Source organism: Streptoalloteichus hindustanus (genome assembly GCF_900129375.1).
Taxonomy (GTDB): domain Bacteria; phylum Actinomycetota; class Actinomycetes; order Mycobacteriales; family Pseudonocardiaceae; genus Streptoalloteichus; species Streptoalloteichus hindustanus.
Map to the genome: position 1 here is coordinate 113,347 of NZ_FQVN01000005.1, position 114,623 is coordinate 227,969.

A 114,623-nucleotide genomic window follows, 5' to 3' on the forward strand; every position below is an offset into this window, starting at 1 on the left:
CCTGTCGGGACCGGGCGGGTGGAGGTCCACCCGTCTTCGACCCGGTGGCCTCTCGGTGGCGGAACGGTGGGACAAGAACGCCCCGCCCGACCGGGGCAAGGCGGATCTGGCCGTGCTGATCGTGGTTCCGAGGGCAGAACCTGGCAGGTCGCAGGGGAGTCGGTCAGTCCCGGAGCCGTCGGGGCTGCCGCGCGCCGTGGCGCAGCCCCGAGTCGATGGTGCGGGCGGACTCGGTGGCGGTGAACCCCTCGACGCCCAGATGGGTCGCCGCGGCGTCGTCGAGCACGGCCCGCGCGGTGTGCTCGTCGAGTTCGCCGCCGGCGACCAGGCTGCCCAGGGTGGCGGCGGCCTTGAACAACGTCGTGTTGCGCTCCCCGACGACGGCGTGGGCGACCCGGTCGGCCTCGTCCTCGACGATGGCCCGCAGGTAGGCGTCGGCCCGCCGGGAGGGCAGGTGCGGGTGGGCGGGTTCGCGGGGCGGTGGCGGCGTGAGGGCGGTGACCAGCCACTCCGGCAACGGGGCCACCGGGGACGGGTCCGCAACGGTGTAGATCCGTCCATTGTGGACAGAACCGGCGCCGGTGACGTACCCGCCGCTGGCCCGGGTGTCGACGCGCCAGCCGAGGCTTCCCACCGTGCACCGGAGGTGGTGGTGCGCGGGAGCGAGGAAGTAGCGGTGCTCGCCGCCGCGGGGCGTGGCGACGGTGTAGGTCCGCGGCGGCGGGGGAGCGCCGGCGCGCCGGGCCAGCACCGCCAGCACGTCGCGACCGTGCGCGACCCCCTCGGCGGCCCAGGGCTCCGGCGGGGGCTGGCCGTGGGCGTCGTCCAGGTCGAGCACCACGAGGCCGGCCGGCCCGGTGGCGATGCCGATGTTGTAGGGCTGGGCCGCCCACCAGTGCCGGATCGTCTCCGGGTCGACCGTGGCCCGGTGCTCCCAGTCCCGGAGCACGGCGCGCTTGCTGCGGGGGTACAGCGGCATCACCGGCCATCCCCGCTCGGCGGCGGACATCGCCGCCCGGAGCAGGCGGTCGGCAGGGGTTCCGGCAGGACGTCCCATCGCGTCATCCCTCCACGCCGAAGGGTAGTTCCGCCCCCTGACAGCCTGGTGCTGATCGCGGAACCTCCCGACGAGCGCGGGGACAGCGGTGGTGCGGCCGGTGCGAACCCCGACCGCACCACCGTGCTCACGCGGCGCTGGGGCCGCTGTTCTCCCGCAGGGCGCGGAGCGACCGCCAGAACCCCTCGAACAGGTCGCGCAACTCGACCAGCCACGTCGTCGCGCTCCTGAGCGTCTTGCCCAACGCCACCATCAGCTTGCCGACGATCCGGACCACCTGCGCGATCTTCGTCGTCACCTGGGCCACCACGACCGGCGCCGCGGCCCCCAGCGTCGCGCCCAGCTCGATCGCGGCGCTGACCAACGTGCCGGCCAGGGTGGACAACAGGTCGCGCACGGCGGTGCGCACGCCGCCGACCACCTCCGCCATGCCGAGGGTCAGCGCGGCGATGCCGTGCGCCCCGCCGGCCGCGCCGTGGCACAGGTCCGCGATCTTGTCGGCGCGGGCGCGGTACCCGTCGGCCGCGGCGCCCTCCCAGAAGCTCGTGGTCTGCTGGGCCACGCCGCGGTACTCTTCGCCGACCTTGGTCATCTCCTTCTCGATGTTCGTCCACGACGCGGCGTAGCCCCGCACCATGTCCGGGTTGCCGCTCACCGCGTGGAGCGCCGCGCGGGCGGGCTCGACGTGTTCGAGCATCCACGAGAAGAGCTGACCGGCGACGTAGCCGATGGGGTCGGTCGCCGCGCTGAAGGCGTCCAGCCCGACCCCGGCCGCGCCGGCGGCGGCCAGCATCCAGTCCCCGCTGTCGATGCCCTGCGCCAGCGTCCACCCGGCCTCGAACGCGGTGAACCCGGTCATGAACCCGGTGCTGCCCCTGGTCCCGTCCGCGTTCTGCCCCTCGCCGGTCGGCGGGCCGACGTTGACGAGCGGGTTGGCCGGATCGAAGGAGTAGTTCCCGTCCACATAGGACTTGTCGTCCACCAACGGGTTTCCGGTCCGCTGGTCCAACCCCATCTCAGACCTCCCTGACGTCGGGCGCCGGTCGCGCGGACTCCAGCCTGTCGAGGATCTCCGCCATCCGGCGGGCCTCCCTCTCCTCGGCCTCCTGGTACCGGTCCGCGACCTTCCGCAGGTCCTCGACGGTCTGGTCCAGCAGTTCCGCGCACTCCTTCAACGCGTCCGCGCCGCGTTGCTGCGCGGGTTTGAGCATGCTGCCGAACGGGATGCAGAACAGCCCGTAGGCGTCGTTCAGGTCGGTCAAGGTCGCGCCGGCCTCGGCGGCGACGTGCGCGCGACCGGCGAACCCGCCCACCGGCCCGGTGTGCCCGCGCACCTGCTCGCTGTCGACCCGGAATCCGTTGTCCATCTGGTGATCTCCGCTCAGCGCAGGAAGGACCGGTCGGCCCAGTCGTCGGTGTCCTCGTCCGGCCCCGGACGCCGCACCGGGGCCTGGGGCGGACGCGGGGCCGGCGGCCTGCCCCGGTCGGGCTGTCCCTGCTGGATCGTCGCGTTCGACGCGGTCGCCGGGATGTCCTGCGGGGCAAGGCCTTCCGGCGGATCGGGGAAGCGCTTCCGGTAGTTCTCGATGATGCTGTTCGCCGGAGCGTCGTCGCCGGGAACGGTGGCGCGGACCAGGCCGTCGACCTGGTGCGCCAGTTTCGCCTGCGCGCGACGCAGGCACGCCATGAGCTGCGCGGAGATCTTCGCCGGCTCCGTGCCGCGAGCGCGTTCGGAGAGGTGCAGTTCGACGGGAACGCCGTGGGCGTCGACGGTGACCCGCACCGTCCCGTCCGCCGACGTCTCGCTGACAGTGGTGCTGTCGAGCCGCTGTTGGAGCTCCAGGTACCGCGACGCCCGCTGTTCCAGCTGGGCCGCCCACTTCTCCAGCTCCGCGCCGGCCTTCTCCGGATCGATGTTGTTGTCCATGCAGGGGATGTCCTTTCACCCCGATCACGGCCCCGCCCGGGGCCGAGGATCGGATGGGCACGTGGTCGTCCCCGTTCCGCCCCGACGCGCAAAGAGGACGTCAAAGTGGACGGAGGCGGGGGAAGCGGTGGGCTCAGGCCACGGGGCGGTGACCGGAGTCGGCCCGCCACAACGCGATTCGCCGGTTGACCAGCTCGACGAAGGTCGCGGCGTCGTGGACGGGCAGGAGCTGGTCGCCCCGGGGAGTGCGAAGCACCACCGCGGGACCCGGCGTGGTCAACAGCTCGGTGCCGTCGGACAGGAGGGCCCAGGGCCGGGGAGGGGCGTGCTCCGGCAGCTCGACCGTCCACATCGCACTCAACTGGTCGAAGCCGACCGCACCGGACAACTGTGGACCCGAGGACCGGGCGCGGTGTTTGTGCGCGTTCCAGACAATCCGGTCACCCTCGACCCCCACGCTGGCGAGGACGAGATCGGCGCGCGCCACCGTGAACCGCGCGCCGAGGCTCAGCCGGAACCAGGTGGACCCGAGCTCGGGAACCAGGGGCCGCACGAGCGTCCCGTGCGCCTGGCTCGCGAGAACACAACCGACCACTGTGGACACCCACATCAACGCGAAGAGCGCGATGACGACCACGCGCAGCGCGCTGTCGCTCGCGTTGGCGGCGATCGCGAAACCCGGAACCCCACCGAGGAGAAGCTGGCACCCACCGACCAGGAACGCCGTCCGCGCCCAGGAGGACGGGTCGAACAAACCGGAACGGCCCGCCAACGCCCACGACAGTACGGCCGGCGCGAGACCACCCGCCACCGGGAGGACCCACCAGGCCGAGCCACCAGCCCGCCCGAGCGCGGCCGTCACCAACATGGCCAGGACCAGTCCACACTGGACGACGGGAAGCCACACGGCCGCCGTCCGTAACCGGGGCCGCGCCCGGTCCCAGCGCGGCTGGAGCACCTGCGCGACCCGTGGGTCGGACAGCCCGGGGAGCGCACGGGGGACCAGCGACATGCGGATCAAGCTAACCGCGCGAACAGCCGAACAGGGCCCACCTCTACGCGCTCTTGACGCCGAGAGACCCGCGAACCGCCCTCCCGTCCTTGCCAACCGGAAACTCGTGTTATCTACTAACTCTTGTTAGTCGATAACAGAAGGAGTGCCATGCGGGGTGCGCTGATCGTGGGCGCGGGGCCGACCGGTCTCGCGGTGGGGTGCGCGCTGGCGGCGGCCGGCGTGCCGATCCGGCTGGTGGACCGCGCGGAGGGGCCGGCCACCACCTCGCGGGCGCTGGGGCTGCAACCCCGGGGTGTGGAGGTGCTGGACCGGCTGGGCGCCCTGGGCGACCTCCCGGACCGGGCGGTGCGCCTGACCGACGTCGTGGTGCACGTCAACGGCCGGGAGACCGGCCGACTGCACGTGGGGCGGCCGACACCGCTGGTCACCCGGCCCGGGCTGGTCATCTCGCAGGCGGAGATCGAGACCGAGCTGCGTCGACGCCTCGGCGAGCTGGGCTGCCAGGTGGAGTGGGGTCGTGAGGTGACCGACGTCCACCAGGGCGTCGACGGCGGCAACGGCGTTGACGGCGGCAACGGTGGCGTCTTGGTCCGGCTGGGCGACGAGACGGTCCGGGCGGACTGGCTGGTGGGCTGCGACGGCGCGCACAGCCGCGTGCGCAAGGCCGCCGGGATCGGGTTCCCCGGTGCGCCCCTCGTGGAGCGCTTCCTGCTCGCCGACGTCCACGCCGACCTGCCGTTCTCCCGCACCTCGGTGTCGGTCTGGCTGCGGGGCGCGGACCTGCTCGGGGTCTTCCCGCTCCCCGACGGGACGTGGCGTCTGATGGCCCCGCGACCGGCCGGCCGCGAGTCCGAACCGGTGGCGCCCCTGATCACCGCGCTCCTCGCGGAGCACACCGGTGTTCCGGCCTCGGCGGTCCGGTCGTTCGGGTGGACCTCCACCTTCCGCATCCACCGCCGCCTGGCCGACACCTACCGCAGCGGTCGGGTGCTGCTCGCCGGCGACGCCGCGCACATCCACAGCCCGTTCGGCGGTCAGGGGATGAACACCGGCCTCGGCGACGCCGAGAACCTGGGGTGGAAACTGGCGCTCGTCGCGCGGGGGCGCGCCGGCGAGGGGCTGCTGGACAGCTACGAGGCGGAACGCCGTCCGATCGCCACCGAGGTGCTCGGATCGACCAGCACGCTGACCAACCTGGTCCTGGGGGAGCACCCCGTGGCCCGCGCCGCGCGGGACCACCTCCTCGCCCCGATGCTTAGTCGCCCGCTGACGCAACGCCTGATCTGGGAACACGCCTCCCAGCTCAGGATCAGCTACCGAGGGGGACCGCTGGGCGACCACCGCCTCCCACTCCTCCACAGTGGACCAACCTCCGGCGACCGGGTGTCCGATGTGGACTGCGTGCGCCCCGACGGCACGCGCACGCGGCTGCACGCCGAGTTGGGAGCGCGGTGGGCCCTGCTGGCCCCACGCGGAGGAGTCGACGAGGCGTGCGCGCGCGTGGCGCGCGACCGGCTCGGCGCCGACGGGGTGCGGGTCCTGACCTCCCTCGACGACCGGCAGCGGACCACGTTCCTGGTGCGTCCGGACGCCCACCTAGGCTGGCGCGGCAACGCGGCTCCCGACGACCTGGACCGGTGGTTGGCGGGCGCGCTCCGACGAGGGCGGGTTCGCCGACACCGCTGACCCCGCCGGCCCCGGTGGCCGGAGAGCCGCCGACGAGCGCGGAGGTGGGAGGACGCGGTGAGGTCATCCGGGCGTGGACGCGAGCCGGGGCTGCGGGAGCGGAAGAAGATCGAGACGCGACGGGGCATCCAGGAGCACGCCCTGCGGCTGTTCCTCGCCCAGGGCTACGAGGCCACCACCGTCGAGGAGATCGCCGCCGCCGCCGGCGTCTCCCACATGACCTTCTTCCGCTACTTCCCCACCAAGGAGGCGGTCGTCGCCGACGACGACTACGACGCCCTCGTCCCCGAGCTCATCCAGCGCCGCCCGCCCGACGAGGACCCGCTGACCACGATCCGCCACGCCCTGCTGGACGGGCTCGCCACGCTCTACGAGCGGGACCGGCGCACCCTGCTCGCGCGCACCCGGCTCATCCTCACCACTCCCGCCCTGCGCTCGCGGCTGTGGGAGAACCAACACGCCACCGTCGAGCTGTTCACCCGGGCGCTGACCACGCGCCAGGGCCTGCCGGAGCCCACGCTGGCCGTCCGCGTCCAGGCCGCCGCCGCGCTCGCCGCCGTCACCGCCGCGCTCGGCGCCTGGGTGGACAGCCGGGGAGAGGCGGACCTGCCCCAGCTGGTCAACGACGCCTTCGACGTCCTCCACCGCCCGTGAGACGAGCCCCGTCCGGCCGGCTCAGCCGGTCGGAGCGGGGTCCCGGGGTGACGCCGTACCAGGTGCGGTGACCACGGAAGCCTGTATGTCCTTTGTGGACAGTGGTGCCGCGACACGCGGTGCGGCGGTCTCTTCTCGTATCCGGTCAGCGCGGGGATCAGTAGTCGTCGGGTCGGCCCCGGCGGGTGCGCTTGAGGGAGGAGCGCTGCCGCTTCGCCTCCAGGCGGCGTTCCCGCGCGCCCCGGCTGGGCTTGCTCGGCCGCCGGGGCGGTGGGGGCGGGGCCAGTGCGGTGCGCAGGACGTCGACCAGCCGGTCCCGGGCCGCCTGCCGGTTCATCAGTTGGCTGCGGTGCTCCATCGCGGCGATCGTGAGCACGCCGTCCACCAGCCTCGACCGCAGCCGCCGCAGGAGTTGCTCGCGGGCTTCGTCGGAGAGCGCGGTGGAGCGCTCGACGTCGAAGGACAACTCGACGCGGCTGTCCGTGGTGTTCACGGACTGGCCGCCGGGGCCCGACGAGCGGGAGAAACGTTCCTTGAGCTCCGCGCGTGGGATGACCACCGCGGAGCTGACGCGCAGGTCACCGTCCACCCGTCCAGGATGCCTCACGGGCGTGCCGGGGTCGGACCCATTTCCGTCAGTTCCGTCAGTCGCCGTGGCGGGGCGCGGGCGGCCGGACCGCGCGGAGGTAGGCCCGGACGACGTCGACCTTGTGCCGGGCGGCGTCCAGGTCGGCCTGGTCCACCGGGCGGCCCCGCATGATCCGGTGCACCAACGCGCCCTGCTCCCGCACGGCGAACCGCAGCACGACCGGCCGGGCCTGCTCGGCCAGGTCCCCGCGCGCCGACCAGGCCGACCACCACTGGCGCGCCTGGGTCCGCCGCTGGCCGCCGAGCCGCTCGGCCCGGTCCCTGGCCTCGGTCAACGCGTCGGTGATGACCCGCCGGGCCAACGCGACCTCGGCCGCGGTGAGGTCCCCTGCGTCCACCTTGTCAGGGTGCGCCCGAGCCGTCCGGGTCGCTCGACCAGGGGTGGGAACCCCGTGCGCCAGCGCGGCGGACAGGAGGGTGCGAGCGGTCAGTGACGACAGAGCGGAGTCCGAGTGTCACCCTTCGTGCGCAACCGAAACGCCGTGTGTGCCCGTGCCGGAGCTGGCACGGGCAAACACGGGACTTCAGTGAGCTTCCCGCGCTGGGAGGCAGCTCTCCACGAAGTCGGCGGCCTTCGCGGTGCCGCCCCCGCTGCGGACCTCCTCCCGCACCTCGGCGCAGCGCCGCAGGACCTCCGGGTCGCTGGCGACCGCCACCACCGCGTCCCGCAGCGCCTCGGCGGTCGCCTGCTCCCGGGGGATGTGCCGGCCGACGCCGAGGTCGGCGATGCGGGCCGCGTTGACGTGCTGGTCCAGGGCCTGCGGCACCGCCACCATCGGCACACCCCAGTACAGGCCCTCCGCGGTGCTGCCCATGCCCGCGTGCGTGACGAACGCCGTGGCCTGGGCGAGCACGGACATCTGCGGCACCGAGGAGTGCGCCTCCACGTTCGGCGGCAGCGGGCCGAGGTCGGCGGGAGAGAGCGTGTTGCCCACCGACAGCACGACGTGCCAGTCCAGGTCGCCGAAGGCCGCCACGCACTGCCGGAAGAAGTCGACGTGGTTGTTGTAGACCGTGCCGAGGGAGACCAGCAGCACGGGACGGCCGTCGCCCGGCGCCTCCCACGTCCCCTGGTGGGACCGGTCCCCGAAACAGGGGCCGGCGAAGGTGAACTTCTCCGACACCCGGTCCGCGTGTGGCTGGAGCACCCGGGGAACCAACACCAACCCCTGTTCCGGGTCGTTGATGAACTCGGCGACGGGACGTTCGATCCCGTTGTCCGCCAACCACTTCGCAAACTTCGGAAACACCTCGGCGGCGAACGGGCTCGCCGCGACGGCCGCCGCGACCCCGGTCTCCCGCTCGTGGCCCTCCCACGCGACGTAGGTCGGCGAGAGCTGGACGGCCGGAACGCCCCACCGCGCCGCGAGGGCGGGACCGGCGAAGGCGGCGACGTCGTACAGGACCAGGTCGGGCCGGTCGTCCTCGTAGCTCTCCAGCAGCGTGGGGAGCGCGGCCTCGGCCTCCCGCAGGAAGATTCCCAGCAGCTCCACCAGGTCCTCCGAGCCGGACCGGTCGGGCTTCGGCTCGCCCAGGGTGGTCGGGTAGGTCACCGGAACCGCGCCGGCCGCCGCCACCTGCGGCGCGAACGCCTCGCTGATCGCGTAGGTGACCCGGTGGCCCCGGTCCACCAGCTCGCGGATGACCGCCAGGCTCGGGTTCACGTGCCCGTGGGCGGGAATGCTGATCATCGCGACGTGGTCGCGACGCTTCTGGTCCATTGTGGACACACCTCGCTTGTCGACCGTCAGCGGTCGTGGATGTTCTCCGCCCCGTCCGGGAAAGCCGGTCGGCGACTCGGCGACCGGTGTGACGACGCCGCGTGGCGGCCTCGGTCTTCGCTTCGCGCTCGGGGAAGACGCGACCGCGGTGGGTCACGCACGAGCACCGGGGAGCGGAGGACGACGGCGACCCGGAACGAGGGCGGCGGAAAAGGTGGGAGAAGTGGGAGAACGATGCCCGCCGGCGGCCGAGTTCCGGGATCTGGACAGCCGAAACCCCGGCCCGCCACGAGGATCACTCGTGGCCGCGCAGCTGCCCCGAGTGCCCGGTACGCCCCACGTGATCACTATAACCCGCGAGCGCACCCGGTTTCGGCGCGGTGCGGCTACCGGTGTCCGGCCCTGGCGATCGTGATGATCTCCGGACTGGTGTCGGTCAGCGGATCTCGGTTCCAGTCGCCGAACTGCTCCTCGACCACCAGGTCGGCCTCGGACAGGAACGAGCGAAGCGAGTCGGGGTCCAGGAAGCGCAGGCTGCTCCGGCTCGTTCGGGGCTCGTCCCAGCGCGAGCTCGTGAACGTGTCGGTGAAGTGGACGACGTCCCCCGTGACCGGGGTCTCCACCACGGTGACGATCCGGATGAGGTCTCCGGCGGCGTTGGTGATCTCCTCCGGCTCGGTGGTGGTCCACCTCTCCCACGCGCGCGCCAGCGGATTGCGCGTCTCGAACGCGAAACGGCCGCCTTCGGCGAGCGCCGACCGGATCGCGGACAACGCGGCGCGCAGCTCGTCGTCGTCGACCAACACCTGGAACGCGTGCCCGGTCATCACGACGAGGTCGAACTCGCGCTCCCAGCCGACCGCGGACAGGTCGCCGTGCACCCACTCGACGTCCGTCCGGCTCCGCGCCTGGTCCAGCATCGCGGCGGCGGGGTCGAGCCCGCACAGCCGCCCCGGGTGGCCCACCTCCCGCGCGCGGTGCAGCAGCACCCCCGTTCCGCACCCGACGTCGAGCACGGACCCCGCGCCCATCACCAGGTCCAGGTAGAAGTCGTCACTGGGGTGCCAGGGGTTCATCGGGTTGTACAGCTCCGCGAGGTCCCTGTCGGTGTAGGCGCGATCGACCACCACGCCACCCTGGCACACCTTTCCCGGCGCGGTAGGGAAATTCCGGCCTCAGGTGGAGCGTGGTGACCGCGGGCTCAGCGGTGCGGGCAGGGCCGGTCGTAGTCGATCTCGGTGAAGTAGTGCTTCCACTCCTCGCGGGAAAGCGGTGTGCGCACGATCGAGCAGACGTGGTCGGTCGCCCGGTCGACGTCGGTCTTCCAGAGCCGCGTCGTCCGGTCCTGCGACGTCGTGGCGAGTGTGTGGCCGTCGGGGCTGAACGCCACCGCGAACACCGCCGCCAGGTGCTCGGTGAGGATTGCCAACGAGGCGGGGTGGCGCGGGTCGCTGACGTCCCAGAGCCGGATCGTGCCGTCGTCGCCGCTGGTGGCCAGGGTCCGGCCGTCGGGGTCGAAGGCCGCGCCGAAGACGATCGCGGTGTGCCCGGTCATGGTCGACAGCGAGCCCGGGCGCCTCGGGTCGCTGACGTCCCAGAGCCGGACGGTGTGGTCCCAGCTCGTCGTCGCCACCACGTCTCCCCCGGGGTGGAAGGCCACCGACCGCATCGCCTTCTCGTGCCCGGACAGGACGCCGAGCGGCTGGGGCTGCCGGGGGTCCGCGACGTCCCAGAGGCGGGCGGTGCCGTCCCAGCTCGCGGTGACCGCCACCCGCCCGTCCTTCCGGAAGTCGACGGACCGCACGGTGTCGGTGTGCCCGGTCAGCACGCCCAGCGGGGTGGGGGAGCGCGGGTCCCGCACGTCCCACAGCCGGCCCGTGCGGTCGTCGCCGCCAGTGAGGAGGAGTTGGCTGTCCGGGCTGAAGGCCACCCACCGGACGCTGCTCGTGTGCCCCCTGACCGTCGCGACCTCCCTGGCCTGGCGGGGATCGGAGACGTCCCACAGCCGCGCAGTCTGGTCCCAGCTCGACGTGGCCAGGAGCCGGCCGTCGCGGCTGAAGGTCGCGTGGCGCACGGTGTCCTGGTGCCCGGCGAGGGTCGCGACCGGCAGCGGCCGGCGCGGGTTGGTGACGTCGTGCAGGCGCACGGTGCGGTCGTCGCTCGTGGTGGCCAGGATTCTCCCGTCGGGGCTGAAGGCCACCGCGAAGACCGCCTCGGTGTGGGCGGCCAGGACCGGGCCGGTGATCTCCCAGATCCGGGCGGTGTTGTCCGCGCTGGCGCTGACCAGGAAACGCCCGTCCCCGCCGAACACGAGCGAGGTGATCGCGTCGGTGTGCCCGGTCAGCACCGCGAGTGCGTTGGGGCGACGGGGATCGCGGATGTCCCAGAGCCGGACGGCCCGTTCGTCGCTGGCGGTGGCGATCATGCTCCCGTCGCGGCTCACGGTCAGCGCGCGGATCACGTCGATGTGTCCGGACAATGTGGACACCGCCTGGACCTGGCGCGGGTTCTCGACGTTCCACAGCCGCACGGTGCGGTCCTGGCCCGCCGTGGCGAGCAGCCGCCCGTCCGGCGTGAAGCTCGCGACGAGGTCCGCCTGGTCCCGGAGCCCGGACAGGACTCTCGGTGACTGTCCACTGGAGACGTCCCAGAGCAGGATCACGCGATCCTTTCCCACTGTGGCCAGGAGATTCCCGTCGGGGCTGAACGTCGCGGCCAGCACGGCGTCGGTGTGGTCCCGCACCGTGGCCAGCGGACGGGGGGAGCGGGGGTCGGCGAGGTCCCACAGGCGGACCGTCCGGTCGTGGCTGGCCGTCGCCAGCACCGGTCCCCGGGAGGAGAAGGACACGGCCCGCACCGCGTCCCCGTGGTCGCGGATCACGCCCAACGAGGCCGGCGCGGACCGGTCGGCGACGTCCCACAGGTGCACGGCGCGATCGCGGCCCGCGGTGGCGAGCAGCCGGCCGTCCGCGCTGAACGCGGCGGCGAGCACGGTGTCGGTGTGGCCGGTGAGGGTGGCCAGCGCCTTCGGGCTCGACGGGTCGGACAGGTCCCACAGGCGGGCGACGCGGTCCCGGCCGGTGCTGGCCAGCGTGCGGGCGTCCGGGCTCAGCGCCACCGACTCCACCAGCTCCGGCCCGCTTGTCAGGAAGGTCGCGTGGGGCGTGGCGTACGCGCCCAGCAGGCTGCTGCGCGCCTCCACGGTGGGGGCCAGCCGGTAGGCGGCGAGGCTGAGCTGCGCGGCCAGCTCGGGGTTGCTGGGACGCAGCTCGCTGGCCTCGATCGCGACCTTGCGGGAGATCGCGAGGTTGCGCTGCGCGGTCACGTCGTGCTGCGTGCGCACCGCGTAGACGGTGGCGGCCAGCGCCAGCAGGAACAGCACCGACAGCATGGCGACCAGGCGGCGCAGCCGCCGGACCTCCCGGTGTTCCTCCCGGTTGCTCGCGGTCAGGAAGTCCTGCTCGACCCTGGTCAGCTCCTCGGGGTGGTGGGTCGCCCAGTCGCTCATGACGGCCAGGGGCGCGCCCCGTTGGGTCAGCGCGCGGTCCCGACCCTGCTCCTCCCAGGTCTCGGCGGAGTCGATGAGCCGCTGCCGCACCCGCAGCCCGGCCCGGTCGGCCTCCAGCCAGCGCCGCAACCGGGGCCACGCGGACAACAGGGCCTCGTGCGTGATCTCCACGGTGTCCTGGCCGAGGGTGAGCAGCCGGGCCGCGGTGAAGGACTCCATCGCGACCCGCAGCGCCGACGCGTCGGCCGCCTCCGCCAGCAGCCGGTCGCGGTCGGCCCGTTGCCGGAGGACCTCGCCCTGCTCCCCGACCCGCACCAGGCGCAGCAGCAGGCGGCGCGCGGCCTGCTGGGCGTCGGTGTCCAGCCGGTTGAAACAGCGCTCGGCGGTGGCGGCCACCGCTCCGTGGATGCCCCCGGTCCGCTGGTAGGCCGCGACGGTCAGGTCGTGGTCCCGCCGCTGCTGCCAGGTGACGAGCAGCGCGTGGGACAGCAGGGGGAGCGCGCCGGGGTCGTAGCTCGTCCGCTCGTGCTCGGCGCCGGGGACCACGCCGAGGTCGCGCAGCATCAGCTCGACGAGCCCGTGTTCGAGGTTGACCCTGGCCACCCTGGCCGGGGCGATGATCGCCTCGACCAGCTCCGAGCGGCTCATCGCGCCGAGCGCGAACTGGTTCTGCTGGACCGCGCCGAGCAGCTCGGGGTGGGCCAGGCACCGGTCGTAGTAGTCGGCGCGGACGCCGAGCACCACCAGGGCCGACGCCTGGCCGGCCCGGTCGAGGGCCGCGGCCTCGCGCAGCGCCCGGACGAAGGCCAGCCGCTCCGCCTCGTCCTCGCACAGCGTGAACAGCTCCTCGAACTGGTCCACGACCAGGACGAGGCGGACGTCGGGCGGCCCCGGCGGCAGCGCCTCGCGCCAGGACCGGGGCGCCGGGCCCTCGCGCGCGGGGGCGTCGAGGGCCTGGGCCACGCCCCGCGCGAGCGCCGCCATCGGGTGCGCGGTCGGCGTCATGACCAGCGCCGGCCACCGCGCAGACCCGGTCACCGGCAGCGCGCCCCGCGCGACGGCGGGCACCAGCCCCGCGCGCAGCAGTGACGACTTGCCCGCGCCGGAAACGCCGAAGACCACCAGCGGCATGCCGATCCGCACGCTGTCGACGGCCTGGCTCAACAACGCCGCCGTCGTGCGGTCCCTGCCGAAGAACCACCGCGCGTCCTCGGGGCCGAACGCCGCCAATCCCCGATACGGGCACGGGCCTTCTTCGGCGTCCTCGACAAAGGGGAGCAAAACGCCTTTCGCGTCGAGCACCTCCTCAAGTCGGCGGGCCAGGTCCGGCGACGCCGACTTGCGGCCGTTCTCGATGTTGCTCAGATAACCCTTGCTGTAGTGGGTCCGCGCCGACAACTGCGCCAGCGACAGCCCGTGAGCGGTGCGCAGCCGGCGCAGCTCCTGACCAAACGCCGTCTCGGCCCCCATGGCGTTCTCCCTGCTCACAGGCCGTATCCCGACTCCAGCCGCCGGGGGATACGGGAAACCCCTCCCCGCCGCCGACGCGTTGCCGCAGCCTCGGAACCAGCGACCCGGCAAGCGTATGGCAGTCGCCGGAGAAACCGGGTCGACGGAAAGCGCCACAACCCCAGTGGGTGAGGAGCATCTGAAATGTCTTCCACATTCGGTGTCGCACGCGCACATCTGCCCTTCGGGTGCCTCGCCCACTCGCGCGGAGGCCGAGGTGCCACGGAACCGTCGTGACGGCGGTCCTCGCCGCGGTGGCCACGTCTGGCGATACCAGCCGGGCGCGGCCACCGCCGTCGCGCGCCGACATCCGCCGGGGTGGGGTGGGAACTCCCCGTGGAGGTGGCCGCTCACCGCCGGGCGATACCTCGTCGGCTACCGCCCCCAGCGTCGACGCGGCCGGGCGTGGGCGCGTTGAGGTCCGGCTGGCCGTGTCGACGCCTGCCCACAGGTATCCCGCGACCGGCCGGTGGGAGGCCGAGATCCGGACGGGGGTGGCTCGGGGTCTTGCGCCCGGACCGGCCGCTGTCTACGTTGTTCTAAAGATCTTTGGAACAATGAAAAGAAGGCGAGCCATGCCGGTCTGGATCTGCGCGACCTGCGTCAACCACTACCCGGAGTCGGACACCCCGCCCGCGAGCTGCGTGATCTGTGACGACGAACGCCAGTGGGTGCCGTCGACCGGCCAGCGCTGGACCACCCTCGCGGAGCTGGGCGCGGCCGGGCACACCCTGGAGGTCCGCGAGATCGAGCCCGGCCTGGTCGGGCTCGGGGTGGAGCCTGGGCTCGGCATCAACCAACGCGGCCTGCTGGTCAGGACGCCGAAGGGCAACCTGCTCTGGGACCCGCCGGGCTTCCTCGACGAGGCCGCCGTCCGCGCGGTCCGCGAGCTCGGCGGGCTGCACGCCGTCAGCTCCAGCCACCCGCACATGTACGGCGCGGCCGTCGAGTGGAGCCGCGCCTTCGACGTGCCGGTCCTGCTGGCCGAGGACGACCTGTCCTGGGTCACCCGGCCGGACCCGGCGATCCGGCCCTGGTCCGGCTCCCTCTCCGTGCTCCCCGGTGTCACCCTCGTCCAGTGCGGCGGGCACTTCCCCGGCAGCTCCGTCCTGCACTGGGCCGACGGCGCGGACGGCGCCGGAGCGCTGCTGACCGGCGACACCATCTACGTCACCCCGGGCCAGGACCGCGTGACCTTCCTGTGGAGCGCCCCGAACATGCTCCCGCTGCCCGAGCGGCTGGTCCGCCAGGTCGTCTCGGCCGTGCGCCCGTACGAGTTCGACCGCGTCTACGGCGGTTGGTGGACCTCCGTCCTCGACCGGGACGCCAAGCGCGTCGTGGAGCGCTGCGCGGACCGGTACGTCCAGTTCCTGCGGGGGGACGCGCCGGAGCGGTGACCCGCGGCGCGTTAGGTTGGGAGGCGAGGAACGGAAGGACCACATGGGCGAGTTCGTCGAGGAGCCGATCTACGCGCAGCTCGCGCGCATCGGGAAGGCCATCGCCAGTCCGGTCCGGCTGCGCCTGCTCGACCTGCTCGACCAGGGCGAGTGCACGGTCGAGCAGTTGGCAGAGGAGGCGGGGGTGTCGGTGAAGAACACCTCCGCGCAACTGCAACAGCTCCGCGCCGCTAACCTCGTGGCCAGCCGGAAGGAGGGGACCCGGGTCCACTACCGGCTGGCCGCCCCCGGGGTGTCGGCGTTCCTCGGCCAGCTCCAGGACCTCGCCGAGGAACGGCTGGCCGACCTGCGCCGGGCCGTGGCCGACCACCTCGGCGACCCCACCGTCATGGAGCCGGTGACCGTCGAGGAGCTCCAACGCCGCCTCGACGACCCGAACCTGGTGGTCCTCGACATCCGCTCCGCCGACGAGTACGCCACCGGCCACGTTCCCGGCGCGATCTCCCTGCCCAGCACGGAGATCAGGGAGAAGCTGGACGAGCTGCCCCGGGGCGCCAAGATCGTGGCCTACTGCCAGGGCCCCTACTGCGTGGCCTCGCCGAAGGCCGTGCGCCTGATGCGGGAACTGGGCTACGACGCCCGCCCCCTGGCCGGCGGCTTCACCCGCTGGCACCGGGTCGGGCAGCGCGCCCGCCGCGAGGCCGAGTGACTCCCGCCGCGAGAGCGCGAGCGCGATAGCGCGATTGGCGGAGTGTGTCCCGCCGAGTGACCACACATGATGGTCGGACCAGAACCCCGCGGGGGACACGGACGTGCGGCGCTGGCTGGGGGAGCGCTGCCCGGAGCGCGCGTCACGTCCCGACGGAGGGAGAGTCGATGCGGTTCGTCCGTGGCACGCTGGCCGTTCTCACCGCCTTGGCCGCGCTGCTCCTCGCCACCCCGGCCAGCCCGGCCGTCGCGGTCGCCTCCGGCGCGGTGTTCAACAAGCCGACCGATCCGGCGCGGCAGTACGCCATCGTCCGGCACCTGCGGTCGCTGATCCAGGGCGCCGCCGCCGGTTCGGAGATCCACATCGCGATCTACCACTTCAGCGACACCGCCATCGCCGACGACCTGGTGGCGGCGCGGGACCGCGGGGTGAAGGTCCGCCTCGTCGTCGACCACTCGTCCGCGGACGGGGCCGCGGTCAGGAACTTGGTGAAGGCGCTGGGAACCGACCGCGCCAAGCCGTCCTGGGTGGTGCTGTGCACCAAGGGAGCGGCGTGCATCGGCAACGTCGGAACCCCCATCATGCACAACAAGTTCTTCCTCTTCTCCCACACCAACGGCTCGTCCAACGTCGTGGTGCAGGGTTCGGCCAACCTCACCAAGGACAACGCGGAGAAGTACTGGAACAACGCGGTCACGCTGGTCGGGGACACCGGGCTCTACAACGGGTACCTGTCCTACTTCCGCGACCTCGCGGCCAAGAAGAAGGACGGGGACTACTACCGCACCGTCAGCGGCGACAACAGCAAGGCGTACTTCTTCCCCAGGGCCGGGAACGGCGCCTCGACCGACACGATCCACAACATGCTCGACGACAACGTCGCCTGCGAGGGCAACACCACCGTCGGCACCAAGTCCGGCCGCACCATCATCCGGATCGGCATGTGGTACTTCAGCCGCGACGCGATCGCCCGCAAGCTCCGGGAACTGGCCGACCGCAAGTGCTGGGTCGAGGTCATCTACACCACGATGGACGCCGGCAGCCGCGGTCACCTGAGCAACCACGACCGCATCGTGCTGCGGCAGATCGACGGCGCGCAGATCGTCCACTCCAAGTACATGCTGATCGAGGGCACCTACGCCGGTGTGAAGAACAGCAAGTGGGTCATGACCGGCAGCCACAACTACACCAACGCCGCCCTGCGGGAGAACGACGAGACGTTGCTGCGCATCCGCTCCGACGCCATCCACGACCAGTACCGCGCCAACTTCAACGCGATGCGCGCGTCCGCCGCCTCCTGAGCATCCCGGCCCGTCCGCCCGAGAACCGTTGGCGTGTCGGGGTTTCCCGTGAGGCGCCGGGATGCCCAGGAGAGCCGGGTCAGCGGCGGTTGTACCGGGCCAGGGCGCGGAACGACTCCTTCGGCTCGATGCGGTACGGCGAGGCGGGATCCTCGTAGCGCTCACGGGTCAGTTTGACCACGCTGTACGTGGTGAGGTCGAAGTCCAGTTCGCGCTTCGGGGAGTGGGGGCAGTCCGGGCTGATGAACGTGTAGACGTGCGCGCCGATGAGATCTTCGGCCTCGAAGATGGAGAGCATGCGCGCGATGTGGTCGGCCTGCGTCCGCTCGTCCCGGACGAAGCCCTCCTTGACCCGGGGCGGTTTCGCCTCCCAGTCGATCACGCCGTCCCAGCCCATGCCCCCGCGTTCGGGGGCGCCGGTGTAGGTGCAGCAACCGAACTCGAGGATGACGACCGGCTTCTTCCACTCCTGGTACCGCGCGAGGTCCTTGCGGTACTCCTCGTCGGTGCGGAAGAACTCGTAGTAGTCCACGCCGATGATGTCGAACAGCGACCAGTCGACCGGTTCGCTGTGCGCCGATCCGTAGGTGATCGGACCGTGGAAGTGCGCGCGGGCGACCGCGGCGGCGCGGCGGAGGAACTCGTCCAGGCGACGCCAGATGCCCGGGAACTCCGTCGGCGGCATCTTCTGGAGGTTCGCGATCCGGTCCAGGAAGGTGGCGCCGGGCACGATTCCCGGCACGAAGAGGAAGAACTCGCAGCCGACGACGAGCACGACGCGGTCCCCGCACCGCCGGCGCAGCCGCTCGACCGCCCGCGCGGTCTCGGCCAGGTGGTCGAGGATCTCCGGTTGCGGGTGGTCGTAGAGGCGCGGCTGCACGAACACCCGCATCCCCCGCTCCAACGCCGCCGTGGCCGTGTCGGTCAGGCGGCCGACGTCGCTGCCGAACACCACGAGCGAGTCGCACCGCAGGCCGTGCCGGATCGTGTTGATCTCCTGCTCCATCAGGGCCCGGCTCCAGAGCGGCCGGTCCAGGGGCGCGCCGGGCGCGTCCCGGATTCCCGTGGCGTAGGTGACCCCGGCGCGCCACCGCCGTCCGGACGCGCTCCCAGCGGACGCGCCCCCTGCGGACGTTTCTCCGGCGAACGCCGCGCCCCCGCCCAGGCCCGCGCCCGCCGCCACCAGTCCACCGACCGCCGCCGCCCGCAGGAACGTGGCGCGGTTCAGCTTCCCCTCCGTCATCGAGCCCCCTCGCTAGTGACGTGACTAGGATGCTGGTCATGCAACCAGAAAACGAGTCGGCTGGCCAGGGTCGGCGGTCGTTCATCGAGGAGGCGCGGCGGGGGCAGATCGTCCGGGCCGCCATCGAGACCATCGCCGAGGACGGGTACGCCAAGGCGTCGTTCGCGCGGATCGCGCGGCGGGCCGGCATCAGCCCGGGCCTGATCACCTACCACTTCAGCCGGCGCGAGGAGCTGATCATGGAGGTGATGCTCAGCGTCCACGCGTCGATGGAACGGGTGCTGGCCCGCCGGGCCGAGGGCGCGGCCAGCTACGCGGCCGCGCTCCGCGCCCTCGTCGAGGGCTTCGTGCGGTACTGCGCGGACCACGTGCCCGAGATGGTCGCCGTGGCGCAGATCGCCGCCGGGGCCGGTGACGCGGCGAAGGCGCGCGCGTGGGCGGAGCGGCAGCGGGAGGAGACGCTCGCCGATCTGGCGGAGATGTTCCAGGAGGGGCAACAGGAGGGCGAGCTCCGGGAGTTCTCGCCCAGGGCGATGGCGGTGGCGGTGCTGGCCGCGCTGGAGGCCACCCCGGCGGAACTGCTGGCCCGTCCGGACACCGACGTGGACGACTACGCCGCCGAGCTGGCCACCGCCTTCGAGCTCGCCGTCCGCCGTCCCACTCGCTGAGTTCCCCGTCGCTCCCTGTCCCGTTGCTCCGCCAGCCCCGGAACGTCATCCGGGACACCGAGTCCACAGTGGACGCTGCCGGGGCTGGCAAAGTTGGTGCGCGGCGGTGTCAGCGCCCGGAAGCGGGCTCGGAAGCGGGTTCGGTCGGCATGTCCCTGCGGCGGCGGATGGGGGAGAGCAGCAGGATGACCACGGCCGGGATCTGCAGGCAGGAGATGATCCAGACTCCCGCCCGGAGCCCCGCGTAGGTGGCCAGCGCGCCACCCAGCAGCGCGCCGACGGGCAACGCGCCGAGGGAGAGGAACCGGCCGCTCGCGGTGACGCGGCCGAGCAGGTGCCGGGGGCAGTACGTCTGCCGGAAGCTGCCGATGATCACGTTGCTCACGGTGACCCCCGCGTTGAACACGAACGTGCCGGCCACGAAGAACACGAGGCCCGGCCCGGTGGTGGTCAGCGGCACCATCAACGCGAACGGCATGGCGACGAGCTCGGCGACCACCATGCTGCGCGCCGTGCCCAACCACCCGATCACGCGCCGGGCGAGGAGAGCGCCGACCACGCCGCCCACCCCGCCGCCCGAGATCAGCGCGCCGGCGATCGCCGAGTCGACGCCGACCTCACGCACCAGGAACACCACGACGATCGCGGTCAGCGCTCCGCCCATGAGGTTGGCGGAGGCCGCGTAGAGCGTGAACGGGCGGAGGTAGGGGTCGCGCACGATGAACCGCAGCCCGTCGCGGATCTCCCTGACGAGGTCCCCGCGCTGGCGCGGGGCGGGATCGACCGTTTCCGCCACGCGGACCCGCGCGAGGCACAACGCGCAGACGAAGAAGCTCACCGCGTTGGCGAGCAGCCCCGCGACCGGACCGAACAGCCGGGCCAGCAGACCGCCGAGTCCGGGGCCGAGGATCTGCGCGCTGGACTCGCTGCCCCGCACCTTGGCGTTGGCCTCGGCGAGGTGGTCGGGTGCGACGACCGCGGGGAGGAAGACCTCGTAGGCGGTCATGGCGAACACCGCGCACACGCCCAGCCCCAGCGCGGTCAGCAGCAGGTGCGCGATGGTCAGCGCCCCCGCCCACGCCGCCAACGGCACGCTGGCGAGCAGGGTGGCCGACACGGCGTGGCAGGACAACATGATCCGCCGGCGGCGCAGCCGGTCCACCCACGCCCCGGCGGGCAGCCCGATGAGCAGCCACGGCAACCAGACCGCCGACTCCAGCACGGCGATCTGGAAGGTGGAGGCGTGCAGCGTCTCGATGGCCACCAGCGGCAACGCCACGGTGGTGACCGCCGTCCCGATCTGGCTCACGGTCTCCCCGAACCAGAGCAGCCGGAAGTTCCGGTGGCGTAACAGGGTTTGCCGGCGCGGCCGCGTGATCGTGCTCACGGCGCGGCCGTCCCGTCACCGCGGTGCGGGAACGCCTGGAGCTGGATGACGACCCTCTCGCCGTCCGCGTCGGGCTCGGTCTCCAGCCGGTTGAGGATCGCGGTGATCTCGGCGACGGCCGCCTGGAGCCGCTCCGGCGTCAGGCGGACGCGCCACCCGCTGAACTCGACGGCCTCCTGCCACTGGCGCGGCCAGTCGTCGAGGGAGAACGCGGCGGCCCGCAGGAAGTCCAGCTCCAGGCTCGCGCGCAGGTACCGCGCCAGCGGCTCGCGCGACTCCGGGTCGTCCACGAAGTCGTGCACGGTCAGCTCGGTGTACGCGTGCGCCGCGCGCCACCAGCGTTCGCGTTTCGTCCCGCGTTCGGCGTCCTCGACGATGAACCCGTGCTCGGCGAGCTGGCGGAGGTGCCAACTGATGTTGCCCCGGTCCTCGCCGAGCCGGGTGGCCAGCATCGCGCCGGTGGCCGGTCCGTCGACGCGGAGCAGGCCGAGGAGGCGCACCCGCAGGGGGTGGGCCAGGCCGCGCAGGCTGCGCGCGTCCAGTTTCTTCGCGCTGGGTGGTGACTCGCTCACCTGGCGGACCCTAGCGTGAGAAGAACTCTTTGCAAAGAGTTCTTCTCACTCCCCGCCGGTGTGGCGCCGGCGGAGGTCAGCTCGGCGGGCCGAAGGCGAGCGCGGCGCGCACGACCCAGTCGCGGGCGAGGGTGAACCGCCGGACCTGGCCCAGTCGGCCCACACGGGAGGAGATCGCGGCCATCCGTTGGGTGGGGCGGCGCCGGAGGTGGTCGTAGCGGCGCAGCGCGGTGGGCACGTCGGGTTCGGCGATGAGGGACTCGCTCAGCGCCACCCCGTCGAGGATCGCCTGACAGGCCCCCTGGCCGAGGTCGGGTGTCATCGCGTGCGCCGCGTCGCCGACCAGCGCCACCGTGCCGTGGACGAAGGTCGGCAGGGGCGTCAGGTGCCGGAGGTCGTGGTGCAGCGGCCGTTCTTCCCCGATCAGGTCGAGGACCCGGGGGATGGGGTCGTGCCAGCCGCCGAAGATCCGGCGCAGCGCGGGGAGATCGCCGTCGGGCGGCTGGTGCCCCTCCGGCGCGGCGACCATCGCGTACCAGTTGGTGCGGCCCGGTTCCTGGGGTGTGAGGCCGAACTTGGCTCCGGCTCCCCAGGTCTCGCCGCCCGCGTCGATGTCGAGCGACACCGTGCCACGCCACGCGGTGGCTCCGGAGTAGCGCAGCGGGTACCGGTCCCCGAAGATCTCCTGCCGCACTCCGCTGTGGATGCCGTCCGCTCCGACCACCACGTCGTGGTCGTCGCGGAGCGCCAACGCGTCGCTGACCGGCGAGTCGAACCGCACGACGCCGTCGGGCAGCGCCGTGGTGAGCAGGGTGAGCAGCGTCGGGCGGGACAGCAGGTGCACCGGCTCGCCCTGACGGCGGGCCACGAGGTCGATGTCCAGCGTGGCGATCCGGGTGCCGTCCGGTCGGCGGATGGCGCCGTTGGGTTGCCGTCGCCCGAGCGCTCGGGCTCGCTCACCCAGCCCGAGCCGGTCCAACCCGCGCAGTGCGGAGGGCCAAATTCCAAGCCCTGTCCCGGTTTCCGGCAGACCCGCCGAGCGTTCGCGCACCGTGACCGTCCAACCCGCGCGGTGCAGTCCGATCGCTGTCGCGAGGCCGCCGATCCCGCCGCCGACGATGGCCGCTGTTCGTCCCATGGCCGCAAGTTACTACATCTGTAGTGCGCCGGACTACGGATGTAGTCTGTGTCGGTGTCCACCAGGCAGCGACAGGTCCTCGACGCCGCGATCGAGGTGCTCGGCGCGCAGGGGTTGCGGCGACTCACCCACCGCGCGGTCGACGAGCGGGCCGGTCTGCCCGCCGGCTCGACCTCCAACTGCTTCCGCACGCGGGAAGCGCTGCTCGGCGGTGTGATCGACCGGGTGCTGGAACTGGAGATCGACGGCTGGCGGCAGGTGACCGAACGACTGACGGTGTCCGATCGACCGACAGTGTCCGATCGACCGACAGTGTCCGATCGACTGGCGGTGTCCGATCGACTGGTAGTGCCCGATCGACCGACAGGGACCGACCAGGACGCCTTCGTGTCGACCCTGGGATGCCTGGTGCGCGATCTGGCCACCCGCCACCGCGCCCTCACGCTGGCCAGGCACGCCGTGTTCACCGAGGCCGCCACGAACCCGGCGCTCCGGCGGCGGGTGGTCGAGGGGAAGCGGAAGCTCACGGCATGGGCCACGCCCATCGTCGCCGCGCTCGGCCTTCCCGACCCGGCCAGGCAGCTGACGCTCCTGCTGGCCCTGATCGAGGGTCTGCTGACCAACCAACTCGCCGATCCGGAGCCGGACTTCGATCCCGAGGCCGCGATTGCCGCTCTGCTGCGTGGAATGCGAACCGCGACGTGACGGATTGGCAGCGCGGAGCGGGAAATCGGGGCGGCCCGACGGTGCCAGTGGGTCGAGACCGGTTAACGCGGGAGCGGAAACCGAGTGGCCGAGCGGATTTCTACCGGGTTTCCGCGTCCGGGGCGATGTGGGCGGGGGTGTCCTGGCGGTAGCGGGCGTCGTAGCGGGCCCGTGCCCGCGCGTTCGCCTCCGCATGCGCTTCTTCCCTCGCGGCCTGGCGAATCCCGTGCGCGGTTCCCGGGGCGTGGCCGTGCTTGGCCGCCCGGTGCTCGCAGCTCTCCACCATGTAGGAGAAGGAGAAGTAGTAGCCGACCAGGACGGCCAGCCCCATCATGCCCAGCCGGACCCAGAGCGGACCCGGCACGAGCAGGCACGCGAGGGTGAACGGGCTGATCACGACGGTGCTGCGCGCGGTGTGCCGCCACACCCAGCTGGGGCAGGTGACGTCGTGCAGGACCCACTCGTTCAGCCGCGCCGGCAGGCGGCCGCCGACCGCGTACCAGAGCCACTGGATCGGGTTCGGTCGGGCGGCCCCCACGAGACACCCACCTCTCTCGCTCGCGGTCTCGTCGCCAGTAGACTAACAGTTAATGCACTAACTAATGATGTGAGGGAGCGCATGCCGCGGATCGACCTGGGGGAGGACCCCCTCGCGCTGGACCGGCAGGTCTGCTTCGCCCTGTCCGTCGCCTCCCGGGCGGTGATCGGGATCTACCGCCCCCTGCTGGAGCCGCACGGCCTGACGCACCCCCAGTACCTGGTCATGCTCGCGCTGTGGGACCGGTCGCCGCGCTCGGTGCGCGACCTGTGCCAGACCCTGCGCGCCGAGCCCGCGACGCTGTCGCCGATGCTCAAGCGGCTGGAGTCCATCGGCTACCTCACCCGGAGCCGGAACCGGGCCGACGAGCGGGAACTGCTGGTCGAGCTGACGGCGGCGGGCCGGGAACTGCGGCGCGAGGCGGAGAAGATCCCCTACGAGGTGGTGGAGAAGCTCGGGATGGAGGTGGCCGAGCTCCAGGAGCTGCACGCCGTGCTGACCCGGGTCATCGCCGCCGCGACCGCCGGGGAGTCCTGACGACGCGCGAGTGACCCTCCTTTGTGGACGGTTCGGTCACGTGGTGTTCCTCGGCTCTCCCGCGAGTCGTGGTCGCGTCGCCGGTCGGACAACGGTTGACTGTGCCGTGTCCGGCCGATCGAGAGAGGGCTGATCATGACCGACGGCGCCTTGCGACTGGAGCCGCTGCCCGCGCTCCGACTCGCCCAGCTCAGCGGCGAGGTCGACGAGACCCACGAGATCCCCGCCATGGTCGATGACCTGCTCGGGGCGTTGAACACCCGGCTGACCGCGGCCGGCGTGCCGCTGGACGGCCGGGTCGTCCGCACCTACTACGGCCGGCCCGACGGCTCGAAGATCGACGTCGCGGTCGGGACCCTGCTGGACCCGGGCGCGCAACCGGTGGCGGGTCTGGAACTCGCCGAACTGCCCGGTGAGGACCGGGCGGCGGTGGTGGCCTACCAAGGCCCGGTCGAGGACGTCGAGGGCGCGTGGAACGCGCTCGACGTCGCGCTCGCGGAGCGCGGTCTGGAAGCTCGTGGCCCGTACCGCCAGGTTCACCTGGAGGACGAGGAGGGCCGCCGGGTGGTCGAGCTCCAGTGCCCGGTGCGGGAGGCCGGCAGCGCCTGCCCCTGACCGGCGGGCCGCCTGACGACCAGGAGCCCGGTGCTCTCCTGGTCCCTCGGCCTGTTCGGTGGGGCAGGCGCGTCGTCGTCCGGTCAGGCCTCGCTGAGGAACACCGGGGAGTTGGCTCCGGGAACCAGGAGTCGCGGCATCGCCGCGCCGTCCGCCGGGACCGACCAGACGTCGTTGGTGCCGTCCTCGCGTTGCAGCGCGTAGGCGAGGGTGGTGTTGTCGAGCCAGGCGGGTTGGTCGTCGACGCTGCGGGTCTCGCTCAGCGCCGTGGCCCGCAGCGACGCCAGGTCCAGTGTGGACAGACGCCAGCCGCGCCCGGGGTCGCCGTCGACCGCGGCCTTGAAGGCGACGCGGGTGCCGTCGGGAGAGAGGGACGGGCACTCGACGTTGTCGGCGAGGGTGCGGACGGTGCGGGCCGCGAGGTCCCCCTCGACGAGGTAGCGGTGGCCGTTGGTGGACATGGTGGCGTAGAAGCGGTTGTCGTCGTCGGCGAAGGTCACGCCCCAGAAGTTCACGTCCTCGGCCCGGTAGGGCTGGCCGTCCCTGGCCACCGTGAACTCCTCCAGCGACTTCACGATCTGGCCGGAGCGGGTGTCGAGGATGCCGGTCTGGGTGGAGAACCCGCCCGTCGCGTAGGAGTGGCCGTCGACGAACAGCGTCCACGCGACCAGTCGGCCGCTGGGGGAGACCCGGGCGCGGTTGGGAATCCCGGCGAGGTCGACGGATCGCTGCTCGCGCAGGTCGCGGTCGAGGACGACGAGTTGGGTCGTGCGCAGCGCCTCGACGGGGCGGAGGCACACGACGACGTGCGCCGCCGCGTGGGCGCGGTCGCACCGCACGGCGGTGACCGTCCGCGGACCGCCGGGGTCCTGGGCGGACACGACGGAGAGCTGGCCGTTGGTGAGCACCTGGAGCCGGGGGCCCTCCGCGAGGTTGGCCTGGGTCGGCGGGGTGGCGTCGGTTCCGCCGGCCCCGGCGGCCATCCGGACGGAGACGACGGCGACGCCGGTGAGCGCGACGGCGGCGAGCGCCGCGACCAGCAGGCGGGCGCGGTGGCTGAGTGCGGTCACGAGGGGTTCTCCACGGGCTCGGCGGGGGTGGGGTGGTTCCGGCGGATCAGCAGGAGGGCGGTGGCGCCGATGGCGACCACCACGGCGAGCGCCGCGAGCCGGCTGGCGGTCTCGGGCCCCCAGAGCTGCCAGGCGAGTCCGAACAGGACGGACGAGCCCAGGTACGCGACCGCCTGTCCGCTTTGGACGATCGCGATGCCGGTGGTGCGCGTCCCCTCGGGGACCAGCGTCCCGGTCAGCGCCATCAGGACTCCGTCGGTGGCGGCGTAGAAGGCGCCGTACAGGCCGAGGACCAGGACGATCAGCGGCCAGCCGGACAGGGGGCCGAACAACAACAGGTAGACGACGACCAGCGCGCCGTACCCGCCCAGCATCACCGGCACCCGGCCGACGCGATCCGCCAGTGCTCCCAACGGGGCGGCGAGCAGGAGGTAGGCGAGGCTCGTGCCGACCGCGAGCAGCGGGAACCACGCCAGCGCGAGATCTTCGCGGCGCTGCAACAACAGGTACACGAAGCCGTCGCCCACGGTGGTCAGGCCGAGCAGGCACGCGGCGGGGAGCAGCCGCCGCACGCCGGAGTCCCGCAGCAGACCCACGACGGCGCGGGGTGGGACAGTCCCCTGGGGCGGACGCGCACCGGCGTGGTCGCGCACGAACAGCACCAGGATGAGCACACCCATGGCCGCGACGCAGAAGCTGGTGACGAAGACGGGGGCGAAGGCGCCGCCGGCCGCGGCGAGCACGGCCAACGCGACGAGCGGGCCGGCGAAGGCGCCCATGCTGTCCATCGCGCGGTGCACGCCGAACGCGCGACCGAGGTCGGACGGGGGCGTGCACAACGTGATCAACGCGTCCCGGGGGGCGGTGCGCAGGCCCTTCCCCGCTCTGTCCACCGTGATCACGAGGCCGATGGCCGACGCCGAGCTCCCGGCGGCCAGCAGGCCGAGTTTGGCGGCGGCGGAGAGCCCGTAACCCAGGCCCGCCACGGTCTTGCGCCGGCGGGTCCGGTCGGCGACGTACCCGCCGACCAGTCGCAGCAGCGCGGTGGCTCCGGTGTGGACGCCGTCGAGCACGCCGTAGGCGAGCGGGCTGAGGTGGAGGCCGACGACGAGGTAGAGGGGGAGGACGGCGGCGACCATCTCGGCGGAGATGTCGGTGACCAGGCTGACGGTGCCGAGCGCGAGCACGTTGCCGCTGAGCGCCGCCCAGCCGCGTCGACCGCCCTCGCCGGCGCCGGTCTTCGGTCTGCCGATCATGGCCAGGTACATGCGGACAACACCTTCCGTGGGGGCCGCCGCGCCCGCGAGGAGCGCGGCGGCCGGTCCGGGGACGGGGTCAGTGGCAGCTGGTGGTGCCGCTGTCGGTGTAGGTCTTGCCCGCGACGGGCTTGAACTCCCACGTGTAGCTGTTGGAGTGCAGGGTCAGCTTGAGCACGCCGTGGGTGGTGTTGTTGCGGGCCTGGCTGTTCGGGTGGATGGTGCCGAAGGAGTACAGGCCCGCGCCGCCCGTGCCGGCCACGAAGTGCCGGATGCCGCGGGCGGTGTCGAGCGCGCCGCTCGGGTTGATCGGCGCGAACCGCTCGTACTGGTGGTTGTGGCCCGCGACGATGACGTCGGCGTTGTTGTCGTAGAGCGCCTGGACCAGCGGCCCGACCGCGGTGTTGGGGCCGTGGGTGGAGCCCGAGGTGAACCGCGGGTGGTGCCAGTAGGCCACGGTGCACGGCTTGGTGCTGGCGGCGAGGTCGGCGCGCAGCCACTGCTCCTGCGGCGACCCGGCCCCGCAGCCGCCGACGGCCGAGCAGTTGGAGTTCAGCGCGACGACGTGCCAGTTGCCGAGGTCGTAGGAGTAGTAGCCCTTGGCGGGATCACCCGCGTTGGCGCCGAAGTAGTTGAAGTAACCCGAGGCGCCGGGGGTGTGGTAGTCGTGGTTGCCGGGCGAGGGGCGGGTGCGCGCCTTGTGCCGGCCCCACGTGGGGTTGTAGTAGTTGGTGAAGTCCGAGGCCGTGCCGTCCGGGTAGGCGTTGTCGCCGGCGGTGAACACGGTTCCGGAGATGCCGTCGAGCAGGTTGGCGGTCGCGGAGTCGGCCGACCCCGAGGTGGCGATGTCGCCCGCGCCGACCAGAACCGGGTCGCCGCTGGGGGGAGGGGTGGTACCGGTGGTGACGACGAGCTGCGGCGCGGTGGCGCCGGTCTCCCGGGAGTCGTAGTCGGCGCCGTTGCTGCTGGCGGAGGTGACGCCGATGCTGAAGGTCCCGTTGCCCGTCACGTAGGACGTCACGTCGATCTCGTACCAGGTGTTGCGCGCGACGCTGCCCAGCGAGCCGAGGGTGGCGCCGTCGATGGCGGGCTGGTTGTTCCAGGTGACGCCGGTCTCGGACCACGTCGTGTTGGACATCGACCGGAAGGTGCCGCCGTTGTCGCTCTCGGCCCCGGCGACGTCGTCGGTGTGGACGCGCAGCTTGGCGCTGCTCACCGTCTCGGTGAGGCCGGAGACGGTGAACTTGAGGAACGTGCGCTTGATCGGCGAGTTGTCCACGCCGAGCTGGCCGGAGGTGCCGTAGTTGGTGCTGGCGGCGCTGTTGTCGACGTGGGTGTCGGCCACGGCGGTGAAGGTGGTGGTCGCCGCCGCGGCGACCGGCGCGATGCCGGCCGACGTGAGGACGGCGACGGTGGTGGCGCTGACGAGGCTGATCACGGCCGCCGAGACGGCGGCCTTCCGTCTGCTCATGGGATTTCCCTTCGCGTTCGGCGCCCTGGTCAGGGCGTGGGGAACGCTAGGGATCGGCGCGCGTCGGCGGGTGATGTGGCGCGGATCACTGGGTGACGGGGAGATGAACGAATACCCCCGTTGTGGGCCGTTCGGCGCAGTCGACTGGGACGAGCGGTTGAGTCCGTTGGTCGGGGTGTCCTCAGTGGTCGCCGGACCTCCCCCTTCGGACTGTCCATTGTGGATGTACCTGGTGGGACTCCGTCGTCGCCGGATGATGGGACTACCGGAGCTTTCGCCGTGTGGTGTGGACCAACGGCCGTCGAGGTTTCACTGTGACGGCGGCAGGAACGTCCATTGTGGAGTGTTGAGAGGAGGTCCGCTGACGCCTCCTGCCGGCCGGTCGACAACGCCGGCCGGGCCGGCCGGTGGAACGAGTCCGGTGGATCACGGGAGGCGGCTGATCTCGGAGCTGATGGCGGCGTTCAGCGCCGCGCTTGCGGTCCGGGCCAGGCAGGTCCGCCGCGATCCCGTCCAGTGGCGGAGGAAGCCACGGGCCGGCGCCGGCCTGGCCCGGGGCCACCAGGTCGTGCCCTCGTCAGCCGCGTGATCGGCGTGGCCAGATCCACCGCGCCCTGACAGGACAGGGCGGCCCTGTCCTACCGGGCCGCCACCGCCTGATTCCACTCCAACCGGTGGAAACACCGCTTCACCGCGTTCCGCCGCTGGGGGACCACCAGGTGTCGAAGGGGGATGGTCGTCCACCCGCCCGACCCGGTGTGCCTTCTGGTCGGCCTGCTCCAGGATCGTGGCCCGGACATCCCGCCGTCGCGGAGACTCCCTCTTCGGGGACACGCCGTAGGACCGATGACGGCCGGCCGATCGTCTACCGCCATGGGGATTTCTGGGCGACAACCCGCGCGGAGGCGGCCGATCGCCGCGCCGGAGACCACGCGTCCCGCGCGGATCTCCTGTGGCACGGCGATCGGCCCGACTGAACGAGATCGACCGAAGAACGCCCTACCCGAAGTCGCGGCGGCGGAGCGCGAGGAGTCCGCCGCCGACGAGAAGGGTCGACAGGGCGAGCATCACCAGTGCCGGCGTCGCGGTGAAGGCGGCTCCGCCCACGGTGTTGGGGACGTGGTGGAACGGTTCGAGGGGAGTTCCGCCCCACAGCCCGTACAGCGGCCCGCCGATCCGCCCCAGCACCGCCGAGGCCACCCACACCGCCCAGGAGATCGCGACGGCGGCCCGGGGCAGGAGGCCGTAGGCGAACACGCAGACCGCGCCCACGAGCCAGGCGGCCGGCAGGGTGCCCAGGGTTCCGGCGAGAATCCGGGGCACGTCGGACGGAGCACCCACGAGCACCGCGAAGGAGCCGCCGAAGACGAGTCCGGTGACGGTCAGGAGCGCCGCCGTGCCCAGGCTGGTCACCACCAGGTGCCCGAACGCCCATCGGACCCGGGTCGTCGGGGTGGCCTGCACGACCTCGGCGCGCCCGCTGGTCTCCTCGACCCGCAGGCGCCGCACCATGAGGACCGGGTAGAGCGCCACCAGGTGACCGAAGATCAGGATGAGCGGCCACAGCATGCTGTCGACCGGCGCCCCCGCCCGTCCCCCGAAACCCTCCACCAGACGGGCGGCCGACGCGCCGGGCGTGTTGAGGATCTGGTGCCCCAGCGTGCTGAGCCCGCCGGCGGCGGCCGCGAAGACCGCGATGCCCGCCACCCACTTCGCCAGCAGGCCGCGGTGGAGCCGCCAGGACAGGCTGACCGGGCCGCGCAGGTGCGGTGCGCCCGCCGGCCCGGGGCGGGCGGGGAGCAGACCCGCGCCGAGGTCCCGCCGGCCGACCAGGCCGTGGGCGAGGGCCGCCAGGGCGACGGCCACCGAGATCGGCGCCGCGAGCACCCACCACCGGTCGTCGCGGTACGCCTCCACCAGGTGGCTCCAACCGATGGGGGAGAGGTACTTCATCCACAGCTGGCCGCTGGCGTCGCCGGCGTAGCGCAGGAGGTAGGAGGCGCCGAGGACGGACAGGCCGATCACCCGGGCGGTGTGGGCGTTGCCCGCGAGCTGGGCGGCGACGGCGGCGACCCCGGCGAACACCCAGCCGGCGGCGGTGATCGCCGCGCCGTAGGCGGCCGACCCCACCGGCTCCAGCCCGTTCGCGACGAGGGCCAGCGCGGTCAGCGCTCCGCCGACGAGGCTGGTCCCACCGGCCACCAGCAGGGCCGCGGCCAGGGCGGCGTGCCGACCGACCCCGCCGGCGCGCAACAGCTCGGCCCGGCCGGTGTCCTCCTCGGCGCGGGTGTGCCGGACGACGCACATCAGGGCCGCGAGTCCATTGAGGACATACAGGAACCCGCCGCTGCGCCAGCGGGACAGGACGCCCAGGTCGGGTTCGACGGTGCCACCGCCCAAGCCCTGGAAGAAGGCGTTGCGGCTGATCACCTGGGTGTAGGCCGCCTTCAGCTCGGGGGTGCCCATGTTCCGGTTGACGTAGGCGACCATCACCAGCGCCAGGCAGACGAGCAGGAGGAACCACCACGGCGCGATGGCCCGCTCACGGCGCAGGGCGAGTCGCGCCAGACGGCCGGTCCCGGCGAGGCCGTTCACCGGGACACCCCCGCGTGCCGCGCGCCGCTCTCCGCGTAGTGCCGGAGGAACAGCTCCTCCAGCGTCGGCGGCCGGCTGACGAGACCGCGGACCCCGATCTCGCCGAGCAGGCGCAGGGTCGGGGCGAGGGCGTCGGTCTCCACCTCGAAGCTCACGCGCCCGTCCTCGGCGCGCAGGTCGTGCACTCCGGGCAGGTCCGCGAGCCCGGCCGCCGGGCCGGTGAGCTCGGCCTGGACGAAGGTGCGGGTCAGGTGCCGCAGGTCGGCGAGGCTGCCGGAGTCGACCGTCCGGCCGCGACGGACGATGGTCACGCGGTCGCACAGCTCCTCGACCTCGCCGAGGACGTGGCTGGACAGCAGCACGGTGCGGCCCCGGCGTCGCTGCTCCTCGCGGACGACCTCGCGGAACACCACCTCCATCAGCGGGTCGAGCCCCGAGGTGGGCTCGTCGAGGATCAGCAGCTCGACGTCGGAGGCGAGCGCGGCGACCAGCGCCACCTTCTGCCGGTTCCCCTTGGAGTAGGCGCGGCAACGGGTCCTCGGGTCGAGCTCGAAGCGGTCGATCAGCTCCTGCCGCCGGGTCCGGCTGCCCCCGCCGCGCCGCCGCGTCAACAGGTCGATGACCTCGCCGCCGGTCAGGGTGGGCCAGAGCGTGACGTCGCCGGGGACGTACGCCAGCCGGCGGTGCAGCGCGGTCGCGTCCTGCCACGGGTCGCCGCCCAGTAACCGGACGGTGCCCGCGTCCGGGCGGAGCAGACCCAGCAGGACGCGCAGCGTCGTGCTCTTGCCCGCGCCGTTGGTGCCGAGGAACCCGTGCGCCTCGCCGGCGCGCACCGTGAGGTCGAGCCCGTCCAGGGCGGTGGTCCGGCCGAACCGCTTGACCAGGCCCCGTGCCGAGATCGCGTCAGTCATCGTGGTCCTTCTCGTCTTGGTCGGGAGAACCCGGGACCCGGGGCAGGCGCGCGCGGAGGGCGGCCGCCTCCTCCGGGCTCAGGTACGGGTGGGAGTAGAGGTCCAGCAGCGCGCGGGCCAGCAGGTCGCTGCCCTCGGGGCTGAACGCGTCGACCCCGAGCGCGCGGGACACGTGGTCGCGCAGCAGTCCGACGGACAGCGCCATCGCCGCGCCCACGGCCGCCCTGGCCTGGCGCGACACCTCGGGCGGGTCGGCGCGACCGCGGTCGACCTCCGCGAGCCACTGCGCGCTCAGCTCGACGAGCTTGTCGAACACCGCCGTGGCCCGTCCCTCGACCAACGCCCGGGAGAGGTAGCGCTGGTACGGCCCGAAGACCGCCCCCGCGACCCCCACGTAGTTCACCCCGCCGGGCGCGGCGTCGGTCCGGACCTCGTCGTTGATCCTGCTCAGGGCGCGGACCAGGTGGGCGTCGCAGGCGTCGCGCAGCGCCTCCTTCGAGCCGAAGTGGTGCCGCACCAGTCCCGACGACACCCCCGCGGTCTCGGCGATCCCCCGGACCGTGGCCCGGTCGAAGCCGTGCTCGCCGAAGTGCAGCATCGCCGCCTCCCGGATCCGGGCGCGGGCGGTGAAGTCCTCGGGGTCCTGTCCAGCCATGTCCACGGGCAGCCGCCTATCCACGCGTAAAGCCAGTTGTACGCATGGATCAGATGCTACACGCGTGTGTAGTCACTCGGGAGTGGTCCCCAGGGCGGGTGAGTCAGGCGGGGACGGGTGAGTCAGCCAGGGTGGATGAGTCAGGTGGGCGTCGCGCGCCGAGCACGTCGGCGGGCACGGCGTGGACCTCCAGTTCGGCGTCCGGCTGGCCGAGGTCGTCAGGAACGGCGATGAGGTGGTGGCGACCGCCGAGGACGGGCGGGTCTGGCGGGCGGACCTCGCCGTCGCCGCGCTCGGGATGGTTCCGGAGACCGAGCTGGCCGAGCGCGCCGGACTGGACGTGGCGGACGGCGTCGTCGTCGACCAGCGCTGCCACACCTCGGCGCCCGGGATCTCCGCCGCGGGCGACGTCACCGTCCAACCCCATCCGCTGCGGGGCGACCGGTACCGGATCGAGCACCTGGGCAACGCCCAGGACCAGGCGGTCGCCGCCGTCCGCAACCTGCTCGGCGTCCCGACCCCGTACACGCCCGTCCCGTGGTCCGCCTCCGAGCAGTACGGCGTGCGGCTCCAGCTCTGCGGCTGGCCGGCGGCGGCCGACGCCTACGGCGAGCGGGGCTGCGTCGTCCGCGGTGATATGTCCACTTTGGACTCCCCCGCGCTGTTCTGGAACCGGGACCGGCTCGTCGGCACCGCCTGCGTCGGCCGCCCCGCCGAGTTCGAGGAGCTGCGCCGGATCGTGGCGAACCACCCGCACGCGGACCTCGATCTCCTCGCCGACCCCGCGACGGGCCTGGCGGTGGTCGGCCGCTGACGCTCTTCTCATCGGGGCGGTGTCCTGGACCAGGTCGATGTCTGTCCTTTGTGGACTTACCTGTTGCCCGGGGCGGTAGTCGCGTGGTCGGATGGGTTGATGGGCATCAGGATCCGGGACGCTGTCGCCGACGACCTGCCGGCCGTGATCTCGACCGACTCGGTCGCCGCCGCTGACGACGGAACCCGGGGGAGCGAGATCCGCGAGTGGGTGGCGCGCGGCGCGGCCCGGGTCGCCGAGACCGAGGGTGAGATCGTCGGGTACTGCGTCATGGAGGACACGTTCTTCGGGCACGGGTTCGTGTCCATGCTGATGGTCGCCGCGCACGTCCGCGGCCGGGGAGTCGGGGCCGGCCTGCTGGACGACGCCCGTCGGCGCCGGAGGACCGCGAAGTTGTTCACCTCGACGAACCTGTCCAACCACCCGATGCGGCGGCTGCTGGCCCGCTCGGGCTGGCGGTCGGCCGGCGTCGTGTACGGGCTGGACGAAGGTGACCCGGAGCTGGTCTTCCTCGCCCCGGCGGGCCCGGCGGGGGAGTGAGGTCAGCCGGCCACGGCGGTGATCAGCTCGTCGCGCCCGGACGCGCCGGTCTTGCGGAACACCGCCTTCAGGTGGTCGTTCACGGTGTGCACAGACAGCTTGCGCCGCCGTGCGATCTGCTTCGGCGCCACCCCGTCGCACAGATCGGTGATGACCTGCTGCTCCCGCTTGCTGATGCCGTACCAGTCGCACAGCACCGGGAGGAGCTGTGGGCCGGCCGCCGCGTGGATGACGACCGCCACGTCGCCGACGCCGTCCTCGTCCAGCGGCTGCCCCTGGTAGCTGACCCACCGGCCGTGGATGACGGTGGGGCCCCACGCCGTCGGGGTCGGGACGCGCGGGTCCCGTGCGCTTTTCCTGGCCTGCGTTGACATCCCGAGGAGGAAGGCCTCGGAGGCCCACCGGGGCAGCTCCTGGCAGCTCCGCTCCCGCGTCAACCACTGGACCGCCTGCGGGGTGATCGCGCGAAGCCGGTGGTCCGGGCCGAGGATCATCACGCCCGCGGGCAGCGAGGGAGCGACCGGCGCGAGCGGACCGGCCGTGACGTACCCGCGGAGGGCGGCGATCAGACAGCTCCCCAGCTCCGCCACCCGGTGCGCGTCGGCGCGGTCGAAGGGCCGGCGGCCCGGGGCGCGAGCCAGGCCCAGCGCGCCCCAGACGCCTCGGTCGTCCCGCAGCGCGAGTCGAAGCTCGCTGCCGACGCCGTGGTCGGCGAGGAGCTGGTGGCCCTGCCCCAGAACGCCGACCGGGCTCGGCCGTCGGGCCAGCTCCGCGATGGGCAGGGGGTCCTCGCCCAGGTAGTGCTCGCGCAGTATCTCCCGGCCGAAGTCCGGGTCGTAGCCGTGCCAGAAGCTGAACGAGCCCAGCGTGCTCCCGCTGGTCGGCGAGGTGCCGAGGAGGCGGAGCGCGTCGTGCGGCACCTCGGTCGCGATCGCGTCGGACACCAGTTCGGCCACCTCGCCGGAGGTGGCGCCCTGACGTGCCGCTTCGGGCATCTCCTGTGGCAGCAGTCGCCGCGCCGGCTGAGGCACGTGCGGGAGTCTCGTGCGACCGTCCTCCCGCGGGCAAGGGGATATCCCGGCTCTCTTGTCCGGGCCTACTCGCGTCCGTATACTCGCCGACGAGTAATCGCAGACGAGGTGAGAGTGATGACCCAGCGACGCAAGGTGGGCAACCTGCTCGCGCTCGCCGTGCTCGCGACCGTCGTGCAGCGGCCGATGCACCCGTACGAGATGGCCTCCGTGTTGCGCGCGCGCGGCAAGGAGGACGACATGGAGATCAAGTGGGGCTCCCTCTACACGGTGGTGCGGAACCTGACCAAGCACGGGTTCCTGGCGGTCGTGGACAGCACGCGCGAGGGCGCCCGGCCGGAGCGGACGGTCTACCGGATCACCGACCTCGGTCGCGCCGAGCTGGTGGACTGGGCCCGCGAGCTGGTCTCCACCCCGGTGCCCGAGCGCCCGAGGTTCAAGGCCGGCCTCTCGGTGCTCGCGGCGCTCGCGCCGGAGGAGGCGGCGGCCCTGCTCCGGCAGCGGCTCGACGCGTTGACGGCGGCCAACGCCGCTTCCCGCGCCGAGCTGGCGCGACACAGTGACGTGCCCCGGTTGTTCCTGGTCGAGGGCGAGTACGAGCTCGCCGTCCGGGAGGCGGAGGCGGCCTGGGTCCGCGCCCTGCTCGACGAGCTCGACTCCGGCACGTTCCCCGGCCTCGCGCAGTGGCGGCACTGGCACGCCACCGGCGAGGTGCCGGTGGAGTTGGCCGAGATCGCGGAACGGGGGAGCACGACATGAGACGGGCCCCGGTGCGGGTGCGGCAACACCCCCACCGGGGCCCTGGGCCTCGAACCGAAACCGCGGTGGGCGAGTCCGGCCACGAGGTGGCGACCGCAAGGATAGTCGGACTCCCTCCCGGGGACGGTTCGGAGCGCACGGAATCCGAACCAGCAGGTCGACGCCGGGTTATCCCGGCTCGACCACGTCCCAGAGGAGACGACAACCATGACGAAGGTGCGCACCGCGCTGGTCATCGGCGGTGGTGTCGCCGGACCGGTCGCGGCCCTCGCGCTGCACCGCGCGGGCATCGAGGCGTCCGTCCACGAGGCGTACCCCAGCACGTCGGACGGGATCGGCGGCACGCTCGCGCTCGCGCCCAACGGGCTGGCCGCGCTGGAGGTGGTCGACGCGCGGGACGCCGTGGTCGACATCGCCACGCCGATCAGCAGGACGAGAATGTCCTTCGGTGGCAAGGACATCGAGCTGCCGAGCCTGCCCGGCCTGCCCCCGTTGCAGCTCCTGGACCGCCCGGACCTGCACCGCGCGCTCCACGACGTCGCGGTGGCGCGGGGGATCCGGATCGAGCACGGAAAGCGGCTGGTGGCTGTCGACGAGAACCGGACCGGCGTGACCGCCCGGTTCGCGGACGGCAGCACGGCGACCGCGGACGTCCTCATCGGAGCCGACGGCATCCACTCCACCGTCCGCCGCATCATCGACCCGGTGGCCCCCGGACCCGGCTACACCGGCATGCTGGGCTTCGGGGCGGAGGTGGACCGACCGGTCCCGGTCGAACCCGGCACGATGGTCTTCGCCTTCGGCGAGCGCGCGTACTACCTGTACTGGAGCCTGCCCAACGGCCGCGCCGGGTGGGGCGCCAACCTGCCGCAGGACCGGCCGATGAGCCTCACCGAGGCCCGGGCGGTCCCGGCGGAGGAGTGGCTGCGCCGGCTCCGCGCCGCCTACGGCGACGACGTCCCCGGCGGCGACCTGGTCCGGCACATCGACCCGGACCAACTCCAGGTCACTGGCTCCCTGCACATCATGCCGAGCGTGCCCCACTGGCACCGCGGCCGCATGGTCCTGGTCGGCGACGCGGTGCACGCGCCGTCCAACAGCTCGGGCCAGGGCGCCTCCCTGGCCATCGAGAGCGCGGTCGAACTGGCCCGCTGCCTCCGCGACCTGCCCGACCCCCGGTCGGCCTTCACCACCTACGAACGACTCCGCCGTCCCCGCGTCGAGGGAATCGCCGCCCGAGCCGCGAAAATTAACCACGTCAAGGCCCCCGGCCGCGTGACCCGCGCCCTGATGCCCCTGGTCATGCGTCTGATGACCCGAACGGTCATGAAGCCGGAGAAGACCCTCGGCCCCGAACAGCGCTACCGCATCAACTGGGACACCCCCCTCCACCCGCACACCAACCTCGCCCACCAAACCAACTGACGACCCCACCCTGACCCCAGCGAAACGCGAAGGCGTGGCGACCACCAGGCCGCCACGCCTTCGCCATCGTCCCGAGCTCAGGCCCCGTATGTGTACGAGGCACATCTACCGCCGCCGATCGAGGTGACCGGATGGCGGAGTGCACCTTGCGGGTGTGCCAGTGCTCAGCAGCGCTCGGCTCAGCGGTTCTGGCTGCTGACTACTCGTCGTGGTCGTCCTCGGCACTCCTGTCCCAGTACCTGCCCTCTTGCTGCAGGGATGCGGCGTGGTCGCGGAGGACTTGAGCGGTGTGCGGCCATCCGGCCTCGACCTTGTCGGCCCAGGCCAGGTACTTCGCCGCGGACTCCCGTTCCTGCTCTCCGCCGTCGTACAGCCCTCGGGTCGTGACTCCGATGTTGTTGATCAGACCCATCCTGAACCCGCTCCGCAGTTCGTCGGCGTCTTCAAGATCAAGCACGTCCCGGACCGCCTCGGCGGGCCAGGCTCCGTCCTCCCCGTCGGGTCCTGCGGATATCAGTGCGCCGATGGCCTGATCGCCTGTACGCCGCAGGCCGGCCTCGTTCAGGAGTCCACGCGCCTGGCGCACCCAGTCGAGAAGGCGAACTCGGTCCACCCCGTCCCCGGTCTGTCCGGGCACGCATCGCAGGCGTTCGCCGGTCATGAAGAAACCCATCGCGCTGGGATTCACTTTCTCAGTCGGGAGATAACGGAACTGGTGTAGCTCGACGAACGCGACCGCGTCGTCGGCGATCAACTCCAGCAGTGCGCGCGGCTGCCGGTTGTGGAGCAAGCTCGCGAACGCCATCTCCCACATCGCCACTTGGCGCAGGCTGTGCCCGCTGGCGTGCATGTAGGTCAGGAGGCTTTCGACTGCGTATGCGGTGTGGGAGGTGATCTGGTCTGGTGTCTTCAGGAGACTGTGGAAAGCGGCCGTGATGAGTTCGGCTGGGGGATGCCAAACTTCTTGATCACCGTGCAGCGCAACGGACATCGCGTCGACGACGGCGTTGCCCCGGCCTCGGGAGATGAGCTCGACGAGATATTCTTCGGTCCGCGCGGTGGGCAGCGGAAACGCCGGAGTGAGAGCCCAGAAGCGGTCGCGCACGTCCAGACCTTCCCGATCAAGCTGCTCGAACGCCCAGTCCACGGGCAAGGCGAGGAGGAACGCGGCCCGACTGACGTGGTCTTCGGGGAGTGCGTTGGCCGCGTCAGCAGCCCAGTCGCGGCCACCCTCTTGAGCCCGGCAGCGAATCCACCCCTCCGCGAGTGGGGACCCGAGCCGAGCGAACACCTCGCCCTGGACCGAGTCCCCGGCGATCTGCGCGAGAGTCCACCCCACGAGGTCGCCCCGCTCGCTTGCCTCCGCGAGACGGGCCACACCGTCGACGCCGTGGCGAGCCAACTCCCCGGCGAGGGTTTCCCGCTGGAGCGATTCGACGGCGAAGCGGTGGGCTTCGAAGTCGGTCCGGTCGACTCCAGGGAGATCCGGACGCCAGGTGAACAACCAGGCATGCCTTGTCGGGTCGGAAGCCGGTTCGATTCTGGCCAGGAAGGACGACAAGCGGTCGATGTCCTCGTGTGCGAGGTGTCGCTCGTCGGCGCTGCCCCGCGCCCTACCCGTGATTCTGATCCCCTGGTCCCACAGTTCCCGCGTTTCTTCCGGACCCAAACCGCCGAATTCGGCGGTTTCGAGGGAGGAGAGGAGCAGTTCCCGGCGGATCGCTGGGAGCCCGGTGATCTGGGGGAGGTACTCCGTCCAGCGGCGAGGCTTCGCGGCCAGATCAGCCAACACAGCGCGGAAGACCTCTTCCTGGTACGCCTCGACGCTGTCTGAGGCCGGCGCGCAGTCGTCACCGGTCCAGGTGTGCCGCACCCTCGGTCGCACGGGGTACATGAGCCTGTGCAGATCGGTCAGGTCGTTCAGCAGTCGCCACCCCACCTCCGGGTATCGAGTCCGCACCTGGTTGATGATCGTTGCGCGACGATCCAGTGGGATCGGACTCAGTGGCAGATGGGTGAGCAGGTTCGCCAGGGACCGGGACGGGCGGTTGCTCAGCCGCCCGCCGGGGTCGATTTCGGCCAGCTTGGCCAGCAGGAGCGTCGCAACCGTGCTGTGCTCCCGTGCCCACGCGATAGTCTCCAGTGCCCAGAGCAGCCCGGTATGCGCGGAATGCCAAGACAGTGACCAGCCTCCGGTGTCCTCGAACATGACTCGAAGCAGCGGGTCTTCACCGCGGAGTCCAGTCCTGACGGCGGAGAGGAAGACCCGAGGGGCAGCCTCGGCGAACAATGGGAGGACGTCGCTGAGGGAGCGCCAGAGCAGACCGCTCTGATCATCGTTCGCTCGCCTCAGAAGTTGGTGGACAACGTGTGCGGCGTGGTTCTCGGCCGCGTCACCGGCTACGGTCGCCGTTCCCGCATCGGCGAGGCGAGCCAGCCCGTGGGCGAGCCCCTGTCGCAGATCAGAAGACCAGGTCCGTCCGACACCGTTGATCCTGGCGGTGGGCACGTCTCGGGCAGGGAGCGAGAGCACCGGATCGAGTTCACCCAGGACCTCCAGCGCGGCTTCGCTGAACTGGCGAATGTTCGTGATGCTCACCTGGGCCATCAGTTGGGACGACGCATCGTACGGGTCAGCGAGTTGCCAGCGTGAGCCGCTGCGGTGGACCAGGGGGTCTCCGGAAACCGCGCTCGACTCCGCGAAATGCTCGACGGACGAGTAGTCGTGGCCGGTGATCCGTCCGATGACGTCGTGGTCGGCTTGGTTGGCGGTGGACCATCTGCTGACCAGCGCGAGCGGCACGGTGATGGCTGAGGTTGGGGCCTGTGTCCACGGCGGGCGAGGCGCGTTCGGGCTGAGCCTGCGAGTCAGGGCGCGAGGGCTACGGCGAACGAGTCCCGCGTACTCGTTGGCTCGGTGCGGCGGCACGCCTTGGGCGAGGAAGGCGTCATGTGCCTTGTCCCTGGGCACTCGCGGCAACACCAGATCGCCAGAACGGCGGACGAACCCGTCCCGGGCGATGACCACGTGCCGGGTGCTCTGGGCGTGACTGACGGGGACGTCGTCGCTCACCACGACCGCGGGGAAGGAAGGGGGGATCTTCGCCGCGTGCTCCCACCCCGCCTTGGATGTCACCAACACCGCGCGGTGATGCGGGTTGTGGCGATCCAGGACAGTGGCCACGAACGCGGCCACCTCGTCCGTGGTCTGTCCCTGGACGGCCAGGTTCCCCGGTGGTCCTGCCAGCCAGGACCGCATCCGCTCCACAATGTCCTCACGACCGAGCAGGACGAGATCCGCGGGGAGCTCGGAACTGGTCAGCGAGGTGCGCTCGCGGTTCCAGGTCGCCAGGTCCCCGATGCCCTCCCGAACGTCGATCCCCAGGTCCGGGACGGCTTCGATCAGCCGGTCGACCAGGCCGGGGAGCATGTGCGCGTCGCGATAGGTGAGCCGGACGTACTGGCAGTTGGCCAACTTGGCGAGATCCGGGGGCAACTCGTCCACCCGGTGCATGCGCCCCGCGTGCCCGAGGACGGGGATCACCGGCTTGCCCGCGGCGAGCGCTGCGGCGATCTCCTTCCGCACGACGTCGTGCGGTTCGAACAGCCGGTGGCCGAACTCGGTCAACCACCGCTCCCCGATCACGGCGATCATCGCGGAGCAGTTCTCGACCGCCCCCCCACATGATCGGTTCGTAGTCGTGCCCCAGGTCGATGGACCTGCTCGACCGGAAGACCCGATCCCTGCCGAAGACCCCACCGAGTTCCGCGTCCAGCCAGGCAGCCTTCTCCTCGCCGTCGCCGACCCGGAAGTTGATGAACAGCACGCCGACGAGGGTGCCCCGGCGCCACCAGGGGCTCAACGGGTTTCCCGTTTCCTCTTTCCTGTCATCGATCTCCTGACCGGGCGGATGGTCAAGCGGGCCGGACGAGCAGGGGCACGTGTGGTACAGGTCGGTGGTTAAAGTTTCCTTGCCTGGCAGGCGTTCGACCTGTGTGCGGAATCGTGGGACCAAGTCCCGGCCGGGATCGTGGGTTCCAGCGTCCGTCCCCAGCGCGCCCCGTAGCCCAGACCGGGGACGAGTCGGCGGAACCGCAGGTGGATCTCACCCGCACGGTCTACCGGGTACGGGCTGCCGTGATGGGCCGGAACGGAGCCGGCGCGTTGATGCGCGCCGCGCAGCGTCCACACGTGCGGCGGCTTCCGGTGATTTCCAAAGCGCACCCGCAGGTCGAACAGCTCGCATGGGTGTTCGGGCGCGTACACCAGGTACGGCTGCATGGTGTGCGTGTTCGGGAGTCGGAACCGCACCGCGAAGACGTGCGACTCCCCTTGGGACAGCGGCTCCGCCGGGACGAGCGCGCAGCCGGGATGATCGTTCACGGCCGCGCCGCGGTCGAGGAGTGTGCCGCCGTAGAGGACGTCGACGTCCAGGTCGCGCTGCCCCTCCAGGAGTGGGGGCGCGAAGCGCAGTTCGTACACGCCGTCCTGGTTCGCGATGACGCGGTGTTGCACGAGGATTTCGGGCTGCTGGCGATCCAGCACCACCGCCACTCGCAGTTCCGCGGTGTGCCAGCAACTTGTTCGGGAGCGCGCGATGATCGCCGCCAGTTCGGCCAGTTGGTCGATGGCGTCGTCCACCCAGCGGCGCACGGTGCGCGAGTCTCGGTCGACCTTGGTCGCGACCCAGTGGACCCGGTCCTGGTAGAGCGGTAGGCGGGCTTCGGTGATGAGGGCGAACGCCGCCATCGTCGCCAGGTGAAGGTCTTCCGGCAGTTGTTCGGCCAGTTCGGTGAGCCGGGCCGCAAGCTTCTGGCGGATTGCCATCGGGCCGTCGTCCCCCACGATCCCACACGTCGCGCGCAGCGCTGGGCCGACCCGCTCCTCCAGTCGACCGGCGAACACGCCGCGTCCCTTGCGGAGCGATCTCAGTTCGCGGACGAGGTCCAGGTGCGGGTTCATCGGCTCGCCTCCCCTGCGTTTCCGGTTTTCGGAGAGCGTGCGGTGGGGGAGTGGACCAGAAGTGGATACAACGTCGATACCCCCTGCGCCCGGCTGGGGACGGCGTGTCATCCGGGGTATATGCCCTGATCAGCGCAGTGCCGATGGGGTCGCGGGCAGTTCGGCTTGGCCGACGTGAACCGCGTGGCGGTGGTCACGGCACCGATGAGTGTCTTCGCGAACCCGTCGCCGGTACGCGGGGATCGACAGATCCGCTGGGCCGAGTCGGGGAACTCCCGCGGGCCGTCGTTTCGTCTCGCCAATGTCGCCGGTCGTCGAGAACGAGAAGCCACGGAACAGACGGCGCGGCGGGACTTCGAAGTCCACGCCGCGCCCGGACTGTGCCAACCGGGAGGGGAAGGACCGTGATCCAGAGACACACGGATGGACGATTGCGCGACCTCTTTGGCGAACATCAAGATCCCGAACCGGGAGGGCTGAATGGAATTTCGGATGCTGGGGCCGCTGGAGGCATGGCACGAGGGCGCCCTGGTGCCGCTGGGGGATCAGCAGCAACGCTTCGTCCTCGTCGTGCTCCTTCTTCACGCGAACAAACCGGTGCCCGTCGAGCGGCTGACCGAGATCGTGTGGGGTGACAATCCAAAGCGCCGAAGGCTCGTGCACGGCTACATCAGTAAGTTGCGCATTGCGTTCCGGATTGCCGATGACGTGTCGATTGACCGGACGCCGACCGGCTACCTGCTTCGGCTTTCCGAGGACCAGATGGACACCGCGCGGTTCGAGCAGCTACGCGCGGACGCCGTGCGCGAGCGCGACCAGCACCGGGCCATTGAGCTGTTGCGGTCCGCGGTGGACCTGTGGCGCGGCCGGTTCCTGGAGGACATCGACATCGACCGGGTGGGCGGTACCGAGGTGATGTCGTTGGACGACAGTTACCTCGACGCCGTCGGAGACCTGGCCGAGTTGGAACTGGCCGTGGGTGACCACCGGTCCGCGCGGGACAGGTTGCGCCGCGTGGTCCGGGCCGATCCGGCCCGCTACCGACACGCTGGGTTGCTCATGCGCGCGCTGCTCGCCAGTGGTGACCGCGTGGAAGCGATCCGGGTCTTCCAGGTCACCAGGGCCGCTCTCGCCGAACTCGACATGGAGCCGGGAGCGGTGCTGCGAAACCTCCTGGCGCGAGCGGAACACGGCGACCCGGCCAGTTCCCTGCCGTTTCGGCCGGGCGGTTTCACCGGCCGCGTCCAGGAGATCGACATGATCGCGGCCGCGGCCGACGCGGGACGTCGGGCGGTGTGGGTGAGTGGTGCTCCGGGCGTGGGCAAGACGGGTTTGGCCACCGAGGCGGCGCACCGGTTGCGGGACCGGTTTCCGGACGGGCAGTTCCTGGTGCGACTCAACGGGTTCACCCCGAACGTCCCCGCGACCAGCGTTGGGGACGCACTCACCCAGCTCCTGCCGGAGCTGGGAATGCCCGCTGAGCAGATCCCCGCGTCCGATGGACAGCGGATCGCGCTGTACCGGCGGCTGCTGTACGGCACCAGAAGAGTGTTCGTGCTGGACAACGCGGCGTCGCCGGAGCAAGTGCGCCCGCTGTTGCCGGAGGCTCCGGGCTGCCTCGCCATCGTCACCAGCAGACGGGTGGGCGAGCCGGACACCGGCGAGCACATCCGGCTCGCTCCGCTGTCGCCGGACGAGGCGATCGAGTTGTTCCGCGAGCTGGCTGGCCCAGACCGCGTTCGAGGCAAATCCGCCGAAGTGGCGGCGGTCGTCAAGCGATGTGGTTATCTGCCAATGCCAGTCCGTGTGGCGGCCGCGCTGTTCCGCAGGCACGATCGATGGCCGCTGGACCACCTCCTCCGCCTGCTGGAGGAGAGCGGGCCCTGGCACGCGGACACCGACGATGTGGCGGGAGCCGCGGCGGTGCGGGTCTCCTACCTGCAGCTCGACGAGTCGCAACGGATCATGTTCCGCCTGTTCGGCCACCTCCCGGGGCCGGACCTCGACGTGGCCGGCGCGGCCGCGCTCGTGGGCTGCGACGTCGCCGAGGCCCGGCGGCTGCTCGACGACCTGCACGAGGTGTGCCTGCTGGAGGAGGTCGCACCAGAGCGGTACCAGATGTTGGATCCGCTCAAGGAGTTCGCCGCAGCGGAGCCGTCGCCAACCACGCTGACCGAGCGGGCGGACGCCCTGCTCCGGCTGCTCAACTTCTACCTCGTCTCCTTGTCGGGCGCGGTGGGCGTGGCGTACCCGTTCGACCGCGCCCAGTTACCCACACCGAACTGTTCTTGCCCGGTGTCGCTGACGTTCGCCAACGCGGACGCCGCCCTGGCGTGGATCGGCACCGAACGGGACAACCTGGTAGCCGCCATCCGCCACGCCGCCGCACACGGCCTGCCGGAGCACGCGTGGCGGCTCGCGGTGCTGATCTGGCGCTACTTCAACACGACCAGTCAGTTGGAGGACTGGATCGAGACCATGGAGCGGGCCCGGGAAATCGTGTTCGCCGACCAGGGCAACGAGTACGGCCAGGCGCACATCCTGCTTCGGCTGGCCACGGCACACAATCGGCTCGGGCGGCTCACCGAGGCGCGAGACCTGGCGGAGCAGGCGCTACCCCGCTGGACGCGGCTGGGAGACGTGCGTGGCGAGGCGGCCACGTTGTGCGCGATCGCCATCCCCACCACGCAGATGGGCAGGCATGACGAGGCGATCGCGCATTTCACCGCCGCGCTGAGGAAGTACGAGCAGTGCGGGGACCTGCGCGGTCAGGCCCACGCGTTGAGCATGCTCGGCTATCTCAACGAGCTGCGCGGCAATCTCGACGAGGCGCTGCGCCAACACCTGGCCGCAGTGCCCATGCTGCGCGAGATTGACCACGTGCAGGGGGTCGCGCACGCGCTGAACAACCTCGGCTCGGTTCAACACCAGATGGGGCTTCTGGACGACGCGTTGGCCAGCCACAGGGAGGCGTGGGAGCTGGCCGAGGAGGTGGGCGACGAGTGCGTGGTGGCCTACGCGCTCAACAACATCGGCAACGTGCACCGGTCGCTGGGCCAGTTCGCGGAGGCCGTGGACCACCAGGAACGGGCCAGGGCGGTGGCGGCCACCATGTCCGACGCCGACCTGCGCACCCGGCTGCACCGGGACCGCGGCGCGACCGCCCAGGCCATGGGCAACCACGCGGAGGCGCTGCGTGCCTACCAGTCGGCGCTCGGGCTCGCGACCAGCACCGGCAACCGAGCCCACGAGGCCCGCGCCCACCGTAGCGTCGCGCGGACCCTGCACGCGATGGGCAGGCACGCCGACGCTGCCCCGCACTGGCGGGCGGCCGAGGACCAGTTCGCCGCGCTCGACCTGCCGGAGGCGGGCGAGGTCCGGGCAGAACGCGTGTCTCTGACGTGTGCCTGCCGTTGACGCCGAACACGGCGGACGCGAGCGGCGTCCGCCGTGACCGCCCGGCCTTCCCGGCCCGTCAGCGTCTGTTCAGCACGCGGGCCAGTTCCGGGGAGATTTCCCGGACCGTGCGGTGCTGACGCCACCGGCCGAGGGTTCTGGCCAGGGCTCGGAGGTCCACGCGGATGGTCGCGGAGTCGACGTGCGCCGCGTCGTCGAGCGTCTCCGCCAACGTCAGGCAGCTCTGGTCGACCTCGCCCGCCAGCGCGTACGCCAGTGACCTGCGGGTTCCGAACCGGGCTCTGGTGCGACGAGACGCTGCTGGTAATCGAGCCATCTCCCGGTCGAGGACGGCTGCCGCCTGGTCCGCCCACCCGAGATCGCACAGCGCCCAACCCCTGGCCAGCTCCACCGGGTCCGGCGCGGTCGAGCCGAGCACCGGATAGGCACGAGTGTCTACAGTGGACGAACCGAGGAGCTCGACGGCGCGGTCCAGCGCTCGTTCGGCGGAGTCCCGGTCACCCGCCAGGGCGTGCCCCTGGGCCTCCCGGCGGGCGGCCAGGGCGAGAGTGCGCGAGCTGGCCCACTCGGTCCGCTGGGCCTGTTGGGCCAGGGCGATCGTGCTGACGGGGTCCTGCCGGTAGAGCGCGAGCCCGGCCTCCCGGACGAACGCGTAACTCCCGATGTCCCGGTCGCCGCCCGCGGTCGCCAGCGTCGACGCGTGGCGAGTCCACCACAGCGCGGTCAGCTCGTCGCCCGCCTCCTGGTTCATCCACCCGATGTACTCGGCGATTCGCGCGGCGAGCAGCAGCAGACGCGACCTGATCGGGTCGGGGTTCTCCCCGGCGAGCGCGCACACGGTGCGCGCCAGGGCGGTCAGCGGGTCCAGAACCACCACCGGGCTCGTCCGCATGCCGAGTGAGCGCAGGTGCTCGAACGAGGCGCGCATCCCGACGACCACCTGCTCGTCAGGAACCGGTCGCGGCCCGCCCGCGAGCGTCATGCCGAGAACCGTGCCCGCGACGAGCACCTGGCGGCGGTCGAGCGTGGGCCCGACCGGGGCTCGGTCGCGCGCCGAGCGGGCGGCCTGGATGAGCGCGCCGCCCGCGTCCAGTGCTCGGTCGCAGAGGCGGGCCAGGGCCTCGTGCGGTGCCTTGAGGCCGTTCTCGATCTTGCTGAGATGTCCCTTGCTGTAGTGGACCCGCTTGGCCAACTGGTCCAGGGACAACCCCGCGGCGGCGCGGTGTTCGCGCAGCAGTTCACCAAATGATTCGGCCACCTGTGCCTCCTGCTCAGACGGGCGTCGAGTACATCACTTCCGATGGTCGGGCGCAATCGCCCGGTCGCTCGTGAAATGCTCACGAGCGACCGGGAAAGCGTTTCCGGAACAATCACCCGTGCCAGGGGTTGCCGTCGGGGTCGGACGTCGTCGAGATGCTCGTTCTGGCGGTCAGGGCGTCGTTCCCCGGAGCCGCGGTGGTCCTCACCGGTCCGGGGGTCGTCGCGTACAACATGGCCAGCAGGCAGGCGGTGGTGGTCAGGAAAGTGGACTGGGACCTGCACATGGCGAACCCTCCAGCGGAAATCGGCGATTGATCGCGGGGATTGTCCGGCAATTTCCGTCCCCACAACGAGGATTCAACAGGCGCGGTGGCCCAGCAAGGCGTTGCCCGTTTCCCGACGGTGCGGGCAACAGGACGTGGCGGCATCCACATCTCGTCCACTTCTGGTCGACACCCGTCCGCCACGCTGCGCCGGTACGTCGAACAGCCGGCCGAGGGGCCGGCGCGAACATGGAGGTTTTCAGTGAGCGAGGTTGCGACCTACGACGTCGCCGTGTCCTTCGCCGAGGAGCAGCGCTCCACCGTGGCCGAGGTGGTCGAGGCGTGCCGGCAGCGTGGGCTGCGGGTGCTGCACGGGCCCGAGCAGACCCACGAGTGGTGGGCGCACAAGGGCGGGGGCGACCTGCCGGAGGCGCGGGTCCGGTTCTTCCTCCCGTTCGTGTCCGCGGTGGACGACTTCACCGCGGACATGCTGCGCGCGGCCAAGGCGGGCGACGAGCACGTGCTGCCGGTGCTGGTCGACGACGTGGCGGTGCCCACGGCCCTGCTGCACCCGCACGTGGCCTACCTCCGCGTCAGCGGGCGCCGGACCGACCAGCTCATCGAGACGCTGATCGTCCGGATCGAGGCGGCGGAGGCGGCCGGGTGGGAGCGCGCGCCGGTCACCGAGGTGGTGACCAGGGCCAAGGGGCTCGCCCCGGTGGCGGTGATGCCCAGCACCTTCAGCCGTTACCTGGAGCAGGACGCTGTCCTGCGCTATCTGGGCGAGCAGTTCGTCGCGGCGGTGCCGGGGCTGAGCCAGCGCGGGCTCGTCGGCACCGTCCACATCGGGGACTCGCGGATCACCGTGCGGGTCGAGCGGGCGGGCGACACCGTGTACGCGCTGGACATCCAGCGCGGCGGCATCGGTGGCGACGAGACGGTCAACTTCGTGCTCGGAAGGCACGCCGCGGGCAGCGCGTGCAGCAACGGCTGGGTGCGGCCGGTGTACGACACCGAGACGGGTGCGGCCGTGCTCGAACTGCACGACCTGTCGTTGCTCGGCCTCGGCGCCACCGAGCCGCGCACCTACCACCGCGAGGAGCTGTTCACGGCCCTCTGGCAGCGGATCGACACGGTGCTGGCGTCGACCGTTCGCTGAGCCCGCAAGGGGATGCGCCCCTCACCTCCGAGGTGAGGGGCGCATCCCCTTGTGCCCGTTGTCAGTGCGGGCGGCTGCCGTGGGCCCGGTCGAGCACCTCCTCCAGTCGCAGCGGGTGGGGCGGGTGGTGGCTCAGGCACAGCGGCGCGCTCATCCGGCGGAACCCGAACGTCTCCCCGGTGACGTAGAACTGCCCGCGCTCCAACCGCGAGATGTCTCCGACGGAGCTGCCCTTGGCCCTGGCCATCTCGGTCGCCGCGGCGATCTGCGCCGGGCTGTTCAGCCTGCCGAAGAACTGCGTTGTGGCGTTGCCGACGATCTGGTTGTGCACGCCTTTCGGCGCCTGGGTGGCGAGCAACAGGCCCAGCCCGTACTTGCGCGCCTGCGAGGCGAGCAGGATCGTGCTCTGCGTACTCGCCGTCCGGGTCCCCGACGGCGCGATCGTCTGAGCTTCGTCCATCACCAGCAGCCCGCCGAGTGGCCGGTCCACGGCGGGATTGCGCCTGATCCAGGCGAAGACCTCCAGCTGGAGCTGGCTGACGAACCCCTGTCTCTGCTCCTCGGACGGCAGTCCGACGAAGCTGACGACCGAGATCCGCGCCCGCTTGCCCGGCCGCGGGGTGAGCAGCACACCCGGGTCGGTTGTCTCACCCGAGCCGCCCAGGAGGGGGTCGTTGACCATCGCGGCCCGCAGCGTCTCGGCCAGGTCGGCCGCCGTCACGGAAGCGGTGCCGAGCGTGCTCACCCCCTCCGGCAGTTCGGCGAGGAGGTCGACGAACCGGGTCAGGTCGCGTTCTCCCCTGCGTGCGTAGTAGGCCAGGGCCTCACGCAGCACCGCCTGGCCGCGTGCGGCGGCCTTGGTGTCACCGGCCACCCGGGCGTGCGGGATCAGGCGGGCCACGGCTGCCTCGACCGAGGCGGAGAACTCGTCGACGTCCTCGCGTACCTCGGCGAAGTCCGGCAGCGGGTGGAAGCTGAGTGGCCGCCCACCCGCCCGCCCCGGGGTCCACACCACCACCTCGGTGGTGGCCATGTACTCGGCGGCCCGATTGGCGTCACCCGGCCGCCAGCCCGCGGGCGGCTCCGGCCACGCGTCGCCCAGTCTCGCCAGGTCGTTGTTCGGGTCCAGCACGATCGCCGAGACTCCCCGCAACGCGCACTCCTCAACAATCCTGCGCAGCAGCACGGTCTTTCCACTCCCGGAACCGGCGAAGACAACAGCGTGCTTGCGCAGCGCCTCCAGCTCGATGCGGATCTCGTCCTCCAGCCCGAGCGCGATCTCTCCGGGGGAGAGCGGCGACGCCTGCGGTGACGGTGATGGTGACGGCGGCGGCCTCGTCTCCTGGTGCCCTGTCCTGGCCCGTCCCGACTCGGGCAGGATCTCCCGCAGGAAGGTGTTGCGGCTGGCCGGTTTCCGTGCCACCAGCCAGGCCAGCAACTGGTGGGTCTGCTCGGACAGCATTTCCCTGAGCGCGCTGAACGTCCGGAGGTCGTCGTCTGACACCTCGACGCGCTGCCCGCCCGCTCGCTCCAGCTCGGCGACCTCGTCCCTGGTCTTCTGACCCGTCCACCCCTGCTCGCCGTTGCGGATCAGGACCAGGTGCCGGTCTCGCGCGCCGGGGCGGATTCCCGCAGCGGCACAGGCACCGCGCATCCTGCGCAACACCCGGTTGCCGTGACTGCAGGCGATGAGCCGGAATCCCCAGCGCTCGACGGTGTCCAGCGTCTCGTTCACGGTGCGGCGCAGACCGGCGTGCAGGCGCTTGTCTCCGTCGGGCAGCGGCTCCGGGCGCCACGTCAGGTCGTCGTTGCCGACCTCGGTGATCCAGGACTTCAACCCCGCCAGCAGCAGCGCGGGCATGACCTCGTCCTCGTTGTGCTGCTTCAGCTCGGCGGCCGAGATGTCGGCCTTCTCCCGCAACCGCGCGAACCGGGCGTCGAGCTCCGCGAAGTAGTCCGGCTCCGGGCCGACCGGTGCGGGTGCGGGCGCGGGCACCTCGACGGTCTGCTCGTCGAAGGAGCTCAGCTCCCGGATCTCGCCGTACATGCAGGACTCCGCGTGCGCGTGGATGCGCTTGAGCAGCTCTCGTGGGGTGCGAGCAGCCCAGGCACCGGCGAACGCGCTCGGCGCCACCGGCCAGGTCGGGTGGGGCGGAGTGAACCCGATGCGCTCGTAGATCACCCGGAGCCACCGCTCGACCAACGTCCGGCCGATCGAGGGTTCCACGATGGAGCCCAGGATCGGTGTCTCGTTGAATCGGTCATGCACCGTGTCGCTGACGACCGAGTGCAGTTGCTTCCAGGTGTTTGGCAGACACGCGACAACGGTGAGAGTTCGTCTTGTGGTGTCGCGCAGCTGCATCAACCCGTCGGCGATGAGTGCGAGCTCCCGCGCGAGCTCGGTGCCCGTCACCTGTTCGTCAATGGCTTCCTGCGCCATGTTCACGAGGGTGTCCAGCTGATCGATGGCGACGACACAGGGGCCGGTCAGCGCGAGGACGCGCGAGATATCGCGTACCAGCGTCCGCGACGGCTTCGGTCTGGTGTGAATGCCCCAGTGTCCCCAGTGCCTGCGCGCGTCACCTGTCTCCGTCAGCCCCTGCAGGTATGCCAGTCCGACGTCGGGGTGCTCGGACCCGTACAACGCCAGCGCCCGGATCGTGTCGGCACACTCGACCGCGATCCGTCCGTCCACTTTGCGCAGATGGTTGATGAAGGTGCGTAGGTGGTCTGGAGTCAGCGGTGCTTCGTTCACGATCGTTCGCGAGACTTCCTCGGGCACATCGGCTGCTGCGGACAACTGTCGCAGCAACACGGTGAGCTGGAGTTCGCCGTCGTCGTTGGCGCGACGCAACTCGCTGCGCATGGCATCGGCGACGTCGTCCCAGAACGCCTTGCCCGAGGTCAGCTCGATCAGGAAGAAGTACCCGCCCTCCGCCTGCACCCTGCGGCGCACCGAGCCCAGCAGGTGGGTCTTCCCGACGCCCTTCTGTCCCTGGAGCACCAGCCCGACGGGACTGGCGTCGGGACTGGCTTTGGCGTCCGTGATCCCAGCATGGACGCGGTCCTCAGCGTTGCTGTGCAGCCCCTCCACGTGGGAGGGCGACGCGTGCCAGACATCGTCCGGGGTCTCGGCGGAGTTGAAGCGGAGCGCGGCGAGTGCCCTGCGTAGCTGCTCACTCATGATTCCTCGATCGCCAGGAGGTGCTTGTCCTCGCTACCGATCCGGATCGCGGCGGCGTGATCAGCATCGGTCAGCACCTTGCGGTTGGAGTCCGGGGCCAGGTGAACTTTGCCCGTCTTGATCATTCCCAGCAGCACTTTGTCCACCTCATCCTTGTCCGCGCCGTTGAGCCGGGGACGCAGCTTGGCCAGGCGGACCCAGTCCTGCGGCTTGACCGACAGATCCAGGTAGACCGCGCGGATCAACGACTCCAGGTCACCGGAGCGGATCGCCTCGACGAGGGTGCCGCGCTGCTGGTGGTATCGGACGATGCGCCGTAACAGCTCGGCGTACGCGCGTGCCAGGGGGCCCGACCTCGACGGCGGCTCGCCCTCGACCAGATCCTGGACGCACCACGAGATTCCCTCTTCGGTGATCTGGTGCACGTACGGCCTGGTCTCCGTCCGCGTCCGGAGCAGACCGTCCCTGTTCAGCCGGTCGCGGCCGTCCGGGCTGAGCTTGATCTTGTGCTGGTTCGCCAGCTCGGTGTTGGGCACCTCCCTGTTCGCCAACATCAGCACCATCAGGGCCGCTCGTTCGCTGGGTCCGTATATCGCCGGCATTTCGCCACCTCTCAGTCGTTGGACAGGTGAATTCGACGATCGATCCGGTTGACCAGGGCGTCGATCTCGGCCCGCAGGTCCGCCGGCACAGCGCACGGGTCGCCGTTCCCGTGCACCCTGCTCAGCACCTCGAGGTCCACCGACCGGTCACGCAGCAGGGCGAGCTCGCCGTCGTCCAGTGCTGCGGCCATAGCACGCACGGTTTGCTCGATGAGCACGAAACGCGCGGCGTAGGGCATCTCGTTCGGCACGTTGCGGAGCGCGGATGCCGCGCTCCGCAAGGCTTCCCGGTCCGCGTCAGCTTCGGTGGGTGGGGTCCCCGTGATGAGACCGTGCAGGTCCTGCGCCACGTCCACGGGCCGCGTACCCGGTTCGAACTCCAGATGGTGCAGGTTGCGCAGGAAGCCCGGTAGCCGCTCGCGTTCGGTGCCGCGAGTCAACACGCAGAACAACTGCCGCTGGTCGCCGTCCGGGCCGAACGCGTGCCGCAGGAAGCGTTCGGCCTCGATGAGCTGCCAACGACTCACCTCGCCGTCCACCACGAGGCACAGGTGCTTGGCGGGCTCGCGGGTCTGGTCGAGGAGTCCCGGGTCCCCGGACAGCGACCGGTCGACCCGCACACCGAGCGCGCGCAGTTCGGTGACGAGCTCCGACGCGGGGCCCAACAGAGACCGGGGACTGGACACCAGCAGGTCCAGGTCGAACTCCCGGCGGTGGGTGCGGGCCGCCGCCACGTAGGCGTCCCGGTTGTCGGCGAGCAGGTCGGTGCGGTCGAACTGCTGCGCGATCACCGCCGCGATCGTCTCCAGCGCGAACGAGATCTGGTCGGCCGACGGAACTCGCTCCTCCCGGACGGGCAGATGCTCGCCGAAGCTCCAGTAGGAGATGTAGGGCAGCGTGAGATGCCGCAACATCAGATCTTCCGGCACGCTCTTCACCAGCCAGTTGCGGAACAGCGGCGAGACCACCTCAGCGCACCTGCGTTGCCACTTCTCGGCCCGCTCGTACTCCACCCGGTTGTCCAACCGGGACAGGACCGGGAGCACCATGTGCCGCGGCCGGTCGTAGGGCATCTGGTCCCTGGCCCGGTCGGCACGCCGCGCGATGTCCACGACGTCCCTGAGGTTCTGGTCGTTGGCGGTGAACACGACGACCAGTCGGTCCGGCAGATGCGCGGTGCAGATGCTGGCGATGTCCGAAATACCGGTCCGGCTGTCGATCAGCACGAAGTCGTAGTTCGCGGTCCACTCCTCGCGACACCGCTCCAGGAACGCCGCGAACCCCTGCTCGTACAGGTTCTCCCAGTCGATCGACTGCATGCGTTTCACGTAGGAGTCGTCCGTCTTCCCCGCGGCCAGCAGGGCGAGGGGGCCGCCGTCGACGTCGAGGGGGACGGCGTGCTCGCTGGGGCCCTCGGCACCCGCGAGGAAGTCGTGAGCGAGGTCGACCACGCCGCCGTCGGGCTGCCTGGGCAGCACCGGAGCGAAGTAGTGGTGCAGGCCGGGGGCCTCCAGGTCCCAGTCGATGGTGAGCACCCGGTATCCCCAGCGCGCCAGCAGCACGGCGATGTTGGCCATGGTGAACGTGCGCCCGACGCCGCCCTTGTAGGAGTAGAACGTGATCACGGTCCCGGGGGTCATTCGAACCTCGGTAACTTCGGAGGTGGGAGGAGCACCGGATCGGGTTTTTCGATGATCGGCCAGTCAGGCCGCCACTCGGGCACCTGCTGCAACAGTTGGACGAGGTCACACGCCAGCTCGGTGACCTTTCGGTGAAATTTGACGTAGTCGCGAGTGTCTTGATATACGGGGTCTGGTTGGGAAAACTCTTTGAAGTCCCACCAGGAGCGTTCTCTGGCCTCCATTGGAAAGTTATCGGAGTCGGAATATAATATGGGATAGATGAGTCCTTGTGGGATTTTGAGTCCTGCCAGTCCGAGTGCCCTTTCTCTCGCCTGCATACTGCGCCACTCTGCCATGCACCAAGGGGAAACGAAGTACTGGGGGGTGAGTAGCTGGACCATGATCTTGCTGTGCCTTAGGGCATACTGAAGGTTGGACGGCCAGTGCACGGCACGTGGCATCGTCTGATCGACGTATACCCTCGGTGCCGGTGCGATTTGGTCGGCGAGGCATTCGCGAAGCTTCTTGAAGAAGTGGTTCAGCAGCCATCTCTGCACGCTGCCGTGTCGGCTGTAGCTGATGAACAAGTCGTACTTGTAGTCGGACACGGCCTTGATGGTAGATGCCGACCGTCGGTGGGAACAGGCAAAAAAGTGGACAATTATTGCGGTACTGGCCAAATAGTGGACAAAAACGGGAAACCTGGCTGGTGTGGCGGAGCGTCGTCCCCGTCAGGCGTCACTAGCACGAGAGCTCGCGGAGCGGAGTTGACAACACTGAGACCACCGCAGCGAGACGGCTGTTGTCCGCCTCCACGAGGAGGTAGGCGGGCACTGGGCGAGCAGCCGCTGTCCCACCTCGCCGGTGCGCGGGACGAATGGACATCTGCTCCGGACGATCAAAGATCCACAGGGGACTGACCAACCGGTGGGATGGTGGCATGTCTCAATCACCAATCCTGGTCACCGGCGGAACGGGCAAGACCGGACGTCGGGTGGCGGCCAGGCTGCGAGCGCTCGACGTGCCGGTGCGGGTGGCGTCCCGTTCGGCTCCGGTGCGTTTCGACTGGGCGGACGAGGCGACGTGGGGGCCGGCCCTGTCCGGCGTCGGCGCCGTCTACCTCGTCGACTCGAACACCGCCAACGCCCCCGACGAGCTGCGTGCCTTCCTGGGGCATGCCGAGAAGCACGACGTCGGACGAGTGGTCCTGCTGTCGGCGCGGACCTGGCCCGAGATCACCGGGGAAGCCTGGCTCGCCACCGAGAACGCGGTGCGGGAGGCGAACATCGACTGGACCATCCTGCGGCCGACGTGGTTCCACCAGAACTTCGTGGAGGAGCCGCTGTTGGCCGCCGCCCTCGACGAGGGGGAGCTCCGGCTGCCCACCGGTGAGGGGCGGGAGCCGTTCATCGACGCCGAGGACATCGCGGAGGTGGCCGTCGCCGCGCTCACCGGCGAGGGGCATGCCGGCAAGTGCTACGAGCTGTCCGGCCCGAGCGCGCTGACCTGGGGCGAGGCCGTGGCGGAGATCGCCAGGGCGACCGGAAGGGACATCCGCTACACCGCGGTCAGCGACGAGCAGTTCCTTGAGGAGATCGTGGCGCGCGGCTGGCCGGCCGAGGGCGCGGGCCTCCTCCTGGCCATGTTCACGCACATCCGGGAGGGGCGGAGCGAGGCGCTGTCCGACGGAGTGCGCCAAGTCCTCGGCCGCGAGCCGGTCGACTTCGCGACCTACGCCCGGCGACTGGCTGAGGCCAACGGCGCCTGATCACCACCAGTGCACAGTGGACTGTCCCGTGCCCGACGGACACGGGACAGTCCATTCTGGATTTCTGGGTTCGGTGGCGCTCAGTGGGTGGCCACCGAGGCGCTCAGCGGGTCGCGCAGCACCCACCTCAGGGTTGATGAGGAGTTCGAGCTCGGGCTCCAGCGTGTTCTTGAGTCGGAAACGGTTTGGCTGGCGTGCTTTGCTGGGATCGTGGACTGGGTGCGGGAGTTCTATTCCACGACCGGGTCGTGGTGGGCGAGGGCCGATGCCAGACTCGGTGAGCGGGACTGGCGTCGGGTCGGGTTGTTGCGTGAACACGCTGGGGGCGAACCGAAGCGGGTGCTGGAGCTCGGGTCGGGCTACGGCACGACCGCCGTCGCGACCGCGAAGGCGGGCCACGAGGTCACGGCGGTGGAGATCAGCGACCGGGCCGACCACCTCGGTGACTTCGCGGACGACGTTCGCCCGGGTTCGCTCACGGTCCACAAGGCGGACTTCTTCGAGGTGGATCTGCCGGGGTCGTTCGACGTCGTCTGCTACTGGAACGGCTTCGGGGTTGGCACGGACGCTGACCAACGTCGTCTGCTGACCCGGATCGCCGCCGAGTGGTTGCGGCCCGGCGGCCTCGCGCTCGTCGACGTCTTCAACCCACTGGTCTGGGCCCGGTGGGATGGCGACGAGGAGCACAAACTCCCGGATGTCGCCGCCGGCTACGACCACGAGTTGTGGCAGCGAACCGCTTTCGACCCGGTGACGTGCACGGCGATCGACACGTGGTGGGAGGCGGCGAACCCCGAGCGGAAGATCAGCCAGGCCCTGCGGTGCTACACGCCGGCCGACCTGTCGCTCCTGCTCGCCGGCACGGGTCTGGCGCTGACCGGGATCACGGTCGGCGACCGCGCGTTCCCGCCCGCACCCCACCCCGGTCTGCGTGCGCTCCTCCAGGAACACCACGAGTACCTGGCGGTTCTCCGGCCGCTGCCCCGACGACCTCTGGCAGACAACGACGTTCGGCTCAGGGGAGAGGTTGGCCGTGACGGAGGTCGTTGAGACGCCGGAGGGTTGGCTGGTGCGGGGCGAGGAGCTCCGGATCACCGAGCTGCGCTTCGACTGGGCCGTCACTCTGGTGATCAGCGGCACCACCGGGACGTACGAAGTTCGGCTGGAGCGGGAAGTTCGCCTCGGGGCCCGACATGGAGAGGTGCGGACCATCGATCCGGAAGGCGAACCGGCGTCGCTTGCGCCCTTGTTGGGGCTGCTCCGCGCCGAGGTCGAGGAGATCAGGGTGTTCTCCGACGGTCGTCTCCGTCTCGCGTTCCCCGGAGGCACCGTGCTCGAAGTGCGTCCGGACAACGACTTCGAGGCGTGGACTCTGACAGGCACGTCGGGATTGCTCTTCGTGGCGGTCCCGGGCGGCGGGGTGGCGGTCTGGTCCTGAAAGCCCTGGGGCTGGCGGAAACCCGGTTGGGGTCAGGGGACGGGGTTTGCCCGGGGTTCGGGATTCATCCGTGGCCGGACAAGCACTCGGGCGATGAGGAAGCCGGTCGCGAGCAGGAAGACCAGGGCTCCGTTGGCGCCGGCGGAACGGGGATCGCCCGAGCCACGGCTCACCTCCTGCACCACGAGGGTCAGCGCCAGGACGGCTTCCAGGGACAGGATCACCGTCAGCGTCGTCCGGGACAGGGCGGCGAGCCGTCGGGGAGTGCACCGGTCGAGAACCACGGCGGTCAGCGCGCCGAACGGGCGGCGCGCCACGAGCGACCACAGCCGGAGCGCCAGGACGCCCAACGCGACGATGACCAGGTCCAACGCCAACTTCACCACGAGCGGACCCTGTCTGGTGGCTGCGTCCACGACGGCTCCGAGCGCGGCACTGAAGATCAACAGGGGTAACAGGGCGAGAACCCAGCCTCCGGCCACCTTGCTGACGCGGAGCGGTGGCGACGGCTTCCCGGTGGCCTGGGCGGAGACAGGCAGGGGAGTGGCCGGTGGAGCGGTCTGGCCCAGGTGGAAGTGGAGATCACCGTGGATGGCGCCGGCCTGCACGGTGGGACCCGACACGGAGCCGCTGATCGTGTTCTGCGACTCGGGGTGGGGGTTTGACTCCGATGGCTGGCCTGACGGCTGGAGCACGCGTGATCTCCTCCCGGGCCGGAGACAGTCTCCGGATGGTAGCCCCCAGATCACCCGCCACCGCCCAGAACGGGCAACTTTCCGCGCCGTCCCGGGACCGGACACTGCCGGGGGCCGAGGGAAACCCGGGCCAGGGCCAGGCGAATCCAGGGCAGTCAGCTCACGGCGACCACGCATCGCGGCCGTGTGCGGACGAAGTAGGACCGGGCCGCGACGGCCAAGGCGAGGCCGTATCCGCAGAACGCGACCATCCCGCACCAGGCAACCAGGAGAACGTCCTCAGTGGACTGGAAGTCTCCCTGTCGGATGGTGACGAGCCCGAGGGCGTTGAGGGTGAGGTAGCCGAGCCCGAGCACGCCGTACGGAGCGAGAGTCGCGGCCCCCAACAACGCCGGGGTGAGCGGGAGCCACCGGGGAACCGGCCTGCCGGTCAGGAGCGGCGCCCACCGGGGGAAGACCTGGCCCCACGGGTGGACGAGGCCGTGGAGGAGGAAGACGCCGAGCGCGGCGAGCAGCGCCGTGGGGTCGAGGCCCCAGGACTCCAGAACGGTCCACGTCCCCCCGCCGCCCTGTCGTTCCGCCGAGGGGATCATGTCCGCGCCCGTGACGCCGGCGAAGGTCCCGCCCCACGCCCACACGGTCTTCATCGCGATGTAGGGGAGAAACGCCGCCGACCCGATGTACGCGGCCAGACGCACGCCGCGCGGAGCCGCAGTCGGTTCGCGCCTGACCCGCGCCGACGACGGTCCGTGTGTCGTACCGCAGCGAGGACACGTCCCCCGGGTTCGGTGGCGGTAGCCACGCGCCGTGCCCGCGAGGAGGACGGCGCCGGTCGCGGCCAACGCCTGATGAGCGGTCCCGAGCCAACTGTCGACGTCGTGCGCGACCAACAGGGTGACCACCTGCATGAGCAGGCCGAAGGCGCCCAGGCCGCACACCACGACCAAGCCCCACAGCACGGAGAGCAGGCCGGTCCTGGGCACCCGCCGCCCCCAGGGGAGGAAGGTGGCCGTGGCGGCCGTCGCGGCGAGCACGGCCACCGCGACGACGGCCCAGTCCGCGACGAACAGGCCCGGGGCGAGGCTGGCGGAGAGGACCGGGGCTCCGGACGCGATCGCGACCAGACCGAAGGTCCCGTACACCGCCGCCCACCCGGCCGTGGCCTGCCCCACCCAGTCCGGCCACGACCGCTGACGCGGGGAGGAGGGTGTCGGCGCGCGTCGGGCGGTCTCGGTCATGCCGTGACCCTCACACGCGTCCGACGGCCCCACGCCCCTCTCCCGAGTGATCACCCTCCCCCGGACGGGGGAAGGACGACGATCAGAGCGGGAGCAGGTCGGGCCGCTTCGGGCTGATCGTGTCGCCGGAGGACTCGCCGCGCAGGCGCCGCCTGATCCACGGCAGGACGTGCTCGCGGCCCCACCTGAGGTTCTCCGCGCGCTGCTGCCGCCGGCTGACCACGGCGTGCGGGCCGAGGTCGGCGGAGGAGAGTTCGTGCGGCACGCCGAGGACGTCGAGGACGGCGATCGCGACCTCGGTGTGCCCGAGCGAGTTCAGGTGGAGCCGGTCGGCGGCCCACAGCCGGCGGTCGCGAAGCTGGCGCATGGCCCACAGGTCCACCACGCGCGCGCCGTGCCGGGCGGCGATGACCCGGGTGTGCTCGTTGAAGATGGCGGTCCGACCGCGCAGCTTGCGGAACACCGGGTCGGCGGCGCCGTCCACGCCGGTGAACAGCAGCACGGTCGCGCCGGTCCCGGCCAGTCGCGCCACGGCCCGCTCGTAGCGGTCGGCCAGCGCGTCGATGTCGACCTTGGGGCGCAGCAGGTCGTTCCCGCCGGCGTAGAGGGTGACCAGGTCCGGGGCCAGCCTCAGCGCCGGTTCGAGCTGGTCGGCGAGGACCTGGTCGAGCAGTCGGCCCCGGATCGCGAGGTTGGCGTAGCGGAACTCCGCGTCGGCGGCGGCGAGCTGCTCGGCCACGCGGTCGGCCCAGCCCCGGACGCCGTTCGGGCGGGTCGGGTCGTCGTCGCCGACGCCCTCGGTGAAGGAGTCACCGAGGGCCACAAAACGCTTGCGCATGCTCCGCACTCTAGGCGGACCCGGATCGATCACCGTCGCCGGTGACCGGGCCGGCGCCGGGGACCGGGGCGCTGAAGCGCGGCGAAGTGCCTGGTGGGACGGTGTCGGCCGCGTTCGGGGCAGGGGGCGGGAACTACCTCGGGCAACATGAACTGCTGCCCCGATAGTTTCAGTGCCGATCGAAAGTAATTACGCTCAGCGCGCGCGCCGTGGCGACGAACGCGACGTCCTCGAACCCGGCCTCAGGGCCCTGGCGGTTTGCGAATGCCGTGCTCGAGAGTGCGGATGACCACGGCGGCGACGCCGTGACGAGGCATCATGCCGTTGGCGGCGTCCTCGCAGCCCGTGTACACGAGGCTCCAGAGCGCGTGCCGGATCCAGAACGGACTGAGCTCCGGGTCGAACACGCCCTCGGCCTGGCCGCGTCGGATGAGGTCGAGCACCGGGTCGTCCGGCGCGACCGGATGGGTCGACGGGCCCGTCGACTCCAGGACGCGCGGGTCGCCGAACAGGAACATCAGCCGGTCGCCGACGTCGACGAACGCGGTCACCACCCGGCGCAGCGCCTCCAGCGGCGGCCCCTCGTGCGGCGCGGCGTCCTGGACGGACCTGGTCAGGACCTCGACGGAGTCGTCGACCGTCTCCCTGATGAGCGCTTCCCGGTCGGGGAAGTAGCGGTGCAGCGTGGTCCGCCCGACGTTGGCGGCCTCCGCGATCGCGGGAAGCGTCGCGCCGCGGTCGCGCGCGAGGACCGAGGCCGCCGCACGCAGGATGGCGTGCCGCGTCCGACTGCGTGCTCCACTCACCCGATCAACCTAGCCAAGGGCCTCTCACGATTCAAAGTGGAACTTTGACGTTCCACATGGGTACTCTGGCACGCCGATCACCGAGGGGAAGGGCGGACATGATCCACACTGAGGGACTCGCCAGGGAGTTCCGGGTACGCCGACAGACCGTGACGGCGGTCGCGGGCATCGACCTCCACGTCGAGCCCGGCGAGCTGGTCGCGCTACTCGGCCCGAACGGCGCGGGCAAGACGACGCTCCTGCGCATGCTCACGACCCTGCTCCCGCCGACGTCGGGCAGCGCGACGGTCGCGGGCTGCGACATCCACAGCGACGCCGGCGGGGTGCGGGCCCGGATCGGCTACATCGGGCAGAAGAACAGCGCCGGCGAGAACTTCCGGGTCCGCGACGAGCTCGTCACGCAGGGCCGCAGCTACGGCCTGACCAGGGCGCGGGCGCGCGAGCGGGCCGACGAGGTGTTGGCCCAGCTGGAGCTGGAACCGCTGGCCCAGCGCAAGCCCGGGACGCTCTCCGGCGGCCAGCGCCGGCGGGTCGACATCGCGTTGGGCCTGATCCACCGGCCCGGCCTGCTGTTCCTCGACGAGCCCTCCACCGGGCTGGACCCGCAGAGCCGCGCCAGCATCTGGGAGCACATCCTGCGGCTGCGGCGGGAGCAGAACATGACCGTCGTGCTGACCACGCACTACCTGGAGGAGGCCGACCGGATGGCCGAGCGGGTGGTGGTGGTCGACCACGGCCGCGTCATCGCCGACGGCACGGCCGAGCAGCTCAAGAACGACCTGGCCGGCGACCACCTCACGATCACCACCGAGAACGAGCCGGACGCCGGCGCCGCCGCGACCGCGGCCGCCCGGTTCTCCGACGAGGTCGCCGTCGACGGCCTGACCGTGCGCCTGCGCGTTCCCCGCGCCGTGCGGGCGATGCCCGAGTACCTGCGCGCGCTGGAGGCGGCGGGGGTCAAGGCGGTCACCGCGGACATCACCCAGCCCACCCTGGACGACGTGTTCCTCGCGCTCACCGGCCGGAGCCTGCGGGACGACCAGGCCGCCTGACCCCACCGAACGAGAAAGCAGGCACCCATGTTCCGCGACACCGCCACGGTGTTCTCCCGCGAGTTCGTCCCCGTCCTCCGCGAACCGCTGAACCTCGTCTTCTCGATGGGGCAACCGCTGTTGTTCCTCTTCCTGTTCGGATCACTGCTCTCCGGGAGCCCCGGGCTGGCCGCCGGCGAGTCGGCGTGGCAGTGGTTCGTCCCGGGCATCCTGGTGATGCTGTGCCTGACCGGCCCGCTGGCGGCCGGCTACTCGCTGCTCGTCGAGCTGATGGGCGGCTCGATGGAACGGCTCCTGGTCACCCCGTTGAACCGCACCGCGATGCTGGTCGGCCGGACCCTCAAGGAGTTCGTGATCCTGCTGGTCCAGGCGGTGCTGACCATCGCGCTGGCGGTGCCGCTCGGGTTCCGGCTGTACCCGCTGGGCGTGCTCGCCGGGTTGGCGCTGCTGGTCGTGCTCGGCGTCGGGCTGGGCGCGCTGTCGTTCGTGCTGGCGATCAAGTCCCAGCCCAGCGGGCAGCTGTTCTGGGTCGTCACCCAGATGCTGTTGTTCCCGATGATGCTGCTGTCGGGGATGTTGCTGCCGATGGACTACGGCCCGGCGTGGCTCCGGATCGCCGGCGACGTGAACCCGGTGACGCACGTGGTCGAGGCCGAGCGCGCCCTGTTCGCCGGCCGGTTCGCCGACATCTCGGTGCTGTACGGCTCGGTCGCCGTGGTCGTGATCGCCGTGCTGGGCCTGTGGCTGGGCACGCGGGCGATGCGGCGCGGGGTCTGATCTGTCCCAAGTTCAGCCCCGCGGCTGTGGCCGGCCGGTCCTCCGGTGTCGTGTGATCGACTGCCGGAGGCCGGTCGGCGCGGTCGGTGATGCGACTTGTCAGGCGTGGACGGGAAATCTCCGCGCGAGGTGAGCCCGGACCTCCGGGCGAGGCACGCCCCGGAACCCGAACCCGAACCCGAGTCCGGGGGCAGGGCCGGGAGCGCGCCGCGCCTGGTGAGTCGACGTCGACAGCGGGCCTAGGCCGTGGTGCCGATCCTGCCCAGGAGGAGTTTCGCCAGGTCCTCCGGGGCTTCGAGGTGGATCTCGTGCGTGGTGGGGAAGGTGGTGAACGAGACCAGGGGGTTCTGCGCGGACACGGCCGCCAGGTCGCGGACCAGGCCGCGGCGGTGGGCCGCGAACGCCTCGACCACCTCCGGGGAGAGCTCGTCGTCCTCCTCGTCCTCGTCGTGTTCGGCGCAGACGACCAGGAGCGGGCACCGGGCGGCGCGGTAGACCTCCACGAGGTCGAAGCCCTCGAAGGTGCCGAGGTACTGCTCCAACGCCGGGTCGGGCTCCTCCTCGGCGTCGAGCTCGGCGAAGAACGCGGTCACCGCGGCGTGCGCGGCGAGGGCCTCGTCCGGGTCGAGGCCGGCGTAGTCGTGCGGGCCCTTCGGGTCCTGGTGGCCGTCCAGGTTCACGGCGAGCGGGCAGTCCGCGTGGCTCCGCGCCCAGAGCGTGGCCACCATCCCGCCGAGGGAGTGCCCGATGACGGCGGGGCGGGTCAGGCCGAGGTGGTTGACGACCGACTCGACGTCGGCGAGGGCCTCGTCCCACCCCCAGGGGGCGGGGTCGGAACCGCCGTGGCCGCGCAGGTCCATCGTGACCACGCGCAGACCGGCGTTCAGCAGGAGGGGAGCGACCTGGTGCCAGTCCTGGCTGTCCCGGCCGCGACCGTGCAGGAGCAGCGCGGCGGGGCCGTCGCCGCCCGAGTCGCGCACGGCGACGTGGACGCCGTCGGGGGTCCTGATCAGATGTTCCGACACCCGCACATGATCTTCACTTCCCCGGGCGGAGCCCAACAGGTTTTCCCGTGGGGGAGTCCTGGCCGGGATGGGCAGTCCACTGTGGACCGTTCGGGTCGATGCTCTCCCAGGAGCCGGGCTAGGGCCTGTCGGTGGCCCGGGACGGTCCGTACGCGCTGAGGAAGACCCGCACGCCGCCGGCGACCAGCCGGTCGATCTCGGCGTCGTCGAGCGGCGCCGCGCCGTACCAGGAGCGGTGGTTGACGCGGACGGTGACCAGCAGGCCCAGGAACTCGGCGGCCTCGTCCGGGTCGGGGATGGTGAGCAGGCCCCGCCGGCCGAACTCGGCCAGGCGGTCGGCGAGGGCGCGGTGGGCGGGCCGCTCCTCGGTGGGGGTCCGGAGCAGGGCGGGGAAGTGGTGCGCCTCGGCGATCATCAGGCGCATGACGGCGGCGCGCTCGGCGGAGCGGGCGACCTCGGTGGCGAACGCGCGGCCGAAGGAGACCAGGGCCGGTTCCAGGTCCGCCTCGTCGGCGACATCACCCAGGGTGTGGTCCAGCAGGTCCCGGAAGGCCACGGCCTGGGCGGCGGCGGTCTCCTCGACGGTGGAGAGGAACAGGCGTTCCTTGTCGCCGAAGTAGTCGTAGATCGTGCGCTTGGAGACGCTGGCCGCGCGGGCGATGGCGTCGACGCTGGCGCGCGCGTAGCCCTCGCGCACGAAGACGTCGAGCGCCGCGCGGACGATGGCGGCGCGCTTGGCGGGCGAGCCCTGGCGGAGGGCGGGGGTGTCGGGCACTGGCGACGTCCTTCCCGAGGTCTCCCTACAGCCTGCACCGGCGGAACTACACTGTACGGTGTAGTGTAGGCGGCATGGTGGGCACCACACCCGGCGCCGCCGGGTCTCGTCTGGACCCTGACGTGCTCGAACTCGGTGTCGCCGTCGTGGTCGGGTCCATCGCGGCGCTGCTGGACATGACGATGGTCACCGTCGCGCTGGCCGAGCTGGCCCGCGGTTTCGACGCGTCCGTGACTTCGGTGCAGTGGGTCAGCGCCGCCTACCTGCTGGCCGTCGCGGTGGTCATCCCGGTCACCGGCCGGCTGGTCGAGCGGTTCGGCGCCAGGAGAACGTGGTCGTTCGCGCTCGTGGCCTTCCTCGTCGGCTCGGTGCTGTGCGGCCTCGCCTGGTCGATCGGCAGTCTGATCGCCTTCCGGGCCGTCCAGGGCCTCGGCGGCGGCATGATGGCGCCCCTGAGCATGATGATCATGGCGCGCGCGGTCCCGCCCGAGCAGCGGGGCCGGGTCATGGCGGTCGTCGCGGTTCCCGGGCAGCTCGCCCCGATCGTCGGGCCGCTGCTGGGCGGCCTGGCCGTCGACAGCGTCGGCTGGCGGTGGATCTTCTTCGTGAACGTGCCGGTCTGCCTGGTCGCCCTGCTGCTCGCGCGCCGGGTGCCCGACGGCCCCGTGTCCGAGCGGGGCGCGCGCTGGCTGGACCTGACGGGTCTGCTGCTGTTGTGCCCCGCGCTGGCGCTGGTCGTCTACGGGCTGTCCGCCACCCGGGGTCGGCTGCCGTTGCTGGTCGTCGGGGCGGTCCTGCTCGTCGCGTTCGCGGCGCACGCGCTGCGCGCCCGGGCGGTCGCCCCGCTGCTGGACCTGCGGCTGTTCGCCCACCGGCCGTTCGCCGCGGCCAGCGCCCTCAACTTCCTCTCCCGGTTCTCGATCTTCGGCGTGCTGTTCCTGATGCCGTTGTACTTCCAGCAGGCCCGCGGGCACAGCGCGCTGGTGGCCGGCCTGCTCCTGGCGCCGCAGAGCCTCGGCACCATGCTCGCCCTGCCCCAGGTCGGCCGGCTCGCCGACCGGTTCGGCGCGCGCCTCGTCGTCCTCGTCGGCGCCGCGATCACCGCGGTGGCCGCGCTCGCGTACACGAGGGTGGGCGCCGACACCAGCGACCTGGTCCTGGGCCTGTCGCTCCTGTTGAGCGGCGTCGGGGTGGCGGCGGTGACGGTTCCGGTGTCGGCCGCCGCCTACGAGGGGCTGCCGCCCACCTCGATCCCCGGCGCGACCAGTGCCGTCATCACGGTGCAGACCGTGGGCGCCTCGGTGGGCGCGGCGGTGCTCGCGTCGATCCTGCACGGCCGGATGGCCCAGCACCCCGGCAACCCGGCGGACGCCTTCGCGGACACCTTCGTCTGGGTCCTGGTCCTCACCCTGTTGACGGTGGTCCCGACACTGCTCCTTCCGTTGCGGCGCGGGGAGAAGGGGAAGCCAGTCCCGAGCCGATGACTGTCCACATAGGACCGCGTTGGTGACGTGCGGCCAGGCGCGGAGCAACGCGATTCCCTCGCGAAGACGCTCCGCCGACTCCTGGATTCGCTCGGCGATACGGCGGAGTAACCAGCCGAACAGCCGCTTCAGTCCACTGAGGACAGGCGTCGTCTGTCCCTCGGGGACTCAGGTGGCGTGGCTGAGCGGAGAGAGCGCGGTTTCCTTGTCGTAGCGCGGCTTCCGCTGCTCCGGGGAGGCGGCCGCGCGGTGCGCGCTCGGGCTGACGCCCCGCACCCGCTTGAACGCGGCGCTGAAGCTGAACGCGTCCGCGTAGCCCACCCGGCGCGCCACCTCCGCGACGGTCGCCGTGGTCTCGACCAACATGTCGGCGGCCAGGGCCATCCGCCACTCGGTCAGGTAGGTCAACGGCGGTTCGCCGACCAGCTCGGTGAACCGCTTCGCCAACGTCGTGCGGGACGCCGCGGCCTCCGCGGCCAGGTCGGCGAGCGTCCACGGCCGGCCCGGGGCCTCGTGCATGGCGCGCAGCACCGGGCCGACGACGTCGTCGCCCAACGCCCGGTACCAGGCGGGCGGTCGCGCCTCGGGGGAGTCGAGCCAGTCCCGCAGCGCGCACACCAGCAACCAGTCCAACATGCGGTCCAGCACGATCTGCCGACCCGGTCGGCCCTCGGTGAGCTGGAACTCCAGGTAGTCCCGCATCGGCCCGCAGCCGTCCTCGTCCGGCACGACGACGACCGGCGGGAGCACCCGCAGCAGGCGGTGCGGCACCTCGCGCCGCACCTGGTACGCCCCGACCATCAGCACGGTGGGGTTGGCCAGGTCGCCCGCCGGCACCCCGGTGCGAAGGCCGTCGGAGCGCACGTCCCGCAGGAGTTCCGGCCGCGCGGCCGACCCGGGCTCGTCGACGAAGACGAACGGCTCAGGGCCGCGCACGATCGCCGCCCCGCCCTCCCGCACGAGTTGTGGCGCCCGCGACCCCTGGATGATCCAGCCCTGTCCCCGCAACGGAGCGCACAGGGTCAGCGTCGCGCTGTGCACGAACCGCAGCGCCCACGGCGGCGACAGCACGGACCGGCCGAAGAGCGCGCCGTCGGCGCGCACTCCCCGCAGCAGATCGTCGAACGGGTCCATGCCCGCCAGCCTAGAACGCCAGGACGATCGCGGATGCGCACCGGACGATCGACCATGGTGGACGACACGAGCCCCGGGTTGACTCGGGGCCATGACGACACGGGGGAACCAGATCCTGGTGCTGGCCGCCACGGGCAAGACCGGGCGCCGGCTGGTGCGGCGACTGCGCGCGGAGGGTCAGGCGGTCCGGGCCGCCTCCCGCTCCGGCGAGGTGCGCTTCGACTGGACCGACCGGGACACCTGGGCGGCCGCGCTGGACGGGGTGACGGCGGTCTACCTGGTGGCCCCGGACGACCCCGCGCCGGTGCGCGACTTCGTGGCGCAGGCGGTGGCCGCGGGGGTCCGCCGGTTCGTGGTGCTCTCCGGCCGGGGAATGGACCGCGTCGGCCCGGAGTTCGGCGCGGGCATGGCGGCGGCGGAGGAGGCGGTGCGCGCCTCCGGCGTGGAGTGGACGATCGTGCGGCCCAACCACTTCTTCCAGAACTTCGACGAGGACCTGTGGCACGCCCCGCTGCGGGCCGGCCGCCTCGCCCTGCCCATCGGCGACGTGCCCGAGCCGTTCGTCGACGTCGAGGACGTGGTGGAGGTCGCGGCGGCCCTGCTCACCCGGGACGGGCACGCCGGGCAGATCTACGACCTGTCCGGGCCCCGCGCGCTGCGCTGGGCCGAGGCGGTGGAGCTGATGGCCGGCGCCGCCGGCCGGCCGATCCGCTTCGAGGAGCTGACGCCGGAGCAGTACCGGGCCGAGCTGCTCGCCGAGGGCTGGCCGGAGGCCGTCACGGTGGCCTTCAACGCGATGTTCGCCCTGCACCGCACCGGGCACACCAGCCAGCCCGCCGACGGGGTGCGGCGCGTGCTCGGCCGGGAGGCCACCGACTTCGCCGACTACGTCGCGCGGACGGCGGCGACCGGCGCCTGGTCCTGAGCACGTCGCACCGGCGGCAGCCGTCCGGAGCCGAGACCACTTTCCTCAACGGGGGTGAAAACCGAGCCGGGGTCCACAGTGCACTATGCACTGTGGACCCCGCTCGGCGACCCGGGGGGCGGTGGGCGGTGATTCCGTCGACGACTGTTCCGGTGGCCCTGTCCACTGTGTCTGGTTGGTCCCGGTGGGCGCGGGCGGTGGCTGCCGCGTCATGCTCGGTCACTCCTCCTCGACGACCAGGCCGGGCAGCTCCGCCACCGCGTCCGCGAGCGAGCTCAGGTAGTCCCCGCCGATCAGCTCGGCCGGCTCGCCCGGAACCTCGTCCGCGCCCAGGATGGGGTCGGGAAGGCCGACGTCGAAGGGCTGGAGGAGGTCGTCGGCGGCGCCGGTGAGCGCGGCCAGGACGGCGCTCAGGCTGTCGGAGGGGGACTCGGCGGGGTTCTCCGGCGGGTCTCCCCAGTTGGCGAGGAAGTGCTGTCGCATGTCCTCGACGGTGAGGGAGCCGAAGTCCGGCGGGACGACGGCGGTGGCCGCCGTCCAGGCGCCGTTGATCGGGAAGGCCAGGTCCTGGAGGGCCTGGTGGGACGCGGTGATGGCGTCGGCGTTCTGCTGCGCGGCGTCGGCCTGCGCGTCCGCCGCGTCGTCGTTGCCGGCCTCCAGCGCGCCGTCGTGGCGCTCCAGTGCCCGAACCAGAGCGTAGAAGTTGTCCGCGAGGATCGCGTGCTGCACGCTGAACAGGACGATCGTCCGCTGGGGCTCCTCGGTGGGCAGCGCGTTCTCGTCGAGCGCCGCCGAGCTCACCCACACCTCGTCGAAGTCGTCGCGGGGCGGGTCGTTGGCCAGCTTCTGCACGATCGTGGAAAAGAGGGCGACCAGTCCGGCCACCCCCGACACCGCGCCGGCGGCGGCAGCCAACGCCGGTTCCCCGGCGGCCGTTGCGGTGGCCGCGGTGGCGGCGGCGGCCGCGGCCACCGCGGCCGCGGCCTTGCGGGCGTCGTCGGCGGTCTTCGCCACCTTCTGCTTGAGCGACTGCTTCTTCTGCGGCGGAACCTTCTTCCGGGGCGGCATAACCAGTCCCTTCTCGGGTGACAGCCACACAGCGGACGCACACGGGCAGGGGAGAGGAGACGCCCCGGGTCGGCCGCCGGCCCCGCGCGGCGGGTCGTCGGTTCTCCGAACCGCGTCGGCTCCGCTCCACGCCGTGTCCTGCCAGCCTGATACTTCGGCCCTCCCCTCGCATGTCGACACCGAGCGCGGCAGTCCCGGCGATGTCGGAGGCACGCGCTGATCTGGTCGGCGAGCGGGGCTGGGCGGTGTCGGTGGGCCGCATGCCGGTGCGGGTGCACCAGTGCGGCGCCCCCCTTCCGCGTCGCGACAGGGGGGCGTGGTGGAAGCGCAGGGATTTGGCCGCCGAGAGCCGTTCTGACTGATTGTCGGTGGCTTGCCAGTGGTGACCCGGCTTGTCGTACCGGGTAGCCACGGTGCGGAACCGGCGACGGAAACCTCGCTCGATCTGGTTGCGCCGCCTGAACCGCGCAGAGTCGCACGACGACGCCCATCCCCCTGCCGATCCCGTGCGCAGCCGGTTGTTGGCCTGACCCCCGGCACTCGGGGATCACGATCTCGATCTTCCGGAAGTGCGGCGGCCCCGGACCGGGGGTTCACCAGCTCGGTCCACTGTGGACATAGTGTCCGGTTGGCGGGCCGTTCGCGGTGCGGGTCCGCATCGACCGAGGTTGGCTGGAGGAAGCACCAGGTAGCGGAACAGCGGGTGCGGGGCTGTTCCGCCACCTGTGCTCGCCGTACCGGGTCGAGAGGCGCGACTGACCCAACCCGTTACGGACAGCGGTGGTGCGGGCGCGGGTGCGACCGTGGCCCTGCCTCAGGCGGTGTGCGCCGCGTGCTTGCCGACCGGCTCCGGCTCCGACTCGTGTGAGGCCCGACGCACCAGGAGGAGCACGATCACACCGGTCACCAGGGCGCAGACTCCGCTGAGCAGGAAGACACTGTCCAAACCGGACGTGTAGGCGTCCCGGATCGCCTGCGAGGCGGGAGTCCTGGCTGCGGCGGGCAGCGTGGCGAGCACGTCGTCGCTCTGACCGCCCGCCACCATCTCCGTCGTGGTGTCCAGGTCGGTGAAGTGCCCGCTGTTGCCCAGGATGGGGCGGATCGAGGCGCTGAGCACACTGGTCATGATCGGGATACCGAGGGCGAAACCCAACTGGCGCAACGTGTTCACCGCGCCGCCCGCCATTCCCGCCTTGCTGGCCGGTGCCGCGGCCGCCGCGGCGGAGGCCAGCGTGGGGGAGGAGAGCCCGACGCCGGCGCCGGCGACCAGCAGACCGGGCAGCAGGGCGGTCCAGCTCGACTCCGGGGTGACGAGCATGTCGAGCAGGCTGCCCACCCCGATCAGCAGCAGGCCGATGCCGATCGGCCACCGGGGCGCGATCCGGTTCATGACCCTGCCGAAGATGCCGGAGACGAAGAACGCGGTGAGGCCCAGGGGCGTGAGCACCAGACCGGCCTGGACGGCGGACATGTGCAGCACCGTCTGCGCCCAGATCGAGACGAACACCAGGGCGGCGAAAGCGGTTCCGCTGAGCACCAGCGCGCCCAGCATCAGCGCGCCGAACGAGGACGTCCGCACCACGGCGAGGTCGACCATGGGATGGGCCGCCCGGCGCTCGACCAGCACGAACACCACCAGTGCGACGATCGCGCCGGCGAACATGACCAGCGGCGTGGGCGAGCTCCAGCCGTCCTCGCCCACCCGGATCAGCCCGTAGATGACCAGGGTCGCGGCCGCCGTGAAGGTGATGGTCCCCGGGACGTCGAGCCGGCCGCCGCGCGGGTCGCGCGACTCGCGGACGTACCGCCAGGCCAACAGCAGCGCCACCGCCGCGACCGGCAGGTTGATCAGGAAGATCCACCGCCACCCGACGTACTGGGTGAGCGCGCCGCCCAGGATCGGCCCGGCCGCCGCCGAGATGCCGTTGACCGCGCCCCACACGCCGAACGCGATGCTGCGCTCCTTGCCCTCGTAGGTGTTGGCCAACAGGGCGATGTTGGTGGACAGCATGGTGGCGGCGCCGAAGCCCTGCACGCCCCTGGCCGCGATGAGGAACGCGCTGTCGGTGGCCAGGCCGCAGGCCAGGGAGGCGAGCGCGAAGACCACGAGGCCGACCAGGTAGACCTTCCGCCGCCCGACGAGGTCCGACACCGAGCCGGCGGCCATCAACAGCGCGGCGAGCACCAGGACGTACAGGTCAACCGTCCACTGCAGCGCGGACAGGGACGAGTTGAGACTGGTCGTCATGGCGGGGATGGCCACGCTGACGATCGTGATGTCGACCAGCAGCATCAGCGTGGCCAGACAGACTGTCAGCAGGGGAGCCCATTTGCGCATCGATCTCTCCGGATGTCTGGGTGCCAGCCGTCCTCGGCTCGCGGGCACCAGGGTTCCGCGCCCCGCCATCGGGAGACGTCGACCACGCTGATTGCGGCGGATTCCGACACGCGCCTACCGTGGGCTGGTGGATCGACTCACGCTCGACGAGCTCGACCGGCAGCTGGTGCACGCCCTCCAGGCGGACGGGCGGGCCCCCTTCAGCCGCGTCGCGGCCGTGCTCGGCGCGTCCGACCGCACCGTCGCGCGTCGGTACCAACGGCTCCGGTCGACGGGCGCGCTCCGCGTCGTGGGGCTGCCCGACGGGCGACGCCTGGGCCAGGTGGACTGGGTCGTCCGACTGCAGTGCGCGCCCGACGGCGCGACCTCGGTCGCCTCGGCACTGTCCACAACGGACGACATCTCGTGGGTCGGCTTCACCTCCGGCGGCACCGAGATCACCTGCATGACCCGCACCCGCAGCCGCGCGGACCAGGACAGCCTGCTGCTCCAGAAGCTGCCGAGGTCGTCGTGGATCACCTCGGTGACGGCGCAGTGCGTGCTGCGGGTGGTCGCGGGAAACGGCGGCTGGCGCGGGCGCACCGCGGCGTTGACCGCAGAGCAGGTCGAGCGCCTGCGGGAGAGCGCGCCGGTGGTGGCGGCGAGCGCGGAGCCGCCCACGCTCACCGCCACCGACCAGCAGTTGCTGCGGATCCTGGCCAAGGACGGGCGAACCAGCTATCCCGTGCTGGCCGAGGCCGTGCGCAGCTCGGAGTCCACGGTCCGCAGGCGGGTGGAGGAGCTGGTCAGGGAGCACGTGATCCACTTCGTGGTCGAGATCGACCCGCTCCTGTTCGGCTACACCAGCGAGGCGATGCTCTGGCTCACCGTCGCGCCCCGCCACCTGGGCACGGTGGCCACCGCGCTGTCCCAGCACGAGGAGATCGCCTTCGCGGCGGCGACCACGGGGCCGACCAACATCGTGGCGATCAGCGTCTGCCGGGACGCCGACGCCTTCTACGACTACCTCGCCGACCGGATCGGGTCACTGCCCGGCGTGCTCCAGGCCGAGACCGCGCCGATCGTCCGCCGCACGAAGCGGGCGGGTCCCCTCCTGATGCCCAGCCCGCGCTAGACGCGGGTGTGGCGGCGTCGTCGACCCTCACCACGTCAGCGGCAGGGTGTGCGGGCCGCGCACCAGCATGTCGACCTTCCAGCCGACGTCCCCGGCCAGCTCCGTCGTCGGCGGCAGCTTCGCCAGCAACACGCGCAACGCCTCCTGGAGTTCGACCCTGGCCAGGGAAGCGCCGAGGCAGTGGTGCACACCGTGCCCGAACCCCATGTGGTGGTTCTGCTCCCGGTCGAAGCGGACCTCGTGCGGCGCGGGGAACCGCGCGGCGTCCCGGTTGGCGGCGCCCACGGCCACCAGCACCGGTTCTCCCGCCCGCACCAGCACCCCGCCCAGTTCCAGGTCCTCCCTGGGATAGCGCGGGAAGTCCGCGCCGAAGAAGGGGATGAGCCGCATGAGCTCCTCGACGGCGGCCGGCACCAGCTCCGGTCGCGCGCGGAGCTCCCGGAACCGGTCCGGGTGCTCAAGCAGGACGAGGAGGAAGTTGGGGATCTGCGTCGCGGTGGTCTCGTAGCCCGCGACGAGGATGCCGACACCCATGTCGACCAGCTCGGCTTCGGACAACCGGTCGCCCTGGTCCCGGGCCTGGACCAACGTGCTCAGGACGTTGTCGGTGTCGGCATCGGGGGTCCGGCGGTGCCGCTCCACCAGCTCCGCCATGTAGTCGCGGAGCTGGCGAAGGCTCTCGGCGGCCTCCGCCGCGGTGAGCTTGCTCGTGGACAGCACCGCGTCGCTGAGCGTTCGGAACCGGTCCCGGTCGGCGGCGGGAACCCCGAGCAGCTCGCAGATCACCGCGGCGGGCAGGGGCAGTGCGAAGTGGTCGACGAGATCGGCGGGTGGGCCGGCCCGGAGCAGGTCGGCGAAGCACGACTCGGCCAGCTCCCGGATCCGGGGCCGCAGCCGCTCGGCCCGGCGCATCGTGAACGCGCCCGTGACCAGCCGGCGCAGGCGGGCGTGGTTGGGCGCGTCCTGGGTGAGGACGCCGTCGGTGAGCACGCCGTCGGAGTCGACGACGCGGGGCGCGTCTCCGGTGTTCGGTGGCAGCCGGCCGAACCTCGCGTCCCCGAGCACGAAACGCGCGTCGTCGTACCGGGTGACGAGCCAGCCCAACTCTCCTTTCGGCATCCTGATCCGGACCACACCCGGGCCCTGCTGCACGGCGAGGTACGTCGCATGCAGGCCCAGCCGGTCGGTGGGATCGAACGGATAGGGGATCGGACCGGGCTCGCCGGTGAGGTCGGATGGCATGGTGTGGCCCCTTTCCCGATCAGGTCGACTGATTCGCGACGGAAGGCGCGTGTCGGGCGCCACCGCTCACGTGACTCCGAGCGCGCGCCGTGTTTCATAACTAGCCTGGCTACGCACTCGTTGTCCAGAGGGCACTTCGAGTTCGGCTCCCGGCGGCGCTCGGGTGGGGGTGGCAGAGGGCAGGGCGGGGGAGTATCACCGATCCCATGGGAGCTTCAGGCGAGAAGGTCGATCTCACCGGGGTTCAGTCCACGATGCTCGTCACGCTGTACCTGCGGGCGGTGGAGAGTCGCGAGCCGAACTCGATCCTGCGGGACCACCGCGCGGCCGAACTGGTGTCCAGGATCGACTACGACTTCGGGAAACTGCGGCACGCGGCCGGCAACCGCTTCCTGGTCGCGTTGCGCGCCAGGCAGCTCGACGACTGGGCCGCCGACTTCCTCCGCCGCCACCCGGACGCGACCGTGGTCCAGCTCGGGTGCGGGCTGGACAGCCGGGCCTTCCGGCTCGACCCGCCTGCCCGGGTGCGCTGGTTCGACCTCGACCAACCCGACGTCATCGCGTTGCACCGCAGGCTCTACCCCGAGTCCGACCGGTACCGCACGATCGCCGCGTCCGTCACCGATCCCGACTGGCTGGACCAGATCCCCTCGGACCGCCCGACGCTGGTCATCGCCGAGGGCCTGCTGATGTACCTCGCCGAGCGCGACATCCAACGACTGCTGTGCCGACTCACCGACCGCTTCCCGCACGGCGAGCTGCTGTTCGACGGGGTGGCACCCTGGATGTCGGCCATCTCGCGACGCGTGCCCCAGCGCCTGCGCGGGGGATACCCGTCGCTGTCCACCCCGACCCGGGACGGCCGTCAGCTCGAACGAGGAAACCCTCGACTCAGGTACCGCGACGAGGTGTCGCTCGTGGGGCAGTACCCGAGGATTCCGGTGCCCTCCTACCGTGCCGTCTACTGGCTGCTGAGCAGGTTCCGCGCGACGAGGAACGCGATGCGCCTGTTCCGGTTCGAGTTCTGAGTTCTCAGCAGAGACCTCCCGCGCTGGTTCACGTGGCCGACGACTGTGTTGCCCCGTCGCGGTTTTCGGCGGTGACCGCCGCCGTTTTCCTCCTGCTCGGCCGATAGCGGGACACCGCCACCCCGGCCAGACACAGCGCGCCGCCGGCCAGCGTGAGCGCGCCGGGGACTTCGTCCAGCGCCAGCCAGGACATCAGCACCACCAAAACCGGCACGACGTAGGTCGTGGCCCCCATGCGGCCGGCCGAGGTGCGGGCCAGGGCGAAGGCCCACGTCGTGAAGGCCAGGGCGGTGGGGAAGACGCCCAGGTAGAGCATGTTCGCCGTCGCGGGCCACGGCGCCCGCGCCACCTCCGACACGAGCGATCCGGCGAAGGGCAGGCAGGCCAGCGCTCCGACCAGACAGCCGAAGGTGGTGGCCTGAAGGGCGCCGGCGTGCCGCAGCGCGGGCTTCTGGGCCACGACCCCGCCGGCGTAGGACACCGCCGCCAGGAGACAGAGCAGCACCCCGAGAACGGAGCTGTGCCCGTCGCCAGACATCGAGATCCCGACGACGACCGCGCCAGCGAACGACACCGCCATCCCGAGCAGAAGCGGACGCGGCAGCTCCTCGCCCAGCAGCTTGCTGCTCAGCAACGCGATCAGGATCGGCCCCACGTTGACGACCATCGCCGCCGTGCCCGCGTCGACCTCGCGCTCACCCCAGTTCAACACCACCATGTAGAGGCCGAACCACAACACGCCCGAGCCGGCGATGCCCGGCCACGCCGCCCGGGGCGGCCACCCCACGCGCCGCACCAGACTGATCGCGCCCAGCACCACGGTTCCGGCGAGCAGCCGCCCCAGCGCCAGGGCTCCCGGAGAGTAGGCCGCGCTGGCGCTCCGGATGGAGACGAACGCCGAGGCCCACAACACGACCGTCACGGCCGCCGCGGCCAGGGCCGCCCATTCTGCTCGGCGTCCACTGTCGGGCAGGATTTCCATGCGCCGAACGCTAGACCGGCAAAGCTTCGGCGCACACCGAAATGTCGGCGGCGCGCGGCCTCAGTGCTGGATCAGGCCGCCGACCGGGACCGCAGCGACATGGCCGGTCGCGGGAACGGTCTGAGCCAGGGCAAGGCCGACGTCGACCAACGACGACCGGCGTCGGTGCGCGACGTCCGGGATTGGCGTCCACACCGACTCGGCGATCTCGCCGTCCGGCTCGGGCCGGAGCTCGCCACCGGTGATCCGGACCCGGTAGAAGACCCCGACATTCTGGTGTGGAAGCGGGCTGGGCACACGGCGTTCGGCCACCGGGATCACCCGGGAGTCCACGCCCAACAGGCGCTCGACCACCGCGTCGTAACCAGTTTCCTCGGCAACCTCCCTGATCACCGCGTCGAACGGATCTTCCCCGTGCTCGACCCCACCGCCCGGCAGGGTCCAGTTGCTCTCCCTGGTCGCTGACACGTGCCGGGCGAGCAGCACCCGCCCGTCCTCGATGCACACGGCGTACGCAGCCAACCGAAAGCTCATTCCGGCACCGTATCCGGACATCAGGAATGGGCGCACCTGAGCCGACTCAGGGTTGTCGTGTCCCAGAGCAGGTCACGACGACGACCGCGACCACCATGACCGCGCCGACGAAGGCGGGGTCGTAGTGCGAGCCTTCGTTGGGGAAGAGCGAATAGCTGACGTTGATCGTGGCGTGGCAGACGATCGCCGCGAACACGCTGCGCCCCGTGTTGTTGTAGAGCCACACGATGAGGACGCGTGCCGCCACGGTGAGGACGCACTGCCACACGGTCCACCGGACATCGCGAACCTGGAGCCAGGGCACGACATGCCACACCGCCCACACCGATCCAATGAGGACTCCGGCGCCGAGCGCGCCCCACCGCCTTTGCAGGGGATCGGTGACATATCCCGTCCAGCCCACCTCCTCGGCCGCCGCGGCGACGAAGTACACGACGCAGTAGACCAATCCGGTCAGCAGCGAGATGCGCGGTTCGGGAAGCGGCTGTCCGCTGAGCCGCATGAGTAAGTAGGCGGCGAGGACGATGGCCGGCATCAGGAGGAAGGTCGGTAGGTACCAGCGTCTTCGTGTGATCCGCGACTGGTCGAAGATCCGGCGGAGGAGCTGCCTGACGCCCGCACCGCCCTCCTCCCGGCGCACGAGGATCACCGCCGCGACGAGCGGGCAGACGAAGCCGAGCGCGCTCACCGGGAGGGTGGCCGGCAGGCGCGCCCCGGAGAGCGCGCCGAGCAGCCAGAACGGGACGCCGAGGAGCAGGACCAGACCGAAGAACGCGCGGGGCGACGTCGTCGACCGGGACGTGCCGTGGGCGCTGGTAACGTCCATCACAGGACTCCGAACGTGAAGTAGGGGATGTCAAACTTGGGACATCGTGTCTCAAAGGAGGTTAGTGCATTGGGGCAGGACACGCCAGGGCTCTCCGGGGTGACCCGTCGCCGCCGTCGCCTGTCGGACGAGGAGACCGGGCAGCGGATGCTGGGCGCCGCGATCGACATGGTCAGCCGCGCGGGGCTGACGGTGAGCCTGGAGCACATCAGCTTCGAGGACGTGATCCGCGAGGCCGGGGTCGCCCGGAGCGCGGTCTACCGCCGCTGGCCCTACAAGGACCTCTTCTTCAGCGACCTGCTGCGGGAGCTGGCCCGGTCCGCGACCCCCGCCACCGACGCCCGGGGCGAGGCCGCCGTGGAGCTGGTCCGGCGCGTCGCGCGGGAACACCTCGACTGGCTCCGGACCGAGGACCTGCGGCGCGCCCTCCTCGCGGAGCTGGTCCGGCAGGGCGCGCGCCAGGACTTCGACACCCTCCACGGGTCCACGGAGTGGCGCACCTACATCGCCCTGCACGCGACGTTCCTGAGCCTGGAGGACGGCGATCTCCGCGACGACGTGCGGGACGCCCTCGCCCAGTCGGAGCGCGGTTTCGTGGACCGGATCTCCCGGTCGTGGCAGCACCTGGCGGAGCTGCTGGGCTACCGGCTCCGCCCCGAGCTCAACGCCACCTTCGAGACGCTGGCCGGTCTCGTGCTCGCCAGCATGCGCGGACTGGCCGTCACCGCTCTGTCCACTCCGGACATCGCGACGGCACACCTCCGCGCCCGTCCGTTCGGCGCGACCGAGGACGCGGAGTGGTCCCAGACGGCGCTCGCCGTGGCCAGCATCGCCTTCGCCTTCCTCGAACCCGACCCATCGGTCGCATGGGACGACACGAGGATCGAGCGGACCCGCCAGGCGCTGGAATCCCCGGTCTCCGACTGAGCCGGTGGGGCAGCCGAACACTCCGATGGCACAGACTGACGCCGTGCACACGACAGCGTTCCGCGATCAGGTCCGCCGCAGCGGCCGGGCTGTCCTCGCCCTGCTCACGGGTCTGGTGGCCGGGGTGCTCGCGGTGCTGCTGCTCGTGGCATGGGCGGTGGCGCTGGTCCTGAGCCTGGTCGGCATCGGCATACCGCTTCTGCTGGCGGTCGCCACGGTGACCAGGCGCTTCACGGCGTGGGAGCGGCGCCGCCTCGGCCGGGTGCTCGACCGGCTGGTGTCGCAGCGCTACCGCGAGGTCCCCAGTCCCTCCATGTTGGACAGGTTCCGGGTGCTGGTCGCCGACACGGCGACGTGGCGCGACCTGGCGTGGGTCGCCGTCGCGGCCACCGTCGGCCTCGCGCTCGGCGGGGTCGTGGCCTACCTGGCGTTGGGCGCGGTGAACGCGATCACCGTGCCGCTGTGGTGGTGGGCGCTGCCCTCCAGCGACCCGGTGACGCCGTTGCCCGGTGTCGTCGTGACCAGTTGGCCGAGGGCGGCGCTCGTTCCCCTGGTGGGCCTGGCCTATCTCGCGATGTTGTTGTGCACGCCCAAGATCGCCCACGGCTACGCGCGGTGGGGCGAGCGGGTGCTCACCCCACCCCGGTCCGTGGATCTGGCGGAGCGCGTCGACTACCTCTCCCGCACCCGGGCGGAGGTCCTGGAGGCGCACGGCACGGAACTGCGCCGCATCGAGCGGAACCTGCACGACGGCCTCCAGGCCCGTCTGGTCAACGTGAGCATGTACCTGGGGTTGCTCGACGAGGTGTTGGCGGCTGATCACCCGGGACGCATGTTCGCCGAGCAGGCCCGGGGGCAGACCCAGGTCGCCCTGACCGAACTGCGCGCCGTGGTCCGCAGCATCTACCCGCCGATCCTGTCCGACCGGGGACTGGTCGGGGCGCTGCGCACGGTCGCGGAGGAGTGCCCGGTGCCGTGCGAGCTCGTGGCGGAGTCGGTGGGCGATCTCCCGGCGGCCGTCGAGGCGGCGGCGTACTTCGCCGCCACCGAGGCCCTGACCAACGCCGTCCGGCACGCGCGGCCCACGCGAGTGCGGATCACCGTGCGGCGTTCGCCCGACGTCCTCACCGTCCAGGTCCGCGACGACGGCTTCGGCGGCCTTGAGAAGATGCTGGCCACCGGTGTCCAGGGCACCGGGCTCGCCGGGATCCGGACGCGGCTGCGGGCCTTCGACGGCGCCTTCGCCGTGACCAGCCCGGCGGGTGGCCCGACCGAGGTGACGATGGAGCTGCCGTGCGTGTGGTGATCGCCGAGGACGAGCCGCTGCTGCGCGAGGGCCTGACGCTCCTGTTGCGGGGACGCGGGTTCGAGGTCGTGTCCGCCGTGGGGGACGCCGAGGCGCTCACGGCGGCGCTGGCCGGCGATCCGCCGGACATCGTGATCACCGACATCCGCCTGCCACCGGGCTACCGGGACGAGGGGCTGCGGGTCGCGACGGAGGCGCGCCGCCGGCACCCGGGGCTGCCGGTCGTGGTGCTCTCCTCCTACGTCGAGAAGGAGTACGCCCGCGAGCTGCTGTCCGACGGCCACGGCGGCGTCGGGTACCTCCTGAAGGACCGCGTGGGCGACGTGGCCGAGTTCGTCCGGTCGGTGCGCCGGGTGGCGGAGGGCGGCACCGCGATCGACGGCGAGGTCGTCTCCCAGCTCGTCGCCAGGAGTCGCCCCGACCCGCTGTCGGCGCTCACCCCGAGGGAGCGCGAGGTGCTCGCGCTCATGGCGGAGGGGCTGGACAACGCCGAGATCGCCGAGCGGCTCGTGCTGACCGAGCGCGCGGTGCTCAAGCACGTCGGCAACGTGTTCACCAAGCTCGACCTGCCGCCCTCCAGCCCGGGTCACCGCAGGGTACGGGCCGTGCTCGCGCATCTCCGCCAGGCGGGCCGGGGGAGCTGAGCACCCCGTGGGGGTGTCGCTGGCACCACCACGGATTCGCGTTGTGACGCCACTGTGCCCGGAACGCGTCGTCCCTAGTCTCGTGTCGAGCCCGTAGCCACGGGACCAGGCACGACGAGGAAGGCCGGGAATGGCCAGGGAATCCGAGCGATCCGATGAGCCGGCGGTGTGGAAGCCCCGCGAGGAACGGCGGCAGTGGCCGTGGATCCTGCTGGTCATCGTGGTGATCGGCGTGGTCGTCAACGTGCTGCTGACGATATGAGCACTGGGACGACCGCCGCCGGCGGCGCGGTGCCGGCGCTGCGCATGACCGATGTGTCCAAACAGTACGGACGAGGGCCGGGCGCGGTCCGCGCCCTCGACTCGGTCAGCCTGCGCGTGGCGCGCGGCAGTTTCGTCGCGGTGATGGGGCCGTCCGGGTCCGGCAAGAGCACCTTGTTGCAATGCGCCGCCGGCCTGGACGAGGCGAGCAGCGGGACTGTCCACATCGGACAGGTCGCGGTCACCGGGTTGGACGAGAGCCAGCGGGCGATGCTGCGCAGGGACCGCGTCGGCTTCGTGTTCCAGTCCTACAACCTGCTGGCCGGCCTGACCGCCTACCAGAACATCGAGGTGCCGGTCCGGTTGGCCGGTCAGCGCGCGAACCCGGAGCTGGTGCGGGAGTTGTCCGAGCGGGTGGGCGTGTCGGCTCTGCTGCGCCGGCGTCCGCACGAGATGTCCGGCGGGCAGCAGCAACGCGTCGCGCTCGCGCGGGCTCTCGTGACCGAGCCCGAGATCGTGTTCGGTGACGAGCCCACGGGAGCTCTCGACACCGGGTCGGCCCGGCAGGTGCTGGCGTTGATGCGCGAGCTGACGCACCGGGACCAGCGAACCATCGTGATGGTGACCCACGACCCGGTCGCGGCCGCCCACGCCGACCGCGTGCTCTTCCTGGCGGACGGCCGGATCGTGGACGAGGAGACCACCCCCACCGTCGACGTGGTGCTCCGCCACATGGCGCGCCTGGAGGCCTCGGGATGCTGACGCTCGTCCGTGGGCTGCGCCGACTCGGCGGCAACGGCGCCACGCTGGTCGCGCTCGTCGCGACCGCCACTCTGCTCGCGGTGTGCGGGTCGATGCTCGCCGGGGGCAGCACTGACACGGCGTCTACGCAGCGCTACGCGGCAGCGCAGATCGTCGTCGGCGGCGAGAGCTCGGCGGTGGTGACCAGGGAGGGCAAGGACAAGGACGTCGCTCTTCCCGGTCCCCGCCCGCTCAGCGCCGAGGTCGTGGACACGATCAGGGACCGTGTTCGCGGCGCGGGCGCGACTGTTGTTCCCGACATCGCGGCCCGGCTGGCGGCCCGGTCCACAAAGGACTGGATTCCGGTCACGGCACACGGCTGGTCGGCGCGGCAGCTCGGACCGCTCGGACTCACGTCCGGGTCGGCGCCCACCAACAGCGGGCAGATCGTGGCCGACGAGTCCCTGGGCTGGTCCGCCGGCGAATCCGTCGAGATCCTGACCGAAGCGGGACCGCAGAAGCGCACGGTCGTCGGGACTGTCGCACTGCCCACCGGCGCGACGCCCCGCCAGGCCGCGATCTACCTGACGGACGAGGCCGCCACAGCGCTGGCCCGGCGCGGCGCGCGGGTGGACGTCGCGGCCGTCGGGGTCCTGCTCCCGGCCGGTGCCCCGAATGCCGAGGACGTCGCTGACGACCTGCGCACGGCGTTGGAGCGCAAGGGTGTCGTGGTGGAGACCGGAGACGCGCGCGGCCAGATCGAGTTCGCCGATCTCGCCCGTGCCCGGGGTGATCTGCGGACCCTGTCCGGCTCCCTCCTCGCCGTCGTCATCCTCGTGACGTTGATCGTCGTGGGAAGCACGTGCGCGTTGGCGCTGTCGCGCCGCCGGCGTGAGATCGCGACGCTCCGCGCCATCGGCGCGACACCGCGCCAGATGGAACGGCTCATGGTCGGTGAGATGGCCGCCGTCGGGTTCGTCGCGGGCGTCGTGGGACTGGTTCCCGCCAGCGTCGTGACGAAGGTGGTCGGCTGGCTGCTTCGGGCGGTTGGCCTGCTGCCGCACGACTTCGCGCTCGCGCTCAACGCCGTCGCCGGGATTTCCGCTGTCCTCCTGACAACTCTCGTCGCGCTGGCCACCGGGTGGGCCGCCGGACGCAGGACGGCCGCGATCTCGCCGGTGGCCGCGTTGGCCTCGGCCGCGGCGGGAGAGCAGAAGCCGGCGCGGTGGGTTCTCGTCCTCGGCGTCGTGCTCACCGTTGTCGGGGTCGCCGCATCGCTGCTGCCGCTCGTGGTCGATGGCATCGTCGGCGTGGCCGTCGCCGGTGGCGGCGGATTGCTGCTCGTCTTCGGGACCGCGCTCCTGACCCGACCTGTTGTCGGCGCGCTGTTCCAGGTGGTCTCCCGCCGTCTTCTCGCGTCCACGACGCCGCACCGGTGGTTGGCAGGAGCCGGGATGTCCGGGCAGGCGAGCAGGCTCGCGGCCGGCGTCGCTCCGATGATGCTGATCGTCGGGATCTCCCTGGTGCAGATCCTCGTCCCGGCCTCGCTCTCCGCCGCCGCGCAACGGGAGGCGGCAGCGGGACTGAAGGTCGACCACGCGGTGGTCGCGGCCGGATACGGTCTCCCCAGCGCGGTTCCTCGCTCCCGTGATCAACACCGCCCGGTGACTCCTGTTGTCCGCCAACAGGTGGTGGGTGTGACCACGGTGCTCGGCGGCCCGGAAACCTTCCGCTACACCGCCACCGGTGTGCGCGACAGGGCCGGCGACTTGCTCGACCTCGGCCTGCGGCCCGGCTCAACCTGGGACCCCACCACCACGTTGGGCACGGACCAGGCCGTGCTCGGCACGATGACGGCGGCGGCACTGGGCGCGGCGGTGGGGGATCAGGTCGAGTTCGTCCTCGCTGACGGCACCACTGTGAAGCCCCAGGTCGTGGGGGTCTTCGAGCGCGGTCTCGGTCTCGGCGACGTGCTGTTGAACTACGACACGCTCACCGACCACCGCTCCGTGTCGGAACCGGTCGGCCGCACGGCGAATCTGCTTCTGCTGCCTGACCTTTCCCGCCGCCCGCCGGTGGGGGAGGTCGTGAGCGCGGCGGAGGCGTTCGGCGCCGGAGGCGACGCCGTGAGCACGGGAATCGCCGCCAGCACTGTCCCGTTGTTCGCGCTCTTCGCCTATGTCGCCGTGTCCGTGGCGAACAGCCTGATCCTCTCGGTCACCAGTCGGACGGGCACGTTCGCCATGCTCCGCCGCATCGGGGCGGACCGGCGGCAGCTCGCCCGCTCCCTGGTCGTCGAAGGCCTCAGCGTGGTCGCCGCCGCCATCGTCCTCGGCACCGCCGCCGCGTTGCTCCCCATGGTCACTGTCGCCTATGGACTGACCGGAACACCGTGGCCGGCCATCCCGTCGTGGTTCTACCTGGTCGTGGTCGGGGCGGTGTCGGCACTGGCCATGACGGCGGTCGTGCTCCCGGGCCGGCTCGTCCTCCGGGAGCGTCACTGACCTCGTCCGGACCGCCAACCCCGGTTCGACACCAGCGTTCCGTCGCGTGGGTGCCGGCGCCGCCGGCACCCACGTCGCGCTTGTGAATCTTCAGATCGTGGCGCTCCAGCCCGGAATCGGGTGGTGCTCGACGTGAGTGACCTCGACTTGGGACAGGTACCTGCGGTGGAGGCTGACGCACCACCCGTCCGCGTCGATCTCGGTTCGGGTCGCGACGAGGGCGCCGTCGGCGGCGTAGTCCCGTTGGTAACTCCACCCGCCGTCGACGGCCGCGCGCACCATGGCCTCGATCCAGGTGAGCTGCGAGTTGGGGTTGACCTCGAACGGACTGTCGTCGTCCGCGTCGTAGCGGGCTTCGACGTAGGGGGCGTCGGGGGTGTTGACCGCCACCGCGCACGAGTCGGGGTAGGCGTTGATCTCGGTGGTGGGCAGACCCGCCCGTGGCGGGTGGATCGTCCACCTGTGCGAGGCGACGCCCTGGCGGAGATCCTCCCCCTCGTCGGTGACCTGGCCGCCCAGGGGAGCGACCAGGGCCTCAAGCCGGGCAACGACGGTGCGAACCTGGTCGACGCGGCGGGGGTCCAGGGCGTCGGCGGACACGGCCTCACCTCTTGTCACACGGGTTGGTGATCTGCTTGCTGACCAGTTCCTTCTCGGTCTTGACGTGTCGCCCGTCCGGCAGTGTCGCGGCTGCCAGGCCACGGGTCTCGTAGGTGCCGGGGGCGCACGGCGCGTTGGCGTTGGCGCCGAGTTTGTTTCCGGCTTTCAGGGTGGCGGCTTTGCCGGTGCCGCGGTCGATCTCCGTCCAATGGCCCGCGTCGCGCCGGTAGAGGACCGAAGTGACGCTCACGTCGGTCGCGGGGTGCTCACATCGGATTGTCACCTGGGCGTTGATACGGCGTTCTCCCTTCTGCGCCGCGTGGGTGGACAGGTGTGGATCGTTCGGTCTGATCGTGCAGCCAAAGGGATTGGCCGAGGGCTCGCCGACACCGGTGTTCAGGCCGCCGGGATCGCACGCGGTGAGCAGCAGGGCGAGCAACGGAACTACCGGTAACAGTTCGTTGCGCATAGATCACGCACGGTAGTTGGTGGTGATTCGGGTAGCGAGCGCCTGATCGAGTGCTTGTGTCGCTCGGAAGTGCGCCCATGGGGTGAACCCCAACGAGTTGATCTTCGCGTGTCCCGGGTGGGCGTGGCGGACGGGGCACCGTTGGGAATGATCATCTTCTCTGGTGGGGCCCGGCTCAACTCGATCCGTAGCTCCGCGAGTGCGGAAGCATCGGGTGCGGGGTCGGTATGTGAGTGCCATCACTTTGGGGAGATGGCAGCGGTTTTGCTGGTTGTTTCCAGGGTTGTTCAAGGCTCCCTTGCTTGACTGCGGTCGATCGCCGGAATGGTTTTCCGTTGTGCGCTCGCGCAATGTGGCGGAGGGAATCGGGCATGCTGGGGTGGTTGGCCCGCGTGGTGACGCGGTGGGCCTGGGCCGTGGTCGGGATCTGGGTGGCGCTGGTGACGGCGCTGGTGCTGCTCGCGCCCGCCCTGTCCTCGGTCGTCAGCAGTGACAGCGGTGGTTTCCTCCCGGCGGACAAGGAGTCCGTGGTCGCGTCGAAGCTGGCGGCGCGCGCCTTCCCCGCCGAGTCCGGCGCTCCCGCCGTGATGGTCTTCGCCCGCAGGGACGGGCAGCCGCTCCAGGACGGCGACATCGAGCGCGTCGACCAGACCGTCGAGGCGCTCAACGGCCTGAAGGTCAACCGGGTCAAGGGAATCGCGACGGGCGAGGACGCGGTGGCACGCAACCGGAGCGTGCAGCTGGCGAGCGTTCTCCTCTCCGGCACCAGTGACGACCAGGCGGTCAAGGACGCCGTCGCCAGGCTGCGCGCCGAGAGCGCGAACCGGCTCACCGGCACCTCGTTGCGGGTCGGGATGACCGGTGACGCGGCCATCTCCCTCGACTACGACACGGCTTTCGTGGACGCCGAGGAGATCCTGACCTACGTCACCGGCGGTCTGGTCGTCCTGCTGCTGCTGATCGTCTTCCGCGGTGTGCTCGCCACCCTGCTGCCGATCGTGGTCGTCGGCGCGGTCTACGTGGCGTCCTCCGCGGCGGTCGCGTTGTTGGCCAGCGAACTGCACTTCAAGGTGGGCAGCTTCCTGCCGCCGCTGATGTTGGTGGTGCTGTTCGGGATCGGCACCGACTACATCCTGTTCGTGCTCTTCCGGGTCCGGGAACGCCTCCAACTCGGCGACGACCCGCGCACGGCCGTGCGGCGGGCCACGCACCACGTGGCCGAGGTCATCGCGTCCGCCGCGCTCGCGGTGGTCGGCGCGTTCCTCGCGCTGGCGCTGTCGGACCTGACCCTGCTGTCGACGCTGGGGCCGGCGGTGGCCGTCGGCGTCGTGATCATGATGCTGGCGGGGCTGACGCTGGTGCCCGCCGTGCTGTCCCTGGTGGGATCGGCGGTCTTCTGGCCGTCGCGCTCGGGACGGCGGCACCGGGCCGTGACCGAGCCGCGCACGGCGCGCGCCGTGGTGCGCCGTCCGGTGTGGACGGTCGTGGTGTCAGCGCTCGTGCTGGCCGCGTCGGCGTGGGGCGCGCTCGGGTACCAGCCCAACTTCAACTTCCTCGACGACGTCCCCCGGAACTCCGAGTCGAACCGGGCCTACCAGGACCTCAAGTCCGGCTTCCCGGCCGGCGCGCTCAGCCCGACCTACGTGTACCTGGAGAACACCGGCGCGGCCGTGGAGCCGGAGGTCGTGGACCGGGTCGCCGAGTCCGCGCGGAAGGTGTCCGGGGTGTCCGGCCTGATGGAGCCGCAGGTGTCGGCGGACGGGCACGTCATCCGGCTGCCCGTGCTGCTCGCGCACGACCCGTCGTCCCGGGCCGCGCTCGACGACGTCGAGCACCGACTCCGACCGACCGTGACCGGTCAGGCGCCACCGGGCGTCCGGGTGCTGGTCGGTGGCGAGACGATGACCGGTGTCGACATCCGGGCGACGGTCGCGGACGACCTGCGCACGGTGCTTCCCCTGGCCGCGTTGGTGATCGGGCTGATTCTGGTGCTGCTGTTGCGCGGCGTGGTGGCCCCGTTGTTCCTCATGGTCGCGGTGACGTTGAACTTCCTGGGGGCGCTGGGCCTGACGGTGGTCGGGTTCCAGAACCTGCTCGGGGAACCGGGGCTGATGTTCCTGCTGCCCGTGCTGATCAACCTCTTCGTCGTCGCGATCGGCACCGACTACAACATCCTCGTCGTGGCCCGGATCCGGGAGGAGCTGCGGGCGGGGCTGCCCGTGCGCGGGGCGGTGGTGCGCGCCATGACCGAGGCAGGGCCGTCGGCGCTGGCCGCCGCCGCGATCCTCGCGGCCAGCTTCGCCTCCCTGTTGCTCGCCGGGGTGGGAATGCTCGTGCAGATCGGGTTCGCCGTGGCGATCGGCATCGCGTTGACGGTGTTCGCCATGGCGCTGGGTCTGGTGCCGGCACTGGTGGCGCTGCTGGGCAGGTGGACGTTCTGGCCCGCCATGCGGGGACGCTCCGCAGCGGACGTTCGACCAGTGTCCGGTTCCGAGAAAGGCGCCGAAGACACCGACGACGCCGGCGACGCGAACGACACCAGGAAGCGGTTGGAAGTCCGCGGCTGACCGGCCGCGGGGACCTGGACTGGGGGAGGGGCGGATGGCACGCGAACAGGTCGTGGCGGTCGCGGAGGAACCGGTGGGACACCCGCGGCGCAGGGCGATCCTCGTCGCGTTGTGCGTGGCCCTGTTCGCGGTCAACTTCGGCACGCTCACGCTCGCGGTCGCCCTGCCCACCATCGGCGCCGAGCTGAAGGCGGACAACACCGCACTCCAGTGGATCGCGGACTCCTACGTGCTCGCGCTGGCCGCGTTGCTCATCGCGGCGGGCTCGGTCGCGGACCGGTTCGGCCGCCGCGCCGTGCTACTGGTCGGGTTGGCCGCCTTCGGTATGGCGAGCGGGCTCGCGGCGCTGTGCGCCACGCCGGGCCAACTCGTCGCGGCCCGGGCGGTGCAGGGCGTGGGCGCGGCGCTGATCATGCCGGCGACGTTGTCGATCCTGCGGAACACCTTCCCCCGTCAGGAGCTGGCGAAGGCGCTGGCGGCGTGGACGGCGGTGATCAGCCTGGGCATCGCCTTCGGCCCGATCGCCGGCGGCCTGCTCACGGAGCTGTTCGGCTGGTCCGCGATCTTCCTGGCCAACGTGCCGCTGGCGGTCGTCGCGGCGGTGCTGGCGGGCGCGCTGGTGCCCGAGTCCCGGGCGCCGGGACGGCGCCGGCTGGACCACCCCGGCATGGCGCTGTCGGCGCTTTCCCTGACAGCGCTGGTGTTCGCCGTCATCGAGGCGCCGCACGCCGGCTGGCTCAGCGTGCGCACGGTGCTGGTGCTCGCGGTGGCCGTGGCGCTGGGCGCGTTGTTCCTGCGGGTGGAGAGCCGCGCCGAGCACCCCCTGGTGGACCTGGCGATGGTGCGTCGCCCGCGGTTCTGGTCGGCGAGCCTGTCCGTGGCGTTGGCCTACTTCGCGATGACCGGGACGGCGTTCCTCGTGCCGCAGTACCTGGTCTCGGTGCAGCGCAACGACCCGGCCGCGACGGCGCTGAAGATCCTTCCGGTGGCCGGTGGCGCGTTGCTCGCCGCCGTCGTGGTGACGCCGCTGATGCGCCGGTTCGGCGCGCGCACGCTCATCATGGCGGGGCTGGGCGCCACCGGGCTCGGTCTGGCGTTGCTGTCGCTGCTCGGCTGGTGGAACCACGAGTGGTTGGCGTTGGCGGCCTTGGGAATCCAGGGCGTCGGCATCGGTGTCGCGGTCACCGCCGGCAGCGAGACGATCATGAGTTCGGTCCCGCCGGACCAGGCCGGCCCGGCCGGCGCGATCGACGAGACCGCGGTGGAACTGGGCGGGTCGTTGGGGATCGCGGTGATGGGCAGCGTGTTCGCCGGGACCTACGCCGGCGCGGTCGGCGGGGCGCGCGGCGTGCCGGACGGTCGGTCCGAGGAGGTGGCGCGGTCGATCGAGGCGGCGACCGCGGTGGCCGACCAGCTCGGCGGTGCGGCGGGCGCCCTCGTGCGGGCCGTCGCGGTTGACTCCTTCCTCACCGGCCTACGCGCCGCCGCCCTGGCCGCGTTGGTGTTCGTGGCGGCCGGGGTCGTCGTCGCCCGGCTGTTCCTGCCACGGCACGACCACGAGTTGGCGGGATCGTCCACGGCTCCAGGAGGGACACCATGACCGTCCACTGAGGACGGACAGGCGGACGGTCCACGAAGGACTCCCGGTGCGCGCGAACCGCGTACCGGGGTGGGCGGGGCGGGCGCCAGCCAGGGCCACCGGGGACAGCGCGACGTCCGGTCGCCCGCCCGTCCCCGTCAAGGGGAGATCGAAACGAATGGGGGAAGCATGACCATCACTGACACCCGGGCGGACGACGTGTCCGAACACTGGGGTTTCCGGCGGCTCGTGCGGGACGCCGAGCTGCACGGGTACGCCTACGAGCCCCCGGTCCTGGACGGCGCGTCCGGTGCGGTGATCCAGTACGACGGGCGGGAGCTGGTCAACTTCGCCAGCTGCAGTTTCCTGGCGATGCACGTGCGGCCGGACGTGGGCTTCCACTTCGCCAGCGCGGCGGCCCGCTACGGGTTGGCCACCGGCGGCTCGCGGATGATCCAGGGCGCGGTGCGGCCGCACGTCGAGCTGGAGGCGGAGCTGTGCCGGATCACCGGCAAGGAGCGGAGCCTGAGCTTCGCCAGCGGGATGCTGGCCAACGTCGGCTTCGTGCACGCCATGAGCAGGGCGGCCAGGCTCGGCCGGTCGGTGTCGATCGACAACGGCGACACGGTGTTCGTGCTCGACCGGGAAAGCCACTGGAGCATGTGGAAGGCGTGCGACTCGCTGCGGTACGGCGAGCGGCTGTTCAGCTTCGCGCACAACGATCCCGAGTCGTTGGACAAGGTGCTGGACCGGCTCGTCGGCCGGCGGGTCGTCGTGATGTTCGAGAGCGTCTACTCGGCGGACGGCAGCGTCGCTCCGGTCGGGGCCCTCATCGACGTCTGCGAGCGGCACGGCGCGCTCAGCTACGTCGACGACGCCAACGGCTTTCTCGTCTACGGCCCGCCGAACCGCCCGTTCCACGAGGAGTTCCAGGCGCTGCGCCGGGTCACGTTCCACATGGTGTCGTTCTCGAAGTCGGTCGGGCTGGAGGGCGGCGGCATCGCCGGCCCGCGCGACTTCGTCTACGCCTTCGAGGGTCTGGCCGGGACGTCGTCGTTCACCGCGACCATGCAGCCGCCCACGGCGAGCGCGGCGACCGTGATCATGAAGCTGATCCAGGAGCGGCCGGGCATCGTGGACGACTTCCTGGCGCGGTCCGAGAAGTTCCGCGACCACTTGGTGGAGCTGGGCTGCGTCGTCAACGAGACCCCGTCCTACATCACCAGCGTGTTGATCGGGGAGGACGACAAGGCCGAGGCCGTGCGCCGGGAGTTCGCGGCGAAGGGCTTCCTGGTGCCGGTGTTCCGGTACCCGGCGGTCAGGCGCAACCGCGCCGGAATGCGGCTGATGCTCAACGTCGAGCACTCCGACGAGCACATCGCTCGCTTCTTCGACGTGCTCGCCGCGTTGAGGAACAAGCACCGGTTCTGACCACTCCACGCCGGTGACACCAGCCCCGGGGACGGGGACTGGTCACCCCGGACCCAGGGGCTCCCGTCATCGCGCCTGACGGGAGCCCCTGGCCCGCCCCTCCCCACGTCGGGGCGCCCTCGGCCGGGACAGCGACGCGAACTGGCGGGCGAAGGCCTCCAGCGCGGCCAGGGCCGCGTCGCTGTCCCGGTCGGCGAGCCAACCCAGGGTGACGCCGTCGGTGACCGTGACGACCATGCGGGCCAGCACCCGCTCCGGCAGGGTCCACTCCGCTCCGGCGTTGTCGCCCACCGCGCGCAGGTACCGCACGGTCTCGTCCACATAGGACTCGTACTCCCACCGCGGCAGGTCGGCGAGCTCGGGTTGCCGCAGGGCGTACTGGGTCAGCTCGTGCAGCACCATCTGCTTGGCCGGCTCGGCCTCGATCACCTGCCAGTAGGCGAGAAAACCGTCCCGCAGCGACCCCAGCACGTCCAGTCCCGGCCGCAGCGCGGTGACCGCCGCGCGCGCGGCCTCCCGCGCCGAGCTGGTCATCAACTCCCGCAACAGCTCCTGCTTGGAGCGGAAGCAGTAGTGGAAGGCGCCCAACGGCATCCCGGCCTCGGCGACGATCGCCCGGGTGGACGCCGCGGCGATGCCCTCCCGCGCCATCACCCGGAACGCCGCCGCCACCAGCTCGCGCCGTCGTTCCTCCGCCGGCATCCGCCGCTCGCCCGTCGCCTCGTCGGTCATCGCGCCTCCCGGCCGCCAGGGTAACGGACGATCGTCCTGGACGGAAGACTTGGTCGACCGACCAAACCCACCGACTTGGACGATTGACCAGAACCCGCGACCAGGAGATCGTCGAGTCCTCAGGCGTCCGGCGCACGAAGGGGAAGCACATGCTCGGCACCAGCAACGACAGCCCGGTCTGCGTGATCGGCGGGGGGCCGGCCGGGCTGGTCGCCGCCCGGCAGCTCCGGCTGCACGGCATCCCCTACGACCAGTTCGAGCGGCACCGGGACGTCGGCGGCATCTGGGACCCCGACAACCCCGGCAGCCCGATGTACCGGACCGCGCACCTCATCTCGTCGCGCTTCACGTCGAGCTGCTACGGCTACCCGATGCCGGCCGACTACCCCGACTACCCGTCGTGGCGTCAGGTGCTCGACTACTTCCGCTCCTTCGCTGAGTTCTTCGACCTCCGCCGGCACATCCGGTTCGGCGTCGAGGTGCGGTGGGTCGAACGCGGCCTCGACGGGTGGCACGTCACGCTCGACGACGGCCGGACCCTGGTCTACCGCGCGGTGATCTGCGCGACCGGAATGACGTGGGTGCCCAACCTCCCCAGCTACCCGGGAGACTTCACCGGCCGGACCATGCACTCGGTCGACTACCGCGACGACCGCATCTTCCGCGGGCGACGCGTCCTCGTCGTGGGCGGCGGCAACTCCGGCGTCGACATCGCCTGCGACGCCGCGACGACGGCCGACCGGACACTGTGGAGCGTTCGACGCGGCTACCGCGTGATTCCCAAGCACCTCTTCGGAATCCCGACCGACGCCTTTCTCGAACGCGGCGCGCCGCTGCCACCCGGGATCACGCTTCCCCCGGACCCCAACGCGATCCTCGACGGACTGGTGGGCGACCTCAGTCGGTTCGGCCTGCCCGCGCCGGATCACCCCGTGCTCACGTCGAACCCCATCCTCAACGACCGGATTCCGCACCACCTGCGGCACGGCGACGTCATCGGCAAGCCCGACATCGCCGAACTCGACGGCGACACGGTCGTCTTCGCGGACGGGAGCAGGGAAACCGTCGACCTGGTGCTGTACGCGACGGGGTACCGGACTGTCCTGCCGTACCTGGCGGACGCCGCCCTGGACTGGGTGGACGGGCACCCGGATCTCTACCTCCGCGTGTTCCCCCGGCACACCGACGACCTCTACCTGTTGGGCTATGTCGAGTTCGCCGACGCCGCGTACCGCCGCTTCGACGAGATGGCGCAACTGGTCGCGATGGACCTGCTGCTCCCGCCCGCCGGCCGCGACGAGCTCCGCAAGCGCCGCGCCGAGCACCAGGTGGACCTGCGCGCCGGCGTGCCCTACCTCGACTCGCCGCGCCACGTCCCCTACGTCGAGACCCACACGTTCCAGCAGGCGCTGGCCGATCTCCGCACCGCCTTCGGCTGGCCCGCCCTGACCGACGAGTCGTTCGCCGAGATCGCCCGCCGTCCGGGCGTGTGAGACGAGGAGGCCCCATGTTTTCCTTACAGGGCAAGACCGCTGTCGTCACCGGCGCCGCGGCCGGCATCGGCCGCGCGATCGCCAGCCGGCTCGCCGCCGCGGGCGCCGTGGTGACGTTGGCCGACCTGACGGACGCGAGCGCGCTGGCCGCCGAGCTGGGAGGGCACTACGTCCGCACGGACGTGGCCGACGAGGACCAGGTCGCCGCGCTGATGGCGGGCGTGGCCGGCGACGGCCGCATCGACATCTGCGTCAACAACGCGGGCGTCGACTCCGACGGCCTGATCGCGGAGTTGGGCGAGGCCGAGGTGCTGCGCGTGATGCGGGTGAACACGCTCGGCGTGCTCTACGGCATCAAGCACGCGGCGAAGCACATGACCGGTGGCGGAGCCGTCGTCAACACCGCGTCCCTGGCCGCCGTCCAGGGGGTGCCCGGCTACGCCGCCTACTCGATGTCCAAGGCGGCGGTGCTGGCGCTGACGCGCGCCGCCGCCGTCGAGTACGGCCACGCGGGCGTGCGGATCAACTGCGTCTGCCCGAGCTCGGTGCGGACCGCCATGCTGGCCACCGAGACCGGCGTGGTCGAGGAGGCGGTCACGACCCTCGCGGCGCCCCTCGGTCGCGTCCTGGAACCGGCCGAGGTCGCCGCCGCGGTCCACTTCCTCGTCGCCGACGACTGTCCCGTCGTGTCGGGGCAGGCGATCAACCTCGACGGCGGCGTCAGCGCCGGGATCAGCCTGCCCGCCATCGGCGCGCTGTTCGAGGCGTGGCGCGCGAGGGGAGCGCATTGAACGGATTAGCGGGTCGGCGTACACCGACATCGGCCGAACGGCATCGGCGAACTAGGCCCTTCGTCGGCATCTTCCGTTCCAGGGCGCGGGCCGGCGCGGTGATTTCTGAGAACGCGGTGAAAATTGCCCGGCCGGCATACCGCTCTTGCTACGGTGCCTCGCCGTGGGGCTGTCACTCGTCACCGGCGCGACCGCCGGAATCGGCCGCTCATTCGCGCGGAGATTGGCCGCCGAGGGAAGTGATCTCCTGCTCGTGGCCCGGAGCCGGGACCGGCTCGGCGAGACCGCCGAGCGGCTCGCCTCCCGCCACGGGGTGTCGGTCACGCCCGTCGTGGCCGACCTGTCGACCGAGGCCGGTTGTGTCGAGGTGACTGACAGGATTTCCGACACCGAGATCGACCTGTTGGTGAACAACGCGGGAATGGGCCTGGCCACCGCGTTCTGGGAGAACACCAGGGAGGAGCAGGACCGCCTGCTGGGGCTCAACGTGCGGGCCGTCATGCGGCTCACACACGCCGTCCTACCAGGGATGTTGGCCCGGGGACGGGGTGACGTCATCAACGTCGCCTCGGTCGCCGGCCTCGTCCCCGGGGACGCCGACGCCGCCTACGCCGCCAGCAAGGCGTGGGTGGCGGTGTTCAGCGAATCGCTCGCCGTGCAGTTGGGAGATCGGGGAGTCCGGGTGTCCGCGCTGTGCCCCGGATACACCCGGACGGAAATTCACGAACGAGCAGGAATCGACGTCAGCGATGTTCCCGAATTCGTGTGGCAGGATGCGGACGACGTTGTTTCGGAAGCGTTGCGGAACCATCGCCGGGGCCGGGTGGTCACCGTTCCCGGGTTGCGCTACCGGCTGGTCGTCAACGCGGCGCGCGTGTTGCCGCGCGCGCTCGTCCACCGGGTGAGCAGATACGTGTACCGAACTGTTTTCCGCAACTGACGGAGCCAACCGCGCGCGGTGATCCGCCGCCGACGACGTCGACCTGCGTTCTTGGGGACGTGAACTGGGGGAAGGTACGACGTGAACAACACGGGGGAGAGGGCGAGCGGGACGCTGCTCGTCGTCGACGACGAACCGGGCATCCGGGAACTGCTCACCCTCGGCCTGCGGTTCGTGGGCTACGAGGTGCTCACCGCCGACCGCGCCGACCAGGCGCTCGCCACGGCCCGGCGCCGCCGGCCGGACGCGCTGGTGGTCGACGTCATGCTGCCCGACGTCGACGGGTTCGAGCTGACCAGGCGACTGCGTGAGGAGGGGACGCGGGCCCCGGTGCTGTTCCTCAGCGCCAGGGCCGACACCACCGACAAGATCACCGGATTGTCCCTGGGCGACGACTACGTGACCAAGCCGTTCAGCCTGGAGGAGGTCGTGGCCCGCATCCGGAACCTGCTGAACCGCCAACCGGTTCCGGTCGTGGGCACCACGCTGCGCTTCCACGACCTCCAGCTCGACGTGGCCACCCTCGACGTCCGCAGGGGCGACCGGCCGATCAGGTTGTCGCCGACGGAGTTCCGGCTGCTGCGCTACCTGATGCGCAACGCCGGCAGGGTGGTCAGCAAGGCGAGGATCGTCGAGGACGTCTGGGAGTGCGGTTTCAGCCGCCAGCCCAACATCGTCGAGTCCTACATCAGCTTCCTCCGGCGCAAGGTCGACCGGGAGGACCCGCCGCTGATCCACACCCTGCGCGGCATGGGGTACAGCCTGCGGCTCCCGCCGGGATGAGCACTCGCCCCGAGGGCGCCGGTCGGCGCTCCTCGCTGCGCCGCCGGTTGGTGACGACGGTCGTCGCGCTGACCGGCGGCGCCCTGCTCGTCGGGGGCGCCACCAGCGTGCTCCTGCTCCACGACCACCTGCACGAGCAGGTCGAGAAGGAGCTGTTCGTCTCGGAGACGTTGCTGCGCAGCTTCTTCGACAGCGTCGGCCAACGCGGGGTGGACGTGGTGGGGCTGGACCGGGGCGCGGCCACGCCGCCGGGCGCCCTGGCCCGGTACGTCGTGCAGATCCGCGACCGGACCGGCCGGATCGAGTACCACTTCGACGGCTCGCTCGCGGGCGGCCAGCCGGCGTTGCCGTTCCTCGACCTCAACGAGGTGCGCCGGCGCGCCGGCCACCCCTTCCGCGTCGAGGCGATCGACAACCCGGGGCGGAGGTTCGCCGTCCTCACCGGGGTGCTGCCCGACCGGTCCGGCAGCTACGTCATCGCGGTGAACCATGACTCCGTCGAGGAGGTCCTGGCCAGGCACGCGACCATCTGGCTCGGCGTGACCGGCGCCGCGCTCGTCCTCGTGGCGGCGCTGGCCTACCTGGCGACCAACCGGACGTTGCGCCCGCTGGCCGAGATCCGGCGCACCGCGGACGCGATCACCGCCGGCGACCTGTCCCGCCGGGTGCCGCCCGCGCCCGGCCACACCGAGATCGGCCAGCTCGTGAGCTGGACCAACGAGATGCTCGACCACATGGAACAGGCCGTGCGCGACCGGACCGACGTCGAACGCCGGCTGCGCCGCTTCGTCGCCGACGCCAGCCACGAGCTGCGCACCCCGCTCACCAGCATGCGCGGCTTCGCCGAGCTGTACCGGCAGGGCGTGGTCACCGAACCGGAGCAGGTCGGCCGGGTGATGACCCGGATCGAGGACGAGGCCGTCCGGCTCGGCGACCTCGTGGACGACCTCCTGCTGCTCGCCCAGCTCGACCACGGCCCCGACCGGGTGCGGGTCCCGGTCGAGCTGTCCGGCCTCGCCGAGGACGCGGTGTTCGACGCCCGGGCCCGCGACCCGGGCCGGCCCGTCGAACTGGGGTTGCCGGCGCGGCCGCCGCCGGCCGTTCGCGGCGATCCCGGCCAGCTCCACCAACTGCTGACGAACCTGCTGGCCAACGCCGTGCGCCACACCCCGGCGGACACCCCGGTGCGGGTCACCGTCCACGCCGGCGACGGGATGGTGTTCGTGGACGTGGCCGATCGAGGTCCTGGGCTCACGCCGGACCAGCTCGCGGTGGTGTTCGAGCGGTTCGTCCGGCTCGACCGCGGCCGCGCGCGCAGCCAGGGCGGCAGCGGTCTGGGCCTGGCGATCGTCGCCGCGATCGCTGCCGCGCACGGCGGTCGTGTCGAATACCGGGAAACCCCCGGCGGCGGCGCCACGTTCCGCGTCGCGTTGCCGGCGATGTCCGACGTCAGTTCGTCCGCGTGAGCCGTCATTGCTGCTCTCCACGCGCGACGAAAACCGTTGGCCTCTCTGAGAGATGAGGCTCTCCGACTCCTCGGCGCCCGGGAGATCGGTGTGCCCGTGCTCGTGCCGCACGCGCTGACTCCGCTGGAACGAAACCCGTTCCTGGGAGCGGCTTTCGCTGATCAGGAGCCCGGCGAGCGGAAGGCGGAGATCGACGCCTTTCTCGGCCGCCTCTCGTCCGGAGCGGTGCTCCGCAGGGAGATTCTCCCGTCGCCCGTGGAGGGTGAGGGGTCAACCAGCTTCCGCGCCAGTCCGCTGGCGTCGCCGGTTGACCCCTCGCCGCCATGAGGGGCAGGGCGGACAGGAGGACGAGGGACATGACTCCCTCCTGTCCCGGACGGTCAGTCGGAGAAGAGCGCGGCCTGGATCCTCGGCTTGGTCCGGGCCTGGTGGTAGGCGGCGATGACGTCGGCCGGGATTCGTCCCCGGTCCGCCACGGGGTGTCCGGTGGCCACCGCCCACGCGCGGATGGCGCGGCTCTCCTCGCGGTCGGTGGCCGCGGAGGCGGAGGCGACAGGAGTGGCCGGGGTGGCGGAAGTGGCCGGGGTTGCCGTTCGGGTCGCCGCGGTTCGGTTCTTGGCGCGGCCCTGGGCACGACGCGCGGCGGCGATGTAGGGCGTGAGGATGTCGCGGAGTTTGGCGGCGTTCTCGTCGGTCAGGTCGATGGCGTAGACGAGGCCGTCCAGTCCGAACTGGACCGTGTTGATGTCGCCGCCGGTGGTGCCGTCGAGGTCGTCGACGAGGGTGACGATGACTTTCTGTGCCAAAGCTGCTGCCCCCATGGCTGCGTCGGGTGGAAGTGGCGTGGGGAGAAGGAACTGGTGTCGTGGGAACGATCAGTGGTGATGATAACCAGGCGCCGTCGACAAACCCATCACCTGCACCGGAAGCTGGACATTCCGATCTGTGATGACTGGCGGGCGAGATGCCGAAACAGCCGCTGATCTCCGCGAATGTCGGGAGTCGCCGCTCTCGGGACGAGTGCTGGTCCGTCCGCGCCGCGGTGCCGTCATCGTTCGGCGCCGTCGTCGTGTTCGGCACCGTCATCGTTCGGCGCGGACGGGCCCGGTTCGGCGCGTTCCATTCGGTGGCAAGGAGTTCGGCGTGGCGTCCGAGGTCCGGCTACGTGGTGTCGCTTCCAGCGCTGGGAGCCTGGCCGGAGGTGTGGCGGCGACGTGTCGCGTGATGCGCCAGGGAGCTGTGAACTTCGGCCACGATCTCGGGCTCTCACACAATGAGCGGTGGTCGGACACGAAGGCGTGCTCACCCGACGAGAGGCGTATGCGACTGGTCGCCCGGTTCCACCGCTGTGGAGGCGGGGACACGTGATCGCACGACGACGAGTTCGTCCCGTCGCTTCCGCCCGGCCGCGGAACAGGGGAGAGGCGTGGCGTGTCGGGTTCTCGCGCCACCGGGCTTCGGCGCCCTGGTTCCTTTGTCGGAATCACTGGGACGTGTCCCGATCTTCCGCGCTACCGGGGGAAGATCGAAAACCTGAATAGCGGGGCGACAGCTCCTTCGGGCGACCGCCCTGCCAACAGGGGCGCGGCAAACCCGTGTCTGTCACTCAAGTGAGGGAAGATGGTGACTTGATGCGACCGATGGGGCGTTAGTCGGTTCGACGCCGAACACGTCAATCCTCCCAGCGGTGTGCCCACGCGGAGTCGGGGCGCGCTTCTATTCGGCGGGGGAGGCCGGGTCGAGGCGGGTCAGGACCTGGGCGGCGAGCTGGCCCAGGGTGTCGACCTGTTCCGGGGTGAGGGCGTCGAAGAAGAGGGTGCGGACGGTCTCGACGTGGCCGGGCGCGGCGGCGGTGATCGCCTCCCGGCCGGCCGGGGTGAGCGCCACGAACGCGCCTCGGCGGTCGCCGGGGCAGTCCTGGCGTTCGACCAGTCCGCGGCGCTGCATCCGGCTCAGGTGGTGGGACAGGCGGCTCTGCTCCCACTCCAGGGCGCGCTGGAGCTCGTAGGGGCGCAGCCGGCCGTCGGGGGCATCGGTGAGGTGGACCAACACCTCGTAGTCGGCCAGTGACATCCCGGAGTCGGTCTGGAGCTGCCGGTTCAGCGCGGCGGCCAGCCGGGTCTGCATCCGCAGGTACGTCCGCCAGGCGCGCTGCTCGTCGTCGCCGAGCCACCGGGTCTCGCTCATGCGTCCAGCCTAGCTGTTGCATGACATGTCATCCTCTTGAAATAGATGACGCATCATGTATGTTGGGTCCGGTACATGACACGTCATCTTCCCCTGGAGGCAGCCATGACCACCGCCCGCGACCTGACCCCGTTCACCGGCACCTACACCATCGACCCGAGCCACTCCCAGATCGGCTTCGTGGCGCGGCACGCGATGGTGACCAAGGTCCGGGGCGCGTTCAACGACTTCGCCGGCACCGCCGTCTTCGACGCCGCGAACCCGGAGGCCACCGCCGTCACGGTGACCATCCAGGCCGCGAGCATCGACACCCGCAACGCCCAGCGCGACGAGCACCTGCGCGGCAACGACTTCTTCGACATGTCGACCTACCCGGAGATCACCTTCGTCTCCACCGCCCTGCGCGTCACCGGCGACGACACCTTCGACCTCGTCGGCGACCTGACGGTCAAGGGCGTCACCCGCGAGGTCACCGTCCCGTTCACCTACCAGGGCGCGGCCACCGACCCGTTCGGCAACCAGCGGCTCGGCTTCGAGGGCTCCGTCGTGATCAACCGCAAGGACTACGGCGTGACCTGGAACGCCGCGCTGGAGACCGGCGGCGTCCTGGTCAGCGACAAGATCACCCTGGAGTTCGAGATCTCCGCGATCCGCAACGCCTGACCGACCGCTCCCCGGCCGCGCCCGGCCGCACCGCCGGCTCACCCCCTGGCCGGCGGCGCGGCCGGGCGCCCCTCTCGCGTCACCAGCCTGGAAAGGGCATCCGATGCGTACCGAGCTGACCCCGCGTGTCGACGTCCGGCGCGCCAGCGACCGGTTCACCACCAAGGTGGCCTGGCTGGACTCCAAGCACTCCTTCTCGTTCGGCCACCACTACGACGAGGCCAACACTCACCACGGCCTGTTGCTGGTCAACAACGACGACGTCGTGCGGGCGGGCACCGGGTTCGATACCCACCCGCACCAGGACATGGAGATCGTCACGTGGGTCCTGCGGGGCTCGCTGGTGCACCAGGACTCCGAGGGGCACAGCGGCGTGATCTACCCGGGGCTGGCGCAGCGGATGAGCGCGGGCACCGGGATCCTGCACTCGGAGAAGAACGACTCCTGGCGGCTGCGGGGCGGTGCCGCCCACGACGAGCCGGTGCGCTTCGTGCAGATGTGGGTGGTGCCGGACGAGGCGGGCATCTCCCCGGGCTACGAGCAGCTGGAGATCGACGACGAGCTGCTGGCCGGGGGACTGGTCACCGTCGCCTCGGGCATGGCCGAACACGAGGCCGCGACCGCCATCCGGATCAGGAACCGCTACGCGGCGTTGCACGCCGCCCGCCTGCGGCCCGGCCAGCACGTCGAGCTGCCCGAGGCGCCGTTCCTGCACCTGTTCGTACCGCACGGCGTGGTCGAGCTGGAGGGCGCCGGCCCGCTCGGCGCCGGCGACGCCGTGCGCTTCACCGCCACCGGTGGCCAGCGGGTCACCGCCACCGAACCCGCCGAGGTCCTCGTGTGGGAGATGCACGCCACCGTCGGCTGACCACCCCCGCCGGCGCCCGCCGGGCGTCCTGGCCCCAGGCCGGAACGCCCAGCGGCCGTCCGGCGCCGAGCCCTAAGGTCGGATGATGACCACCGAGCAGGCGCTCTACACCGTCCCCGTCGCCGATGTGGCCGAGCCGGACAGCGTGCTGCTGCCCGGTCACGACGTGCCGCTGGGCCGCTACACCACGGTGCGGCGGCTGTTGCCGCACCGGCAACGGCGCATGGTCGGCGCCTGGTGCTTCGTGGACCACTTCGGCCCCGACGACGTCTCCACCCGCCCGGGGATGCAGGTCCCGCCGCACCCGCACACCGGGTTGCAGACCGTCACCTGGCTCGTCGATGGGCTCATCGAGCACCGCGACAGCCTCGGCAGCCACCAGGTGATCGCGCCGGGCCAGCTCAACCTGATGACGTCCGGCCACGGCATCGCCCACTCCGAGTTCACGCCGCCCAAGCACCCGCCGGGCATGCACGGGTTGCAGCTGTGGGTGGCGCTGCCGGAGGAGGCCCGCCACGGCCAGGCGCGGTTCGAGCACCACTCCGAGCTACCGGTGCTGCGCGAGGGCGACACGACGGTCACCGTCGTGGTGGGTGAGCTCGGCTCGCTGCGCTCGCCGGCGCGCGTGCACACCCCGCTGCTCGGCGTCGAGGTGCTGATGGCCGGCGGGGGCCGGCAGCGCCTGCCGCTCGACGCCGGATTCGAGCACGCGGTCCTGGTGATGTCCGGGGCGGCACAGGTCGCCGGCGCCGAGCTCACCCCGGGCTCCCTGCTGTACCTGGGACAGGGGCGGCCCGAGATCCGGATCGACGCCCAGGAGCCGACCCGGCTGTTCGTGCTCGGCGGCGAGCCGTTCGACGAGCCGCTGGTGATGTGGTGGAACTTCGTCGGCCGCTCGCACGAGGAGATCGTGCGGGCGCGTGCGGACTGGATGTCCGGCCAGCGGTTCGGCGCGGTCGGCGGCTGCGCGGCCGACCCGCTGCCGGCCCCGGAGATGCCCACCGTCCGGTTGAAGGCCCGCGACCGCCACGGGCGAAGGCTGGGCTGACCCCGGGGCCGTCGGACGACCCGGGTCCACCGGGGCGCAGGTCGGGACTTTCGTCCACGGCACTACCCCGTTCGGCCGAGCCATGCTGGTACCAGCGACGAGGGCACGCCCACCGGACCGGATCGGGGCCGGTCGGGGGGAAGCCCGGAGGTTCGGGGGAACCGGGTCGCGTTCTCGGTCCCGTCACACCAGGGCGGACGGGACGAGAGGTCACCGGGCGGGGTGGTCGGATTCGGGGCCGACCACCCCGCCCGACCCCTTTCCGGCCTGCGGGACGGTTGACCGCCGGGCGCGGTAGGCGCGCTGCTGACAGGCACGCGAACAGTACTTGCGGGGGCGTCCACGCGCTGACCGCGTGACGACTCCGCTACATCCCGGGCACCGCGTGATGCCTGCCTTTTCGTCACACCGACTGTCTCCGGCGCCATTTTCGTCACGGCCCGCGTCGGTGTGGCCCCCGCGCGCCTGGGCGGCGCGGGCGGCGGCGACGAGGTCGGACTCGGGCACGCGCCCGCGCGGCGTGTGCGCGACGAGTTCTCCCTCCAGGACCGGGCACTGGGCCGCGATGTCGTCGTCCTCGCACTTCAGGAGATGGGCCAGGTAGCGGCGCGCGGCCTCCATCGCCTCCACCCGCCGTTCGAGATCGGTGATCTGCCCGGCAATGGTGTTCCGCCATTCCCGCAGGTCAGCCCTGCCGGAGGAGACGACGGCCGCGCGGTCCAACGGCATCATGCCGGTCACGCAGCACAGGTAGGCGAGCCCGATCCGCCGGAGGTCACGCTCCCGGTAGAGCCGGCGGTGGCCGTCGCGGCCGGGCGGGTCGAGCACGCCCTGTCGTTCCCACCACCGCAGCGTGGACGGGGTGAGGTCGTACAACGCGGCAGCCGCGCCGATGTGGACGGCGGAGTCGGTCATCCGTTCATTTGACGTGAAGTGAACTTCACGCGGCAAGCTCAAGTTAGCCCACCCTTAGTGACGGGAGAGGACGCGGCGATGACGGCGGGAACCGGTGCGCGCGACGAGGCGCGGCAGAAGGTGCGGGACTGGTTGACGGGCTCCACGGCGACCCACGTTCTCGGCGCGGTCACGAGGATGAACCTCGCTGACGCGATCGGGGACGGCGAGGCGGACGTCGACGATCTCGCCAAGAAGTACGACATTCCCGTCGACCGGTTCTCCCGGTTCCTGGGGGCGCTGCTGGAGCTGGGCGTGTGCGAGCAGCGGGCGTCCGGCGGGGTGGCGCTCACCGAACTCGGCTCGCTGCTGCGTCCCGGGCAGCCGGACTCGCTGCACGACCTCGTGGTGTTGATGTCCGACGAGATCACGCAGCGGTCCTTCGCCGGGCTGGAGACCTGCGTCCGCACCGGCCGCGCGTCCTTCGAGGAGGCCTTCGGCACCTCGATCTTCGCCTACCTCGCGCAGAAACCCGAACTGTCCACTGTGTACAACGCGGCGATGGGCGCGCTCTCCGCCGAGGTCGCGGAGGCGGTCGCCGAGCACTACGACTTCGGCCCGTTCGCCACGGTGACCGACGTCGGCGGGGGCAACGGGACTCTGCTCAACGCGATCCTGCGCCGCAATCCCCACCTCGACGGAATCTTGTTCGACAGCGCGGAAGGCGCGGCGCAGTCCGCCGAGACGATGCGGGCCGCCGGCCTCGCGGAGCGCTGCGCCGTCGTCACCGGCGACTTCTTCCGGTCCATTCCGGACGGTGCGGATCTCTACCTGCTCAAGTCGATCCTGCACGACTGGACCGACGAACGCGCCACGGCGATCCTCCGCCGCTGTCGGGAGGCGATGTCGGCGCGCAGTCGGCTGCTGGTCATCGAGAAGGTCCTGCCGGACACGACGGGACGTGGCGTCGCGAGGGACGCCGGCCTCGCCGACCTCACCATGATGGTGATCTACAGTGGACGGGAGCGCCGCCGCGCCGAGTTCGAGTGGTTGTGCGCGCGGGCGGGGCTCTCCGTCACCAACGTCGTTCCCCTCCACCGGGACGGGTTCGCCGTGATCGAGGCCGTGCCGACCGGCCCCGCCGAAGCGGTGTGAGGACGGGGAGTTCCCCCGTCACGGAGCCGACAGCTCGGTGGCAGGTCCTTCGGTATCGGGCTCCTCGGCGGCGGCGATGATGGTGGCGAGCGCGGCCCGGGCGTTCTGGAGGGCGGAGATCTTGTTCTCCAGCCCGGAGAGCTGCTCCCGCAGCGTCCCTGCCGCGCAGCTCTGCAACTCCGGCCCCGGACCCTCCACACAGGGCAGCATCTGGCGGATCACGGCGGTGGGCAGGCCGGCGGCGAGCAGCGCCCTGATGTTGTGCACCACGCCCGGAGCGTCCTCGGCGTAGCGGCGGTGGCCGGAACCGGCGCGGTAAGTCAGGAGCAGGCCCTGCTCCTCGTAGTAGCGCAGCAGTCGCGGACTGACACCGGTCTCGCGGGCCAGCTCCCCAATTCTCATCATCACGTGAACTCCGTCACCCGCGCTTGAATCTCACACCCATGTCAGATCCTACGTTGGTCCCATGACCTCGTTCGTCGCTCACCACAACGACCGTCCGGCCACCGCCGACGAGCTGGCGCCGCTCGCCTTCGCCGGCTACGCCCACTTCACCGCCATGCAGGTGCGCGGAGGTCAGGTCAGGGGACTGGACCTGCACCTGGACCGGCTGCGGGTCGCCTCGCTGGAGCTGTTCGGCCGCGCGCTGCCGGACGACCAGGTGCGGGCCGCCCTGCGGGCCGCGCTGGCCGTCGGCCCGGCCGACCTCTCGCTGACGGCCACGATGTACTCGCCGCGGGGGGAGTTCACCGGGTCCGGCGAGGACGTGACGCCCGAGGTGCTGGTCCGCACCGGACCGCCCTCGTCCGGTCCGGAGGGCCCGCTCGCGCTGACGGCGGTCGAGTACGAGCGGTTCCTGCCGGCGGTGAAGCACGTCGGCGAGGTCGGCAAGAAGTACTTCATCCGCCAGGCGGAGCGCCGGGGCTTCGACGACGCCGCCTTCGTGGACCGCCACGGCCGGTTCAGCGAGGCGACGATCTGGAACCTGGCCTTCTGGGACGGCACTGCGGTGGTGTGGCCGAAGGCCGACATGCTCGTCGGAACCACGATGGGCATCGTCCGCCGGCAGCTGGACCGCCTCGGCGTCCCCCAGCGCGTGCAGGAGGTCACGGTGGCCGACGTGCCGAACCTGGCGGGCGCGGTGGTCATGAACTCGTGGACCCCCGGAATCGCGGTGCACCGCATCGATTCGGTGTCCCTGCCCGAGGCGCCGTCCTTCGTCGACCTGCTCCACCGCGCCTACCAGGCCGAACCGCTCACCACCCCCTGACTCCCGTCTCTCCCGCCAAAAACAGCGAGGGCGCCCTCCCACCTGGAGGGCGCCCTTCCGCTGTGCACCGCGACAGCGTCCCGGCCACGGCGCGTTCACCGGGCAGCCATGTGATCAACACGTCATGTGCACGCCGGGACTCCACCGTGATGATGCGACAACACAGCGTCATCTGGTCGATGCGAAGGAGTCCTCACCCGTGACACGGCGTCGTTCGCTCTGTCCGGCCGCTCTCACGTTGGGCGCGGCCGTCCTCACCCTCGCCACCGCCCTGCCCGCCCAAGCCGACGCGCGCGCGACCCCGAAGGTCCACCCCCGCGCCGAGACTCCCACGCTGTACAACGACAAGGACGGCGGCAAGGCCAACGCCGACGACCCGGCGATCTGGCGCGACCCGAAGAACCCCGCCCGCAGCCTGGTGATCGGCACTGCCAAGAAGGGCGGCCTGCGGGTCTACGACCTGGACGCCAGGGAGGTGCAGTCGATCCCGGCTCCGGAGCGCGACGACGACGACAACAAGCGCGGCCGCTTCAACAACGTGGACCTGGTGCACGGCATGCGGCTCTCCTCGGGCCGGGCCGACCTGGCCGTGGTCAGCGACCGGGGCAACGACCGGTTGCGGATCTACCGCATCGACCGGGACAACTCCGACGGTCCGCTGGTCGACGTCACCGATCCCGATGCCCAGCCGGTGTTCTCCGCCGACCAGGACGAGATCAACGAGCAGCGGACCGCCTACGGCCTGGCGACCTGGAGCGACGCCCGCACCGGCCGGTCCTACGCGGTGGTCAGCCGTCGCCACCGGACGGACGTCGCGCTGCTGGAGCTGACCGCCGGCAAGGACGGCACGGTCGGCTACCGCACCGTCCGCACGGTCAAGCTGCCCTCCTCCTTCCGGCTGCCGAACGGCAGGTCCTGGACCCCGTGCGCCGGGCCGGACGAGCTCCCGCAGGTCGAGGGCATGGTGGTCGACCCCGCCAACGGCACGCTCTACGCGGGTCAGGAGGACGTCGGCATCTGGCGGATGCGGGCCGACCTCACCGGCGAGCCCGTCCTCATCGACAAGGTGCGCGAGTACGGCGTCCCCGGCACCTACGACGAGGACAGCGAGAAGTGCACCCCCGGTGACGACCCGGGCTACGGCGGCAAGCACCTGGCCGCCGACGTCGAGGGCCTGACCCTGGTGAACAAGCCGAACGGCGAGGGCTACCTGCTGGCCTCCAGCCAGGGCGACAGCACCTTCGTCGCCTACGACCGCAAGCCCGCGAACGACAACAGGTACCTGCGCAAGTTCCGCGTCGCCGCCTCGTCGAAGGTGGACGGCTCCGAGGAGTGCGACGGCGCCGCCGCGCTCCACGAGCCGCTGGGCGACAAGTACCCGCAGGGCCTCCTCGTCGTCCAGGACGGACACGACACCCCGGCGGACGACGACCGCGAGGCCACCAACTTCAAGTTCGTCGACCTCAGGGACGTCCTCAAGGTCGTCTCCGGCTGAACCACGCACCCCTGACCACCCCTCCGCCACCAGGCCCGCGACTCCGGCCGGCCCCGGACGCGCGCCTGGTGGCGGAAGGCCAGCTCCCTTGCGAGGCGGTGGTGGTCAGAAGCGCAGTTCGGGGATGGTGTTGAGGTCGATGCCGTACCCGGCGTAGATCTTGATGGTGTTCTCGCCGGTCAGGTCGGCTTCGCTGTGGCCCAGCAGTCCGGCGACCCTGACCACCTCGTCGGTGGACCCGGCCTCGATCTCCAGGTAGGGCGGGATGCGGGGCCAGGTGTCGATCTCGACCTGGGCGCCGTCCAGGACGAAGCTGGTACGTCGGTTCTCCTGGTAGGACTTCGCGGTGAAGCCGAGCGCTTCCAGCAGCGCGTGGGTGGTGGCGAAGTCGTCGACGCCCACTTCGATCTCGTGGGTGCCGTCGATGGCGTCGCTGGTGATCTGCTTGACGCTCAACGTGGTCTCGTCGCCGGTGTCGCGGAGCCTGATCCACCGGGACCGGTCACCGGGTGTGATGTCGTAGACGTGGCGGCGCAGGAACCGTTCGCCGAGCTTCTGGCCGCCCTTGTCCAGAATCAACCGTTCCATGGCGTCGGCGTCGATGTCGAGGATCTTGGCTTCGTGCTCGATGGGCACCGCGGGAACTCCTTCCGAGGGCGATCAGTGACGGACGTTATCCGGCGAGGCGGGCGGTGAGCCGCTGGTACTCCGCTTCGCGCAGGGCGAGGATCTCGGCGCGCTTCGGGCTGGTCACGAACTCGTCCAGCGGCATGCGCCGGACGGAGCGATCCGGGTGGACGCCAACGGCGTCTGGGAGGTCGACACCGCCGTTTCCCACATCCGTCAGCTCGACAGGGCGGCGGGTGGGCTGGAGTACGTCGAGCAACCCTGCCGGACCATCGAGGAACTGGCCGCCGTGCGCCGCCAGGTGGATGTGCGCATCGCCGCCGACGAGTCGATCCGCCGCGCCGAGGATCCGATGCGCGTGGCGGTCGCGGGCGCGGCCGACGTAGCCGTGATCAAGTGCACCCCGCTCGGCGGCGTGCGACGCTCGCTCCGGATCGCCGAGGCGGCCGGGCTGCCCTGCGTCGTCTCCTCGGCGCTGGAAACCAGCGTCGGCCTCGCCGCCCAACTCGCCCTTGCCGGGGCACTCCCCGAACTGGACTTCGCCTGCGGGCTCGGCACGCTCTCGCTGCTGCAAGGCGATGTCGTGGCCGACAGCGACTCACTGCGCCCGGTGAACGGCTACCTCCCAGTACCCCGCACGCCACCCACCCCCGATCCCGCCCTGCTCGACACCTACGAGCTGACCGACGCTGAACAAGCGGCATGGTGGCGCGAACGGTTGGTCCGTGTTCGAGCCGCACTCGACCCGGCTCGTGTTTCCGGCGACACATGACGTACACGCGACACCAGCCGGGGGTGTCGCAATCCGGGAGAACAGGGCAGTCGTGTGCCATCCTGCCGGCGCCGGCACGCCGGAGGAGGAGGCCACTTGGACTGGATGCTCAGCCCCGAGCTGTGGATCGCCTTCGGCACGCTCCTGCTGCTGGAGATCGTGCTCGGGATTGACAATATTGTGTTCATCTCGATCCTCGCCGGCCGGCTGCCCGAGCACCAACGGCAGCGCGCCCGCGTGCTGGGCCTGTCGCTGGCGCTGGTCACCAGGCTGGCGCTGCTGGCCTCGCTGTCCTGGGTCATCGGGCTGACCGCGCCGCTGTTCGCGGTGCTGGGGCAGGAGATCTCGGGTCGTGACCTGATCCTGTTGCTGGGCGGGCTGTTCCTGATCGTCAAGGCGATCTACGAGATCCACGAGCAGTTGGAGGGCGCGGAGCACGCCCAGCGGGGGAGGGCGACCTCGTTCGCCGCGGTGATCGTCCAGATCCTCGTGCTCGACGTGGTGTTCTCCCTGGACTCGGTGATCACCGCCGTCGGGATGGTCGAGCAGTTGGGCATCATGGTCACGGCCGTGGTCGTCGCCATGCTGATCATGCTGGTCTCGGCCCGGGTGATCAGCGACTTCGTCCAGCGCCACCCCACGGTGAAGATGCTCGCGCTGGCCTTCCTCCTCCTGATCGGCGGCAGCCTGATCGCCGAGGGGCTCGACCAGCACATCCCCAAGGGCTACGTCTACGGCCCCATCGCCTTCTCCATCTTCGTGGAGTTCCTCAACCTGCGAGCCCGCGCGAACCGCGCGAAGGAGCCGGTCCACCTCCACCCGACCTACGTCAAGAACGGCGCGGACGACCGGGGGTGAGCCGGCCCGGCCGCGCGTCCGGCTGTTGACCTCAAGCCCGGTGGAGATTCGACGATGGGCGAATGACGACATGGATCTGCAGCGGGTGCGGGCTGGAGCACCCCGAGTCCCCCGAGCCGCCGGCCGCCTGCGTCCTGAACCGCGGCCCGGTCAGTGTCGAGGAGCGCGGCGACCTCGGCCCGCACGGGACGGGCTGGACCACGCACGAGGAACTGGCCGCGCAGCCGCACGAGGTGCTGCACCGGGACCACGGACGCGACGTGCACAGCCTGCGCAGGGAGCCGAGGTTCGCCATCGGCCACTGGTCCTTCATCGCGCGGACCCCGCGGGGCAACCTGCTGTGGGACCCGCCCGCCTACGTCGACGACCAGATCCTCGACAAGGTGCGTGAGCTGGGCGGCGTCTCGGTGATCGCGACCAGCCACCCGCACATGTTCGCCGCCCAGGTCGCGTGGAGCCACGCGTTCGGTCGGGTCCCCGTGCTGGTCAACGCCAACGACGAGGAGTGGGTGCCGCGTCACGACCCGGTCGTCGAGTACTGGCGGGACACCGTCGAGCCGCTGCCCGAAATCGAGCTGATCCACGTCGGCGGGCACATGCGGGGCAGCTCGGTCGCCCGCACCAGCGACGGCACCCTGCTGGTCGGGGACACGATCACCGGGGTCCCGGTGCACCCGGCGTGGGTGTCGTTCACCCGCAACTTCCCCAAGATCGTCCCGCTGTCGCCCGCCGTGGTGCGCCGGATGGTCGACCGGCTCGACGCCTACGAGTACGACCGGCTCTACACGCTCGGCGGGGACACCATCGACAAGGACGCGAAGCAGGTCGTGCACCGCGCCGCCGAGAGCCACATCCGTTGGGCCAGCGGGGAGTTCGACCACCTCACCTGAGCACCGCGCTGGGAGACTGGGAGGACGCCCCGGCCGCCGAGGCCGGGATTCCGCGAGTGGTTGTGCGCGGCCGCTCGCGGAATCCCCGGCCCGACTTGGCCGCCCGCTCGCGAAAGAGCTGATCCGCGCGGGACGAGCACCTGGCAATCCCCAACTCTGGGGATAGCTCCGTCGCGTGTTTGCCGGGAGGGTCACGGCAACACTGTCGCCTTCGGGAGGACACGCGACATGACCGCTCTCGACAAGGCCGTCTTACCGTTCTCGCTGGTGGACCTGTCCGCCGGGGACGACGCATGAGGGGATCACGGGGGACAGGCCGCCGCCATGTGTTGGCGTGGCGGGGAACGCTGGTTACCGGGGTCGTCGCGGCGCTGCTGACGGGACTCGTCCAACCCGCCGCCGCGGCCGAACCGCCGGTGAAGTTCACCGACGCGCAGTTGGGCGACGCGTTGTTCGCCACCGCCGTCCAGGTCAAGAACACCGGCGTCGAGCTGGACAAGACCATCATCACGAGCGCCGAACTGCTGGACTGGCGGACGAAGAACCCGAACGTGGACGCCGGCGCGATCGCGTCCCATCTCGACGCGGTCCGGTCGGCCATCGACAAACGGCTCAGCCAGACCAAGGCCCGCGGCCCGCACGCCGAGGCGCTGCGCGGCATCACCGAGATCGTCTACGACACGTCAGGGACGCAGATCACCGGCACCTGGATGACCGAGCTGCTCGGCGTGGTGACCGGCCGGGACCTCGCTCCGGGCAGCACGGTCAGCCTCACCACCCTCGGCCGGGTCTACGGGGCGCAGCAGGGCCTCGACCTCAACGTCGCCTTCACGAAGTTCGAGTGGGGTCTGCTGGCGGCGGTGCGCCAACGGGCCGCGACCGACCCGGCGTTCGCCGGCGTCTGGCGGGACAAGATCGGCGCCGCGAAACCGGGCCAACCGTACAGTGTGGACCCGACGGCCAATGTGGCCGCGCTGAAGTCGTTGCCGGTGCTGCGCGACGTCCTCAAGGTGGACGCGCTGGTCGAGCGGGGCGCTGCCGGGAAGACCGCGTTCTACCAGGAGGTGCGGTCGCAGGTCACCGCGCTGCGGCAACGCTACGAGGCCGTCACCAGCCCGCTCGTCGACAGGTTGCGGCTGGTCAGCGTCCAGGAGGGGAAGCCGGGCACCACGCGCCAACCCCCGGACGCCGCCAGGGTCGAGCGGGAGCAGAAGGACCAGGAGACCCGCCAGCACCTCATCGACCAGGTCAAGGGCGGGGCCGACTTCGTCGTCGGCGTGGTGAAGCACTTCGACGAGGGCTTCGGCAACCAGCTCGCGCAGTACACCACGGCCGCCTTCGAGATCGCGACCCAGGTCAACAACCTCGTCACCGCGGTCGGCCAGTTGGCCGCCACGACCGCGCTCGGCGCGGCCACCCTCGGCTACGTCGGGGCCGCCATCGGCGCGGTCGTCGGGATCGTGCAGATCTTCGCCGGACTGTTCGGCGGACGACGCAGCAACGACGAGGCCGCGCAGCAGATGGTGGTGAAGCTGCTGGTCGACGGCTTCGGCGAGATCCGCGCCAACCTCAGGACCATCTACAAGACCATGAACCTGCGGTTCGACCGGATCGACGTCGCGTTGAACACGATCTACCAGACGATGCAGTCGCGGTTCGACCAGGTCGTCACCCTCATCCAGGACACCAACGCCAGCATCGCCGATGTGCACCAACAGCTGCTGAGCCTGCAGGCCGCCGTCCAGGCGTTCGGCGAGCGAGCCCTCGCCGGGATCAAGGACGCCAACGGCCAGAGCTTCGCCGAGGCGGTGGGCGCCTACGTGGACTTCGCCCGCTACAACAACGGCAAACCCATGAGCTCCTACGAGACGCAGTACTTCCCCGCCGTCACGAACTTCCTGACCACCGCGAAGCACACGGCGCGCAACAACAACTACGTGTTCAAGGACTTCCGGCAGTCCGACGCCCGTATCGCGTTCACCTCCAGCGGCACAGCCGGCGCGGTCGACTGGTTGGCCAACTACGCCAACCAGCACTACGGAACCCGGTTCGACGTCGCCGCGGCGGACGCGATGGTCCCCAACGTCGACCTGTGGGCCGAAGCGGCCAGGGCGTACTACCTGACCGCCGTGCAGAACCCGAAGCTGGCCGGGCAGGAGGGGAAGGACCAGGCGCGGGCGGGTGACATCATCGAGAACGGCATGATGGTTCTCAACCACGCCAAGCAGTTCTCCGCTCCGGGTGGCACGGCGGGCACCGCCCTGTTCGACGGACTGGCGAACGATTACCGCGCCAAGCTGGGGGCGTTCGCCGACGCCGCCGAGAACCTCGCAACGCGGGAGCCGGTGATGCAACCGGGGCGGCACTTCCAGCTCTGGGGCGATGTCAACCAGGGCCTTCCGCCGGGCGCGATCAACGGGCTCGGCATGCCGAACACGGCGACGCCCTGCGCCGGAAGCGGGCCCAGCGGCCCGAAACCCCCGTTCGTTGACGGAACGCAGCTACCGGCGCCCATGCAACTGAGCCGACAGATCGACGCCGGCGTGCAGCCGACCGTCTGCTACACCAAGGTCTACTGGCGCACCGGGACGCTGTACGCGCCGATCGTCACCAAGCCCGATCGGACCGACCCGGACACCTGGATCTACCGCAACGTCGCGGACCTGGTTCTGGACGTCGAGTTCCACACGATGGTCCACGGTGAGCACGGTCGCACTGAGCGGGCCACCAAGACCTACAAGCGCGGTTGTAGCTGGCAGACCAAGGGCGCGCCCGGCACCGAAGGGCCGTGCACGGGGGATCTGGCTGCCTCGCTGACCGACGGCGTCAAGTGGGAGGCGGGCGCGGCGTCGACGGTGGCCAACGCCGGCGCGGAGAAGGCGAGACTGGCGCTCAGCGAGCGCAGGGCGAGGTTCTACGAGCTCGTGGCCACCGTCGCGGCCAGGGACTACGCGGACCCCGCCGAGTCGCACGCGTTGAACAACCAGGTGCGGCTCTACCAGGCATATGTCCAACTGGGACTGCCCAGGGCCAGGGAGACCGACGACGAGCTGCACGCCCTGGCCTTCGGAACACACGGACTGATCGGCAACAGCGACAGCAGCCAGGTGTTGTCCGCCATCTACGCCCAGGCCGCGCAGGTCGAACGCGCGACCTACGGCAGGGGCGCGCTGCCGATCGCGATGCTCGACGACAGCGCCGGTGGCAGTTCCCCGCCGGACTGCGGCACCTACCGCGGAAAGGGACGGGACCCGGTCGGGCTCTGCGTGAAGGACATCGGCGCCGACCGGGCCAAGCGCCTCCACGCGAGGATCGGGACGCACCTGGAGCACGTGCGCGCCGGCACCGAGACGCAGACCCTGCCGCTGATCGACGAGGCGCTGGCCAACCTCCGCCTGGTCCGGCAGTACGTCCGCACCGCCCACCCCCAGCCGGGGCCCCAGTCCCAGCCGCAGGTGTAGGGCGGCGGCCCAGTCGCTCTCCGGTAACTGTCCACAGTGGACGTCAGTCCTCAGTAGACAGACAGCTCACCGAACAGGCGCGAAGGAGAAACCGTGTCTGACACGCAGTCTGACAAGCACCTCAACCGTCGTGACGCGCTGCGGCTGGGGATCAGCGGAGCCGCCCTCGCCGGGGCCGCCTCGGCGGGCCTGGCCACCCCGGGTCTGGCCACCGCGGACGAGGCCGCTCCGGTCGAGGCCGCGGCCCGGCCGCGGTTCGAGGACCTGGCCGCGGCGAACCGGCACCGGCTCGGTGACCCGGTCGCCCACCGGCGTGCCATCGCCCGGGCCGACGAGGTCGCCCGGCGCGAGGGCCTCGTCCAGCTCCCGGAGCGGAAGCTGGCCGGCGACATCGTGCTGCTCACCCAGTACCAGACCGGTTTCCGGAACCAGGGCGCGCGGGGCACGTGCTTCGCCTTCGCGGCCGTCGCCGGGATGGAAGCCGCCTACAAGCGCAAGTACGGCGTCGAGCTCGACCTGTCGGAGCACTACGCCTTCCACATCGGCAAGGCGGGCGAGCTCTACCCCGACTACGTCACCAACCCGGCCCGGCACGAGAACAACAGCTCCTACTGGGGGTTCCAGGGCAGCAGCGACATCGTGGACCTGCTCGCCAGGGCCGCGATCCCCGAGGAGTCCCTCGTGCCCTACCTCTCGGGCGCGGACATGGACCGGCTCAGGACGAGCACCCCGGCCTGCGGGAACCTCGACTGGAACTCCACGCAGGAGGAGCTCGACGCCTTCGAGTACCTGGAGGCGAACGTGTCGACCCGGGCCCGGCACTTCGCCAGGTACCGGGTCACGCGGTTCGGCGCCTTACCGTGGTCGCCGTCGTCGAGCCAGATCGAGTCGGTGATCGCCGGTGGGCACGAGGTGGTGGCGGACGTTCCCGGCCACTGCGTCCTGATCGTCGGCTTCGACCGCAGGCGCCGCGTCTACGTCGTCAAGAACTCCTGGGGCGAGGGCAGGTTCATCGAGCTGGGCTACGACTCGAAGGACTGGCCGATCCTCGCGGGCCGGTACGTGATCGACGTCGACGACCGCAACGCCGCGCCGCAGTGGGACGCCGGGTGGATCGGCCGGTGGAAGATGGACCACGACGGCTGGCGCGGCGACCTGGTGATCCGCCGCACCACCGGCTACCGGTCCAGCCAGGGACAGCCGACAAAGCTGGGCAACTACTACCGGGACGGTCGACGCTACGACGTCAACGGGCTCACTGTCCAAAACGGACAGGGACTGCGCTTCTGGGTCGCCGACACCACCGACCGGGTCGAGCCGGGCGCGCGGCGGGGCCAGGAGTTCCACGCCTACCTGTTCAGCTGGGACAAGGTGAACGCGGCGGGAACGACCACGTGGAGCGGCATTCCCTTCGGCGTCAGCCTGTCCCGGTCCGACCTGCCGGGCCGGCCCACCCGGGGCTTCGTCGCCAACGACTGGATCGGCCGGTGGGCGATGAACCACGACGGCTGGCGCGGAACGCTGAACATCACGTCCGCGCAACCCCTCTCGGCCACCTACGTCGCGTCGGACGGCCGGTCGCTCCCGGTCAGCGGCGGCGTGGAGGGCGGCCGTCCGCACGTCCTGCGCATCGTGATCCCGTTCGCCTCGGACAACCGCCAGCAGTTCCAACTGTTCGCCCACACCTGGGAGAAGGAGGTCTTCTCCGGCCTCACGCAGTGGGGTGGCCTGAACTTCGGCGTGCAGGGCCGCAGGACCTGACGCCGCCGAGCTGACTCGTCACTGATCGACCGGTGGCCCGCGCTCCGCCGAGCGCGGGCCACCGCCTGCCTGTCCGTCGTTCGTCGTCCGTCGGGTCACGTCCCGGCCCTGCCGGTGACCCGGCCGTAGAGGACGAGTGCCCAGACCAGGCAGCCGAAGGCGGCCGTCGAGGTCAGCGAGCGGACGACGTTCCACCGGACCCACACGGCCTCGAAGCGCTGCCGCACCGCGGCGAGATCCTGGATCTGGTCGGGGTTTCCCGCCGCTTCCAGCTCGTTGTTGAGCGGCACGTTGACGACCGCGGTGATGATCCACGTCGCCAGGCTCAGCGCGAACGCGGCCACGACCCACAGCAGCACCGGCCGGCGGTCGCTGTCGAGGTTGAGGAGCGCGGCCGCGGCGGCGAAGACCAGCGTCCCGACGAAGGCCACCAGGAACCAGCCGTTGAGGATGACCCGGTTGACCGACTGCATGGTGGCGACGAAGCCCCGGTCGTCCACCTTCCCGAGACCGGGCATCACCGCGATCGAGAAGGCGGAGAACAGGCCCGCGACGAGTCCGGTGCTCACCGTCGCGGCGATCATCACGGCGCACCGGAGGAATCCGGACATGGCGTTCTCCTCGGAAGATCGTCGAGCGGCCCCGGCGCGAGCCGGCCCGGGCGTCACGCCATCAGTCAAGCGCCCAGGCCCTGGACGATCCATAGCTGAGAAGCCAGAGAACATAATCGAGCGTCTACACTCGGCACATGGACGCGCTCGCCGGGCTCCTCGACGGCCCCCGGGCCCGAGGGGCCTTCTTCGTCCGGTCGGTGCTGGAGC

The 114,623-nt window shown here is 71.3% G+C and carries 102 protein-coding genes and 2 pseudogenes (1 of these 104 running past the window's edge); 53 read left to right on the top strand and 51 right to left on the bottom strand.

Features of this window, described 5'->3' with window-relative positions; all coding sequences use genetic code 11:
* Positions 1–163 precede the first annotated feature (163 nt).
* The 5 genes from BUE43_RS16515 to BUE43_RS16535 form a co-directional block, all read right to left on the bottom strand.
* A complete protein-coding gene (locus BUE43_RS16515) occupies positions 164–1,057 on the bottom strand; it encodes a bifunctional DNA primase/polymerase (RefSeq protein ID WP_073484130.1) in 894 nt (297 codons plus the stop codon).
* Positions 1,058–1,184: 127 nt separating this feature from the next.
* Positions 1,185–2,072, bottom strand: coding sequence for a WXG100 family type VII secretion target (locus tag BUE43_RS16520; RefSeq protein ID WP_073484131.1), 888 nt, complete (start codon positions 2,070–2,072; stop codon positions 1,185–1,187).
* A 1-nt stretch (position 2,073) separates the two neighbouring features.
* Complete coding sequence (locus BUE43_RS16525) at positions 2,074–2,424, bottom strand: type VII secretion target (RefSeq protein ID WP_073484133.1); 351 nt, start codon at positions 2,422–2,424, stop codon at positions 2,074–2,076.
* Positions 2,425–2,438: 14 nt separating this feature from the next.
* Entirely contained in the window at positions 2,439–2,984 is a 546-nt protein-coding gene (locus BUE43_RS16530) for a YbaB/EbfC family nucleoid-associated protein (protein ID WP_073484134.1), read from the bottom strand.
* 133 nt (positions 2,985–3,117) lie between these two features.
* The gene (locus BUE43_RS16535) at positions 3,118–3,996 is read right to left on the bottom strand and encodes a hypothetical protein (RefSeq protein WP_073484136.1); all 879 of its coding nucleotides are present in this window, start codon (positions 3,994–3,996) and stop codon (positions 3,118–3,120) included.
* Positions 3,997–4,146: 150 nt separating this feature from the next.
* Here BUE43_RS16535 and BUE43_RS16540 point away from each other — a divergent pair, with 150 nt between their 5' ends.
* Together BUE43_RS16540 and BUE43_RS16545 are read left to right on the top strand one after the other, a co-directional pair.
* Entirely contained in the window at positions 4,147–5,685 is a 1,539-nt protein-coding gene (locus BUE43_RS16540) for an FAD-dependent monooxygenase (RefSeq protein WP_073484137.1), read from the top strand.
* A 57-nt stretch (positions 5,686–5,742) separates the two neighbouring features.
* Positions 5,743–6,339, top strand: coding sequence for an acyl-CoA-like ligand-binding transcription factor (locus BUE43_RS16545; RefSeq protein ID WP_073484139.1), 597 nt, complete (start codon positions 5,743–5,745; stop codon positions 6,337–6,339).
* Positions 6,340–6,496: 157 nt separating this feature from the next.
* On the opposite strand, the gene arfB is transcribed toward BUE43_RS16545, so the two are convergent.
* The 5 genes from arfB to BUE43_RS16570 all read right to left on the bottom strand — a co-directional run bounded on the left by arfB (position 6,497) and on the right by BUE43_RS16570 (position 13,686).
* Positions 6,497–6,928, bottom strand: coding sequence for an alternative ribosome rescue aminoacyl-tRNA hydrolase ArfB (gene arfB, locus BUE43_RS16550; protein ID WP_073484140.1), 432 nt, complete (start codon positions 6,926–6,928; stop codon positions 6,497–6,499).
* A gap of 55 nt (positions 6,929–6,983) precedes the next feature.
* Positions 6,984–7,325 carry a hypothetical protein gene (locus BUE43_RS16555; protein WP_073484142.1) on the bottom strand — a complete coding sequence of 114 codons (342 nt, stop codon included), beginning with the start codon at positions 7,323–7,325 and terminating at the stop codon, positions 6,984–6,986.
* 186 nt (positions 7,326–7,511) lie between these two features.
* Positions 7,512–8,708, bottom strand: coding sequence for a macrolide family glycosyltransferase (locus BUE43_RS16560; RefSeq protein WP_073484143.1), 1,197 nt, complete (start codon positions 8,706–8,708; stop codon positions 7,512–7,514).
* A 386-nt stretch (positions 8,709–9,094) separates the two neighbouring features.
* Entirely contained in the window at positions 9,095–9,838 is a 744-nt protein-coding gene (locus BUE43_RS16565; protein ID WP_234995759.1) for a class I SAM-dependent methyltransferase, read from the bottom strand.
* 71 nt (positions 9,839–9,909) lie between these two features.
* The gene (locus BUE43_RS16570; protein ID WP_073484145.1) at positions 9,910–13,686 is read right to left on the bottom strand and encodes an nSTAND1 domain-containing NTPase; all 3,777 of its coding nucleotides are present in this window, start codon (positions 13,684–13,686) and stop codon (positions 9,910–9,912) included.
* Between the two features lie 614 nt (positions 13,687–14,300).
* Between BUE43_RS16570 and BUE43_RS16575 the strand changes: the two genes are divergently transcribed.
* From BUE43_RS16575 to BUE43_RS16585, 3 genes are all read left to right on the top strand, one after another.
* Positions 14,301–15,122, top strand: coding sequence for an MBL fold metallo-hydrolase (locus tag BUE43_RS16575; RefSeq protein WP_073484146.1), 822 nt, complete (start codon positions 14,301–14,303; stop codon positions 15,120–15,122).
* A 43-nt stretch (positions 15,123–15,165) separates the two neighbouring features.
* A complete protein-coding gene (locus tag BUE43_RS16580; protein WP_073484148.1) occupies positions 15,166–15,831 on the top strand; it encodes an ArsR/SmtB family transcription factor in 666 nt (221 codons plus the stop codon).
* A 167-nt stretch (positions 15,832–15,998) separates the two neighbouring features.
* Positions 15,999–17,132: a phospholipase D-like domain-containing protein gene (locus tag BUE43_RS16585; RefSeq protein ID WP_073484149.1), complete on the top strand. Its 1,134-nt coding sequence runs from the start codon at positions 15,999–16,001 to the stop codon at positions 17,130–17,132.
* A 79-nt stretch (positions 17,133–17,211) separates the two neighbouring features.
* On the opposite strand, the gene BUE43_RS16590 is transcribed toward BUE43_RS16585, so the two are convergent.
* The gene (locus BUE43_RS16590) at positions 17,212–18,375 is read right to left on the bottom strand and encodes a hypothetical protein (protein WP_073484151.1); all 1,164 of its coding nucleotides are present in this window, start codon (positions 18,373–18,375) and stop codon (positions 17,212–17,214) included.
* Between the two features lie 38 nt (positions 18,376–18,413).
* On the opposite strand from BUE43_RS16590, the gene BUE43_RS16595 reads away from it, so the two are divergent.
* Positions 18,414–19,043, top strand: a complete 630-nt coding sequence (locus tag BUE43_RS16595; RefSeq protein ID WP_073484914.1) for a TetR/AcrR family transcriptional regulator — start codon at positions 18,414–18,416, stop codon at positions 19,041–19,043.
* Positions 19,044–19,152: 109 nt separating this feature from the next.
* Here the strand turns inward: BUE43_RS16595 and BUE43_RS16600 are convergent, their stop codons facing one another.
* From BUE43_RS16600 to BUE43_RS16610, 3 genes are all read right to left on the bottom strand, one after another.
* Positions 19,153–20,430, bottom strand: a complete 1,278-nt coding sequence (locus tag BUE43_RS16600) for an MFS transporter (RefSeq protein WP_234995760.1) — start codon at positions 20,428–20,430, stop codon at positions 19,153–19,155.
* Positions 20,427–21,002 (bottom strand): helix-turn-helix domain-containing protein, encoded by a 576-nt coding sequence (locus BUE43_RS16605; RefSeq protein ID WP_073484153.1) that lies wholly within the window; start codon positions 21,000–21,002, stop codon positions 20,427–20,429. The genes BUE43_RS16600 and BUE43_RS16605 overlap by 4 nt, the downstream gene beginning before the upstream one ends.
* 76 nt (positions 21,003–21,078) lie before the next feature.
* On the bottom strand, positions 21,079–22,140 hold the full coding sequence (locus BUE43_RS16610) for an FAD-dependent monooxygenase (RefSeq protein ID WP_073484154.1): 1,062 nt from the start codon (positions 22,138–22,140) through the stop codon (positions 21,079–21,081).
* Positions 22,141–22,194: 54 nt separating this feature from the next.
* Between BUE43_RS16610 and BUE43_RS16615 the strand changes: the two genes are divergently transcribed.
* Complete coding sequence (locus BUE43_RS16615; protein ID WP_073484919.1) at positions 22,195–22,845, top strand: TetR/AcrR family transcriptional regulator; 651 nt, start codon at positions 22,195–22,197, stop codon at positions 22,843–22,845.
* Positions 22,846–22,945: 100 nt separating this feature from the next.
* On the opposite strand, the gene BUE43_RS16620 is transcribed toward BUE43_RS16615, so the two are convergent.
* Complete coding sequence (locus BUE43_RS16620) at positions 22,946–23,383, bottom strand: DUF5313 family protein (protein ID WP_073484156.1); 438 nt, start codon at positions 23,381–23,383, stop codon at positions 22,946–22,948.
* A gap of 81 nt (positions 23,384–23,464) precedes the next feature.
* Between BUE43_RS16620 and BUE43_RS16625 the strand changes: the two genes are divergently transcribed.
* Positions 23,465–23,920 carry a MarR family winged helix-turn-helix transcriptional regulator gene (locus BUE43_RS16625; RefSeq protein ID WP_073484158.1) on the top strand — a complete coding sequence of 152 codons (456 nt, stop codon included), beginning with the start codon at positions 23,465–23,467 and terminating at the stop codon, positions 23,918–23,920.
* Between the two features lie 135 nt (positions 23,921–24,055).
* A complete protein-coding gene (locus tag BUE43_RS16630) occupies positions 24,056–24,535 on the top strand; it encodes a GyrI-like domain-containing protein (RefSeq protein WP_073484160.1) in 480 nt (159 codons plus the stop codon).
* Between the two features lie 83 nt (positions 24,536–24,618).
* Here the strand turns inward: BUE43_RS16630 and BUE43_RS16635 are convergent, their stop codons facing one another.
* The 3 genes from BUE43_RS16635 to BUE43_RS16645 form a co-directional block, all read right to left on the bottom strand.
* Positions 24,619–25,605, bottom strand: coding sequence for a TolB-like translocation protein (locus BUE43_RS16635; RefSeq protein ID WP_073484161.1), 987 nt, complete (start codon positions 25,603–25,605; stop codon positions 24,619–24,621).
* Entirely contained in the window at positions 25,602–26,873 is a 1,272-nt protein-coding gene (locus tag BUE43_RS16640; RefSeq protein WP_073484163.1) for an MFS transporter, read from the bottom strand. Before BUE43_RS16640 ends, BUE43_RS16635 begins: the two co-directional genes overlap by 4 nt.
* 67 nt (positions 26,874–26,940) lie before the next feature.
* Positions 26,941–28,332: a CBM96 family carbohydrate-binding protein gene (locus tag BUE43_RS16645; RefSeq protein WP_073484165.1), complete on the bottom strand. Its 1,392-nt coding sequence runs from the start codon at positions 28,330–28,332 to the stop codon at positions 26,941–26,943.
* 421 nt (positions 28,333–28,753) lie between these two features.
* Between BUE43_RS16645 and BUE43_RS34235 the strand changes: the two genes are divergently transcribed.
* A complete protein-coding gene (locus BUE43_RS34235; protein ID WP_159447745.1) occupies positions 28,754–28,921 on the top strand; it encodes a hypothetical protein in 168 nt (55 codons plus the stop codon).
* A 410-nt stretch (positions 28,922–29,331) separates the two neighbouring features.
* On the opposite strand, the gene BUE43_RS16650 is transcribed toward BUE43_RS34235, so the two are convergent.
* Genes BUE43_RS16650 through BUE43_RS35790 form a run of 3 tightly spaced genes read right to left on the bottom strand, consistent with a single transcriptional unit; the run spans position 29,332 to position 32,493 of the window.
* A complete protein-coding gene (locus BUE43_RS16650; RefSeq protein WP_073484167.1) occupies positions 29,332–30,927 on the bottom strand; it encodes an ABC transporter permease in 1,596 nt (531 codons plus the stop codon).
* On the bottom strand, positions 30,924–31,838 hold the full coding sequence (locus tag BUE43_RS16655) for an ABC transporter ATP-binding protein (protein WP_073484169.1): 915 nt from the start codon (positions 31,836–31,838) through the stop codon (positions 30,924–30,926). Before BUE43_RS16655 ends, BUE43_RS16650 begins: the two co-directional genes overlap by 4 nt.
* Positions 31,831–32,493, bottom strand: a complete 663-nt coding sequence (locus tag BUE43_RS35790) for a TetR/AcrR family transcriptional regulator (RefSeq protein ID WP_073484921.1) — start codon at positions 32,491–32,493, stop codon at positions 31,831–31,833. The genes BUE43_RS16655 and BUE43_RS35790 overlap by 8 nt, the downstream gene beginning before the upstream one ends.
* 175 nt (positions 32,494–32,668) lie before the next feature.
* Here BUE43_RS35790 and BUE43_RS35615 point away from each other — a divergent pair.
* From BUE43_RS35615 to BUE43_RS16670, 3 genes and pseudogenes are all read left to right on the top strand, one after another.
* Positions 32,669–32,965, top strand: a pseudogene (locus BUE43_RS35615) (FAD-dependent oxidoreductase); the annotation flags it as partial.
* 30 nt (positions 32,966–32,995) lie between these two features.
* On the top strand, positions 32,996–33,307 hold the full coding sequence (locus BUE43_RS35620) for an oxidoreductase C-terminal domain-containing protein (RefSeq protein WP_268844436.1): 312 nt from the start codon (positions 32,996–32,998) through the stop codon (positions 33,305–33,307).
* Positions 33,308–33,406: 99 nt separating this feature from the next.
* Positions 33,407–33,847, top strand: a complete 441-nt coding sequence (locus BUE43_RS16670) for a GNAT family N-acetyltransferase (protein WP_073484172.1) — start codon at positions 33,407–33,409, stop codon at positions 33,845–33,847.
* 2 nt (positions 33,848–33,849) lie between these two features.
* Here the strand turns inward: BUE43_RS16670 and BUE43_RS16675 are convergent, their stop codons facing one another.
* Complete coding sequence (locus BUE43_RS16675) at positions 33,850–34,878, bottom strand: helix-turn-helix transcriptional regulator (protein ID WP_234995761.1); 1,029 nt, start codon at positions 34,876–34,878, stop codon at positions 33,850–33,852.
* 117 nt (positions 34,879–34,995) lie between these two features.
* Here BUE43_RS16675 and BUE43_RS16680 point away from each other — a divergent pair, with 117 nt between their 5' ends.
* The gene (locus BUE43_RS16680; protein ID WP_073484174.1) at positions 34,996–35,637 is read left to right on the top strand and encodes a PadR family transcriptional regulator; all 642 of its coding nucleotides are present in this window, start codon (positions 34,996–34,998) and stop codon (positions 35,635–35,637) included.
* Between the two features lie 207 nt (positions 35,638–35,844).
* The gene (locus BUE43_RS16685) at positions 35,845–37,062 is read left to right on the top strand and encodes an FAD-dependent oxidoreductase (RefSeq protein ID WP_073484176.1); all 1,218 of its coding nucleotides are present in this window, start codon (positions 35,845–35,847) and stop codon (positions 37,060–37,062) included.
* A gap of 199 nt (positions 37,063–37,261) precedes the next feature.
* On the opposite strand, the gene BUE43_RS16690 is transcribed toward BUE43_RS16685, so the two are convergent.
* Both BUE43_RS16690 and BUE43_RS16695 read right to left on the bottom strand, forming a co-directional pair.
* Entirely contained in the window at positions 37,262–40,717 is a 3,456-nt protein-coding gene (locus tag BUE43_RS16690; RefSeq protein ID WP_073484177.1) for a hypothetical protein, read from the bottom strand.
* Between the two features lie 306 nt (positions 40,718–41,023).
* On the bottom strand, positions 41,024–41,908 hold the full coding sequence (locus BUE43_RS16695; protein ID WP_143174207.1) for a hypothetical protein: 885 nt from the start codon (positions 41,906–41,908) through the stop codon (positions 41,024–41,026).
* 597 nt (positions 41,909–42,505) lie between these two features.
* Between BUE43_RS16695 and BUE43_RS16700 the strand changes: the two genes are divergently transcribed.
* Complete coding sequence (locus tag BUE43_RS16700) at positions 42,506–45,442, top strand: AfsR/SARP family transcriptional regulator (protein ID WP_234995762.1); 2,937 nt, start codon at positions 42,506–42,508, stop codon at positions 45,440–45,442.
* Between the two features lie 58 nt (positions 45,443–45,500).
* Here BUE43_RS16700 and BUE43_RS16705 read toward each other — a convergent pair whose 3' ends face one another.
* The gene (locus BUE43_RS16705; RefSeq protein WP_073484181.1) at positions 45,501–46,700 is read right to left on the bottom strand and encodes a helix-turn-helix domain-containing protein; all 1,200 of its coding nucleotides are present in this window, start codon (positions 46,698–46,700) and stop codon (positions 45,501–45,503) included.
* A 155-nt stretch (positions 46,701–46,855) separates the two neighbouring features.
* On the opposite strand from BUE43_RS16705, the gene BUE43_RS34240 reads away from it, so the two are divergent.
* Entirely contained in the window at positions 46,856–47,017 is a 162-nt protein-coding gene (locus BUE43_RS34240; protein ID WP_159447746.1) for a hypothetical protein, read from the top strand.
* 210 nt (positions 47,018–47,227) lie between these two features.
* The gene (locus BUE43_RS16715; RefSeq protein ID WP_073484184.1) at positions 47,228–48,124 is read left to right on the top strand and encodes a TIR domain-containing protein; all 897 of its coding nucleotides are present in this window, start codon (positions 47,228–47,230) and stop codon (positions 48,122–48,124) included.
* A 61-nt stretch (positions 48,125–48,185) separates the two neighbouring features.
* Here the strand turns inward: BUE43_RS16715 and BUE43_RS16720 are convergent, their stop codons facing one another.
* From BUE43_RS16720 to BUE43_RS16735, 4 genes are read right to left on the bottom strand one after another with little or no spacing between them, the layout of a single operon-like run.
* The gene (locus BUE43_RS16720) at positions 48,186–51,308 is read right to left on the bottom strand and encodes an ATP-binding protein (RefSeq protein WP_073484186.1); all 3,123 of its coding nucleotides are present in this window, start codon (positions 51,306–51,308) and stop codon (positions 48,186–48,188) included.
* The gene (locus BUE43_RS16725; RefSeq protein ID WP_234995763.1) at positions 51,305–51,871 is read right to left on the bottom strand and encodes a hypothetical protein; all 567 of its coding nucleotides are present in this window, start codon (positions 51,869–51,871) and stop codon (positions 51,305–51,307) included. Before BUE43_RS16725 ends, BUE43_RS16720 begins: the two co-directional genes overlap by 4 nt.
* Positions 51,872–51,921: 50 nt before the next feature.
* Positions 51,922–53,550 carry a tyrosine-protein kinase family protein gene (locus BUE43_RS16730; protein ID WP_073484189.1) on the bottom strand — a complete coding sequence of 543 codons (1,629 nt, stop codon included), beginning with the start codon at positions 53,548–53,550 and terminating at the stop codon, positions 51,922–51,924.
* Positions 53,547–54,140, bottom strand: coding sequence for a TIR domain-containing protein (locus BUE43_RS16735; RefSeq protein ID WP_073484190.1), 594 nt, complete (start codon positions 54,138–54,140; stop codon positions 53,547–53,549). The genes BUE43_RS16730 and BUE43_RS16735 overlap by 4 nt, the downstream gene beginning before the upstream one ends.
* Positions 54,141–54,472: 332 nt before the next feature.
* Between BUE43_RS16735 and BUE43_RS16740 the strand changes: the two genes are divergently transcribed.
* Genes BUE43_RS16740 through BUE43_RS16750 form a run of 3 tightly spaced genes read left to right on the top strand, consistent with a single transcriptional unit; the run spans position 54,473 to position 56,738 of the window.
* A complete protein-coding gene (locus tag BUE43_RS16740; RefSeq protein ID WP_073484192.1) occupies positions 54,473–55,300 on the top strand; it encodes an NmrA family NAD(P)-binding protein in 828 nt (275 codons plus the stop codon).
* 9 nt (positions 55,301–55,309) lie between these two features.
* Positions 55,310–56,350, top strand: coding sequence for a class I SAM-dependent methyltransferase (locus BUE43_RS16745; protein WP_234995764.1), 1,041 nt, complete (start codon positions 55,310–55,312; stop codon positions 56,348–56,350).
* Positions 56,351–56,369: 19 nt separating this feature from the next.
* Positions 56,370–56,738 carry a DUF6188 family protein gene (locus tag BUE43_RS16750; RefSeq protein WP_143174208.1) on the top strand — a complete coding sequence of 123 codons (369 nt, stop codon included), beginning with the start codon at positions 56,370–56,372 and terminating at the stop codon, positions 56,736–56,738.
* Positions 56,739–56,770: 32 nt separating this feature from the next.
* Here BUE43_RS16750 and BUE43_RS16755 read toward each other — a convergent pair whose 3' ends face one another.
* The 4 genes from BUE43_RS16755 to BUE43_RS16770 all read right to left on the bottom strand — a co-directional run bounded on the left by BUE43_RS16755 (position 56,771) and on the right by BUE43_RS16770 (position 60,315).
* Positions 56,771–57,433, bottom strand: coding sequence for a hypothetical protein (locus BUE43_RS16755; protein ID WP_143174209.1), 663 nt, complete (start codon positions 57,431–57,433; stop codon positions 56,771–56,773).
* Between the two features lie 155 nt (positions 57,434–57,588).
* The gene (locus BUE43_RS34725; protein WP_200797557.1) at positions 57,589–58,671 is read right to left on the bottom strand and encodes a hypothetical protein; all 1,083 of its coding nucleotides are present in this window, start codon (positions 58,669–58,671) and stop codon (positions 57,589–57,591) included.
* A gap of 82 nt (positions 58,672–58,753) precedes the next feature.
* Positions 58,754–59,509, bottom strand: coding sequence for an SGNH/GDSL hydrolase family protein (locus tag BUE43_RS16765; RefSeq protein WP_073484196.1), 756 nt, complete (start codon positions 59,507–59,509; stop codon positions 58,754–58,756).
* A gap of 242 nt (positions 59,510–59,751) precedes the next feature.
* Positions 59,752–60,315, bottom strand: a complete 564-nt coding sequence (locus BUE43_RS16770; protein ID WP_073484197.1) for a TetR/AcrR family transcriptional regulator — start codon at positions 60,313–60,315, stop codon at positions 59,752–59,754.
* 98 nt (positions 60,316–60,413) lie between these two features.
* Between BUE43_RS16770 and BUE43_RS16775 the strand changes: the two genes are divergently transcribed.
* Both BUE43_RS16775 and BUE43_RS16780 read left to right on the top strand, forming a co-directional pair.
* Positions 60,414–61,367 (top strand): ATP-binding cassette domain-containing protein, encoded by a 954-nt coding sequence (locus tag BUE43_RS16775; RefSeq protein ID WP_073484198.1) that lies wholly within the window; start codon positions 60,414–60,416, stop codon positions 61,365–61,367.
* Positions 61,368–61,394: 27 nt separating this feature from the next.
* Positions 61,395–62,144, top strand: coding sequence for an ABC transporter permease (locus BUE43_RS16780; RefSeq protein WP_073484200.1), 750 nt, complete (start codon positions 61,395–61,397; stop codon positions 62,142–62,144).
* A 239-nt stretch (positions 62,145–62,383) separates the two neighbouring features.
* Here the strand turns inward: BUE43_RS16780 and BUE43_RS16785 are convergent, their stop codons facing one another.
* Complete coding sequence (locus BUE43_RS16785) at positions 62,384–63,169, bottom strand: alpha/beta fold hydrolase (RefSeq protein ID WP_073484925.1); 786 nt, start codon at positions 63,167–63,169, stop codon at positions 62,384–62,386.
* 118 nt (positions 63,170–63,287) lie between these two features.
* Complete coding sequence (locus BUE43_RS16790) at positions 63,288–63,944, bottom strand: TetR/AcrR family transcriptional regulator (RefSeq protein WP_073484202.1); 657 nt, start codon at positions 63,942–63,944, stop codon at positions 63,288–63,290.
* A 74-nt stretch (positions 63,945–64,018) separates the two neighbouring features.
* Here BUE43_RS16790 and BUE43_RS16795 point away from each other — a divergent pair, with 74 nt between their 5' ends.
* Positions 64,019–65,428, top strand: coding sequence for an MDR family MFS transporter (locus BUE43_RS16795; protein WP_073484204.1), 1,410 nt, complete (start codon positions 64,019–64,021; stop codon positions 65,426–65,428).
* A gap of 168 nt (positions 65,429–65,596) precedes the next feature.
* Here the strand turns inward: BUE43_RS16795 and BUE43_RS16800 are convergent, their stop codons facing one another.
* The gene (locus BUE43_RS16800) at positions 65,597–66,562 is read right to left on the bottom strand and encodes an AraC family transcriptional regulator (RefSeq protein WP_073484205.1); all 966 of its coding nucleotides are present in this window, start codon (positions 66,560–66,562) and stop codon (positions 65,597–65,599) included.
* 91 nt (positions 66,563–66,653) lie between these two features.
* Here BUE43_RS16800 and BUE43_RS16805 point away from each other — a divergent pair, with 91 nt between their 5' ends.
* Positions 66,654–67,487, top strand: a complete 834-nt coding sequence (locus tag BUE43_RS16805; protein WP_073484206.1) for an NAD(P)H-binding protein — start codon at positions 66,654–66,656, stop codon at positions 67,485–67,487.
* Positions 67,488–67,706: 219 nt separating this feature from the next.
* Here BUE43_RS16805 and BUE43_RS16810 read toward each other — a convergent pair whose 3' ends face one another.
* Positions 67,707–68,555 (bottom strand): hypothetical protein, encoded by an 849-nt coding sequence (locus BUE43_RS16810; protein WP_073484208.1) that lies wholly within the window; start codon positions 68,553–68,555, stop codon positions 67,707–67,709.
* An 814-nt stretch (positions 68,556–69,369) separates the two neighbouring features.
* Positions 69,370–70,893 carry an MFS transporter gene (locus BUE43_RS16815; RefSeq protein ID WP_073484210.1) on the bottom strand — a complete coding sequence of 508 codons (1,524 nt, stop codon included), beginning with the start codon at positions 70,891–70,893 and terminating at the stop codon, positions 69,370–69,372.
* 127 nt (positions 70,894–71,020) lie between these two features.
* On the opposite strand from BUE43_RS16815, the gene BUE43_RS16820 reads away from it, so the two are divergent.
* Positions 71,021–72,007: an Lrp/AsnC family transcriptional regulator gene (locus BUE43_RS16820; RefSeq protein ID WP_083959753.1), complete on the top strand. Its 987-nt coding sequence runs from the start codon at positions 71,021–71,023 to the stop codon at positions 72,005–72,007.
* A gap of 27 nt (positions 72,008–72,034) precedes the next feature.
* Here BUE43_RS16820 and BUE43_RS16825 read toward each other — a convergent pair whose 3' ends face one another.
* Positions 72,035–73,249: a cytochrome P450 gene (locus BUE43_RS16825; RefSeq protein ID WP_073484211.1), complete on the bottom strand. Its 1,215-nt coding sequence runs from the start codon at positions 73,247–73,249 to the stop codon at positions 72,035–72,037.
* Positions 73,250–73,455: 206 nt separating this feature from the next.
* On the opposite strand from BUE43_RS16825, the gene BUE43_RS16830 reads away from it, so the two are divergent.
* Complete coding sequence (locus BUE43_RS16830) at positions 73,456–74,277, top strand: class I SAM-dependent methyltransferase (RefSeq protein ID WP_073484213.1); 822 nt, start codon at positions 73,456–73,458, stop codon at positions 74,275–74,277.
* Between the two features lie 28 nt (positions 74,278–74,305).
* On the opposite strand, the gene BUE43_RS16835 is transcribed toward BUE43_RS16830, so the two are convergent.
* The 3 genes from BUE43_RS16835 to BUE43_RS16845 are packed head-to-tail and all read right to left on the bottom strand — an operon-like array spanning position 74,306 to position 76,619.
* Positions 74,306–75,259 carry a DMT family transporter gene (locus BUE43_RS16835; RefSeq protein WP_073484214.1) on the bottom strand — a complete coding sequence of 318 codons (954 nt, stop codon included), beginning with the start codon at positions 75,257–75,259 and terminating at the stop codon, positions 74,306–74,308.
* Positions 75,260–75,319: 60 nt separating this feature from the next.
* The gene (locus BUE43_RS16840; RefSeq protein WP_073484216.1) at positions 75,320–75,793 is read right to left on the bottom strand and encodes an NUDIX hydrolase; all 474 of its coding nucleotides are present in this window, start codon (positions 75,791–75,793) and stop codon (positions 75,320–75,322) included.
* Between the two features lie 46 nt (positions 75,794–75,839).
* The gene (locus BUE43_RS16845; protein WP_200797558.1) at positions 75,840–76,619 is read right to left on the bottom strand and encodes a CPBP family intramembrane glutamic endopeptidase; all 780 of its coding nucleotides are present in this window, start codon (positions 76,617–76,619) and stop codon (positions 75,840–75,842) included.
* 69 nt (positions 76,620–76,688) lie between these two features.
* Here BUE43_RS16845 and BUE43_RS16850 point away from each other — a divergent pair, with 69 nt between their 5' ends.
* The 6 genes from BUE43_RS16850 (at position 76,689) to BUE43_RS16870 (ending at position 83,002) form a co-directional block, all read left to right on the top strand.
* Complete coding sequence (locus BUE43_RS16850) at positions 76,689–77,546, top strand: TetR/AcrR family transcriptional regulator (RefSeq protein WP_200797559.1); 858 nt, start codon at positions 76,689–76,691, stop codon at positions 77,544–77,546.
* 43 nt (positions 77,547–77,589) lie between these two features.
* Positions 77,590–78,852, top strand: a complete 1,263-nt coding sequence (locus BUE43_RS16855) for a sensor histidine kinase (RefSeq protein WP_159447747.1) — start codon at positions 77,590–77,592, stop codon at positions 78,850–78,852.
* Positions 78,840–79,496 (top strand): response regulator, encoded by a 657-nt coding sequence (locus tag BUE43_RS16860; protein ID WP_073484219.1) that lies wholly within the window; start codon positions 78,840–78,842, stop codon positions 79,494–79,496. Before BUE43_RS16855 ends, BUE43_RS16860 begins: the two co-directional genes overlap by 13 nt.
* Before the next feature lie 130 nt (positions 79,497–79,626).
* On the top strand, positions 79,627–79,758 hold the full coding sequence (locus BUE43_RS35625) for a hypothetical protein (protein WP_268844432.1): 132 nt from the start codon (positions 79,627–79,629) through the stop codon (positions 79,756–79,758).
* A complete protein-coding gene (locus BUE43_RS16865; protein ID WP_073484221.1) occupies positions 79,755–80,519 on the top strand; it encodes an ABC transporter ATP-binding protein in 765 nt (254 codons plus the stop codon). The genes BUE43_RS35625 and BUE43_RS16865 overlap by 4 nt, the downstream gene beginning before the upstream one ends.
* Positions 80,513–83,002 carry an ABC transporter permease gene (locus BUE43_RS16870; protein ID WP_073484222.1) on the top strand — a complete coding sequence of 830 codons (2,490 nt, stop codon included), beginning with the start codon at positions 80,513–80,515 and terminating at the stop codon, positions 83,000–83,002. Before BUE43_RS16865 ends, BUE43_RS16870 begins: the two co-directional genes overlap by 7 nt.
* A 90-nt stretch (positions 83,003–83,092) precedes the next feature.
* Here BUE43_RS16870 and BUE43_RS16875 read toward each other — a convergent pair whose 3' ends face one another.
* Both BUE43_RS16875 and BUE43_RS16880 read right to left on the bottom strand, forming a co-directional pair.
* Positions 83,093–83,602, bottom strand: coding sequence for a hypothetical protein (locus tag BUE43_RS16875; protein WP_073484224.1), 510 nt, complete (start codon positions 83,600–83,602; stop codon positions 83,093–83,095).
* Positions 83,603–83,606: 4 nt separating this feature from the next.
* Complete coding sequence (locus BUE43_RS16880; RefSeq protein ID WP_143174210.1) at positions 83,607–84,071, bottom strand: hypothetical protein; 465 nt, start codon at positions 84,069–84,071, stop codon at positions 83,607–83,609.
* 371 nt (positions 84,072–84,442) lie between these two features.
* Between BUE43_RS16880 and BUE43_RS16885 the strand changes: the two genes are divergently transcribed.
* The 3 genes from BUE43_RS16885 (at position 84,443) to BUE43_RS16895 (ending at position 89,648) form a co-directional block, all read left to right on the top strand.
* Positions 84,443–86,638: an MMPL family transporter gene (locus BUE43_RS16885; RefSeq protein ID WP_073484227.1), complete on the top strand. Its 2,196-nt coding sequence runs from the start codon at positions 84,443–84,445 to the stop codon at positions 86,636–86,638.
* 34 nt (positions 86,639–86,672) lie between these two features.
* Positions 86,673–88,238 (top strand): MFS transporter, encoded by a 1,566-nt coding sequence (locus BUE43_RS16890; protein ID WP_073484229.1) that lies wholly within the window; start codon positions 86,673–86,675, stop codon positions 88,236–88,238.
* Between the two features lie 168 nt (positions 88,239–88,406).
* Positions 88,407–89,648 carry an aminotransferase class I/II-fold pyridoxal phosphate-dependent enzyme gene (locus tag BUE43_RS16895; RefSeq protein WP_083959755.1) on the top strand — a complete coding sequence of 414 codons (1,242 nt, stop codon included), beginning with the start codon at positions 88,407–88,409 and terminating at the stop codon, positions 89,646–89,648.
* 66 nt (positions 89,649–89,714) lie between these two features.
* Here the strand turns inward: BUE43_RS16895 and BUE43_RS16900 are convergent, their stop codons facing one another.
* The gene (locus BUE43_RS16900; protein WP_083959756.1) at positions 89,715–90,380 is read right to left on the bottom strand and encodes a TetR/AcrR family transcriptional regulator; all 666 of its coding nucleotides are present in this window, start codon (positions 90,378–90,380) and stop codon (positions 89,715–89,717) included.
* A gap of 83 nt (positions 90,381–90,463) precedes the next feature.
* On the opposite strand from BUE43_RS16900, the gene BUE43_RS16905 reads away from it, so the two are divergent.
* From BUE43_RS16905 to BUE43_RS16925, 5 genes are all read left to right on the top strand, one after another.
* On the top strand, positions 90,464–91,873 hold the full coding sequence (locus tag BUE43_RS16905) for a flavin-containing monooxygenase (RefSeq protein ID WP_143174211.1): 1,410 nt from the start codon (positions 90,464–90,466) through the stop codon (positions 91,871–91,873).
* A 14-nt stretch (positions 91,874–91,887) separates the two neighbouring features.
* Positions 91,888–92,664: an SDR family NAD(P)-dependent oxidoreductase gene (locus BUE43_RS16910; RefSeq protein ID WP_073484233.1), complete on the top strand. Its 777-nt coding sequence runs from the start codon at positions 91,888–91,890 to the stop codon at positions 92,662–92,664.
* Between the two features lie 163 nt (positions 92,665–92,827).
* Complete coding sequence (locus BUE43_RS16915; protein ID WP_073484234.1) at positions 92,828–93,604, top strand: SDR family NAD(P)-dependent oxidoreductase; 777 nt, start codon at positions 92,828–92,830, stop codon at positions 93,602–93,604.
* A gap of 81 nt (positions 93,605–93,685) precedes the next feature.
* Positions 93,686–94,387: a response regulator transcription factor gene (locus tag BUE43_RS16920; RefSeq protein WP_073484237.1), complete on the top strand. Its 702-nt coding sequence runs from the start codon at positions 93,686–93,688 to the stop codon at positions 94,385–94,387.
* Positions 94,384–95,853: a sensor histidine kinase gene (locus tag BUE43_RS16925; RefSeq protein WP_073484239.1), complete on the top strand. Its 1,470-nt coding sequence runs from the start codon at positions 94,384–94,386 to the stop codon at positions 95,851–95,853. Before BUE43_RS16920 ends, BUE43_RS16925 begins: the two co-directional genes overlap by 4 nt.
* A gap of 380 nt (positions 95,854–96,233) precedes the next feature.
* On the opposite strand, the gene BUE43_RS16935 is transcribed toward BUE43_RS16925, so the two are convergent.
* The gene (locus BUE43_RS16935) at positions 96,234–96,659 is read right to left on the bottom strand and encodes a histone-like nucleoid-structuring protein Lsr2 (RefSeq protein WP_073484242.1); all 426 of its coding nucleotides are present in this window, start codon (positions 96,657–96,659) and stop codon (positions 96,234–96,236) included.
* 910 nt (positions 96,660–97,569) lie between these two features.
* Positions 97,570–98,040, bottom strand: a complete 471-nt coding sequence (locus tag BUE43_RS16940) for a MarR family winged helix-turn-helix transcriptional regulator (protein ID WP_073484243.1) — start codon at positions 98,038–98,040, stop codon at positions 97,570–97,572.
* A 105-nt stretch (positions 98,041–98,145) separates the two neighbouring features.
* Between BUE43_RS16940 and BUE43_RS16945 the strand changes: the two genes are divergently transcribed.
* From BUE43_RS16945 to BUE43_RS16955, 3 genes are all read left to right on the top strand, one after another.
* On the top strand, positions 98,146–98,703 hold the full coding sequence (locus tag BUE43_RS16945; protein WP_073484244.1) for a YceI family protein: 558 nt from the start codon (positions 98,146–98,148) through the stop codon (positions 98,701–98,703).
* Positions 98,704–98,806: 103 nt separating this feature from the next.
* Positions 98,807–99,571, top strand: coding sequence for a pirin family protein (locus tag BUE43_RS16950; RefSeq protein WP_073484245.1), 765 nt, complete (start codon positions 98,807–98,809; stop codon positions 99,569–99,571).
* Between the two features lie 85 nt (positions 99,572–99,656).
* Entirely contained in the window at positions 99,657–100,619 is a 963-nt protein-coding gene (locus tag BUE43_RS16955) for a pirin family protein (RefSeq protein ID WP_234995765.1), read from the top strand.
* Between the two features lie 210 nt (positions 100,620–100,829).
* Here BUE43_RS16955 and BUE43_RS16960 read toward each other — a convergent pair whose 3' ends face one another.
* Positions 100,830–101,534 carry a helix-turn-helix domain-containing protein gene (locus BUE43_RS16960; RefSeq protein WP_073484250.1) on the bottom strand — a complete coding sequence of 235 codons (705 nt, stop codon included), beginning with the start codon at positions 101,532–101,534 and terminating at the stop codon, positions 100,830–100,832.
* A gap of 57 nt (positions 101,535–101,591) precedes the next feature.
* Between BUE43_RS16960 and BUE43_RS16965 the strand changes: the two genes are divergently transcribed.
* Positions 101,592–102,668 (top strand): methyltransferase, encoded by a 1,077-nt coding sequence (locus tag BUE43_RS16965; RefSeq protein ID WP_200797560.1) that lies wholly within the window; start codon positions 101,592–101,594, stop codon positions 102,666–102,668.
* Positions 102,669–102,686: 18 nt separating this feature from the next.
* Here the strand turns inward: BUE43_RS16965 and BUE43_RS16970 are convergent, their stop codons facing one another.
* The gene (locus BUE43_RS16970) at positions 102,687–103,073 is read right to left on the bottom strand and encodes a MerR family transcriptional regulator (RefSeq protein WP_327083460.1); all 387 of its coding nucleotides are present in this window, start codon (positions 103,071–103,073) and stop codon (positions 102,687–102,689) included.
* 61 nt (positions 103,074–103,134) lie between these two features.
* On the opposite strand from BUE43_RS16970, the gene BUE43_RS16975 reads away from it, so the two are divergent.
* Positions 103,135–103,938 (top strand): aminotransferase class IV family protein, encoded by an 804-nt coding sequence (locus BUE43_RS16975; RefSeq protein ID WP_073484254.1) that lies wholly within the window; start codon positions 103,135–103,137, stop codon positions 103,936–103,938.
* A gap of 199 nt (positions 103,939–104,137) precedes the next feature.
* Positions 104,138–105,433, top strand: coding sequence for a phytase (locus BUE43_RS16980; protein ID WP_234995766.1), 1,296 nt, complete (start codon positions 104,138–104,140; stop codon positions 105,431–105,433).
* A 105-nt stretch (positions 105,434–105,538) separates the two neighbouring features.
* On the opposite strand, the gene BUE43_RS16985 is transcribed toward BUE43_RS16980, so the two are convergent.
* The gene (locus tag BUE43_RS16985; RefSeq protein WP_073484256.1) at positions 105,539–106,069 is read right to left on the bottom strand and encodes a class IV adenylate cyclase; all 531 of its coding nucleotides are present in this window, start codon (positions 106,067–106,069) and stop codon (positions 105,539–105,541) included.
* Positions 106,070–106,208: 139 nt separating this feature from the next.
* On the opposite strand from BUE43_RS16985, the pseudogene BUE43_RS16990 reads away from it, so the two are divergent.
* From BUE43_RS16990 to BUE43_RS17010, 5 genes and pseudogenes are all read left to right on the top strand, one after another.
* Positions 106,209–106,832 (top strand): annotated as a pseudogene (locus BUE43_RS16990) (enolase C-terminal domain-like protein); the annotation flags it as partial.
* Between the two features lie 105 nt (positions 106,833–106,937).
* On the top strand, positions 106,938–107,690 hold the full coding sequence (locus BUE43_RS16995; protein ID WP_234995794.1) for a TerC family protein: 753 nt from the start codon (positions 106,938–106,940) through the stop codon (positions 107,688–107,690).
* A gap of 62 nt (positions 107,691–107,752) precedes the next feature.
* A complete protein-coding gene (locus tag BUE43_RS17000; protein ID WP_073484260.1) occupies positions 107,753–108,580 on the top strand; it encodes an MBL fold metallo-hydrolase in 828 nt (275 codons plus the stop codon).
* A 293-nt stretch (positions 108,581–108,873) separates the two neighbouring features.
* Positions 108,874–112,041 carry a hypothetical protein gene (locus BUE43_RS17005; RefSeq protein WP_143174212.1) on the top strand — a complete coding sequence of 1,056 codons (3,168 nt, stop codon included), beginning with the start codon at positions 108,874–108,876 and terminating at the stop codon, positions 112,039–112,041.
* Between the two features lie 93 nt (positions 112,042–112,134).
* Entirely contained in the window at positions 112,135–113,802 is a 1,668-nt protein-coding gene (locus tag BUE43_RS17010; protein ID WP_073484264.1) for a C1 family peptidase, read from the top strand.
* 95 nt (positions 113,803–113,897) lie between these two features.
* Here the strand turns inward: BUE43_RS17010 and BUE43_RS17015 are convergent, their stop codons facing one another.
* Positions 113,898–114,413 carry an anthrone oxygenase family protein gene (locus tag BUE43_RS17015; protein WP_073484266.1) on the bottom strand — a complete coding sequence of 172 codons (516 nt, stop codon included), beginning with the start codon at positions 114,411–114,413 and terminating at the stop codon, positions 113,898–113,900.
* 137 nt (positions 114,414–114,550) lie between these two features.
* Here BUE43_RS17015 and BUE43_RS17020 point away from each other — a divergent pair, with 137 nt between their 5' ends.
* On the top strand, positions 114,551–114,623 hold the 5' portion of the coding sequence (locus tag BUE43_RS17020; RefSeq protein ID WP_073484268.1) for an AraC family transcriptional regulator. The gene runs 878 nt beyond the window's last position; 73 of the gene's 951 nt are visible here — the first part of the coding sequence; it begins with the start codon at positions 114,551–114,553; the stop codon falls past the right edge of the window.

Coding starts and splice junctions, on each gene's coding strand:
- BUE43_RS16590 (WP_073484151.1), bottom strand. CDS start 18,375: ATGACGGAGGGGAAGCTGAACCGCGCCACGTTCCTGCGGGCGGCGGCG.
- BUE43_RS16530 (WP_073484134.1), bottom strand. CDS start 2,984: ATGGACAACAACATCGATCCGGAGAAGGCCGGCGCGGAGCTGGAGAAG.
- BUE43_RS17005 (WP_143174212.1), top strand. CDS start 108,874: ATGAGGGGATCACGGGGGACAGGCCGCCGCCATGTGTTGGCGTGGCGG.
- BUE43_RS16795 (WP_073484204.1), top strand. CDS start 64,019: ATGGTGGGCACCACACCCGGCGCCGCCGGGTCTCGTCTGGACCCTGAC.
- BUE43_RS16835 (WP_073484214.1), bottom strand. CDS start 75,259: ATGGAAATCCTGCCCGACAGTGGACGCCGAGCAGAATGGGCGGCCCTG.
- BUE43_RS16845 (WP_200797558.1), bottom strand. CDS start 76,619: ATGGACGTTACCAGCGCCCACGGCACGTCCCGGTCGACGACGTCGCCC.
- BUE43_RS16975 (WP_073484254.1), top strand. CDS start 103,135: ATGACCTCGTTCGTCGCTCACCACAACGACCGTCCGGCCACCGCCGAC.
- BUE43_RS16730 (WP_073484189.1), bottom strand. CDS start 53,550: ATGACCCCCGGGACCGTGATCACGTTCTACTCCTACAAGGGCGGCGTC.
- BUE43_RS35790 (WP_073484921.1), bottom strand. CDS start 32,493: ATGGCTGGACAGGACCCCGAGGACTTCACCGCCCGCGCCCGGATCCGG.
- BUE43_RS16640 (WP_073484163.1), bottom strand. CDS start 26,873: ATGTACCTGGCCATGATCGGCAGACCGAAGACCGGCGCCGGCGAGGGC.
- BUE43_RS16830 (WP_073484213.1), top strand. CDS start 73,456: ATGGGAGCTTCAGGCGAGAAGGTCGATCTCACCGGGGTTCAGTCCACG.
- BUE43_RS16585 (WP_073484149.1), top strand. CDS start 15,999: ATGCGGTTCGTCCGTGGCACGCTGGCCGTTCTCACCGCCTTGGCCGCG.
- BUE43_RS16970 (WP_327083460.1), bottom strand. CDS start 103,073: ATGATGAGAATTGGGGAGCTGGCCCGCGAGACCGGTGTCAGTCCGCGA.
- BUE43_RS16910 (WP_073484233.1), top strand. CDS start 91,888: ATGTTTTCCTTACAGGGCAAGACCGCTGTCGTCACCGGCGCCGCGGCC.
- BUE43_RS16945 (WP_073484244.1), top strand. CDS start 98,146: ATGACCACCGCCCGCGACCTGACCCCGTTCACCGGCACCTACACCATC.
- BUE43_RS16775 (WP_073484198.1), top strand. CDS start 60,414: ATGATCCACACTGAGGGACTCGCCAGGGAGTTCCGGGTACGCCGACAG.
- BUE43_RS17015 (WP_073484266.1), bottom strand. CDS start 114,413: ATGTCCGGATTCCTCCGGTGCGCCGTGATGATCGCCGCGACGGTGAGC.
- BUE43_RS16995 (WP_234995794.1), top strand. CDS start 106,938: ATGCTCAGCCCCGAGCTGTGGATCGCCTTCGGCACGCTCCTGCTGCTG.
- BUE43_RS16840 (WP_073484216.1), bottom strand. CDS start 75,793: ATGAGCTTTCGGTTGGCTGCGTACGCCGTGTGCATCGAGGACGGGCGG.
- BUE43_RS16900 (WP_083959756.1), bottom strand. CDS start 90,380: ATGACCGACGAGGCGACGGGCGAGCGGCGGATGCCGGCGGAGGAACGA.
- BUE43_RS16880 (WP_143174210.1), bottom strand. CDS start 84,071: ATGCGCAACGAACTGTTACCGGTAGTTCCGTTGCTCGCCCTGCTGCTC.
- BUE43_RS16540 (WP_073484137.1), top strand. CDS start 4,147: ATGCGGGGTGCGCTGATCGTGGGCGCGGGGCCGACCGGTCTCGCGGTG.
- BUE43_RS16515 (WP_073484130.1), bottom strand. CDS start 1,057: ATGGGACGTCCTGCCGGAACCCCTGCCGACCGCCTGCTCCGGGCGGCG.
- BUE43_RS16780 (WP_073484200.1), top strand. CDS start 61,395: ATGTTCCGCGACACCGCCACGGTGTTCTCCCGCGAGTTCGTCCCCGTC.
- BUE43_RS34725 (WP_200797557.1), bottom strand. CDS start 58,671: ATGACCGAGACCGCCCGACGCGCGCCGACACCCTCCTCCCCGCGTCAG.
- BUE43_RS16825 (WP_073484211.1), bottom strand. CDS start 73,249: ATGCCATCCGACCTCACCGGCGAGCCCGGTCCGATCCCCTATCCGTTC.
- BUE43_RS16580 (WP_073484148.1), top strand. CDS start 15,166: ATGGGCGAGTTCGTCGAGGAGCCGATCTACGCGCAGCTCGCGCGCATC.
- BUE43_RS16700 (WP_234995762.1), top strand. CDS start 42,506: ATGGAATTTCGGATGCTGGGGCCGCTGGAGGCATGGCACGAGGGCGCC.
- BUE43_RS16740 (WP_073484192.1), top strand. CDS start 54,473: ATGTCTCAATCACCAATCCTGGTCACCGGCGGAACGGGCAAGACCGGA.
- BUE43_RS16800 (WP_073484205.1), bottom strand. CDS start 66,562: ATGGACCCGTTCGACGATCTGCTGCGGGGAGTGCGCGCCGACGGCGCG.
- BUE43_RS16950 (WP_073484245.1), top strand. CDS start 98,807: ATGCGTACCGAGCTGACCCCGCGTGTCGACGTCCGGCGCGCCAGCGAC.
- BUE43_RS16815 (WP_073484210.1), bottom strand. CDS start 70,893: ATGCGCAAATGGGCTCCCCTGCTGACAGTCTGTCTGGCCACGCTGATG.
- BUE43_RS35625 (WP_268844432.1), top strand. CDS start 79,627: ATGGCCAGGGAATCCGAGCGATCCGATGAGCCGGCGGTGTGGAAGCCC.
- BUE43_RS16610 (WP_073484154.1), bottom strand. CDS start 22,140: ATGGGACGAACAGCGGCCATCGTCGGCGGCGGGATCGGCGGCCTCGCG.
- BUE43_RS16690 (WP_073484177.1), bottom strand. CDS start 40,717: ATGATCGCCGTGATCGGGGAGCGGTGGTTGACCGAGTTCGGCCACCGG.
- BUE43_RS16655 (WP_073484169.1), bottom strand. CDS start 31,838: ATGACTGACGCGATCTCGGCACGGGGCCTGGTCAAGCGGTTCGGCCGG.
- BUE43_RS16960 (WP_073484250.1), bottom strand. CDS start 101,534: ATGACCGACTCCGCCGTCCACATCGGCGCGGCTGCCGCGTTGTACGAC.
- BUE43_RS16520 (WP_073484131.1), bottom strand. CDS start 2,072: ATGGGGTTGGACCAGCGGACCGGAAACCCGTTGGTGGACGACAAGTCC.
- BUE43_RS16865 (WP_073484221.1), top strand. CDS start 79,755: ATGAGCACTGGGACGACCGCCGCCGGCGGCGCGGTGCCGGCGCTGCGC.
- BUE43_RS16630 (WP_073484160.1), top strand. CDS start 24,056: ATGACCGACGGCGCCTTGCGACTGGAGCCGCTGCCCGCGCTCCGACTC.
- BUE43_RS16720 (WP_073484186.1), bottom strand. CDS start 51,308: ATGAGTGAGCAGCTACGCAGGGCACTCGCCGCGCTCCGCTTCAACTCC.
- BUE43_RS16895 (WP_083959755.1), top strand. CDS start 88,407: ATGACCATCACTGACACCCGGGCGGACGACGTGTCCGAACACTGGGGT.
- BUE43_RS16625 (WP_073484158.1), top strand. CDS start 23,465: ATGCCGCGGATCGACCTGGGGGAGGACCCCCTCGCGCTGGACCGGCAG.
- BUE43_RS16810 (WP_073484208.1), bottom strand. CDS start 68,555: ATGCCGCCCCGGAAGAAGGTTCCGCCGCAGAAGAAGCAGTCGCTCAAG.
- BUE43_RS16725 (WP_234995763.1), bottom strand. CDS start 51,871: ATGGTGCTGATGTTGGCGAACAGGGAGGTGCCCAACACCGAGCTGGCG.
- BUE43_RS16685 (WP_073484176.1), top strand. CDS start 35,845: ATGACGAAGGTGCGCACCGCGCTGGTCATCGGCGGTGGTGTCGCCGGA.
- BUE43_RS16560 (WP_073484143.1), bottom strand. CDS start 8,708: ATGGACCAGAAGCGTCGCGACCACGTCGCGATGATCAGCATTCCCGCC.
- BUE43_RS16670 (WP_073484172.1), top strand. CDS start 33,407: ATGGGCATCAGGATCCGGGACGCTGTCGCCGACGACCTGCCGGCCGTG.
- BUE43_RS16645 (WP_073484165.1), bottom strand. CDS start 28,332: ATGAGCAGACGGAAGGCCGCCGTCTCGGCGGCCGTGATCAGCCTCGTC.
- BUE43_RS16805 (WP_073484206.1), top strand. CDS start 66,654: ATGACGACACGGGGGAACCAGATCCTGGTGCTGGCCGCCACGGGCAAG.
- BUE43_RS16765 (WP_073484196.1), bottom strand. CDS start 59,509: ATGCGCAAGCGTTTTGTGGCCCTCGGTGACTCCTTCACCGAGGGCGTC.
- BUE43_RS16870 (WP_073484222.1), top strand. CDS start 80,513: ATGCTGACGCTCGTCCGTGGGCTGCGCCGACTCGGCGGCAACGGCGCC.
- BUE43_RS16575 (WP_073484146.1), top strand. CDS start 14,301: ATGCCGGTCTGGATCTGCGCGACCTGCGTCAACCACTACCCGGAGTCG.
- BUE43_RS16885 (WP_073484227.1), top strand. CDS start 84,443: ATGCTGGGGTGGTTGGCCCGCGTGGTGACGCGGTGGGCCTGGGCCGTG.
- BUE43_RS16955 (WP_234995765.1), top strand. CDS start 99,657: ATGACCACCGAGCAGGCGCTCTACACCGTCCCCGTCGCCGATGTGGCC.
- BUE43_RS34240 (WP_159447746.1), top strand. CDS start 46,856: ATGCTCGTTCTGGCGGTCAGGGCGTCGTTCCCCGGAGCCGCGGTGGTC.
- BUE43_RS16570 (WP_073484145.1), bottom strand. CDS start 13,686: ATGGGGGCCGAGACGGCGTTTGGTCAGGAGCTGCGCCGGCTGCGCACC.
- BUE43_RS16680 (WP_073484174.1), top strand. CDS start 34,996: ATGACCCAGCGACGCAAGGTGGGCAACCTGCTCGCGCTCGCCGTGCTC.
- BUE43_RS16595 (WP_073484914.1), top strand. CDS start 18,414: ATGCAACCAGAAAACGAGTCGGCTGGCCAGGGTCGGCGGTCGTTCATC.
- BUE43_RS16535 (WP_073484136.1), bottom strand. CDS start 3,996: ATGTCGCTGGTCCCCCGTGCGCTCCCCGGGCTGTCCGACCCACGGGTC.
- BUE43_RS16940 (WP_073484243.1), bottom strand. CDS start 98,040: ATGAGCGAGACCCGGTGGCTCGGCGACGACGAGCAGCGCGCCTGGCGG.
- BUE43_RS16925 (WP_073484239.1), top strand. CDS start 94,384: ATGAGCACTCGCCCCGAGGGCGCCGGTCGGCGCTCCTCGCTGCGCCGC.
- BUE43_RS16525 (WP_073484133.1), bottom strand. CDS start 2,424: ATGGACAACGGATTCCGGGTCGACAGCGAGCAGGTGCGCGGGCACACC.
- BUE43_RS16890 (WP_073484229.1), top strand. CDS start 86,673: ATGGCACGCGAACAGGTCGTGGCGGTCGCGGAGGAACCGGTGGGACAC.
- BUE43_RS17000 (WP_073484260.1), top strand. CDS start 107,753: ATGACGACATGGATCTGCAGCGGGTGCGGGCTGGAGCACCCCGAGTCC.